This is a genomic window from Sporosarcina koreensis (genome assembly GCF_042655825.1).
GTDB lineage: Bacteria > Bacillota > Bacilli > Bacillales_A > Planococcaceae > Sporosarcina > Sporosarcina koreensis.
In genome coordinates this window covers 115,344-220,613 of the sequence record NZ_JBHSNP010000026.1, presented here as the reverse complement: position 1 = coordinate 220,613, position 105,270 = coordinate 115,344, and the positions used below count along the sequence as shown (strand labels likewise).

The following is a 105,270-nucleotide window of genomic DNA, read 5'->3' as shown; positions in this document are numbered from 1 at the left end:
TAAACGTTTTTGCCCACGCAAAAACACCTCCGATGTTAGTACTTTTTACAAGTGTACCACTCCGAAGGTGTTTTATATTGTCTCAAAAATTTAGGTTAGCCCACTTCGCGATTATCGCGATGGCAGCTTTTCTCATTTCTCATTTGTATCTTTTTCTTTTTCTTTTTCTCGTTCAAATCGGCGGTCTATTTTTTGATCTGTCGTTTCAGGAGCATTGGTCTTTGCCCGCTCTTCCTTCAAGTCAAAATAGGTGTCTAGCGACGTTCTGACAATCTCTTTCATCGCTATGCCTTGAGTAATGTAATTGCCTCGATCTGTCGAAGCGTATGGAATGACGACTGCATATGCTACTTCGGGATTATCTGCCGGGGCAAAGCCGACATGAGTTAAATTGACAGAAGCCATGCCATATTTACTTCGATCATCTCCGTAGTAGTAGGATTGCGCAGTTCCGGTCTTTCCGGCAGCCGTATAGGGAGCCCCGTTGAATATGTTGTGTCCAGTCCCATTTGGTCCGTAATACACGTAGTGCATCCCTTTTTTGACTTGTTCAATCTCTTTTTGCGTATTGTTGATACGATTGAGGACATTCACTTTCGTCTCCTCTAGCAAAGCTCCAAGTGTTTCACCGTCTTTTGATGGCTCCCTTATTTCTTTCAACACTTTCGGTGCAACCCTGTTTCCGCCATTCGCTACAGTCGAAATATATTGCACCAGCTGTAACGGGGTGTACGTATCGAATTGACCGATCGCAAAGTCAAGCAATTTACCGGAACGAGTATCCGTACCTGGAATGCCCGCGAATTCACCAGGCAAATCTATCCCTGTTTTCACCCCTAAGCCGAAGGAGGCGTATGCGTTTCGCAACCTATCAAAGCCGGCAATGTCAATTGGAAGCGCCTTATAAGGTCTGTAAACTCCTTTACCTATCGAAATGGCGATTTTGAACATATAAACGTTGGAAGACCTGCCAAGCGCTGTTACATCATCAACGGAAACCCGCCCGTGCTGATTGAAAAGAGATCTTTTATTCTGACCGGCAATATTCATCGGTTCGTCGATTTTCTTTTCTCCGACCGACAGCACCCCTTCACTATAGCCCGCCAAAACTGTCGCCACCTTGACAGTGGAACCGACTTCATAGGCGGAAGTGAATGTCCCATACGCATAATCGCGAACTTCCCATCGCCCTGAATCTTCATCCTTCACCAATCGTTTTCCAACTAATGAAAGCACTTCCCCATTATTCGGATCCATCATGACAAGGAATGCCCTGTCCAGCAATCCGGATCTGGGATCTTTTTTCATTTCCAGAAGTTTCTCGGAAAGCAGTTCCTCCAATGACTCCTGCAATTCACTGTCCATCGACAGTACGAGGTCCCTGCCCGGTTCCCCTTCCCTCACTGTTTTCGTCTCGATGACACGGCCGGTTCGATCTTTTATGTTTTTTACGATTGCTTTCTGCCCTCTTAACAGTTCCTCATAATATTGTTCGAAATAACTCCGGCCAATCCGATCGTTCCGTGAATAATCCCTCGCCAAATAATAATCCAGATGGCTTCGCGGGATTCCTTCAATCGGACTTGTCATCGTACCAAGAATCGTGCTATCCGAAAATTTGATTCGATCCCAATCGGTTGTCGTATTGACTCCTTCAAATTCACTCAACCGTTCCGACACGGCTGCGAATTCCTCCTCTGTTACATTTCCGCTCTTAATGATTTGAGGGGAGTAGGCATAACCTGACATCATTTCCCGATAAATCGCCAACACTTCAAGTTCATGATCCGTGAATGAGTTCAGTTCTTCATCGGTTACCCTTTCACGAGTTAATCGATTTAATTCCCGTTGGATATCCTGCTTGGAAACGGTGCCGTCTTTGCCAATTTCACTTATTTCTTCGGCACTCACTTTCGCCTCAGCTTCTTCTGGATGCAATAAAATCCAGAAATCACGCTTATCACCGATCGTGACTCTTTTCGTATCCTGGTGGATCAATTCAGATAGACGTTCCGCAATATCCAGCATGTCCTTAGATGTCGTTGAAGAAGTTTTCGTATATGTTATGGCATTCATCGGTTTATTGTCGACGAGGACCTTTCCTGTCCGGTCGTAGATCCTGCCCCGAGGAACGCTTGTATTGACAGCAATTTCCTCTTTCTTCTCCAATTCTTTCGTATACTCCTCGCCTTTGACGATCTGTAAGTATCCAAGTCTGAAAATCAGCAAGGAAAACAGGATGAAAATCGAAAAGAATAATAGGTTCATCCTGAAGGCGATATGTTTCCGTTGTCGGATTTTTGCTTGGTCCACTTTGCGCATCGGCTTTTTCATATGTATTCCCCTTACGTTATTAGTCCAGATTGAATTATAGCATTCTAAACATAAAAAGCATATATCCTGACGAACAGGATATATGCCTGGTTGCATTACTCTGGATGATTAACCGAAGTTTTTAGCGACTTCATCCCAGTTTACTACGTTCCAGAATGCGGAAACGTAATCTGGGCGTCTGTTTTGGTAGTTCAAATAGTATGCGTGCTCCCAAACGTCGAGTCCAAGAATAGGAGTTTTTCCTTCCATCAATGGAGAATCTTGGTTAGGCGTCGACATGATTTCAAGCTCGCCATTGTTTGATACGAGCCAAGCCCAACCTGAACCGAAACGAGTTGCAGCCGCTTTTGCGAATTCCTCTTTGAATGCGTCAAAGCTTCCGAACTTTTTGTCGATCGCTTCAGCAAGTGCTCCTGTCGGATTACCGCCACCGGATGGTGAAAGGATTTTCCAGAAGAACGTATGATTCGCATGACCGCCCCCATTATTACGGACAGCCGTACGGATGTTTTCAGGAACAGCATCCAAATCGGAAATCAGCTCTTCAACAGACTTTGCAGCCAAGTCGTCGTGCCCTTCCAATGCATTATTCACGTTCGTCACATACGTATTGTGATGTTTCGTGTGGTGGATGTTCATCGTCTCTTTGTCGATGTGTGGCTCCAACGCATCGTAAGCGTATGGTAGTTCTGGTAATTTGTAAGCCATTAGTCCATTCCTCCCAATTGATTCATAATTTATCCTACACTATAAACATTATCAAAATTAGGGAATCCATTCAATTGAAATGAACTATCGACAAAAGCGTCACCCGAAGCTGGATGTGACGTAGAGGACGAAAACCCCGATCATCAGCAGCATGACTGCACCTTTGGCGGCTATCGAAGTGAAGAAGCCGACGATCGATCCGATTCCCGTCTTCAATGACTGTTTTACACCCGTCCTTGTCACAAGCAGTTCTGCCAGAAAAGCCCCTAGAAAGGGTCCGATAAGGATTCCCGCCACAGGAATGACGAAAGGTCCTACGAGCAGACCGATCGTACTTCCCCACATCCCCGCCTTCGAACCACCAAACTTCTTTACACCGACGATATTCGCTAGCGTATCCGCGCCGAACAGCAAGATGACGAACAACGCCTGGATAACCCAAAATATCCAACTCATCTCATCGAAGGAAGCAAATAATCCATACAGCAGGAAACCGCCTACGATGAAAAATACGGAAGGGATGATTGGATAGATCAATCCGATAAAAGCGACAATGAACATGATAACAGCCGCAACCCAGCCTACTATCTCCATCCCTTTCCCTCCATTACACCCGTTTGCCTAAAATGGCTTCGGCAATATTTACGGCATGGTCGCCTATCCGTTCAAGATTGGATACGATATCGACAAAGACCATTCCGGACTGTGCGGAACAATGTCCTTCATTCAAACGGACAATGTGATTTTTACGGAATTTGCGTTCCATCTTATCAATCAAAGCTTCTTGCTCGGCAACTTCCCTTGCCAATTCAATATCATTCATGTCTAGTGAACGTACCGCTTTATCGACAGTCGCAATGGTCAACGTGAACATTTCCGTCAAATCATTCATTGCTTCCTCTGTCAATTTCACCCGGTTCACTTCACGGAAATCGATCAACTCGATAATATTTTCGAAATGATCCCCTATCCGTTCAATGTCCCGAACTGTATCCATCAGCATGACGTGCCTTGCAGACTCGACCGGCGAAATGTTGACCGCGGAAATATCCACGAGGTAATCTGTAATTTTCCGATCCAGATTATTAATGGCATCTTCAATCTGGTATGCCGTTTCAGCATGTCTTTTATTGCTCGTCTTCAAATACTCATATGTTTCTTCCATCCCTTGGACCGCGAAATCACCCATTCTAATAATTTCTTCCTTTGCTTGTCCAATTGCGACGGAAGGTGATTGGTTAATGAAGTTCGGATCCAAATGCTTCGGTCTGTACTCGATTGTGACGTCCTTGCCCGGGATAAGCTTCGTGACAAGCATTGCCCAAGCCCCTATGAGCGGGAATTGGATAACGGTGTTCAACACGTTGAACGTTCCATGCGCAAATGCGATTTGCATTTTACTTTCCAAAGCGAGCACTCCTGAAATCCACTCTACGTATAGCGTGAACGGATACAGCAGAATCATGAAAATGACTGTTCCGACAACATTAAAGAGGACATGTGTTGCTGCAGCTCTTCTTGCCGCGACAGATGCGCCGATTGACGCCAGAACTGCCGTAATTGTCGTCCCGATATTATCTCCGAAAAGAATCGGCAGAGCAGCCTGCAGCGAAACAAGATTTTCCGCGTATAGCCCTTGTAAAATTCCTACTGTTGCACTGGAGCTTTGCACGATAAGTGTAAAGACAGTTCCAGCTACTACCCCAAGGATAGGATGGTCAGCCATCGAAACTGTAAAATCAGAGAAAGCCGAAAGCGACCTTAGGGGCTTCATACCTGCACTCATCAGTTCCAGTCCTAGGAATAGGCCACCGAAGCCAAAGATGACTTCCCCCACATTCTTAACGGCGTTCTTTTTGAAGAAGAAAATTAGGATTGCACCAAGCGCCATGATCGGCAATGCATATGCCCCGACATCGAGGCCGATAATGAATGCCGTAATTGTCGTTCCGATGTTTGCGCCCATGATGACACCGATTGCCTGACGAAGGGTCATGAAGCCGGCACTGACTAATCCGACCGTAATGACAGTCGTTCCGGAACTGGATTGAATGAGCACAGTCACAATAATCCCTACGAGAACGCCCATGAAAGGATTTGTCGTGAATCTGTCCAAAATGCTTCGGAGCCTATCCCCTGCCGCTTTTTGGAGCCCATCACCCATATATTTTATGGCGAATAGGAAGATCCCGAGACCTCCTATAAATTGAAAGATTACTTCCTGCCAATTCACTTCCATTACAATGTCTACCTCCATCATGCTTTATGTATTAGCATTCCTATTATGTTGACTCTATTAATGAATTGTAAATAGAAACGGGCGAATCTTTACATTCCCTTTACAAAAGACATGGAAAAAGTCATCATTCTGTCGAATTTGGAATCCGCGCTTCACATGTCTAGACATGATAGACTATCAATAAGTAAAGGAGGTCCCGTTTTGAAGTTCCATCAACTATTTCTGGCAGCGTTCCATGAACCGAAAAAACTCGCGGCATTCAGGCTGCTTCCGATCGGTCGTGTGATCCGCTACGCTTTCCTATTCATCCTTTTAATGACCTTGATTTCATTCACCCGCTTCTCACTAGGGGATACTGAATTATTCGAGGCATCGCCCGAGCTGACCGAGTATAGCAAAACGATTGGTGGGCTTATTTATCCGATGGCTTTCATTTTCCAATTTGTTATTGCGACATTTTACGTATTCATCAGGATCAGCATCTTTGCAGGAATCGGTATATGGATCGGCAAAGTGATGAGAAGGCGTGTCGAATATCGTTTTATTTGGCGGACGACCGCCATCGCAATTACTGTGCCTTTGTTGCTGACGATTTTTCTGGATTTCTTTCAGTTCTGGGAAACTTCAGGCATTCTGATTTCGTCCTTTATCCATATCGGTTACATAATTGCTGCCCTGAAGTATTATCCCAAAGCAGCTAAATGAATACTTTCCAAATTCCCGCATATTGTGTGGGAAGGGGGAATGTTCATGCGCACTTTATTCGTAGCCGTAATTCTTTTTCTTACCTTTCACATTATCCGGATCGACTTGGGGGATGGGACAATCCCTCTAGCCTCGTTTTTCGGGAATGAACAGCCTTGTACCGAGACGACCACAGTGAAATCCATATATGTCACGACGATCCAAGGCGATACGATTGAATCACTTTTTTCAATGTACCCCGATGCCGAGACTACATTTGTAGAAAGATTATCAATTTTTTATTCCCTGAATCCTCACCTTCGAAACCAGGAGCTTGTTGGCGGTCTTTCCGTGCAGCTTCCCCTTTCGAAAGCAGGTCAGGAAAATTGCAAATGAAGATGTTTCAAGCGGTGTCTCTTGTCTTTTCATCCGATTGATTGCTAAAATAGAATCAGTTATGAGTTTTTTAAGGAGAGAATATATCTATGAGTGAAATAATACACAGATCTAAAACACGTCCTGTGCGCGTAGGCAATTTGACGATCGGCGGCAGCGACGAGCTGTTCATCCAAAGTATGACAACCACAAAAACACATGACGTTGACGCAACGGTAGAAGAGATTCTACGCCTTGAGGAAGCGGGCTGCCAGATCGTCCGTGTAGCTTGCCCCGATGAAAGGGCTGCTTATTCCATCGGCGCCATAAAAGAACGAATCAACATCCCACTTGTCGTCGATATCCATTTCGACTATAAGCTAGCATTGATTGCAATTGAACAAGGCGCTGACAAAATCCGGATCAACCCTGGCAATATCGGCCGTCAGGAAAAAGTGGAAGCTGTCGTCAAAGCTGCAAAAGCAAAAGGAATTCCGATCAGAATCGGAGTGAATGCAGGATCACTTGAAAAGCATATCCTGAAAAAGTACGGTTACCCGACTGCGGACGGCATGGTTGAAAGTGCTTTGCATCATATTAAAATATTGGAAGATCTAGATTTCCACGATATTATCGTTTCATTGAAGGCTTCGGATGTTAACTTGGCAGTCGAAGCATATATGAAAGCTGCAGCCGCATTCGATTATCCATTGCACCTCGGTATCACGGAGTCCGGCACGTTGTTCGCAGGATCCATCAAAAGTGCTGCAGGTCTTGGAACATTACTGTCAGCCGGCATCGGTAATACACTCCGTGTCTCATTGAGCGCGGACCCTACCCAAGAAATAAAAGTTGCACGCGAATTGTTGAAGATATTCGGTCTGTCCTCCAATGCTGCGACACTTATCTCTTGCCCGACTTGCGGACGCATCGAAATCGACTTGATTTCAATTGCAAACGAGGTCGAGGAATATATCTCCACCATTAAAGCGCCATTGAAAGTCGCGGTATTGGGCTGTGCGGTTAACGGCCCTGGTGAAGCGCGTGAAGCGGATATCGGTATCGCAGGTGCACGCGGAGAAGGATTGCTCTTCATGAAAGGGAAAACAGTCCGGAAAGTGCCTGAGGAAACAATGGTCGAAGAGCTGAAAATGGAGATCGATAAGCTTGCCGAAGAGTATTTCGAAAAGAAACGCCAAGAAGAACTGCTTCTTCAAAGCGGGGCATCAGAATGAGGAAAATCCGATTCGGCATTGATATCGACGGGACCGTCACATGTCCGACTTCCCTTCTTCCGCATATCAATGCACAATTTGGATGCAATCTGATTTTAGATGATATTAAGGAATATGATTTAACGAAAGCTTTTCCGGTTGATGAGAAGGAGTTCTTTGAGTGGTACCGTCAAGCGGAAAAGACGATATACGAAACATCCCCTGCGCAGGAGTATGCGAAGATGATTCTTTCAGAATGGCGGAAGCATTATGAGCTGTATTATATCTCTGCACGGGGGCAAAAAGTGGCTGATTGTACGTTTGATTGGTTTGAACGGGAGGAGATCCCTTACGATCATATCGAGCTGATCGGAAGCCATTATAAGATCGAGGCAGCGAAAAAGTTCAATGTCGATGCGTTTTTCGAAGATAAGCATGATAATGCAGTAGACATCCATGAGGAATTGAACATTCCGGTCCTTCTCTTTGACACACCCTATAACCGCGAACCGATTCCGGAAGGCGTCATACGGGTGAGAAATTGGCAAGAAGCCGACCAGTGGATCAAAAAGCTGTTCCCGATCGGAGAAAAAGTGAATTGAAAAAAGGAGTAGGGATTCAATCCCCTACTCCTTTTTATTGTTCCACACAAACTGGACATTTTCCGTATATCTCGAATTTGTGGCTTTCGACTTCATAGCCCGGCAGATTAAAGTTGATGGACTCCATTGGGCAATGGGCAATATTCCTCGTCTTGCCGCAATCCGTACAGATGAAATGATGGTGATGGACGCCATGATCGCACTGCATCCTGAAATGCCTTTCCCCATTCAGCTCGGTCTCTTCCAAAATGCCAAGCTCCGAAAAGGTCGTCAAATTTCGATAAATCGTATCGAAACTGATGCCTGGGTTGTCCGCCGCCATGAAATTCCGCACTTCCATCGCAGTCAAATATCGATCATTTTCGGAAAAGAACTCCAAAATGGTTTCCCTATTCTTAGTCCTCTTGAATTGACGCTCAAACAAAATGCGCCATGCCTCATCAAGTGTCATGCAAATTCCCCCTTCACTTTACGAGAAGGCTGTTTGCCTTTCATTTTTGTCCAGCCTAACACTAGCAATAAAATGATGATTGACGTGATAACAATCGTTCCGCCCGGAGCAATATCAAGATGAAACGCAGCAAACAGTCCGATAATGACCGACAGCTCACCTATGATTATGGAGTAAACAAGTGCTCCTTTGAAACTCTTAGCAAGCTGTATCGCCGCAGCAACGGGTATCGTCATCAACGAAGAAACGAGCAAGATTCCGACAATCCTCATCGAAGCACCGATGACAAGCGCAACAATGATCATGAAAACAATTTGAATGAATTTACCATTAACGCCGGAAACTTTTGCATACTCCTTGTCAAACGACAAGGCGAACATTTCCTTGTAAAACAATCGGATAAACGCAAGAACGACAATTGCGATAATAATGATGATCCATAAATCCTGCCTGCTGACTGCAGAAACGGAGCCGAATAAATAGCCGACAAGATCAGATCCGAAGCCTTTGGCCAAGGAAATGAAAATCGCTCCGAAACCGATCCCAGTCGAAAGGATGATCGGAATCGCCAATTCCTCGAAATGTTTATAGGCGCCTCTTAGCCTTTCAATCAATAATGATCCGCCTACTGCACTTGCCATCCCTAAATACACCGGATTCAGTGCAGAGAAGAGTAGGACCGACTGGCTCAAAAAGAGGCTTCCAGCGATGCCAGCCAACGCCACGTGACTTAATGCATCCGCGATGAGCGCAAGCCTTCTTACAACGATGAATAGCCCGAGCAACGGAGCTATGACGCCGATGATCAGTCCGGATAGGAATGCATTTTGAAGAAATTCATAGGTGAATAAAGCACTGATCACGGTCATACCCCTTTCTGTTCTTGATGGACGCGCCGCACAGGGTGTCCGTACCATAATGATATATCTGCATCGTTCATCTTCTTGTAGTCCGATTGGACGCCATGGAAGTGGATGGATCGATTCAAGCAAGCTACATGTGTTGCCAGTTCGGTGACAAGGTCGATTTCATGTGTGACAAGCAGGATGGCAATGCCATGTTCACGGTTCAATTCATTGAGCATAGAATAGAATGAAGCAACATTTTTCTGATCGATTCCGACGGTCGGTTCATCCATGATCAATAGATCCGGTTCACCAACCAACGCCCGTGCTATGAATACCCGTTGCTGCTGACCGCCGGATAATTCACCGATATTTTGTCCTGCGAAATCTTCCATTTTCACAATCCGCAATGCATCTAATGCTTTTTGTTCATCTTGTTTCGAAAAAGCTTTAAATAATCCGATCTTTCGAGTGAGCCCACTTTTCACGACTTCAAGAACGGTGGCGGGAAAACCCGAATTGAATGAGTTCGATTTTTGAGAGACATATCCAATTCGTTCCCGCTGTTTGAAGGAATCCACATTTTGGCCGAATAGCTTTACTGTCCCTTGATCGGCTTTCAATAATCCTAAAATGATATTGATGAGCGTTGATTTCCCGGAACCGTTCGGGCCGATAAGCGCCCAAAACTCCCCTTCTTTCACTTTCAATGAAATATCTTCAAGAACGGTGGAGTGTTCATATCGAAAATTGACATCCGTACATTCAATTATCGTATTTGTCATATAGTAAAATCCCTTTCTGTCAAAAGAATGTAAACAGGAACGATTACGATTACTAGTAGAAGTATATAGGAAGAGTCGGTCGGACACAACTAATTGAGAAGGAATGGTGTAAATTGGATTACATGCAAATATTGAATGAAATAAAGCGGAAAAGTGACGCAGAGGCAAAGCTGATAGCCGATGCGTACGGCATTGATTTATCAATCAATGAAATCAGGGCGTTGCGCCCGTTACTTGATGAAATTTCATTTCATTGGATTTTTACCGGCATTCCGGAAAGTTTCATCGCGAAAGTGAAGCGTGCTGTCGGAGATAAAAAAGGGGAAGAATTGTTCCGTCAGTATTTGGATATGATTTAATCAAAAAAACATCCCGCCAATGGAAATCCATTTGGCGGGCTTTTCAATTAGATCAATAAAAGCTCACGTTGATCGGCTTGGAATGTTTTTGATTTCAGCATTTCAATTTCATATTGATACGGCGCCTTCTTGTTTTTCGCATCAGTGCCGACGAATGGCGTTTCCAGGATTTTAGGAATCGCCATGAATTCCGGATGATGGACGATATAGCTGAGCGCTTCAAAACCGATATGGCCGTGCCCGATATTCTCGTGACGGTCTTTCATCGCTCCGCGTTCATTTTTGCTGTCATTGACATGGATGACAGATATTCTGTCCTTCCCGATGACCTTATCGAATTCATTCAACACTCCGTCGAAGTCATTGACGATATCGTAGCCAGCATCATGGACGTGACATGTGTCCAAACAGACGGACAGTCGTTCATTGTTCTTGACGCCGTCAATGATTTTTGCGATTTCCTCGAAATTCCTGCCGCATTCACTGCCCTTTCCTGCCATCGTTTCAAGCGCAATGCGGACTGTCGAATCTTCGGCCAGGACTTCATTCAACCCTTCAATGATTTTAGCTATGCCTTTATCCGCGCCAGCCCCGACATGGGCTCCCGGATGCAAGACTATTTGGTCTGCGCCAAGAGCTGCAGTTCTTTGAATCTCCGATTGCAGAAAGTCGACGCCTAACCGGAATGTTTCCGGCTTGGTCGTATTCCCGATATTGATGATGTAAGGGGCATGTACGACGATATTCGAAAGACCGTTCTCTTTCATGTGCAACAGGCCCGCTTCAATATTCAGTTCCTCGATCGGCTTCCTACGCGTATTTTGAGGAGCCCCCGTATAAATCATGAATGTATTGGCTCCGTAGCCTAACGCCTCTTCACTTGAACCTAGCAGCATGCTCTTACCGCTCATCGAAACATGTGAACCCAATAGCAATGGTTGATCATTTGTCATTTCTTCGTTTCAATCTCCTTTCCCTTTTCTTGAATTTCTCTATGTCTTTCGCCATTTTCTTTTTATAACCCGGCTTCACTTTTGATGGTTTACGGACAAACGATGCAGCTTTACGATCGAGTTCATCCGTCTCTTTGACCCGTTTCTTTCGGGCATGGCGTTCCTTGACTTCAATCCACTCGCCTTTTTTAACATCTTCGTGGATGAACGGGATGCCCATTTTTTCAATTTGCACGATTTTGTCGTCCTCTGAAGGTTCATACATCGTGATGGCGATTCCTTCTAAACCTGCACGTGCAGTCCTGCCAACCCGGTGGATAAAGAACTCCAAGTCATCCGGCAATTCATAGTTGATGACGTGGCTGACGCCAGGTATGTCAATGCCACGTGCGGCAAGATCCGTTGCAACGATATATTGATACTCGAGATCCCTGATCTGCTTCATCATCCGTGTACGTTCACGAGGTGACAAATCGCCGTGGATACGGCCAGCCTTTATACCATGCTCAGCAAGGTAATCAGCGATTTCATCCGCATTTTGCTTCGTGTTTGTAAAGACGATTGCCAAATAGGGGTTGATTGCATTCAGAACGTGAAGTAGTTTTTTCTTGCGATCCATGCTTCGGACAGGAACAAGCGAATATTTCATTCCTTCCGTCAACGGTTTTTTATTTCCGATTTGAACATGGACGGGACTTTCCATATATTTAGCCAAGAAAGGCTTCAGTTTTTCAGGAATCGTCGCTGAAAAAACATACATTTCCAAGTCCGTCGGCATTTTAGATGCAAATTTGTCGATATCCTCGATAAAACCCATATCGAATGCCAAGTCGGCCTCATCGATTACCAAAATGGATGCCGTATGGATTGCCAAAGCTCCTTCTTCCGCAAGGTCGCGGATCCTGCCAGGCGTTCCGACAATTACATGGGGATTCGATTTCAGTTTGTCGATGGAGCGTTGCTTATCCGTGCCCCCAATCAAAAGCGAGCTTCGGATCGTTGTATTTTCGATCATTTTATTCAATTCATCATATAGCTGCGATGCAAGTTCCCTCGTCGGTGCGGTGATGACTGCTTGCAGCTCGTCCTTCCCTTCATCCAGACGCTCAAGAATCGGAATCAGGAAGCTGTGCGATTTGCCTGTCCCTGTATGTGCTTGTCCGATCGCATTGGATCCTTTAAGGATTAACGGGATCATTTCTTTTTGTATGGGTGTTGGGTTTTCAAACCCCAATCGGGCTATAGCCTCCCGCAGGAAAGGTTTGAATTGATAATCAGTGAATTTAGACATTCAGATGCCTCCTAACGTATTCCTATTGTAGCATGATTCTGTTCCGCAGTATGTGATTTTCGCATAGTATAGATTGTGAAAGTTCACAATGACCAAATGAAAGGGGTTATCCATGAGGTACGAATCCTTCTATCCATTCGCGCGCTCCCAACAATCTCCGTTTGCAACGAGGCAGCCTTTCCGCGGCCCGCAGCAACAGCCTCCCTTCTCGCAACCGCCGAGACAACCTTTCCGGAGGGGTCCGATGGGAAATCCATATGGCTCAACGATGCAGGCTCCATTTCAAAATACATCCAAAATGGAAATGTACATGCAAACGGCCAACCGGTTTTTAAATACAGCTCAGCAGTACGCGCCGCTTGTACAGCAAATTGCACCGATGTTCCAAAACTTGCCCGCAATGTGGAGATTATATAAAGGCTTTCAGTCCCTTCCTTCTGCCGGAAGTACGGCGGGGGCGGCTGCTTCCAGCACGGCAGCGGCAGGGGCAGCAGGCCCAATAGCCGGCGCTTCCAATCCAAGGATCTTTCAACCGCCCAAATTATAATTTTGAAACGTGTGCCTGACTCCGCTATAATGGATACAGATCCCTTTAGAGGAGTGTGGAGTGAATGAAAGTTAAAAAGATTTCCCCGCGCGGCTATTGTTACGGGGTTGTCGATGCAATGGTCATAGCAAGAAATGCAGCGCTCGACAAAACTTTGCCGAGACCTATTTATATATTAGGCATGATTGTTCATAATAAACATGTCACAGACGCATTTGAGGAAGATGGCATCATCACCTTGGATGGGGAGAACCGGTTGGAGATCCTAGAGAAGGTGGAAACTGGCACTGTCATTTTCACTGCTCACGGCGTTTCGCCGGAAGTCCGTGAATTGGCCCGCCGCAAAGGCCTTGTTTCAATTGATGCGACTTGCCCGGATGTAACTGTCACTCATGACCTTATTGAAGAAAAGACTGCGGAAGGTTACGACATCATCTATATCGGCAAGAAGTATCATCCCGAGCCGGAAGGTGCTATCGGTGTAGCACCGCATGCAGTTCATCTGATTGAGACGTTGGATGACGTCGATGGGCTTGAACTTACTAATGAAAAGCTTCTTGTCACGAATCAGACAACCATGAGCCAGTGGGACGTTGCACATATCATGGATGCACTTAAGGAGAAATTCCCTCATATTGAAGTGCATAAAGAAATCTGCCTTGCGACCCAAGTGAGACAAGAGGCAGTCGCGGAGCAAGCTGGAGAAGCGGATCTGTTGATCGTTGTAGGAGATCCGAAAAGCAATAACTCCAACCGTTTGACACAAGTATCGGTTGAAATTGCGAATACACCTTCTTATCGGATTTCAGATGTTTCCGAGATTAATATCGATTGGCTTCAAGGCGTTGAAACGGTTGCTGTAACAGCCGGCGCATCTACGCCCACGCTGATTGTCCGTGAAGTGATCGGCTTCTTGGAAAGCTTCGATCCTGAAGATCCGGCGACTCATGTGCCTGAACGTAAATTCAAATTGGAGCGGATCTTGCCGAAAATCAAGAATCCGGAACCAGTAAAACGTATCGAACCATATTCAGTTACAGAATAAATGAGAGAGCTGTTCCGCCGTCGTTCAACGACACGGAACAGCCCTTTTCATTTCATATAAATTTGAAAGGCTCAGTATCAATTTCAGATTTGACGATTTTAACATCGTACCCTTTTTCCCGGCATGCCTGTTCCATATACCGGGCAACTCCTTCAATCATCACTTTCTCCACGTGATGACCCGGATCCACGATGGCGAGATCCATCAATTCGGCGTCTTGTGCACTATGGAAGTCCATATCGCCTGTTACGAATACATCTGCCCCTTTTCGTTTTGCAGCCCTTATATATTTACTGCCACTGCCTCCAAGCACTGCAATTTTACGGACCAGTTTCCCAGAATCGCCAACAATCCTGAGAGCCGGAACGTCCAGCGCTTTTTTGACAAGCTGGGCGAACTCTTGAAGTTCCATTGGCTCGGGTAATGTACCGACCCTGCCCAGACCGAACTCCTCCGTCCTTTGGTCAAGTACAAAAAAATCATAAGCGGGCTCTTCATACGGATGGGCAGCCAACATCGCTTGCAGCACTTTTGACCGAATCGGACCAGGAAGCACGACTTCGATTCGTTCTTCTGTTACCTCTTCCATTTTTCCGACTTCCCCGATGAACGGGTCGGCCCCTGCAGTTGGCGTGAAGCGCCCTGTTCCTGTGGACGTGAAGCTGCACCCAGAATAATCCCCGATTGCCCCTGCACCTGAGCGAGCTAATACTTCACGTAACGAATCAGCATGTTCGACAGGACAAAAGACGGCCAATTTATAGAGCGGATCGGAAATTGTCGGCTGCATCACTCCGATATTCTCAAGACCAAGGCAAGATGCAAGCAGATCATTCACCCCTCCAGGAGCGACGTCCAGATTCGTATGCGCAGCATAGACCGAAATGTCATGTTTGATGCATTTTTCAATTAGCCTTCCTTGAGGCGTATCTGTCCAAATATGTTTTAAAGGACTAAATATTGGTGGATGGTGCGCAATAATCAAGTTGGCCCCTTTTTCAATCGCCTCATCTACGACTGCCTCATTGACGTCCAATGTGATGGTGACCTTCTCGACCAGACGGTTCAACTGGCCGATATGCAATCCGACCGGATCCCAATCTTCAGCAAACCTTTTTGGCGACCATTGTTCAAAAAGGGTAATGATTTCATATCCATTCACTTTTTTCAATTTGACAAAACGCCTCCGATCAAGTTGATTTTCTTCTGTAGTTGTTCCTTTTTTTCAATGATTTCATTCGTATTTCCAGCATTCTCCAAAGAACCTAGAACCCTTTTCCACTCATCTGATTCCCGCGTCCATTTTTCAATGAAAACATTTGACTTTCTATCAAGCAGATAAGGCCCAACCATCATTTCCAGATCATCATATTGTGCATGCCCTTGTTCTAGTACAATGATTTCGTAGATTTTATGATCTTCCTTTAAAATCTCCTCATCAATAATTTTCCAACCGTTTTGGACTGCCCACTCACGGATTGATGAAGCGTGGATATTCGGTTGCGTGATGATCCGTTTGACGTTTTGCAGTTTTTCATGCCCATTGCTTAAAATGGATGCAATCAATGGTCCGCCCATTCCCGCGATCGTAATCGTATCGACTCCATCACTTTCATGTATGGCTTCCAAACCGTTCGCAAGACGAACGGTGATTTCATCTGAAAGGCCTTTCTTCCGGACATTTTTCACTGCCGATTCATATGGCCCTTTCACCACTTCTCCTGCAATTGCTTTTTGTATTCTTCCAAGCTTCACTAAATGACAAGGCAAATAAGCATGGTCGCTTCCAATATCAGCGAGAGTGGCGCCTTCCTCGACAAATGATGCGACCGTATCGAGCCTTGTTGATAATTTTTCGGAATTCAATAGATCCCCGCCTTTCCAATACCTTTATTGTAAGGGAACTTCATGATCTTTGCCAGAATTGAAAAAGCCATCGGAGGCGATTAGATAACGCCCCGATGGCTTCCCGTTCTTATTTAAGTGATAGGATGTACTCTGACAATTGGTCGATTTGATCATCGGAGATTTGTCCTCCGAAAGCAGGCATTCCGCCTTGACCGTTTTTAATGATGTCATGGATCTCGTCTTTGGATAATGACAAACCATGAAGATTCGGTCCCACTCCACCGGTTAAGTCACCGCCATGACAGCCGATACATTTTCCTTGAGCAAAGGCCTCAGGATCAAAATCTTCGGATGCTGCTCCTTCAGTCGTTTCTTCAGTTTTCCCTTCCTCATCCTTTGCAGCGATCTCTTTTTTCTGATCGATACCGTATAAGGACATGAAGAAAATAAGTCCTAATCCTAGCGCGAAAATCAGGATATAAGGCACAACAGGATTGTTTTTCATCGAATTACCCTCCTTCACCAGGAATTATTCTGTAAAAGTATACAGTGCACATCTCATATTGTACTGTATCCAGATGAAAACTGAAAGAGTTATCCCTAGACATTTCACCGTTTGTGACAATTTGGACAAATTTTCTTAGTGGCAACCGATTTGCCTTGCAATAACCATCCGTTGCACTTCGGATGTTCCTTCGCCTATTTCACACAATTTCGCATCCCTCATATAGCGCTCGACTTCATATTCTTTCATATAACCATAGCCTCCATGAATTTGAATCGCTTGGTCCGCAACTTCCATCGCAATTTCGGAAGCATACAGCTTGCACATAGCGGCTTCTTTCGTGAACGGACGCCCTTGGTCTTTCAACCATGCCGCCTTGTATACCATATTTCTTGCCAACTCAATCTTCATGGCCATATCGGCTAGCTTGAATTGTGTAATTTGGAATTCGGATAACGTCTTGCCGAACTGCTTCCTCTCCTTAGAATACTTCAACGCCCTGTCAAAAGCAGCCTGGGCAATCCCTACCGCCATTGCACCGATGCCGATCCTGCCCCCGTCCAACGTGACGAGAAACTGTTTAAAGCCATCTCCGCGCTTGCCAAGCAGGTTCTCTTTCGGAACTCTGACATTGTCGAGCACCAATTCGGTCGTGTTGGACGCATTCAAGCCCATTTTTTCATAATTGTCGATAACCTTGAATCCTTCCGCATCAGTCGGCACGATGATGGCACTGATCTCCTTCTTGCCATTTTCATTTCCAGTAATAGCTGTAAGGGCTAAATGTTTAGCATAACTTGCATTAGTTATATATACTTTCGATCCATTTATGACGAAATCATCGCCTTCTTCTCTCGCGGTCGTCTGCGTTCCCCCAGCGTCAGACCCCGCATTCGGTTCGGTGAGCCCAAACGCCCCAAATGTTTCCCCTGTAGAAATCGGTGTCAAGTATTTCTTCTTTTGCTCTTCTGTTCCAAAAAGATTCAGCGGCGCTCCGCCTAATGAAATGTGTGCGGAATATGTAATACCTGTGGATGCACACCCACGGCTCAACTCTTCTGTTACAATAGCAAAGCTTGTCGTATCCGCTCCCGCCCCGCCATACTCTTCCGGGAACGGCAGCCCCATCATTCCCATTTCGGCCAACTGCTTGAAGATTTCGATTGGAAATTGCTTTGTCCGGTCCCTTTCAATTGCACCCGGTGCAACGACTTCATCGGAAAACTCCCTCATCATCTTTCTAATCATCTGTTGCTCATCCGTCAAGTCAAAATTCATTTTCTTCATCCCCTTTGTTGTGAACGCTTACATTTCAATTATACCGAAAAAGTCGGTATTGTCACAATCATTCTTTCGAAGGATGCTAGATTACTGTCCTCATTATGAAGATGACAATCAAAACTAACCCTGCGGCTCCTGAAATTGTAAAGTAAAGCAATTTTAATAGTCTTCCGGCTAAAAGCCATAATAAACAGTTCATTATTAATAGCCCGACTAACAGCATCATTTTCCCGGTGAAAAAAAATGTCCATAATTTCAGGGACATGCCGAGCACCGCGAAAGCGATAAGTATGTATAGAAACTGAATAAAGATAACGCGAGTGTTAATCTTCTTTTTTTCTTTCGACAGAACTGCATCCGTTGCACTAATTTCCTGTTCAAGATCGCCTTGCGAATAAAGCGTGATAAGAAAATTACAGTAATGCTCGGGCAGCAATTTATTTTGTTTCCAATAATTAATTTCAGCCATAATGATCTTTTTACGCTGAGCATTCATCTCGCTTCGCCCCTAGTCATCATTTCGTACAAACTTAAAAGGCATCGGCATAATGTATGCCGATGCGGGTGATCATTCCAAAAAGTCCTTCAGTCTTTTGCTTCGGGACGGGTGTCTAAGCTTCCGTAAAGCCTTCGCCTCAATTTGACGAATCCGCTCACGGGTCACACCGAAGACTTTCCCGACTTCTTCCAAAGTTCTCGTTCTGCCGTCATCCAAACCGAAACGCAGACGCAAAACATTCTCTTCGCGGTCCGTCAGCGTGTCCAAAACGTCTTCCAACTGTTCTTTCAATAATTCATAGGCAGCATGGTCTGATGGTGATTGCGCTTCCGAGTCTTCAATGAAATCCCCTAAGTGCGAATCGTCCTCTTCCCCAATCGGCGTTTCAAGCGAAACCGGCTCTTGGGCGATTTTCAGGATTTCGCGCACTTTCTCCGCGGTCAAATCCATTTCTTCCCCGATTTCTTCAGGAGATGGTTCACGACCGAGATCTTGGAGCAATTGACGCTGAACGCGAATCAGTTTATTGATCGTCTCGACCATATGGACCGGGATACGGATTGTACGAGCCTGATCCGCTATTGCTCTTGTAATCGCCTGACGGATCCACCAAGTCGCATACGTACTGAATTTGAAGCCTTTCGTATGGTCGAACTTCTCAACCGCTTTGATAAGGCCCATATTTCCTTCCTGAATCAAATCTAGGAAGAGCATGCCACGGCCGACATACCTTTTCGCAATGCTGACAACAAGGCGGAGGTTGGCTTCCGCGAGCTTCTTCTTAGCATTTTCGCCTTTCTCGACGAGCTCCACAAGAGCCGGATCCGGTTTTTTCATTTCAGCAAGCTTTTCTTCCGCTTCCACGCCTTCTTTAATGCCAATTGCCAGTTTGACTTCTTCGTCTCCGGTCAACAAGTCGACACGGCCGATTTCTTTCAAATACATACGAACTGGGTCATTGATTTTAACGCCCGGGGGGACACTTAGATCATTCAAGTCGAATTGTTCTTCGTCCTTGGCATTCGCTTCCTCTTCATCTTTACGTTCCATTTCAATGCCTGCAGCTTCGATCTGATCGAGAAACTCTTCAAACTGCTCAGGCTCCATTTCAAAGACGGATAATTTCTCCGTCACTTCTTCAAGGGTCAATTCCCCAGCTTTTTTCCCAGCTTCCAATAAACTTGCTTTCACTTCATCTAATGTCATTTCGTGCTCCATTTCTCCAGACTGCTCTTTAGTCATAATACCCGTTCCTCCTTAATTCACCGGAATACGGCCTACATCGCCGATAATGATTTCCGGAGCTGTATGATTTCCCTGGCCAGCTCCAGTGCCCGGGTATGATCATTCATCTTTTCCGCTTCTTTGGATTCATGCATCATCTCATCGATACGTCTATGGATCCGCTGCCTGTTAAGATGATGAATGCAATCATTTATTTCTTGTTCAGCAAATTCGGGGTCCCTCTCAAGCATTGCGGCGTCCATAACAACCTTCCGAAGCTCCCGATCGTCCAGAGACTCAGCGAATCTGTGGAAATCGGGCGTGCTGTACTTTTCATAAAATCCAGCTAGCTTTATGAAAATCGCAGCATATTCCTCCCGGAAGAAAAGGTCCTGATGGTCATCCCGAATTCTGTCGAATAAATTTCCGTCGTTTAACAGATGGCAAAGCAGAAGCCTTTCGGCACGGTCGCTACCAGACAGCTTCCGGTTGGACACTGTCATTGGAACAGCTTGTCCTTCCGGTTGCTGTGTCTTTTCCTGCTTTGCCAGCTTACCGACCTTTTTCATCAACTGTTCGTTGAGTGCGTTCGAGGATACTCCCGTTTCCGCCGTCAGCTGCCTGATCATCAAATCACGTTCAACCGGCGAGACTTTCGAGGCAAGTTCCTCCAACACTTCGTGTATATATTGCAACACATCGTTTTCATGGGAAAGATTTTTAGATCTTTTATAATAAGCCATTATGAATGACATATACGAGTGTGGGTTGCCGATCACTTTTTCAGCGAATGAATCCCCGCCAAATGTGGAAATATATTCATCGGGGTCCATTTTACCCGGTAACAGGGCAATTTTCGCATCCAACCCTTTTTGATTGGAAAGGACAGCAAACCGTTTCGCTGCATCCCATCCTGCATTGTCGCCATCACAGCAAATGATCAGCTGATTGGCAATCCTTTTCATTTTGTTCAGATGGATGTCAGACAAGGATGTACCCATAACTGCAACACTATTCATGATTCCCGCTCTTTCCGCGGCAATTGTGTCCATAAAACCCTCGAACAGTATTACTTTACCCGTTTTACGAACATTAAGACGTGCGTTGTGAAAATTATAGAGCAAACGGCTCTTCTCAAAAATTGGCGTTTCTGGGCTATTCAAGTATTTGGCTTCCTCTTTCGATTCGGATAATGTCCTTCCCGAGAAAGCGACGACATTTCCATTATCGTCATGTAATGGAAACATAATACGTCCTCGAAACCTATCGAAATACCCAGTTCCATCATTTTTCATTATACAAAGACCGGCAAGCTCCATCTCCTTCATATCAAACTTCTTGCGCATCAGCAATTGGGTCAGCACTTCTCGGTCGTCAAGCGACCACCCTATACCATACTTTTCGATATGTTCACGGGAAAACCCTCTTTGCTCCAAATAATGTAATGCTTTTTCACCCTCCACTGTATTCAGTAATAAATGACTATAAAAGTTGGCAGCGAGCGTATGAGCCTCGATCATTTGCTGGAATTCATTCGATTTTCCGCCTTTGGAAGCCTCGTGGAAGGAGACTTCCAGTTCAATGCCCGCCCGCGCGGCCAGCTTGGAGATAGCTTCTGTAAAAGGACTATTTTCAATATCCATGACAAAGGTAATGGCGTTTCCGCCAGCACCGCAACCAAAGCAATGGAATATTTGCTTTTCCTCTGAAACGGAAAAAGAAGGGGTATTCTCCCCGTGGAATGGACATAATCCAAACCAGTTCCTGCCTCGTTTCGTCAATTGGACATATTCGCCGACCAGATCGACGATATCCGTTTTGGACCGGATCTCCTCGATTGTCTCTTCTGGAATTTTAGTCATCCTATCACCATTCTCTTCTCACATACTTGATTCGAGACAGTATTCATAAATCCTTCTTATTCGACAAAATAAATTCATGTTCCAATCATATTTTTCTAAAATACGATAATCGTAGTGTGACAATATACTATTGTACACAATCCGCAAAAGAAGAACCAACCATTTTTCACTGGGTGGTCCTTCTTATTGTTTCAATTATGAATTTCGATTGGAAACTTCACTTAAAATCAGGTTGGCTGTTTCTTCAACAGCTCTGTTCGATACGTCGATTACAGTACAGCCGATTTTTGAAACAACCTTCTCAAAGTGTTCCAACTCCTGTTGGATACGTTCGATTCTCGCATAATTCGCGTCATCCTTCAAGCCAAGTGCTATCAATCTTTCTTTTCTTATCGAATTGAGCACGCTTGGAGAAATGACCAGGCCGAAGCATTTTTTTGGATCGATTTTAAATAACTCCTCCGGTGGATCGACTTCGGGTACTAGCGGCACATTGGCAACCTTATAACGGCGATGTGCAAGATATTGGGATAATGGCGTTTTCGATGTGCGCGATACGCCCACTAAAACGATGTCCGCTTTCAGGACGCCCCGGGGATCTCGGCCGTCATCATACTTCACTGCAAATTCAATCGCTTCGATTTTTTTAAAGTAGTCATCATCCAACTGGCGAACGAGACCCGGTTCCTCAAAAGGCTTTTCCTCGAGGGTCATGCCGATTTCCTTCACGATTGGACCTAGCAGGTCAATACATTGCAACCCATTGCTCTGGCATTCCTCTTTCAGCTTCCTTCGCATGCAGCTTTTTACAAGTGTATAAATGATAATTGCATTTTGCTGTTTTGCCAAGTATGCGATTTCACGCAACTGCGATTCATCCTCGACGTGTGAAAACCGCTTTGTCGAAACTGTTTCAAGATCGTGCCTGAATTGGCTCGCCGCTGCCTTGGCAACTAAATCCGCTGTCTCGCCGACAGAATCGGAAACGATGAACAATGTCAACTTTCTCATTGTATCACTCCTCTTTCATTTTGCTCAAAAGGCAACCGCTTATAATTCATGGTCTTCAGCAAGCGAAAGGAATGCGCGGGTAATATTCGTCTTTGTGATTCTTCCCACAACTTCCAGTCCTTCTTCTTTGATTGTAACGACAGGCAGCGAATCGATTTGTTGCTCGATCATTTTCTTTGCCGCTTGAATAAGGGAATCCTGCTTCTTGCAATATGTAATATTCGGCATCCTTGTCATAATGACATGTACCGGCATTTTATCCAGTTCGCTTTTGCCAAGACTCGTACGCAATAGATCTTTGCGTGATAGAACGCCTGACAGATATGAGGATTTATCAACTACAAACAACGTACCAACGTCGTCTAGAAACATTTGACAGATAGCGTCATAGACAGTCACATTTTCATTGACAACTACAGGTATGGATTGAAAATCACCGACCTTCATGCCAATCATGCCGTCAGCAACAGATTGGGTCGGTTTTTTCCCTGAATAGAAGTAGCCGACACGCGGTCTTGCATCCAGATAGCCTGCCATTGTCAGAATTGCCAAGTCGGGTCTAATGGTGGCTCTTGCGAGGCTTAGCCTTTCAGCAATCTGTTCACCAGTTATCGGACCATCCATTTTGACAATTTCAAGGATTTCAGTCTGGCGCTTATTCAATTCCATATGAATCACCGCCCTAATCGTTCGATAATATATCCTTGCTTAGTATAGCATTTTCCATCCATAATTCCTAACCCGACAGCTTCGTTACCGTCATAATAGTTTGTTTGTGGGTGGATTGTAAAAGATCAATCTTGCTACTAACACCATTGATTTCCGTTTCGATTGGACGCTTTCCGATCGAACAGCGAAGGGTTCGATTTGCCGTATTTCTGCGTTCTTTGCAGAAATTAAGGCAGCCTGCAATATTCTGCTCCTTTAGGGTCGCAAAAAACATTACTCGCAACGCTACGCTTGTGCTGCAAACGCCGTTCTTCGTAACGGCGTTCGCAGGAGTCGCCAATCTACACTCCAATCAATTAGAATGTCCCAAATTCGAGATCTCGTTCTAGTATTATTCCATTAAGTCGATTATCTTGTTAGTTGATTCTTCTGGAAGAATGTAAATAGTATGCGTATCATCAGTTTTCATTAAGGCGCTTTCTTCAAACTTCCCACCCAACCATAGATGAAAACTTTGTTTGTCTTTATTTTCATAGACAATATCCGCATAAAACTCAGGATTAGCCATATTTACTATTCCACCTTCTTTTACAGCACTTGAAAATACGCTTTTCAATACTTCAATAGAAAAATCATCTTCAAAAACGGTTGCACTATTACCTTTTGATTTTGAAATACTGACCCTATTAATTTCTGCATCAAGTATTAACAAATCATTTTCTTTCGCTTGTTGTTCTGTCAGACCTTGTTCTTCTGAATCCTGTTCAGTAGTATCATTATTTGCATTTGAAGCAATGTCCTTTTCTTGGCACCCCCAAAGAGTAAATGACATAAAAGACAATGATAAAACGAGTAGGATAATTTTATTCATATACTTTAACCTCCATCGTATTCTTGGTTACTATTCAAGTTAGACGAACCAATACCTCTAATCGTTTCAGTTCATCGTAATCCCTAAAGGTGTTGTACCTCAAATCATATGCGGGTTATGTCCCTATATTGGTTGATTTTTAATGTTTTCTCTCAGTCAAGCGAACCCATATTTAGTGACATTTCTGTTGATTGGAGTGCAGAGCGGCGACTCCTGGGGGATTAGCGGGACAGGTGAGACCCCGCAGGAGCGAAGCGAACGAGGAGGCTCACCGCCCGCCCCCCGGAAAGCGTCCGCTCGGAACGGAAATCAACTTGGCTTGGATTACATTATAAAAATGATAAATACAATCAATCTAAACCGTGAGCAACGATATGGATTGCAGAGATTGAGGAAGCGTGCTACACTAATACTGAATTCAATAGGCGGAGATAGGTCAATAAGTAATGCCACCTTGAGCGAACGGGGATAGTGAAAGCCCGTATTGGCATGAAACGGCAGCCTGGAGCTATTTTTCTTCAAGAGGGTCGCTTTGGCGGCCAATCGAGGTGGAACCGCGGGTCATTATGCACTCGTCCTCGGACTTCATGTCCGGGGATGGGTGCTTATTTTAATTGGAGGGATTTTCATGTATTCAATGGAACAGATTGTCAATTTATCGAAGCAGAGAGGGTTTGTATTTCCCGGATCGGAAATATACGGCGGCTTGGCGAACACTTGGGATTATGGTCCCCTCGGCATCGCGCTTAAAAACAATATCAAAAAAGCTTGGTGGCAGAAATTCGTGCAGGAGTCCCCTTATAACGAAGGACTAGATGCAGCGATCCTCATGAACCCTAAAGTATGGGAAGCTTCCGGTCATATCGGAAATTTCAACGACCCGATGATCGATTGTAAGAAATGTAAAACGCGCCATCGTGCGGATAAGCTGATCGAAGATGCATTGGATGAAAAAGGCATTGAGCTTGTCGTAGACGGCATGCCATTCGAAAAGATGGAAGAGCTTATTAAAGAACATAATATTGTCTGCCCGAATTGTGGTGCAATGGATTACACAGGAATCCGTCAGTTCAACTTGATGTTCAAAACTTCACAAGGTGTAACGGATTCATCAGCTAACGAAATCTTTTTACGTCCAGAAACGGCACAAGGGATTTTCGTCAACTTTAAAAATGTTCAACGTTCCATGCGTAAAAAGATGCCATTCGGAATTGCACAGATCGGTAAGAGCTTCCGTAATGAAATCACACCAGGAAACTTCACGTTCCGTACTCGCGAATTCGAACAAATGGAATTGGAATTCTTCTGCAAGCCTGGCGAAGACATGAAATGGTATGAGTATTGGAGAGACTTCTCCGAGAAATGGCTATTGGACCTCGGTTTGACAGTCGGAAACATCCGCTTGCGCGAACATAATGAAGAAGAGCTTTCCCATTACTCGAAAGGAACTGTAGATATCGAATACAAATTCCCATTCGGATGGGGTGAGCTATGGGGCATCGCGAACCGTACAGATTTCGATTTATCCCGTCATATGGAGCATTCAGGCGAAGACTTCCATTATCAAGACCCAGTAACGAATGAAAAATACATCCCTTATTGCATCGAGCCGTCTGTCGGAGCCGATCGTGTAACATTGGCATTCCTTTGTGATGCATTTGACGAAGAAGAGCTCGAGGGAGATGACAAGCGTACTGTTATGCGCTTCCACCCTGCCCTAGCTCCAATCAAGGCGGCGGTCCTTCCATTATCCAAGAAGCTTTCAGAAGGCGCGGATGAAGTATATGCAGAGCTGCGTAAGCATTTCGCGACTCAGTACGACGATTCCCAATCGATCGGAAGACGTTACCGTAGACAAGATGAAATCGGAACGCCATTCTGTATCACATATGATTTCGATTCTGAAGAGGATCGCCAAGTGACTGTAAGGCACCGTGATTCGATGGAACAAGTCCGTATGCCGATTGCGGATGTTAAAGACTATATCGAAAAACATCTCATATTTTAATATAAAAATCCGGAGGAAAGGTCATTCGCCTTGTTCCTCCGGTTTTTCTTTTTGCGGCAACAATTCGGGAGTCCGCTCCAGCTGGTCTAGGAATGACCGGGACTTCAATCGGACTCCCACCTGTTCGTCATAAATAGTTCGTACGATCTTTTTCATGAATTGTTTAGTCGGCTTTTTTAAATTCAACGAACCTACCTGTTGGATTGGAACTGTGAAGAAGGTGCGGATCAGCCTCAGTTGGGTCGGTGTGATCCTCACAAGATAAGGGTCGATTTGGAAGCAGCGATGGCAAAGGAATCCGATTTCCTGAAACGAGAATGCGAATTCCCCCTCGGTCGCTCCGCAGTTCGCACATTGATGCAGGACGGGATGGACTCCCGCCACAGGAAGCATCTTCCATTCCACGAACAAAGCGATCGCTTCAGGATCGTATTGCTCGTTGATTGCGTGCAATGCTTCATAAAGTAAACCGAAGACATTCGGTCCTTGTCCATGGTCTTCCGTCAATCGGTCGATCAGCTCCACTATGTAACTGGCATAAGCCGTCGCTTCAAGGTCCTCGCGGATATGCCGCATCGAATCGATCGGCTCCCCCTGTTCAAGCGTCCCCATTCCACGTCCAGATCTTAGGAGGTAGTAGCCATATGTGAATGTCTGCGTCACGGCGGCTAAACGGCTGGCCGGTTTTTTTGCACCCCTCGCCATTGCAGTCATTTTCCCCGCCTCTCGCGTATAGAGAGTGACAATCTTGTTCGATTCGCCGTATGGCATACTCTTCAGGATGATTCCTTCCCATTTATTCAGCAAGGACACCACTCCTAATCAATATTCGTCTTCGCGGAATCCGAATTCCCGGAGTTGGCCTGGTTTATTGCGCCAATCCTTCTGTACTTTCACCCATAATTCCAAATACACTTTTGACCCTAAAAGCATTTCGATATCATGCCTTGCTTTTGTTCCGATTTCCTTCAATAGGGCACCTTTCTTGCCGATGACAATCCCTTTTTGGGAATCGCGATCGACAACAATGGTAGCAGCCACATCAACAAGTCCGCGGCTTTCATCCCTTTCGATCTTTTCGATGACAACAGCGACGGAATGCGGGATTTCTTCCCGGGTCAAGTGCAAAACTTTTTCGCGAATAAATTCAGAAATGATGAAACGCTCAGGATGGTCTGTCACTTGGTCGTCCGGATAATATTTCGGTCCTTCCGGCAAGTAGTCCGTCAATGTTTCCATTAACCTTTCGACATTATTTCCGTTCAAAGCGGACAACGGAACGATTTCTGCGAAGTCATACTCCTCCGTATATGAAGTGATGATCGTCAACAGATCGTCGGGATGGACAAGGTCGATTTTATTGATGACAAGAAAGACAGGCGTCTCCGTGTTTTGCAATAAATCGATAATGAATCTGTCTCCACCGCCGATCGGTTCATTCGCATTCACCATGAACATGATGACATCGACTTCTTTTAACGTATTACGTGCTGATTTCACCATGAAATCCCCAAGCTTATGCTTCGGCTTATGAATTCCCGGAGTGTCGATGAAAACGAGTTGAGAGTTTTCTGTCGTAACGACGCCTTGCACTTTATTCCTCGTCGTTTGCGGCTTGTCACTCATGATGGCGATTTTCTGACCGACAACCCGATTTAAAAATGTGGATTTGCCGACATTCGGGCGGCCGATGATGGAAATGAAGCCGGATTTAAAATTATTGCTGTCCTTCTGCATAATCAAGATCCTCCTTGGAGAACGCCCCCGGCAACAACTCTCCTACAGTCGTCTCTTGCACGTTGCCGTTCAAATTCGTCAAATAGACCGGCATGTCCGAATCACAAAATTCAGCCATCACCTGTCTGCATGCGCCGCATGGTGATATCGGGCCTTCCGTATCGCCCGTTACCGCCAATGCTTTGAACTCGGTAATTCCTTCTGAAATTGCTTTAAAGAATGCCGTTCTTTCTGCACAATTCGTCATGCTATATCCTGAATTCTCGATATTGCAGCCATGTATTACTTGGCCATCAGTAGTCAGCAATGCAGCTCCGACTTTGAATTTTGAATATGGAACATATGCCTTTTCACGTGCTATTTGTGCTTCTTCCATCAATTTCACTTTATCCATAATTACACCTCTACATAATTTTTTATTAGAACCATTTCGGAATGAAGATGATCATTCCAATGATTGCGGCGAAAAATGCGAACATCAAGACAGCCCCAGCTGCCAGATCCTTTGCCTGTCCTGCAAGAGGATGCATCTCTTTTGTTACAAGGTCGATGGTCTTTTCAATCGCAGTATTGATCAATTCCAAAGCGGTCATCCCACCGAAGAGGATGAAAATAATACTCCATTCAACCGCATTGAGACCCGTTAAAATGCCTGAAATTGAGACAACGACTATTGCAAAGGCATGGAATCTAAAATTCCGTTCAGTAAGCAGGCCATGCCTTATCCCCTTTAAGGCATAATGGAAAGATTTTAAGAAAGGATGCATTGCAGCTTACCTTTCCAGGCCGAAAGAAGCTAAGATTTCCTTTTGCCTTCCAAACATCTTCTTTTCGTCTTCCTCTGTCATATGATCGTATCCAAGAAGATGTAGGAATCCATGCAATGCCAGGAATCCGATTTCCCTCTTTTCATCATGGCCATATTCAGCTGCTTGCCGTGCCGCCGTCTCAATTGAAATCAGAATATCCCCGAGGACAATTGGCATTCCCTCTTCCGGGACAATGGCGACTTCCCCTTCCGTCATCTCCTCGAGCGCGAAGGAAATGACATCGGTCGCCTGGTCCTTCCCTCTGTATTCGGCATTTATTCTCCTGATTTCCTCGTCTGTCATAAAAGTGACGGACACTTCGGGATGATCCGAAAGCTCCTCCATTCCAGCGGCATGATTCAAGACATCTTCTATAAGTTGTGTAATGTCTTCAGTCACTTTTCCCGTTTCGTCATTAAAGTAAATATCAAGCATCTTTTCGCCTTCCTTCTGATCAGTCCGGATATTCGATCCGGCTATGGAAAATGCCGTTTAACGTTTCGCAAATGACATTTTCGATCGTTTTCAGTTCCTTCATCGACAAATCGCATTCATCGAATTGTCCATCATTCAATTTTGAAGTGATGATCGATTTTACCAATTTAGCAATTCTATCCGGAGTTGGTTCCTTCAATGAACGTACTGCGGCTTCAACACTGTCCGCAATCGAAATGATTGCAATTTCCTTCGTCTGCGGTTTTGGCCCGGGATAGCGGAAATCGTCTTCAACTACATCCTGTCCCATTTCCTTCGCCTTTACAAAGAAAAACTTTAAAAAGCTTGTTCCATGATGCTGTCTTGCAATATCGATGATTTCAATCGGCATTTTATGCTTGGCAAGCAGGTCGGCTCCGTCATTTGCATGGGCAATAATGATATCACGGCTTTTTTCCGGTGGCAATTCATCATGCGGATTCACTGTGCCGTGTTGATTTTCGATGAAAAATCCTGGCCGTATCGTCTTCCCGATATCATGATAATAGCTGCCTACCCTTGCTAGCAATCCATCCGCCCCTACGGATTCACATGCTGCATCAGCCAAATTTGCAACCATGACACTATGATGATATGTACCTGGAGTTTCTGTAAGCACTTTTTTCAATAACGGGTGATTCGGATTTGATAATTCGATCAGCCTCATATCCGAAAGCAGCCCAAAGGCGGATTCGAAAAAAGGCATCAGCCCGATCGTCAAGGCTCCCGATACGATCCCCGAAGCAACAGCGGCTATCAAGTAAAACACCAATTCGGAAAGCTCGTACGAAGACTGGGTCATCAGCAAATAGAAACCTATAAAAAGAATATTAGATGCTGCCACAACGAGGCTCGTCCTCAAAATATTCGATCTTCTCCCGTTATTCCCTAATACATAAATACTGATGATTCCACTGAACAGAATATAAAGGGCGATTTCCATCTGCATGATGGCGGCAAACCCTTCCTGAAGCATAATTCCAGCCGTCGATGCTGTAATGATCGTCATCATGAAGGCAAGCCGTTCATTAGTCAATAGTTTTACGAGAAGCGGCGCCAGTGCCGTCGGAAACAGGAATGCCACCTGCACATCAAACTCTTTATCAATCAAACTGAGGAGCTTCATTGTGATTACGAGAATGAAAAAGATTGAATAGATGATCAGCAGTGACTTCTTTTTCTTATTATTGTCTTCCTGCCATGTCACAAAATGCATATAGACGATGGCTGACACAAAAACTACAAACAGGATGAGACCCGCCATCGGCTTGGTGGAAGACTGATTCGTTAAAAGACCTGTCAATTCCAACTGTCTGTAGATCTCGGAATCGATGAATTGACCTTCACGCACTATGACTTGTCCTTGAAGGATCCTTGTAGGTTCAACAGCATTTTTTTCTTCTTCAATCCTTTTGTCGGTCAGTCCTTTATTGATTGTTTCCGTTTCAACGACCAGTGATCTGCCGAGAGTGATGAGCGTCTGCAATTCCGCAGGGGGAATCGCTTCGGATATTCGGAGCTTCCTTTCCACCTCGTAGCGGACTGTGGAAAGATCACCGCTGCGTACAGGCTTCGATAATTCTTCGACGATAATACCGGAAAACTCAGTCTGCATCTTGCGAAGAACTGATACATCCCTTGTCAACAAACTTGAAATCGCTTCATCGGTCAGTCGAAGGCCAGGCTCCTCTTCTTCCAGCTTCAGAAACTTCTCCCTGATTTCCTTGATCTGTTCTGATCGTGTTTTCACTTTTTTATCCGGATCTTCTGTGTCTGGAACATTTCCCTGTTTTTCTTCGATGATGAAATTGAATAAGTTAATGGCAATGGCTGCCCTATTTTTCGCGATATCCTCATTAAACTGGTAAAACGGGGTCACTTCGGCTTCGATTCTCCGTTTTTCCTGCTCCGTTTTCACGGTGTCCTCGACAGTTTTCAACGAGCGGATTGTCTTCGGAGATATTTTGAATTCATGGAGCTCATACGTCTCCTGCTTAACATTTCCATACATGAGGGAAAATAATGCAATAGCTGCCACTGCAATTACGAACAATAATAAGTACTTGAATTTCAAGGATTTGAATACTTTAATGATGGGTGCGAACACAAACAATCCCCCCTATCTCTCTGTTCACCCGTTTTGAAATGATGAAAGAGCAGTCATTTTAGGATGACTGCTCACTTTCATATGCTTCAATGATTTTTGCGACAATCGGATGTCGGACCACGTCACCCTGCTCCAAATATTGAAAATGGATTTCAGGAACCTTTCTCAATATCGCTTCGGAGGCGTTCAACCCTGACTCTACGCCCCGCGGCAAATCGATTTGTGTCTTATCGCCTGTAATCACCATTTTGGAGCCGAATCCGAGTCGTGTCAAAAACATTTTCATTTGTGCTTTCGTCGTATTCTGAGCTTCATCAAGGATGACGAATGCATCATCAAGCGTACGGCCCCTCATATACGCCAGGGGAGCGATTTCAATCACTCCGCGCTCTATGAGCCGCTCTGTATGCTCCGCCCCTAAAACGTCGTGCAGGGCGTCATAGAGAGGACGTAAATAAGGATCCACCTTCTCTTTCAAGTCGCCGGGCAGGAAACCGAGGCTTTCACCCGCTTCGACGGCAGGCCTTGTTAAAATGATCCTTTTGACGGACCCTGTCTTCATCGCTTGCACCGCAAGGACGACTGCGAGGTACGTCTTCCCTGTACCGGCAGGACCGATGCAAAAGACGAGATCATTTTTCCGGATGGCATGGATATATTCCCGCTGGCCGATTGTCTTGGCACGGATCGCCTTCCCTTTTGCAGTCCTTGCAATTTCCTCATCATAAAGCTCCGCGAAATATTCAATCGTACCGTTTTTCACCATTTCAATCGCTGTGGAAATATCCCGTAAATTGATATTGATGCCTTTACGGATCACTTTCAATAATTGTTCAAGGAGAAATTTCCCTGCAATGATATCCTGTTCCTCTCCAGCCAGTGAAATTGTTTCACCACGGGTAAGGATGGAAATATTCATGGACTCTTCAATCAATTTCATATTTTGATCGGAAATGCCTAAAAGCATTACAGCCTCATTCGGCTCCTCGATATGAAGTTGAATCAGTTGTTCGCTCAATAGTTTCAGTCTCCTTGGGATAACGGTCTTTTTATCGCTATATTCTCATTCATTAAAAATAATATAGTCCCCTCAACTGTATCATTTCCAAACGTCAAGTGTAAAATGTTTTCATCTTTTATAATGAGATCGGATTGGGTTTCCGTTAAAATTTTGTATTTCAACAATGGGATGATGACTTCTTCCTCCATGCCTTCCGTCAACTCGAATTGATCGATCCGGTCTTCGCGGAATCTTTCCGTCCTCATGAACGACTGCAGCGTTGGTCTCCCGCTTTTCTTCCATGCAATCGGGGATCTCCAATGAATGATGACATTCTCCTCCCCGAGCAGTTGGTAATCAACGGTTTTAGGGATTTTGAACGAATACTCCATCCAGAAATCAGCATAAACTGAGCCTTCAGCTCCTACGACCGCTGTTTTATCCCCTTGTTCCAATATGCCCGTCGCCAATAAATCCCCCTTTTTCACGGTCTGGTGTACCCGGGCAACCCTCTCCCCTCTGCTCAGTCGGAAACCGGTAATGACTCCGCCTGTACGGGCGACGAGATCGGATGGCGGACCTATTTTTTCAACACTGTCATTCAATTTCGGAGAGAGCATCGGAATGACCGTCAATGTGCTTCCGGATTTTTTAAATCGAACCCATGAGAGGGAGGGGTCCTCCACCATAAGCGCCCTTCGGATTTCTCCCTCGTCAGGAATTAAGTGAAGTGGGCGGAACATGGTGATCGACGTTTCCTCCAATTTGTTGCCAATCCGTTCCGCAACTTCAGGAACATCGGTCTCAATTTCGATTTTCCAAAGAAATAAAGATGCAATGAGCGGAATGATACATGCAATAAGAAAACGGAAAGAGCTGAATACCCTTTTCTCCACTGTCCCTTCATCCGCAGGTTTAATAGCCACCTTCAATTTATAGCGGCGCCTATGTTTCCTTATAACTTGAATACCTTTTTTATCGGTGCGAAACCGGATTCCTTTTCCGGATTCCATTACTCCCGAAACCTTCACGCCGGAACTTGCAAGGAATGAAAGGAATCTGGCCGGATCCGTTTTGCCGGTGAGGACGACGATATATCGTTTATGAATCATAGGCACCCTGTCCATTTTTCAATTCTTTGATATTCACATGTTTTAATGTTTCAAATGAGAATATCGCCACCTCTTCCGATAATGTTTCAACGATTAGATCATCCCCAGCAGCTTCAATGACATGGTCCCCACTCCGGATCACTGCATAATCAGGTCCCAGTTTCAATAAGGAATAAGGGCCTGTGATCCTGACCGAAACAAATTCTTCAATCGTTACAGCTGAGTTCATTTTAAATAATTTTTTCAAGATAAAACCCCCTATCCAAGCCTATGATTTGGATAGGGGGTCAATGATTATTGTTTTGATTTGGGCGGACCCAAAATTTCAGAGAAAATGATGCCTTTGATCAGGTCCTGTTCGTTTTGAGGAATCATAGGGTGTTGTTCAATAGGTTTTTCCCACACTGGATTGCCTTGATGTGTGGAAAGCCTGCCACTGTGGTTTGTCGAAGACTTCTTCTCCCGCTCTTTTCGTTGAAAAGACATTGGAACTTCCTTAGGTTTCTCTTGGATAGCAACCTTTTTTGGCATAACTGCCGGCTCACTCTGTCTGCTTGGCGGTTCATCAATCTCCATCTGAAACTCCCGTTGAACTTCTTTATACATCTCCCGTGACATTTCCTTCAACTTCCGCAATGGGTCATGTGTTTCCGGTTGTGAGGATGGCCATTGCGATTGTCCAGGGGACTGTTTAGGTTGTGTCTTCTTCTGGGGCTCATCAGACTTTTTCCCTCTAAAGAACATACTGATAAGTCCCATGGCGATTGCTATTATCAAAGTCTCCATCTGTGCATCCCCTTTCCGGGAATTATACGCTCAAACGTCACTCTTTCGTTGTGTCCGGTTTTTGCTGATCCACACCGATTTTACTGATGGAATCACGCATTCCCGTGTCAGCCTGGATATTTTTGTAGTTCATATAATCCATAATGCCAATGTTTCCAGTTCGAAGCGCTTCCGCCATCGCAAGAGGAACTTCCGCCTCTGCTCCGACCACTTTCGCACGCATCTCTTGGACTTTAGCCTTCATTTCCTGTTCATTCGCTACAGCCATCGCACGGCGTTCTTCCGCTTTCGCCTGTGCAATATTCTTATCAGCCATCGCTTGTTCAGTTTGAAGTTCCGCACCGATATTTTTACCGATATCAACGTCCGCGATGTCGATGGACAAAATTTCGAAAGCTGTCCCTGAGTCAAGACCTTTTGCCAAGACCGTCTGGGAAATCAAATCTGGATTTTCCAATACTTTTGCATGGTCAACAGAAGAACCAATTGTGGATACGATACCTTCCCCGACACGTGCAACAACTGTTTCTTCACCTGCACCACCGACAAGGCGGTCGATGTTTGCACGTACAGTAATCCGAGCTTTCGCCTTCACTTCGATACCGTTCATCGCCACACCAGCGATAAATGGCGTTTCAATGACTTTCGGGTTTACGGACATTTGAACAGCTTCAAGAACGTCACGGCCTGCTAGGTCAATCGCCGCGGCACGTTCGAATGATAATTCGATATTCGCACGATGTGCGGCAATCAATGCATTGACAACGCGGTCAACGTTACCGCCTGCCAAGTAGTGGCTTTCAAGCTGGTTGATCGAAACACTCAATCCTGCTTTATGCGCCTTAATCAATGGATTGACGACTCTGCTCGGAATGACCCGGCGAAGACGCATACCGATCAACGTGAAAATACTTACACGCACACCCGCTGCCAGTGCAGAAATCCATAGTGTTACAGGCACAAGTGTGAAAAATACCGACAATATGATAATCGCTAGGATAACGATTCCACCTGTCACAACCAAACCTCCAGCTCCAGCTCCAGCAATTAGATCCATTATTTATTTTCCCCCTTCTCTTCGAATTCCCGAACAACAATCCGGGATCCTTCGACCTTTACAATGATAACATGTTTTCCTCTATCGATATAGCTTCCTTGTGAAACGACATCGATTCGCTCGCCTTCCATATCGATTGTTCCCGAAGGACGGAGAGGCGTAATTGTAATCGCCTTCTTGCCAAGAAGCTCGACCCGATTGACATTCGACACATAACCGCTTTCCGTGTCCGTCGAATCCATCAAGACGACTTTGTTCAGCAAGTGCAATTTCCTACCGAAAAACTTCATAATGATCACCATCCCGCTGACGGCCACTGCAATCGCGATCAGGACGGAATACGCCATGAACATCGGATTGCCACCCGCCATAATGATACTTACAACGACAGCGACCGCCCCAAGGACGCCAGCTATCCCACCCGCTATGAAAAATTCAAGTACTATGAGCCCTAAACCGATAATGAACAGAATCAATGTTTCATATCCGGCTAGACCAGCAATGAGATGTCCGAAAAAGAACAGCAGCAATGCCGAGAGCGCCATCGTTCCCGGAACGCCGAAGCCCGGGGAGTAAAGCTCCACAACAAGGCCAAGACCCGCAATGGACAACAGGATTGGAACGACAATCGGATGTGTGACAAACCGCGCTACGCCTTCGGTTAACGTCACATTCGTTTTAACGATTTCCGCGTTTTCCAAACTATTCAATTGCAAGATTTCCTGGATGGACTTAACGGTTCCATCACTATAGCCAACTTCCGGCTCTGCCGCTTCGCGAGCAGTCAAGGTCAATAACTCGCCTTTTCCCGCACGGTATTTCGGCATATGAATAGACGGTTCTGCCATTGCTTCCGCATACTCCGGCTTACGCTCATGCGTTTCGGCAGCACTTATCATTTCGGCCACCCAAAAACTATGTGCTTTAACGTCCACGGCATTTCCCGCTTCATCTACCGCTTGGGCTGCACCAATCTTGCCGTTCGGAGACATGTAGATCTTGTCGGCATGAAGCGCAATGTAAGCACCGGCGGAGAGTGCCTTGTGATTAATATAAGCGAAAATTTCAGGCTTTGTCTCATCCATCAGTTTCCCGATTTCTCCCGCTGCGTTGATAAAGCCCCCATCTGTATTGATTTCAAGAATGATTGCTTTGGCTCCGGCTTCTTCCGCTTCCTTGAAAGAACGTTTCAAGTACGCTTGGAGCCCTTTTTCCACTTCATTATTCAACTTCACATGGTATACTTTTTCGCCGGCTGCTTCTGTATTTGCAAAAGGGATTGAAATCGCAGACAGAAATAAAATGAACAGGAGAAACTTCCCAATCATTTTACGCATTCGTTCATTCACCTCTTTCTTTATAACCATTATACCTTCTTTACGTATTGCCTTGTTAAAAAGTTTCATTCTTCGAAGGATACAATTTCACCTTTTGTAGGCAATCGTACAAAAACCGGAAAATCCAAAAGGATTTCCCGGTTTCATTCATAACATGCTTATTTTTGATAGTTAAAATGGACTGATATTAGAATTTACGCTTACGAGCAGCCTCAGATTTCTTTTTACGTCTGACACTTGGTTTCTCGTAGAACTCACGCTTTCTTACCTCTTGTATTGTACCACTTTTTGATACAGTACGTTTGAAGCGGCGAAGAGCATCTTCAAGCGATTCATTTTTGCGAACGACAGTTTTCGTCATATCTCTTGTCCCTCCCTCCGAGCACACTTCGAAACAAGGTGTTACTCCTTGTACTAAAAAATTATAACGTACTATACGCGAGTGGTCAATAAAAAACTTTCAAAATATCTTTGCGAAATAGGAAAATTTAATTTCTCAACGGCTGATGCCTATCAATATGCAGAATCGCCTTGTAGCCCTTGCATGATTTGGACACCAGAACTTGCGCCGATCCTTGTCGCGCCTGCCTCAATCATTTTTTCCATATCCTCGAAGCTGCGAACCCCTCCGGATGCTTTCACGCCCATTTCAGGACCTACAACTCCACGCATTAGCTTCACATCTTCAACTGTTGCCCCGCCAGTAGAGAATCCTGTAGATGTCTTGACAAAATCGGCGCCAGCAGCGCGTGAAAGTTCACATGCTTTCCTTTTCTCTTGGTCGGTAAGCAATGAAGTTTCAATGATCACTTTTACGATTGCTTTGCCTTTTGCCGAATCGACAACTGCCGCAATGTCATTTTTGACTAGTTCATCGTCGCCGCTCCGCAATGCTCCGATATTGATGACCATATCGATTTCACCCGCACCGTTTTCAATTGCGTCATTCGTTTCAAATGCTTTGACTGCGCTTGTAGAAGCACCTAAAGGGAAACCGATAACTGTGCACACTTTCGAGGAAGATCCGTTCAAAAGCTCTGCCGCTGTCTTGACCCATGTCGGGTTGACGCATACCGATGCGAACGAATAGGTTTTCGCCTCTTCACAAAGCTGGATGATCTCCTCTTTTGTCGCATCCGCTTTCAGTAATGTATGGTCGATGTATGCTGCATATTGTTGATTCAAAATAATTCCTCCTCCAGTTGTACGTACCTCTTTCATCATAGCAAATAATGATTCCCTTCGCATCAAAAAACAGTCCACCCAACAACGGATGAACTGTTTTCTTCATTTTCTTACGCGAGGGCTTCTTCCGATTCTACAACACGGACGAATTGACCTTCGTTATATGGATAGCCGGCCTTCGTAATTTTCACTTTGACGATTTTGCCGACCATCGACTCATCCGCCTGGAAGACGATTTTCAAATAGTTGTCCGTATACCCTTCATATAAACCGCTTTCCGGATCGAGTTTGTATTTCTCTTCCGGTATCACTTCAAGCACTTCGTCTTCAAATTCGGCAGCATATTGCTTCGCCAATTGATCGTTCAGCTCGATCAGACGGTGGACGCGTTCGTTTTTCACATCTTCATCTATCTGATCTTCCATCCGTGCTGCTGGCGTTCCCGTACGTTTTGAATAAGGGAAGACATGCAATTCGGAAAAACGATGATCTCTGATGAAATTATATGTGTCCATGAATTCCTCTTCCGTCTCTCCAGGGAAACCGACGATTACATCGGATGTGATGGCGAGATGCGGCAATGCTTCACGCAGACGATCAAGCCGTTCCGCGAAGAATTCCATCGTATATTTCCTTCTCATCCGTTTCAGCACCGTATCGGATCCCGATTGGATTGGAATATGCAAATGCCTTACAATCTTCGTTGACTCACGCAACACTTCAATGACTTCATCAGTCAATTGGCTCGCTTCAATCGAACTGATCCGAAGCCTTTTCAAACCTTTCACCTGTGTTTCAAGGTCACGCAGCAAGCGGGCTAGGTTATAATCTTTCAAGTCCTCGCCATATCCGCCGGTGTGGATTCCCGTCAGGACGATTTCTAGATAACCTGCATCGACCAGTTGCTGAGCTTGCCGGATGACTTCTTCAGGGTCCCTTGAACGCATTAGACCGCGGGCCCATGGGATGATACAGAACGTACAGAAGTTATTGCATCCTTCCTGTATTTTCAGTGAAGCCCTCGTACGATCTGTGAAAGCAGGTACATCAAGTTCTTCGTATACCCGATTCTTCATAATGTTCCGGACAGCATTGATCGGTTGGCGTTCCACCTTGAATTCATCAATCAGTCCGAGCAATTTCGTACGGTCCTGTGTACCGACGACAATATCGACTCCCGGAATCGCCATGATTTCCGCAGGGGAAGTCTGTGCATAACAGCCCGTGACACAAATGACCGCATCCGGATTCCGCCGGATGGCTCTCCGGATGACTTGGCGGCTTTTCTTATCTCCGGTATTCGTGACCGTACATGTATTAATAACGTAAACGTCTGCATTTTTTTCGAAATCGGAACGTTCATATCCGGCATCCTTGAAAAGCTGCCAGATTGCTTCCGTTTCATAATGATTCACTTTGCAGCCTAATGTATGAAAAGCAACTGATGACACTAGCTGCTCACCTCTTTCATTCAAATTCGTATGACATAGCGGACAAACAATAAAGCGGTGCAGTTTCCGTCCTCAATATGCGCGGACCTAATGAAACCGATTTAAAACCCGCAGCGCGCATTTCCTCGGCTTCCTTTCTTGACAATCCGCCTTCAGGACCGAAAACGACCAGTACCGTTTGTTTATGATACACGTTTTTCAATCGGTCTGCAATCCTGTTCGGATCGGTGCCTTTCGCATCCTCTTCATCTGCAAAAAAGCAGACATCATGGTTTCGGGACTCCTGCAGCAATTGCTTGAAAGACATTGGTGCCGATACAGCCGGGATAATCGTCCGGTGACATTGCTCCGCGGCCTCCTTCGCAATCTTATTAAGCCTTTCCACTTTTTTATCGCCTTTTTTCGCATCCCATTTGACGATAGACCGTTCCGCTTCGAAAGGAATGATCTTAGACATTCCTAACTCGGTCCCTTTTTGGACGATCAGATCGAGCTTATCGCCTTTTGGCAAACCGCACGCAATTGTCACACTAATCGGCATCTCATTCGATCGCAATGGTCCATCCATCTTTGTGACAGCTACCCCATCGGTAAGGATATTTGCTATTTCACAAATGAAAGCTTCACCATTGTTCACAGCGATAATGCGATCACCAGCCTCCATCCTCATCACTTTGGCGATATGTTTACCGTCATCACCTGAAATGAAGGCGTTTCCTACCTCATCGAATGGTGTTTCAAGGAAATAACGCTGCAAAACTTACACGCTCCTTTTGGAAGCGATAAGTGCAACCCACTCTTCCATTAAGACAGATTCGATAATTTCAAAGCCTTTGCTTTGGAGATCTTCCTTCACAAGGTCACGTTTTTGGGCAATGATTCCCGAGACGATGAACAGACCATCTTCAGGAAGGATGGCGTATGCATCTTCGGAAAACGTCATGATCACTTCGGCAAGGATATTGGCAACAATGATGGATGCAGGCTCTTTTACTGAATCTAGCAAGTTGCCATGCGTCACTTCAACAACCTCATCCACTTTATTCAAGCTGATATTCTCTTTTGCGGCCGTCACAGCGACCTCATCCAGATCAAGTGCATGGACTCGTGATGCTCCGAGAAGCGCTGCCCCGATCGACAACACGCCTGAACCGGTCCCGACGTCAATGACCGAGTCGCCTTTCTTCACATACTTCTCCAATGCCTGCAGACACATGACTGTCGTCGGGTGGGTGCCTGTTCCGAATGCCATCCCTGGGTCAAGTTCAATGATCAATTCGTCAGAGTCCACCGGCTCATAAGTTTCCCATGTAGGAACGATCGTGAATCTGCCCGAAATTTTGACAGGGTGGTAATATTTCTTCCAAGCTGTCGCCCAATCCTCTTCATCCACTTCGTTCGTCTGAACTTGATTGAGTCCAACGTCCAGGCCGAACTCAGCCAATTCATTGACGGATTCACTAATCTCCTTAACCGTTTCAATCAAAAAGCTATTGACTGGCAAGTAGGCTTTCACGATAACTCCCTCTACAGGGAAATCCTCTTTTTTCAGTTCATATATTTCGCCGAAACGATCTTCATGAATTCGGTCGGGCTCCGCAGAATCTTCGATGATGACCCCGCTTGCCCCCGCCTCATGTAAAATGTTGGCAACGGCTTCGGTCGCCTCATGTGACGTATGGATGGAGATTTCAGACCATTTCAACTACGTTCATCCCTTTCAGTCGCCTTTTATTGTTCTTTTGATTTTATCAAAAAGTGAGCTCGAATACTCATCCGGCGAGTTGCCTTCAATCGAAGCGAATTCACGGAGTAGTTCTTTCTGTTTTTCCGTCATTTTTTTAGGCGTAATCGCTTTGATGATGACGTGTTGATCACCCGTTCCATGTCCGTGGACATTTTTAACGCCTTTGCCTCGTAGTCGGAAATTCGTTCCCGTTTGTGTCCCGGCTGGGATTTTCAATTTGACGTTGCCTGTCACAGTAGGCACTTCGATTTCGTCACCTAGCGCCAATTGCGGGAATGTAATCGGAACTTCCAAGTAGATGTCGTCGCCTTCACGGACAAAGCGTTCATGGTCCTTCACTCTGAAGACGATGTATAAGTCTCCTGCCGGACCGCCATTGACGCCTGCTTCCCCTTGGCCAGAAACGCGCAGCTGTTGCCCGTCATCGACGCCCGCAGGGATCGTCACTTTGATTTTCTTGCGTTTCGTTACACGTCCGGAGCCATGGCAAGTGCCGCATTTTTCAGGAATGATTTTCCCTGTTCCTTGACAATGAGGACATGTTCTGCGGTTCACCATCTGTCCAAGCGGCGTATTTTGAGTGACTGAAATTTGTCCGGATCCGCCACAGTGAGAACATGTATTGACCGGCGTGCCTTTTTTGGCCCCGGTTCCGTCGCATGTGTCACAAGTTTCTTCTCTCGGCAACTCAATTTCAGTTTCTTTTCCGAAGACAGCTTCCATGAAATCGATTGTCATGGAATACTGAAGGTCATCGCCTTTCCTTGGTGCATTCGGGTCGCGACGTCTTGTACCGCCACCGAAGAAGGTGCTGAAAATATCTTCGAAGCCGAAACCGTCTGCAGATCCACCTCCAAAGCCTCCGAATCCTCCAAAACCTTGGTTTGGATCAGCATGGCCGAATTGGTCATACTGCGCACGTTTACTCTCATCGCTCAATGTCTCAAACGCTTCCGTCACTTCTTTGAATTTCTCTTCTGCTCCCGCTTCCTTGTTCAAATCGGGATGATATTGTTTCGATAATTTCCTGTAGGCTTTCCTTATTTCCTCTTTGCTGGCCGTTTTCGATACGCCAAGCACTTCGTAAAAATCTCGTTTACTCATTATTCCACACTCCCATAAATGCTCGACTAATTGTAACACGTGAGTAACCTTTGCCAAAAGAAAAAGTCAAAGCCGGAATATCGGACTTTGACTTTTCCGTCAATCGTTCGTTCAATTAGTTTTTCTTGTCATCGTCAACTTCTTCAAAGTCTGCATCGACAACACTATCATCTTGCGGTTGGCCGCCAGCTTCAGCGCCGCCTTGTGCTTGTGCATCAGCAGCTGCCTGCTCATACAATTTGACTGATAATTGTTGGACAAGTTCTTCCAACGCTTGCTTCTTCGTACGCATATCGTCCAAGTTGCCTGCTTCTACAGCAGATTTCAATTCTTCTTTTGCATCTTCGACTTTTTTCACTTCGTCTTCAGATACTTTGCCTTCAAGGTCTTTCAATGTTTTTTCAGCCATGAAGACGAGTTGGTCGGAGTCATTTTTCAGGTCTGCTTCCTCTTTGCGGCGCTTATCCTCTTCCGCATTCGCTTCAGCATCCTTCACCATGCGATCGATTTCATCATCGGAAAGGCCGGAGCTTGATTGGATTGTGATGTTCTGCTCTTTTTGCGTTCCAAGATCTTTCGCTTTTACAGTTACAATACCGTTTTTATCGATATCGAATGTCACTTCGATTTGTGGAATTCCGCGTGGAGCCGGTGGAATATCCGTCAATTGGAAACGGCCGAGCGTTTTATTGTCTGCAGCCATCGGACGCTCACCTTGCAATACGTGGATATCAACGGCAGGCTGGTTGTCTGCAGCCGTCGAGAACACTTGTGATTTGCTCGTCGGGATTGTTGTGTTTCTTTCGATCAATTTCGTAAAGACGCTTCCCATTGTTTCGATACCAAGGGAAAGTGGCGTCACGTCAAGCAAGACGACATCTTTCACGTCTCCGCGCAGGATCGAACCTTGAACAGCGGCACCCATCGCGACTACTTCATCCGGGTTTACGCCTTTGAACGGCTCTTTGCCAGTCTCTTTTTTAATCGCTTCCTGTACCGCTGGAATTCGAGTGGATCCACCGACAAGGATTACACGGTCAATTTCCGATGGGGACAGGTCTGCGTCTTTCATTGCTTGGCGCGTCGGCACCATGGAACGCTCCACGAGATGCGCTGTCAATTCGTCGAATTTTGCACGTGTCAATGAAATTTCAAGGTGAAGCGGACCTGCTTCTCCTGCGGTGATGAACGGCAATGAAATTTGAGTTGAAGTAACTCCTGAAAGGTCTTTCTTCGCTTTTTCAGCAGCATCTTTCAGACGTTGCATTGCCATTTTATCTTTTGAAAGGTCGATAGCATTCTCTTTACGGAATTCTTGTACTAAGTAATCAATGACTACATCGTCGAAGTCGTCTCCGCCCAATTTGTTGTCGCCTGCTGTTGCACGAACTTGGAACACACCATCGCCGAGCTCAAGGATTGAAACGTCGAATGTACCGCCGCCAAGGTCATAGACTAGGATTGTTTCGTCCTCATCTGTCTTATCAAGACCATAAGCAAGTGCAGCTGCAGTCGGTTCGTTAATGATCCTTTCGACTTCAAGTCCTGCAATTGTTCCAGCATCCTTCGTCGCTTGACGTTGCGCGTCATTGAAGTACGCCGGAACCGTGATAACAGCTTTCGTCACTTTTTCACCTAAGTATTCTTCCGCATATCCTTTCATGTATTGAAGGATCATTGCTGAGACTTCTTGCGGAGTATATTCCTTATCTTCGACTTTCACTTTATAATCGGATCCCATATGTCTTTTCACAGACATGATCGTGTTTGGATTTGTAATGGATTGGCGCTTTGCAACTTCCCCGACTTGACGCTCTCCGTTTTTAAATGCAACGACTGATGGCGTCGTACGGTTGCCTTCCGGATTCGGAATGACTTTCGCCTCTCCGCCTTCATAAACTGCCACTACAGAGTTTGTTGTTCCCAAGTCGATACCGATGATTTTGCTCATTAAAATTCCTCCTAATTAATGCATCTTCACTTATCTACATTCATTCGTTTACTTTGACCATGGAGGGACGAAGTACACGATCTTTCAACATATACCCTTTTTGAAGCTCATCAAGCACGATGCCCGATGACTTATCAGGATCATTTCCCGTCATGACAGCCTGATGGAAATTCGGATCGAATTCCTTGTCCAATGCCTCGATTTCTACAAGGCCATCGCCTTTTAGCGCCTCGACAAGGTTACGATAAATCATATCCATTCCTGTCATGATCGATTGAGCCTCTTCCGCTTTAACTTCAACCGCAAGTGCACGTTCGAAATTGTCCAATACAGGCAAAATAGATGTCATTAAGCTTTGCGCTTTGTACTTGACCAGTGCTTCCTGATCGAGTGCGTTCCTTCTTTTGGCATTTTCAAAATCTGCAAGGACGCGCAGAAGCTTGTTTTCCTCCTCTTGCAATTTGGACTCCAGCTCACTGATTTTCTGATCCTTCTCGTCTATCTCTTCAGCAACGACTTCTGAGACGTCGTCCTCTTCGTTAGTTGCTTGTTGATCGGCTGCAACTTCCTCGACCGCTGCTGCTTCCAATTCTTCAGTTGCGGTTTCCTGCACTGCTTCTTTTTTATCTGTCACTAGTCGTTCCTCCTATCCATTCCGATGGTCATTTTCGATAAGGCTTGTGATAAATTATCACTTATAATGTCAAGCATCGTAATCACCCTTCCGTAATCCATCCGTTTCGGTCCGATGATCGCTATGGAGCCAGCCATATTTTCGCCGGCAGAGTAATTCGCAGTGATTACACTGCAGTCTTCCATTGCATTATGTTTGTTTTCCGAACCGATCCGTACATGGATGCCCTTTGAGTCATCCTGGAAAAACGTCATTGCCGGAGCACCGTTTTCCATCAACTCGAAAAACATTTTCATTTTCTGAAGATCATTGAATTCCGGCTGTTTCATCATATTCATTTTGCCGCCGAAATACAGACGTTCTTCAGGTTTGATTGTCATGGCCCTTTGAAAAGAGGCGAACAGTTCTCCGGCATGATGCACATGCTGTTCAAAAACCGTTTTCGTCTCATGGGCAAGCTTGTTCTGCAGGAAGCTCAACGGAGTCCCGACAAGCCTTTCATTTAAAATATTGACCATCTTTTCAATATCCGAAGCAAGCATGCCTTGCGGTACGTCGAACACCCTATTTTCCACATGTCCATTATCGGTCACGATGATGGCAACCGCTTTCGTATCATCCAGAGGCACGATGGAAAAACGTTTCACTGAATGCATGGACATGTCCGGACCTAAAAGTATGGACGTGTAGTTCGTCAATTCGGATATGATTTTTGCGGAATTCCTTATCAGTTCCTCTGTCTCTATTACCCGATCCTGAAAAATGGAACGTATTTGCATGCTGTCCGCCAATGTCAGCTTTTCGGGTGTCAATAAATGATCGACATAGAAACGGTACCCTTTTTCGGAAGGGACTCTGCCTGATGAAGTATGGGTCTTTTCGAGATAACCCAATTCCTCCAAATCAGCCATGTCATTTCGAATGGTCGCGGGACTGTATGGGGCTTCCGGTTTTTTAGATAACTGCCTTGATCCGACAGGTTGGGCGGATTCGATGAAATCGTTAACCGTCAGTTGCAAAATAAGCAATTGTCTGTTTGTCAACATAATCATCACTCCTGTTAGCACTCTTTAAGAATGAGTGCTAATACTACTCATAATTTAACAAATCGAATTGTCAGTGTCAATGAATTAACCCCTGGTCATTTGAGAAATTGCTGGAACACTTCATTCCCTCTGAAAACGCCTTTTCCTGTCAATTTTATACTACCCTCAGATTCGGAAATCAGTCCTTTTCCGTTCAGCTCTTCTAGCACTTCTCCATAGACTACCTTCAAGGGTTTGCCGAATTTCGATTCGAATGAACGGAGAGACACTCCTTCCATTTTCCGCAGCCCTAAAAACATTTCCTCTTCCATTGCTTCGGCAGCTGTCACATCATGCTCTTCCATGACAGGACGCATTCCAGTTTCCATTGATTCCATGTATTTTTTTAAAGGGCCGTAATTCGCGTATCTGCGACCTTTCAAGTATCCATGTGCGCCGGCTCCGATGCCTGCGTACTCATCATTATCCCAGTAAATGAGATTATGGATCGATTCATACCCAGGCAGCGCAAAATTACTGATTTCATATTGCTGTCTTCCTGCTTCAGCCATGCGGTCGATAAGCATGGAAAACATCTCCGCCTCAATATCCTCTCCAGGCAACGGCAGCTTCCCTTTATTCATCAAGTTATAAAAGACGGTTTTCGGCTCGACGATCAGGGAGTATCCGGAGTAATGGGGCAGTTCCAATGACAGTGCTTTATCGAGCGTATCCTTCCATTGTTGGACGGACTGCTCCGGCAATCCATAGATAAGGTCGATGCTTATGTTTTCGAAGCCGATTTCGCGTGCGTCCCGGATGACTTTTGTCGGAGTTTCCGCACTGTGCGTCCTTCCGATCCTTTTCAATAGTTGTTCGTCGAAAGACTGGACGCCGATGCTCAACCGGCCAACGCCGCCGTTTTTAAGGACGGATAGTTTTCCACAGGTCAACTCATCAGGATTTGCTTCCGTTGAAAATTCCCTCAATGAACGGACATCGACATATTGATGGATGATTTCAAGCAATCGGTCCAATTGTTTTTCTGATAATGAAGTAGGCGTCCCCCCTCCGAGGAAGACTGTTTCCAGCCCTTGGAAAGAATGGCCATCTTTCTCCATGATGGCAAGTTCGTTTCCGATCGATTCGATATACTCATCTACTGGCTGGTTTTTAAAGAAAACTTTATTGAAATCGCAGTAAAAGCAAATCTGGTGGCAGAAAGGAATATGAATATACATGCCTCGCATTTTGTGTTGTCCCCTTTCTTTTCAGTGCAAAAAGGAGCCCGAAACGGACTCCTTTCGATAATGTTAATCCTCATCCATTTTCAAGACAGCCATGAACGCTTCTTGTGGGACTTCGACGGATCCGACTTGCTTCATCCGCTTCTTCCCTTCTTTTTGCTTCTCAAGCAATTTACGTTTACGGGAGATGTCTCCTCCGTAACATTTGGCAAGAACGTTTTTACCGATTGATTTGATTGTCGACCGTGCAACGATCTTTTGACCGATTGCGGCTTGGACAGGCACTTCGAACTGTTGACGCGGAATAAGATTCTTCAGTTTTTCAACTATCGCCTTGCCCCGCTCGTAGCTGAAGTCGCGGTGAACGATGAAGCTTAGTGCGTCGACTTGTTCTCCGTTCAACAGGATGTCCATTTTGACAAGTTTCGATGTTTTATAGCCGATCAGTTCATAATCGAAAGACGCGTATCCTTTCGTCCCTGATTTTAACTGGTCGAAAAAGTCGTAGACGATTTCTGCAAGAGGCAATTCGTATATGATATTGACCCGCGAAGCGTCCAAGTAATCCATCGTTTTGAAGTTGCCTCGTTTTTGCTGACATAATTCCATTACAGAACCGACGTATTCGTTTGGCACCATGATCGATGCTTTTACATATGGTTCTTCGACGTGGTCGATTTTTTGTGCGTCCGGCATCATGGAAGGGTTGTCGACCTTCAATTCTTTCCCGTCCGTCGTGACGACATTGTAAATAACGCTCGGTGCTGTTGTGATCAAATCGATTTTGAATTCCCTTTCAATCCGCTCCTGGATGATTTCCATATGGAGCAAGCCAAGGAACCCACATCGATATCCGAAGCCGAGCGCCTGGGAAGTCTCTGCTTCATATTCCAAGGCGGAGTCGTTCAACTCAAGCTTCTCAAGCGCTTCACGCAAATCGACATATTTGGAGGAGTCGATCGGGTAAAGTCCACAGAACACCATCGGATTTAATCTACGGTAACCCGGCAACGGTTCGCTCGCTGGGTTCTTCGCATTCGTAATCGTGTCCCCGACCCTTGTATCCCCGACGTTTTTAATCGCCGCGGAAAGGAAGCCGACATCTCCAACCGATAGTTCATCGCGCATGGATATGTTCGGTGTGAACACTCCCGTCTCGATGACTTCGAACTCTTTTCCGGTTGCCATCATGCGGATTTTATCGCCCGGTTTAACTGTCCCTTCGACAATTCGAATATTGACGATGACACCTTTATATTGATCATAATGCGAGTCGAAAATCAATGCTTTCAACGGCGCTTCCGGATCTCCCGTAGGCGCGGGCACTTTCTCGACAATCTGTTCAAGGATCTCTTCGATGCCGATGCCGGCTTTCGCAGATGCATGGACTGCCTCGGAGGCATCCAAGCCGATGACATCTTCAATTTCCTGTTTCACTTTATCCGGATCTGCTGCCGGCAAATCGATTTTATTGATAACAGGCAAGATTTCCAGATCGTTGTCCAGCGCCAAATAGACGTTTGCCAATGTTTGCGCTTCAATTCCTTGGGCTGCGTCAACAACAAGCAGCGCCCCTTCACATGCAGCAAGGCTTCGTGACACTTCGTACGTAAAGTCGACGTGCCCCGGAGTATCAATCAAGTGGAACGTATACTCTTCGCCATTTTTCGCTGTGTATGATAATTGCACCGCGTTCAATTTGATTGTAATTCCACGTTCGCGTTCCAAATCCATTGAATCCAATGTCTGTGATTTCATTTCACGCGAGCTTACCGTTTCAGTCTTTTCCAAAAGACGATCGGCCAACGTCGATTTCCCGTGATCGATATGGGCAATGATAGAGAAGTTTCTAATGTTTTTTTGACGTGCCAATCTTTCATCATGATTCATCTGTTAGTTCACTCCTATATAAGCTATTTGCATTATAGCAAATAACTGATAAACATGTTACATTTTCTTATTCCCGCAAAGTAAATAATGAAAGCATTCTTTTGACTTATCAAGTCTAACAGATGACGGCGTATTGATAAAGATTGGTGGTACTTCCAATATAAAAAAGCCCCAGGGACAGTCCCGGGAGCCATAACTTTATTTATTTCTTTTCACTTTCATCATTTGCCAACATTTCTACAATCACTTCAGAGATAACGATTAGCGTTCTGTTCAACTCTTCCTCGGAGTTTCCAACCCCACCAAGTTCCATAAGAACGAGGTTTGGGTGAAGGTCCTGATTATACTTCCCATCGACACCTGCCCCGCCTTTTGATATGACATTTCTCATAATGCCAGGAATTCTTTTTTCCATCTCTGATTTGAATCTGTTTGCAATCGCTTCATTCTTTTTATAAGAAGGGTTGTTTTGCCCTAGTACAAATGCGACTTTCGCGTAACGTTCCCCTTCATGTGTAATCGTCGTCGCATCTGGTCCGGCTGAATCACGATGGATATCAATGATTAAATCATATTCATTTTCAGCTAACTGCTTCTGGACGAATGGTCTGATATCCTTATAAGCACGTGTATAGGGCACTTGCTTTTTCAGCATGTCTGTTTCTACACCGTTGATTTCAAGTAGACTTTTAAGTTTATCGCTCATCTTCACTACATTTTCGGTCTGGTGTTGATCAACAGCAATTTTTCCATCTACAGCTTTCGTGATCGGTCGATATGCTTCTGTTGAGTGCGTGTTATAAAGCAATACTTTCCCGGCAGTCGCGTCTTGCACCTCAATGACTTCGGGTTCAGGTTCGGGTTCCGGCTTCTCTTCTTCGACAATATTCGAGGCGTAAACGATCAGTGCGTTTTCTTTGACGATTTTCGAGTTTGAGATTTTTGATTCCTCCGGTATGAATTGGATGATTACCGGGAAAAGGAAAAGAACGAATACGATTGCAGTCCATATTTGCAGATTTTTCTTCATGCGACATCCCCCCGTCTTCAACTATATGCGCTGAAGAAGATGTCAATGACTTGTTTTGATATCCTCGATCCAATCACTGATGGAGTCGGTTAATATTTCTGCATAAAGGGCTGCCCAGGAGTCGATCTCTTTTGGCGATATGAATGTATTCAAATCGTGGTTCGACAATACCTCCTCAAATAACTGTACCCTTTCCTCATGCGGCCATGAGGTCCAATCTCCAAAGATCGGAATTAACTTTGTCCTGTCCGCATCCTTATTTGGCGTATGCAGCCAATTTCCCACTGACAGCCTGGATGAAGGATGGCTTTCCTCTTCGATTTTGGAAGCGATATACGAGAACAGCGTATTGATGGCATCCGCTATCAATACGGGGCCGTCCACAACTGTCGGAATGCCGATTGCGATCACCGGAATGCCTAACGTCTCTTTTGATAACTCTTTACGGCTATTCCCCACTCCCGAGCCCGGATGAATGCCCGTGTCGGTCATTTGAATCGTTTTGCATAATCTTGAACTGTCCCGTGCGGCGAGCGCATCGATGACAATCAAAAGATCCGGTTTAATTTCGTGGACAAGCGCTTTGACAAAGTCAGCCGTCTCAAGTCCTGTCTGGATTGTCACTCCAGGCGCATAGACGTATATTTCGCTGCCGCCGTCCGAATAATAGATCGGGACAATCTCTTTCAGTCGATCCATTGTAAGGGGGCCGACAGCATCAGGCGTAACTTCGCGGTTTCCTAATCCGACAAATAGGATTTTCCCTGTTTTCAAATTCTGTATGCCGGATGTCAGCTCGGTAAGCTTTGATTTGAGCATTTCCGCCATTTCTTGAAGGCCTTCACGGTCGGTATGTGTCAATGTAGGGTTTGTCAGCGTTAAGTAGGTGCCCTTTTTCTTGCCGATTTTCTTTTCCCCTTCGTCATTGATTTTGACCGATGTTAAGATGACCCTTCCTTGGCGCTGTTCATCAAATTGTATGCCTTCGGAATCCTTTAATTTCTGCTTTTCTTGTTCTGTCCGATGGCGCACCATTTCCTCGTTCTCAACGAGGAGGTCCGTTCGGTAAAAATCGTATTTATCCATTGTCATCACCTCAACATGCAGTTTGCACGTTGTGTCAAGGAAATATTCTTTGCATATTTTTATTGCGCTCCGGCTAGGTTTTTGCTAAAATGTTAATGTTGTAAAGAGATATCCGAAATCTATTATGGAAACACTCTTGCCTTACCTGAAATTGGAGGTGAATGGAATGCCAAACATCAAAGGTGCAATCAAGCGCGTTAAACAAAGTGCGGCAGCGAATGAGCAAAACTCTCAATACAAAGCTGCAATGCGTACTGCTGTACGTAAAGCTGACACTGCGCTCATCAATAAAGAAGAGAACGCTTCTGAACTTTTGAAAGACGCAGTCAAAAAACTGGACACAGCTGCTCGTAAAGGTCTTATCCACAAAAATACAGCTGCTCGTCAAAAAGCACGTCTTACGAAAAAAGCTCTATAAGAAAAACAGGCTGTCCCTTTTGTCGTTCATCGACAAAGTGGACAGCCTTTTCTATTACGCCCTTAGCGGTTCCATGAAGAAGATTTCTAGTACCCTTTCCCTTTTTCCGCTTGTCGACTTCAATTGGTGATCAATATGGGCAAGTTTTTGCAAAATAAGAAGAAGCCTCTCCATTTTAGGGATGCTTCGATTGTCCATGATCAGCTTGACCCGGTACGGGTGGACATTTAGTGTTTTTGCGATTTGCTGTTGTTGGTATCCTTTTTTCACTAATGATGTCACGTGGATCATTAAGCGGATCTGTCCCGCGATGAGGGATGTCAGCATGATGGGTTCTTCCCCATTTCGAAGCAGGTCATGGTAAATCGATATCGTTCGTTTCACATTCCCGGTCATGTATGCGTCCGTCAGACGGAAGACATCCATTTCCGGTAAGCGGGGAACGAGCTTTTCCACGATCTCTCTTGTGACTTCGCCACTTCCATTCATATACATGCCGATTTTGGCGATTTCGTTCGAAAGTGTTAAAAGGCTATCACCGGCCATATCCACGAGAACTTGGGCAATTTCGGGACTGATTTTGATGCCGTTTGTTCCTGCTTCGTTTTGGATCCATGTCGTCAAATCCTTGCCTGTGAGCGGCATTGCCTCTACAACGATTGCTCTTTGCTGCATCACCTTCACGATTTTTTTCCGTCCGTCCAGTTTTTCATAAGGGGCTAAAAAAACGACAGTTGCTGTCGGTGATGGATTGCTAAGCCAAGACTCCAGTAATGCAATATTATGTACGACTTTCTCTTTCGTTTTATCGGATGCTTTCAGGAATGACGCATTATTGGCGATGATCAATTTTCTGTCTTCCAAAAAGGGCAGTGTGTCCGCCTCTTCAAGAACGGCTTCAATCGGCGTTTCCTCCAAGTCAAAACGAATTACTGAGCTATCATCGATATCGGGCATCGCTTTCAATAGCCTTTTTACGGTTGTGTCAATCAAATGCTGCTCAATGCCTGTCAATAAATAAACAGGTTCTATTTTTCCTTCATTTATGTTTTTCCATATCGCATTGACCAATTGAATCCCTCCAGTCACTTACCTTGTCCCATTATACATTACCGAATCATGTCTATGAACAATTTGTGTCGATTGTCATAAACCCGGCATAATAAATCGTTTCATATAGATTTTTTTTTCATTATCATCTATACTAAATAGGAATTAGGAGGTGTAGCAATGAATGAGTTCGAACATGACGTACAGTCTAAACGCAATGATTTAATCGACTCCGGTGTCGGTTTCATTGTAGCTTTCGTTGCTTTTTCTGCAATTTTCGTTATTGCTACAATCGTAGACTTCGTCGCGCACTAATAGTACTCCTGAAAGGCGGCTTGTTCATTCCCCAAGTGGAATGGACAAGGCCGTCTTTTCATTTTCACTTGTCAAAATGGTATAGCTCCCGTCACTTCTTACGGAAATTGTGATGGAGCCATGCTTTGCCGTAGCCATCGTCTTCAGTCCATATTTTTTGAATGTCGCCACCACTTCTGCATGCGGATGTCCATACCGATTATCCTTGCCATATGAAAAAATCGTCAATTCCGGTTGCAATGCCCGTATGAATTCATCTGAGCTGGACGTATGGCTGCCATGATGACCGGCTTTGAGGATCAAATTCTTCCACGGCAAGTCACCATATCTTCTAATCAGTCTCCTCTCCCCTTCAACCTCCAAATCACCAGTGAACAGGAACGTCGGCCCTTCGGTTGTCATGAATAGCACAAGGGAGCTATCATTCCCTTTATATGCCCCTTTGGAGGGAGCCATATAATAAAACTCGGAGGACTTGTCCGACCAAGCCGCCCCCTCAGTCATTGCAAATATCGGAATCCCCTTTTCTGAAGCTAGCCGCATTACATCTTCCATTGTTTTCTCTTTCTCACTGCCAGGTGTAATATGGATTTCACCAACCCGAATTTCTTCCAGTACTTCATCTGCCCCTTCCATATGATCGCTGTCTGCATGGGTTAACATCAATTTATCGATCTTCGTAATGCCTCTCCCCTTCAAGAAAGGCACGACGATACTTCTTCCAACTTCAAATGCTTTTTCAGGCGTGCGCCAATTAGGCTCTCCAAAGTTGATTGTTCCTCCCGTATCAATTACATACACTCCTCGCCTGTGCGGAAGTTCGATAACGATGGAATCCCCTTGGCCTACATCAAGATACGTCACTCTCAAGCTGGAATCTGCATAGGGGACGATATGAATAAAGATGGCAGGAACGATGCCAAAAAGCACGGCATGCAACGCTTTTAATCCCCTTTCAAGCGCAATCAGGAACATAAGTGTACCGGCTACGGCAAGTGCCGATGAAACCGTTCCCGGCCGTCCGGGCACCCATACTTGGTATGGCAATGAAGCCAAGTGTTCTGTAAAGGCTTCTACCCATCCTCTAAGCGGACTATAAATCAGAAAAATGATATCGGCAATTGAAGGAGTTAAATAGGTCAAAATCAGCAAAAGGATATTCATCGGTAAGATGATAAAAGAGTAAAGGGGAACATAGAAAAGGTTCACAATGAACGACGACAAGGACAGTTCATAGAAATGAAATAAAAGGACGGGATACAACGCCAATTGAGTTATGGCGGTAACGAGAAAAGATACTTTGTATGCAGAAGCATGACGCGACAGGATCCTCGTCGAGTAAATCAATGAGAATGCCGCCAAATAGGATAATTGAAATCCTGGCTGAAATACGACAAACGGCTGCCAAAGGATAAAGCCGGCTGCACTCATGGCAAGGGCATCATCCATCCTCATTCTGAATCGACCGGTCGCAGTCAGCAGAATCAATATTGTCACGGACACAGCTCGCCAAACGGACGGCGCGCCTCCCGCCATCACTGCATATATCGGCAACAGGGTGATCAGTAAATTATCAATCGTCTCGACCCTGATCGACAATCTAATAAGAAGGCTCCGAAATAGAAACGTCAACAGTCCGACATGAAGACCTGAGATTGCAAACAGATGGGTTATACCAAGTGTCCTGTATCTGGCTGCCACTTCTTCATCCATGCTGCTCCGATCCCCGATAAGCAACGCTTGGGCCTCTGTTGCTAGCGATTCCGGAAAGGCAGCCTGGATGTGGTGCTTTACTCTCCATCTATGTCGGGATAATATTGTCTGCACCCCAGAATTTATTTCATAACCTATCAATCTGTCGGATTCGAACATGCCTACCGCACCATTCATTTTCAAGTAACGTCCCATACTGAAGGAATATTTATGTGCCGGGGTTGGCAGGTCCTGAAAAGCCCCTTCCAAAGTGAAACGATAGGTAGGGATGTGCAAGTTTTGGAATTGCAGTTTTTGTGCTTCATTTTCGAATTTCAGCAGAGCATAGACGACTTCGCCTGAATCAGTCTTCGCAAAGCCTTTCATTTTGCCGCCGTCGATTTTGACCTGGTCTGTCCACGTCAGGTTCAGGGTGGTTGGTTGGCCGCTTTCTTTAAGCCCGGGTATATGCATTGAAATGAAAAAATAGGAGAATACTGCTGCCACGATTGCAAGGATTGGTGTGACAGCTTCTTTTCTTCGGAGAAATATGGGGATAAGGAATAGATTGAGGAATAAAATTTGGGCCGGACCGTATGCAGCAAAAGCGGATACGGCAACCGGCATGCAAATATAAATAAGTCGGACTTCGCCGATCAATTGCCGAATAAGTCATCCACCCTTCTTTTGAATGGAAGAAGTTCTTCTGTCGGCGCGCCTAATGATTCCATTTCAGCAAGCAGGTCATTGATGAGCTGCATTTTCCCTTCTTTTGCGAAATCGACTTTCCTTTCATCGAAAGGGATATGCCTGATTTCGACTCCGGATTGTCTGAAGAGCTCGATCGCGTATTCATCGTTCTTATAATCCGATGCATAATTGACGGTCTTTATCCCGGATTGGATGATCGCTTTCGAACATTGCAAACAAGGAAAATGAGTTACATACAACGAAGACCCTTCTACAGGGCTACCGTATTTAGCACACTGGAGCAATGCGTTCATCTCGGCATGAATTGTACGGACGCAATGATTTCCGACGACATAGCACCCGTGATCGATGCAATGGTCCCCGCCCGAAATGGAGCCGTTATAGCCTCCAGCAATGATTCTGTTGTCCCTGACAATCGTTGCCCCGACTGTCAATCTTGTGCAAGTACTTCTGACCGCAAGCAAATGGCATTGCGCCATGAAAAACTGATCCCATGTAATCCGCTCCATATGTATGCCTCCAAACAGTGTCAATTATTTTGCCGTTATGAAAGACTCAAGCTTTTCAAATGTCTTTGGTCCGATTCCCGACACTTCCATGATGGCGTCGGGAGCAGGGAATGGTCCATGCTCTTCACGATATTGAATGATGGCTGCAGCTTTTGACGGCCCGATTCCCGGTATTGTCATAAGCTCCTGTGCATCAGCAGTATTGATATTCACTTTTCCGGCGTCCTTCACATCTCCCCCTTGTTGGGGGTGAAATGAAACGGACGGCACGGAAATATCGACTTCTTCGCCTTCCCTTGGAACGTAAATGAAAAATTCATCGGGAAGCTTCATCGCATGATTCAGCATTCGGGAATCTGCGTCCACCAAATAGCCGCCAGCCGCGTGAATGGCGTCGATAAGACGATCTCCTTCCAGCAGTGAATAGACGCCCGGGTACTTCACAGCGCCTTGGATATCGACCATGATTGTCATCGGGGCTGCCTCAATACTTTCAATCGGCTTCTCTTCATCTTTCTGCTTTTCGTCTTGCTGCTCCTGTAAAACATCAATGATTGGGGATTGTCCGCTTGCGACTGTCGGTTGACTGCCGGCCTGTCCTCGGGGAAAGAACAGAATCGCGGAAAGTACAGCGATTGCTGCGATAGGGGTGATAATCTTACGCCATTTTCCGGATACGATCGATAGAAACAGCTTACCCACCCTTTCTATGAGGCATCCATATGGAGTCATATCCCACTATATATGATTACTCGTTAAAATGGAAGATTCATTTACGCACTTGATAAAATATTCTTTCACTTTCTTCGTGCGGAGGCTCATCTTCCCAATCTGCAAATATGCGTTCAATCGTAAAACCGGCTTCCCGCAACAAATCCACATACTCAAAAACATTGAATGTCCGTTGTTGATGTCTTTCATCAAATCGGCGATAGAGGCCGCTTTCCTCTTTGACGAAGAAGCTAAGTTCCGAGAGGACGGAATGTTCCTCATCGCCTTCTTCCGTATGCCAGATGTAGGCGATTCGTTCATTATCAAAAGTGAAGGGGCCTTCCATGAAAATTACATCAGTCTTAAAAGTGGAATGCACGTCGAAAATAAGCACTCCACCGTTCTTTAAGACCGAATGGATTCCATTGAACGTGTTCAGCACACTTTCCCGGTCGGGTAAGTAGTTCAATGAGTCGATGGCAATGACTGCGGCGTCAAATTGCTCATCACCCTCAATTTCCTGCATGGGCTTTTCCTGAAATTCGATTTCCAAAGAAAGATCATTCGCACGTTTTTTCGCAATATCGAGCATGTCCCTTGATAGATCGACTCCAGTTACAGCTGCCCCTGCTTTTGCTAACTTGACGGAAAGCAAACCTGTGCCACACCCAACATCGATGATTTTCTTTCCTGTTATCCCGTCTGCCGCAATGGAAATCAAATCCACATATGCATCGTAAGGGATATCGGTCATCAATTCATCGTAAATGTAGGCAAAACCCGTATAGGAACCCTTACTGCCCATTGTCCATATTCAGCAATGGAGCGTCTCCCCATAACTTCTCCAAGTTATAATAGCCGCGTTCGTCCTTATGGAAAACATGGACAACTACATCGCCCAGATCGACGAGTACCCATCTACCGTTTTCAAGCCCTTCCACCCTTTTCACTTCAAATTCATTTTCCGCCGCCTTATCGGCAACTTCCCGTGCAATTGCTTGCACTTGACGTTCTGAATTTGCGTGACAGATGATGAATTGGTCGGCAATTAATGAAACACCTTCCATATTCAATACGACAATGTCCTGCCCCTTCTTATCATCTACCGCATTATAAGCTGTTTCAAGTATTGTTGGCATATTTTCACGTTTCCTTTCATAGTTGGCTCGTTCATATTCTTTGCACGTGTTCATTATAACATTCAATGGAGTCTGGAAAAACGGCTGCACGCCTTTCGATTAGGTAAAGGACTGAATGGGCTATGCAAGCTTTCATCGCCTCGTCAATTTTCAAGTCGGCGGTTTTGCGCAGTTCTTCGATGCCCGGAAAACTCCTTCCCGGCTCAATTAGATCGGCAATATAAATGAGTTTTTCGAGGACTGACATGCCTGCCCTGCCCGTCGTATGATAACGGATGGCGTTTAAGATATCCGGATCCTTCACGCCGAACTCCTTCTCCGCGATAATGCGTCCAGCAGCGGCATGCCAAAGTTCATGATGGAATGTAAGAAGCCTTCTGTCTTCGTCATTCTCTTCAATCATTATGCGCATATCGGAAGGCTCCATGAATTTCGCAATATCATGGAACAATGCCGCCTGTTCCGCTTTGTCTGTCGGGACACCGAAACGTGCAGCCAATTCCTTTGCCGTTTCCGTGACTCTCAGTACATGTTCATAACGTTTTCTCGGCAATCTTTTTTCAAGTTCATTTTTCAAGACCCCGGGTTCCATAAAGCCCCTCCTGTCGGATAAATGTTCCGATGTTATCCGGAACTAGGAATTGGATTGTGCCGCCAGTCTCTATCCGGTTACGGATCAATGTCGAAGACAGGTCAATTTCAGGGATTTGAACCATCGTAATCGGATATTGCGTTTCCCCTACAGTACCCGGCCTGCCTACTCCGACAAACGTCACAATTTTCATCAGTTCATCGATTTTATACCATTTATGCAGCATGTCGATCATATCGCCGCCGATGATAAAGTGAAATTCAATCTCCGGTTCCTGTTCAATCAATGCATTCATCGTATCAAACGTATAGGAGACACCACCACGGTCAACTTCAAACGAAGAAGCGGTCAATCCAGGGATTCCTGAGACTGCAAGTTCCACCATCTGCAATCGCTGCTGCGGTGTTGCATCTGACGGATCCGCTTTATGGGGAGGGATCGAAGTGGGCATGAGCCGCACTTCATCAAGTCGCAATGCATGCTTCACTTCATTCGCCATGATCAGATGACCGATATGAGGGGGATTGAAAGTTCCGCCCAATAGACCGACTTTTTTCATGGCTTCCTCCTTACGGTAAAACGAACCGCTTTTTCTCCTTCGACTCTTTATAAAGCACAAGGATTTTCCCGATCACTTGAACGACATCAATACCTTCGCCTTGCAGTCTTTCCGCAATTTCCGTCTTATCTTCTTCACAATTTTGAAGAATGCTCACTTTGATCAATTCGCGGGCTTCAAGTGCTTCTTCGATTTGTTTAATGATTGGCTCAGTCAGACCGCCTTTCCCGATTTGAAAAATCGGTTGAAGATGATGAGCCTCACTGCGTAAATAACTTTTCTGTTTACCTGATAACATTTATTTTCCTCCAAGTTCAGTTGTAATTGATTGAATCATTTTCTTCGTATCCGGGTAGACGCCCGTCCACAGCTCAAAGGCCAAAGCCCCTTGATGGACAAACATTCCGACCCCGTTCATCGTCTTCCCGCCTGCCTCCTGGGCGCGGCGGAGAAATTCGGTTTCGAGCGGATTGTAGATGATATCCGCGATAACAGCACCTTCAGAAATTCCAGTCGGATCTAGCGGCATTCCGCTTTGAGCGAAGTTCATTCCGACCGAAGTAGTCTGAACGATCAAATCGAATTTATCGATTGCCATTTGTGCTTCTTTCAATGAAAGAGCATGACTTCCCGGAAATGCCTCCGCCATTTGTTCAGCTTTTTCAAGGGTACGGTTCGTAATGGAAATTCTGCCGAAACGAGCAGCCTCAAGTGCATAAGAAATACCTGCTGCCGCTCCGCCGGCTCCAATGACGAGCAACTCCTCAACTTCATTTGGAGCAGCCCCGATCTCTTGCAAGGAGCGAACAAAACCCTGTCCGTCAGTATTCGTTCCGAACAGTGAACCATCCTCAAGGACTTTCACCGTATTAACGGCGTTCATACGCCTTGCCACCTCGTCGACTTCATCAAGGTATGGAATGATTGCGCTCTTATGCGGCACAGTAACATTCCAACCGCTGCAACCTAATCTTTTCAAGCTGGCAACTGCTTCTCCAAGCCGCTCAGCATCGACATGTATCGGTATATAAGTTGCGTCGATCCCGTTCTCCCGAAACCATGCGTCATGCATGGTCGGAGACATCGACTGCGCAATCGGGTTACCAATGACTGCATACCATTTTTTCATGAAACAGTCCTCCTTAAATAAGGGATGGACGGAGTACTACATCGACTCCACGCGGTGCATGTACAGCTACAACCACGCCCGGGTGCTGTACAGTGATCCAACCCAAACCCGAGATGACCAGATCCATTTTCGGCTTTTTAATCGAGAATTCATGCCTTACGAGCGGAGGCATCTTCTCAAGCGAATCACCGCTTGGCGGGGAGAGCATTTCGCCGAGATGCGCTGCATATAACGAATCTGCATTCTCAAGTTTCGTCCGATGGATCGGGACTTCGTTAGAAACATGGATTGTGAAGGATGAACGATCACCCGACAGAAAATCGAATCGCGCAAGGCCTCCAATGAATAATGTTTGTTCTGCATTCAATTGGAATACTTTCGGCTTCAATTCCTTTTTCGGCGTGATTGCTTTCAAATCCTTCGCATCCAGATGGTGGGCGATCTGATGGTCGTTAATAATGCCCGGTGTATCGTAAATTGCCTTTCCGTCGTCAAGCGGTATTTCTACTAGGTCAAGTGTCGTCCCCGGAAAATGGGAAGTCGTGATCACTTCACCCATACCGGTCGCATTTTTAATGATCCGGTTGATGAATGTTGATTTTCCGACATTCGTACACCCGACCACATAGACATCTTTGCCTTTTCTATATTTATCAATGGCTGTCAATGCCTCTTCCATGCCATGCCCTTTGTATGCGGAGATAAGCAATACATCAATCGGTTTCAAACCAAGCTTCGCTGACTCTGTCTTCATCCAATTGATCAGCCGGTTGCGATTGATGGATTTGGGAAGGATGTCCGATTTGTTCCCGATCAGAAGGATGTCTTTATTCCCGACGAAACGTTGCAAGCCGTTGATCCAGCTGCCATTGAAATCGAAAATATCGACGACTTTGATAACAAGCCCCTCTTTTTCCCCGATGCCATTCAAAATCGCTAGGAAGTCGTCTCCCGATAACGAGACAGGCTGTAGTTCATTGTAATTCCGAAGCCGGAAGCAGCGTCGGCATATGACTTCCTCCTTCTCCAATGAAGCAGCAGGTGCATATCCTTCCTTCTTCGGGTCTTCTATTTGAATTTCAATTCCACAACCTATGCATGTAAGTCGTTCCAAACTTATTCCTCCCATTTAATCAGTCCTTGGCGTTTCAGTTTCGCCATGATCCTTCTTTCGATCATCCTATTGAATTTCGTCACGAATCCGTCTGAGCTTGCGACAGGCACGACTAGAATCGTATGGAGACCGAAACGGTTACCGCCCAGAACATCTGTCATGAGCTGATCGCCGACCATGACGGCCTCTTCCTTCTTCAAGCCCATCATCGCGAGAGCCTTTTTGAAATTTTTCGCGAGTGGCTTTCTCGCCTCGCAAATGAATGGTGTGCCTAGCGGATCGCAGAATGATTCCACCCGGCTTTGATTATTATTCGAAAGGATCGCCACTTGGAGGCCGGCTTCCTGCATCATTCGTACCCATTCCATGATTTCAGGCGTCGCTTCCGGACGATCCCACTCCACCAAAGTATTATCCAAATCGGTGATAATCCCTTTGATGCCTTTTTCTTTTAATGCCTCAGGTGAAATTTGAAAAATATCTTTTACATATTCATCCGGCAAGAAATAATTATACAAGTCAACCACTCCGTTACTTCACTAATTGTATTCCGATTATACCATATTGGCATCCTTTGGCACGGATTGTACCAAGCAGTAAATCTGTTCGATTTACTCACAAGCATTCTGAATGTAAACAAGCAGTCATCGCATATGCTGTCATATAACGACACAGGAGGTGGACCGATGAGCGGGTTTGTCATGGCACTCGTCCAACTGTGGGTCGAAGTCCCTGCTATGGTCGGCTATATCAGGGGGCAGGCGTTCCGTCGACCGCTTTCCAAAGCGGAAGAGGCTGATTGCTTGAAACGATTGGCAGAAGGCGATGAAAGTGCGAGAGATGAACTCATTGAAAGGAATATGCGCCTTGTCGCTCATGTCGTAAAAAAATTCCATCCAAAACACGAACAACTCGACGATTATATTTCAATCGGCACAATCGGGCTCATGAAAGCCGTGAACAGTTTCACACTGGATCGTAAGACGAAGCTTGCGACATACGCGGCCCGTTGTATTGAAAATGAAATACTCATGTACTTGCGCACTCAAAAGAAAGTGCAGAAGGATGTATCACTCTTCGATCCAATCGGAACGGATAAGGACGGACAGTCCCTTCAGATAGCAGATCTGTTGCAGACCGACGAGGAAGCGCCGATCGATACAGTTCAACAGAAGGAGCAAAAAGAAAGACTTTACCGCCATCTCGGCAAATTGGACGGAAGAGAGCTGGAAATCATCCAAAGAAGGTATGGTCTTCTCGATGACCAACCGATGACCCAGAAGGAAATCGCGCAGCAGCTTAACATTTCAAGAAGCTATGTCTCACGCATCGAAAAAAGGGCCATAGTCAAACTGTATCAGCTATTCAAGCATGAGTATAATGAATGAAAAGATGCACAGCAAAAATGAAAAGGCGTTTCCTGACGCGGGGCCACGGCCCTGAGATAGGAAACGCCTCTTTTCACTTCATCTTCATTATCCGTGCTGCTTGCCTTTTCAGTCTGCACTAACCTCGCGAGCGATGACGACTGCAATGACTGTCGATACTATAAACACACCTGCCATTAGATAAAACATCCTTTTTACCTCCTTCACAGCATTATGTAATCTGCTATTATCTTACCATAACCAATTTAGAATTTCGAGATGGCTTGCATGACAATTTCCGAAGAATGCTTTGCGGCTAGCGGAAGGAATTCATCAAAGCTGAGGGACGATTCTTTTCCTGCAATATCGGACAATGCACGAATGACGACAAATGGCGTTCCAAACTGATGGCACACTTGCGCAACAGCTGCAGCTTCCATTTCCGCCGCGATCATCTCAGGGAATTGCCCCTTTACAACATCGACCCGAGCAGCATCGCTCATAAACACATCCCCGGAAGCGATCAATCCGACTGCATGCTTGTGCTCACCGACTTCCTCCACCGCTTCTTTCGCAATACGGATAAGCTCTTCATCCGCCGGATACGCTGGCGGCATCCCAGGAACCTGTCCGATCTCATAGCCAAATGCAGTTGCATCGACATCATGATGTCTTACTTCGTCTGAGATGACGACCGTTCCAACGTCAAGCGATTCTTTAAAGCCGCCGGCTGACCCCGTATTAAGAACTGCATCCGGCTTATAAAGCTGGATAAGCAATGATGTTGCGATTGCGGCGTTCACTTTCCCAATCCCACTTTTCACAAGCACGACATCATGTTGTCCGATCCTGCCTTCAATGAATTCACAGCCGGCAATCGTTTCGATTGCTGGCTCTTCGATTTTCCCTCTTAATATTTCTACTTCCTGTTCCATTGCTCCAATGATTGCAATTTTCATCTTTGTAAACCCTCCGATTATTGGTCAGGCGTCCATGGCCTCTGTTCAATATTCAAAATCCAATGTATTCAAAATATCCATCTGCACAGGCTGCCAACCCTTTCCATCGACCCATTCAAGAAAAACTCGGTATTTCTTTGACTTATCTCTTGTCGATGCGATTCCAACTGATTTCTGGGGACCTCCACCATTTTTAATTTTCCAGAAGATCAATTCCTCTTCAGAATGGCCAGTTGCATATGAAATGGCTTTTTTCTTCTCATTCCAATCAACGGATACACCATCGTACTTCGATTCGTGGACCCCCGTCTGGCTAGTCCCTATCGGTTGCCACGCAGTATCGATTACAGTTTCCATGACGATATCGTCATTGTCCGGGACGATGGTGACTTTGCCCGGTTCATCTTCATTAGCCTCTTCATCGCTGTTGTCAGATCCGCCTGTCCCTTCGCTTCCGGAAGTGGACTGTCCTTTATCATTATCATTACCGGATTCCGATGATTCTTTCCCCTCATCGGAAGGATCGGAATTATTCTCTTCACTATGAGATTCGTTTTCTTTAGAACCGGCATTGTCTGCCTCTTCTAGTCCAGAAACGCTCTCTTTCCCATCATCACCATTATTGCCGACAATGATCGAAGCGCCGACAATGATGATCAAAAGGACAACCAGGCCAATCATAATATTTAAAAGCTGGTTGCTGCGGTTGCGCATTTTCTTACGGTTGACACGCGAGTATCTAGGATCATTTCCTTTCATATTGCCTTCCCCCTATCATCTTGCTAAAGAGTAATGGCCGCCCTCATTTGAAGGCGGCCATTTATGGTCACTTAATTTCAACAATAACGACCGACATTTCTCCACCAGGAGTCAAGATTTTCACTTCATCGCCCTTACTGCGGCCAATCAAGCCCTTTGCAATTGGTGAATCGTTGGAAATCAATCCTTCAATCGGGTTCGCTTCAGCGGAGCCGACAATTGTGTATGTCTCTTCATCTCCGTCAGGCAATTCTTTGAATGTAACCGTTTTCCCGAGTTGTACTTCATCGGTATTCATTTCGTCCTCTGTAATGATGACGGAGTTGCGGATCATCGATTCCAAGGAAGAGATCTTGCCTTCCACAAATGCCTGATCTTCTTTTGCAGAATCGTACTCCGAGTTCTCCGATAGGTCTCCATAGCTTCGTGCAATTTTAATGCGTTCGACAACTTCTTTGCGCTTTACAGTTTTAAGAAATTCAAGTTCTTCTTCTAGTTTCTTTTTACCCGATGCAGTCATCGGATACTTTTTCTCTGATACCATTATACAACACTCCTCATATTCCTGTTCATAAAAACACTATGCCGCTCCTGCTAGAGGTATGCGACATAGTCTCATTTATATTGAATTCTGACTTCATCATATTACAAATTCGTACCAAATTCAAGAATTGTTTTTATTTTCGTGACCATCAAATCGACTGCAACTTCGTTATGACCGCCTTCAGGTATAATTATATCCGCATAGCGCTTTGTCGGTTCGATGAACTGATTATGCATTGGACGGACAACTGACAGATATTGTTCGATGACCGATTCGATCGTACGGCCCCGCTCATTAATGTCCCGCATAAGTCGTCTGATAATGCGCAAATCCGCGTCCGTATCGACAAAGAGTTTGATATCCATTAAATCCCTGAGTCTTTCATCTTCCAAAACAAGGATACCTTCCAGGATGATGACATCCTTCGGTTCTATTGGGATGATCTGTTCGGATCTTGTATGGAGCGCATAATCATAAACCGGCTTTTCAATCGGCTCCCGATTGAGCAGCCTTCCGATATGTTCGATCAAAAGATCCGTATCAAATGCCAGCGGGTGATCGTAGTTCGTCAGCAATCTTTCTTCAAACTCAAGATGAGATTGATCCTTGTAATAAAAATCCTGTTCAATGACAACAACCGAGTGTTCCTTGAACACTTCATAAATGCGGTTCGTGACACTTGTCTTCCCTGATCCCGAACCACCGGCAATGCCGATGACAAGAGGTTTTTTCCTATCCATATCTTTTCCTCCCATAACTACAGGGCTCTTGCTTAGTCCCTCTTTTTCACAGCAACCAGGATGCCATCGCCTACAGGCAGCAGTGATGTTTCATAATCTGGATGCTTCATGACCCATGAAGTGAATTCCTTCAGGTTCCGGATCATCGTGCGATTCCGTTTCGGCACTTCTTCATCAGGAAGCATTACCGCACCATGCATGAACATATTATCGCAATAAATGATGCCGCCTTCTGCCACATGTTCGGAGTATTTCTCAAAAAAACGTTTATACTGCCCTTTTGCAGCATCGATGAAAAGGGCATCATATCGCAAAGAAGGAAGCGATTCATCGGACAGGAGAAGAGCATCTCCTTCAATGATCTTGATCCTGTCTCCAAAGCCGCTCCGGCCAATATATTCCACTGCGGATACAAACCGTTCCTTATCCCGCTCAATCGTGACGACTGAAGCTTCTTCCAAAGCAGAAACCATCCGGATAGCAGAATAGCCTATTGCGCTTCCGATTTCAAGTATAAGCTTCGGGCGTTGGATTCGAAGCAGGCCGATGAATGTTTCCATACCGCTTCGATCCATGATCGGAATCCGGTGTTCTGAAGCGAATTCCTCCATTTCATGGATTAACGGATTGTCATCTTCCCGCAAATCTGAAATATAGGATTCAAAATCATTCATTCAAGGCACATCCATTCTTATCGGATCAGTCGCCCGATATATGTTCTTTCTTAAGTTGCAAATGCTCTTCATACGTCTTTGCAAAATAATTCTTCCCGTTCTTATCGGCAAGGAAATAGAAATAGTCTGTGACAGATGGATCTATAACCGCTTCGATCGAAGAACGTCCGGCGTTTGCAATCGGACCAGGAGGGAGACCTGTATGGACGTATGTGTTATACGGATCCTCTACTTTCAAATCGGATAAAAGTACCCGATCCTTATGTTCGCCTAATGCATACAACACTGTAGGATCCGTCTGCAATGGCATACCTTCATCCATCCGATTGTAAAAGACACTTGCAATCGTTTCGCGATCGGTATTTGAAGTCGCTTCCCTTTCAAGCAGACTAGCGAAAGTGAGCAGCCAATGGACCGATTTTTCCTTACTTTCCAAATAAGCGAAATAAGGGGTGATATTATCTGATGTTGCATCCAACATTGTTGTCACAACCGTCTCGACTGTCGGTTTTTCTTCAAAAAATGGATAAGTCGCCGGGAATAAGTACCCTTCCAACGGATACCTTACATCCTCCGCTACTATTTCTTCGGTTAGGATGTTCGGATACCTTCCCATCAAATCCGCAATCGTATGTTCATCGTTGACATACTTCAAAAATTCCTTTTCCGGGATGCCTGCACGCTTTTCTACAATTTTTGCGATCTGGTCCAGCGTCAAGCCTTCTGGAATTGTCATCGTGAATACAGGAGTTCTGTATACTTTTCCTGTCTTCAAGCTTTCAATCAATTCATCTAAGGTCATCGCCTTTGTCAAACCATAAGAACCGGCTTGAAATTGAGATTCATTGTTGAATTTTGCATAGTATTTAAAGATCTTCGCGTCTTTGACAAGCCCTTTCTTCTCCAGTATCTCAGAGATCGATGACAAGCCCGAACCGATTGGAATTTCCACTTCAATCACTTCTTCTGAGTTCGGATCGACCGGTTGAAGAGCTCCGCTTATGTATTTATAAACCGCCCGCCCTCCGATCAGGCCGCCGATAATAAGAACGAGCACAACAACGAACACGATACGCCTGACGATCTTCACTTCTTTTTTCTGCTCAAGCATTTTTTCGAACATTCGATCCTTTTTCGAACCATTATTCATCCAGCATCACCTCATTCCGAACAATTACTATCTATAAAAAGGTCCATGGCAGTGAAAAGACGGAATGGCCTGCACCATTCCGTCCGTGCACATATGGATTATTCTTCGTCCTCGTCTTCAGCAAGGAAAGTGTTCAACATCTCTTCGATCATATCCCATTCCTCATCTGTTTCGATCGGCAATAGTTCGCCGTCTTCGTTGTCTTCAGAAGGAATGAAAGCAGAAGCATGAATTTCCACTTCTTCATCATCGCCCACTTCTTCTTCGCCTAAAATATGATAAAGGACGTATGATTTTCCGAAATCCTCCGACTCGAATGTGAAGATCACTTCACATACATGCTCTTCCCCGTGCTCGTCAACAACTGTCATTGTTTCTTGTCCATGTTCCATTGTTAATCACCTCATCTATTTTTTGAATCAAGATACCCTTGAAGTATCATGACTGCCGCCATCTTATCGATGACCGTCTTCCTTTTCTTTCTGCTGACATCAGCTTCGATCAGCATCCGTTCTGCAGCCATCGTCGTTAAACGCTCATCCCAAAGCAACACGGGAAGGCCAAACGCCTCTTTCAACATGTCAGCGAACTTTTCGGACGCTTCCCCTCTCGGACCGACAGAGTTATTCATGTTCTTCGGATATCCGACCACGAAAGAGGTGACAGCATATTCGCTTACGAGTTCCTGAATTCTGGACATGCCAAATTGGCCGGCATTTTCATCGATTTTAATCGTTTCGATGCCTTGGGCTGTCCACCCAAGCGCATCACTGATTGCTATACCGACCGTTTTGGATCCGACGTCCAATCCCATTACCCTCAATTCGTCTTACCTCCGTTTTCACGGATATAAAACTTCACCAATTCCTCGAGGATTTCATCCCTCTCCAATTTCCGGATAAGGTTCCGCGCCTCATAATGGCGAGGAATATAAGCCGGGTCGCCCGATAAGAGGTAACCGACAATTTGGTTGATGGGATTGTAGCCCTTATCTTCCAGTGCTTTGTGCACATGGAGCATGACCTGTTTCACTTCTTGCTCCATCGATTCTTCAGGAAAGTTGAATTTCATCGTCTTGTCGTATGAATTCATAGTCGACACCCCGCTTTCCAATCGTCCGTTTGCAAATCGGATACCTTTCCCACTTACTCTATACCCGACATCCATTTCCACTTAAACGGATTTGACATAATCATACACGGAATGAAGTGCTTCATCAAGTTTAGAAGCATCTTTCGCACCTGCCATCGCCATGTCAGGACGGCCACCGCCCTTGCCGCCACAGAGAGATGCTACATGATTGACGATTTTACCCGCATGGAAGTTTCCATTTTTCAAATCTTCCGTCACTCCTGCTGCCAATAGAACTTTCCCATCGGAAGCAGCGCCAAGGACAATGATACCTTTACTCACTTTCTGCTTCAATTCATCGATCATTTGCCTGAGGGCATTATTATCTTTCACATCGACTCTAGCTGAAAGGACTGTCACATCATCGATCTGCTGTGCGGATGTAAGAATATCCGTAAGCTGACTGTTTCCAAGTTTGGCGGAAAGCGATTCGTTTTCCCTTTGAAGTTCCTTCATTTCCGTCAAGAAGGAGCCGACTTTTGTGACGAGGTCTTTTGGATTGGACTTCAATAATGACGCAGCTTCTGTAAGAAGCGTCTCTTCTTTTTTAAAGGAATGATATGCCTCTTGGCCTGTGACTGCTTCAATCCTTCTCGTCCCGGCACCTATGCCGCCTTCCGATTCAATCTTAAAGAGTCCGATCGTCGAAGTTGCAGGCACATGGCAGCCGCCGCATAATTCGATTGAATAATCCCCGACTGAAACGACGCGGACGATATCTCCATATTTTTCACCGAATAAAGCCATTGCACCCATTTCTTTTGCTTCACTGATCGGTTTTTGTTCGATTTGGACAGGAATATCCGCCCAAATTTTCTCATTCACGATTTCTTCGATTTTTTCCAGTTCCTCTTTCGTCACTTGCCCGAAGTGGGAGAAGTCGAAACGGAGACGGTCAGGGCCGACATATGAGCCCGCCTGATTGACATGCTCACCAAGAACGGTTTTCAAAGCTTTATGGAGTAGATGTGTAGCTGTATGGTTTTTAATGATCATTTTGCGTGATTCCGCATCCACTACAGCAGTCACTGTAGCTTTATCCGCAATTTCACCGGAACGGACTACAGCAGTGTGCAAATGCTGACCATTCGGAGCTTTTTTGACATCTCTCACATCAACGATGAAGGCATCGCTTGAAATCGTTCCTTTATCTGCGATCTGCCCGCCGCTTTCAGCATAGAATGGTGTACGTTCTAGCATGAACTGGATTTCATCGCCTTCCGAAGCATGTGCAACCAATTCGCCATTATGCAAGAGCGCAATGATTTGAGTCTCACAAGACAATTGATCATAACCGATGAATTCGCTTTTTTCATGGATGTTGCCAAGCACTTCCGACTGAACGTGCATCGAATCGACATCTTGACGGGCAGCTCTTGCGCGTTTCCGCTGATTGTCCATTTCCACATCAAATCCTGCACGGTCGACTGTGACGCCCGCTTCCTCGGCAAATTCCTCCGTTAGCTCGAAAGGGAACCCGTACGTATCATATAGCTTAAATGCATCAGCGCCGGAAACTACCGGATTACCTTCCGCTTTCGCTTTTTCGATGACGCCATTCAAAATCGTCATTCCTTCATTCAATGTTTCATGGAAGCGATCTTCCTCGTTTTTAATGACCTTCATGATGAATGCTTCTTTTTCTTTGACTTGTGGATAGAAATCTTGCATCACTTCCCCAACGACAGGGACAAGTTCATACATGAACGGTTTATTGATGCCCAATTGTTTTGCGAAACGGACAGCGCGACGTAAAAGTCTTCTCAGTACATAGCCCCTACCTTCATTTGAAGGCAATGCACCGTCGCCGATCGCGAATGCAACTGTACGGATATGGTCTGCAATAACTTTAAATGCCGTATCCTTCACTTCTTCCTTGCCATACTTCTCACCCGACACTTTTTCAACAGAGTGGATGATCGGCATGAAAAGATCTGTATCGAAGTTCGTCGGCACTTCCTGGATGACGGAAGCCATCCGCTCAAGCCCCATCCCCGTATCGATGTTTTTCTTCGGAAGCGGTGTATACGTATGATCCGGATTATGGTTAAATTCGGAGAATACTAAGTTCCAAATTTCCAAATAACGTTCGTTTTCACCGCCCGGGTACAATTCCGGATCCGAAAAGTCGTCGCCGAAAGTTGGGCCGCGGTCGTAGAAAATTTCGGAGTTCGGGCCGCTTGGGCCTTCCCCGATATCCCAGAAGTTCCCTTCCAAACGGATGATGCGCTCTTCAGGAATGCCGATTTTGTCTCTCCAGATTGCATATGCCTCGTCATCTTCCGGATGGACAGTTACGGATAGCAAGTCGGGATTGAAGCCGATCCACTTTTCATTCGTCAGAAAATCCCATGCGCGGATGATCGCTTCTTCCTTGAAATAGTCACCGATCGAGAAGTTTCCAAGCATTTCGAAGAATGTATGGTGGCGCGCAGTTCTCCCGACGTTCTCGATATCGTTCGTTCGGATGGATTTTTGTGCGTTGACGATCCGTGGATTTTCCGGGACGACGCGTCCGTCAAAGTATTTCTTTAGTGTTGCGACGCCGCTGTTGATCCAAAGTAGGGATGGATCGTCGATTGGGACGAGTGGCGCTGACGGTTCTTCACTGTGTCCATGCTCTTTGAAGTAATCAAGAAACATTTTTCTAATTTCAGCTGCTGTCAATTTTTTCATTGTACTTCCTCCTTTAAATATTCGGGGAACCAAATAAAAAAATCCCCGCCCCTGTACAAGGGACGAAGATTTTTCGTGGTACCACCCTAATTTACCGACGGAAAGCCGGTATCTCAAGAAGCCATAACGCGGCTAACGGCAAGTGTTAGTTGCTCTCAGGAGTAGCTTTCCGGCAAACGGCCATGGGAATCCTTGCAGCCTTGGGATTCCTTTCTGAACATGGCGGTAGGCGTACTTTCTCCGTCATCGGTTTTTCTATGATACTTTGGATTATAGGGAATTGCCGTCCCCATGTCAATCCATCACTTCCGAAAAATCATAAGGGCTTACCCCTTGCATCCCGATCATCGGGTCGATTCCAAAGATTGTCTCCATCGTCAGCCTATACTCTTTCGGTATTTGTGATGTCTCGTTGATTGGCTCTGAAGGTGACGTTTTTTCCTGATGTTCTTGTGGTGCTCCTGCGATTTCTTCTTGTAATTCGACAGTGGATTCCTTCCGCAGGCGGTCTTTCAATGTCGTCTGCCGTTCCAATTCATCTGTCCGATTGATACCAATTTTGAATTCTTCCGGTTCGCCGCATAGGATGAGAAAGTTCTTTGCTCTCGTAATACCCGTGTATAAAAGATTTCTCCGGAGCATTTTCCTGTATCCTCTGACAACCGGCATGACGACGATCGGAAATTCGCTTCCTTGCGATTTATGGATAGAGCAGCAATAGGCTAGCGTGATTTGATTCAGATCGTTACGCTCATATTCTACTTCGATTCCGTCATAGGAAACAATGAGCATCTCTTTTTTATCGACAGTTTCCTTCGCCTTGATGATGGAGATGACTTCGCCCATATCGCCGTTGAAAACATTGCTTTCGGGTTGATTGACGAGTTGCAGTACTTTGTCCCCGATCCGATAGACGACATCTCCGAAGACGACCTCTTTTCGATCAGGGGCAGGCGGATTGACCATCTGCTGGATCATCTTGTTCAACCCGTCGATGCCGGCCGGTCCTTTATACATAGGGGCCAGTACTTGGATGTTTCGAATATGATGACCTTTTGATATAGCATTTTTCACGACTTGTTCCACAACTTTGAGAATCTGGTCCCCACTCGCCTTAATGAAAGAGCGATCCGTCGTTTTCCGGGTGACGTCATCTGTCCATTTCGCATTTTTAATCATATGGGCCATTTCAATTATTGTCGATCCTGCACTTTGGCGATAAATTTCGGTCAGCTCCACGACAGGGATCTTGCCCGAGTCAAGCATATCTTTTAGAACTTGACCGGGTCCGACTGGCGGAAGCTGGTCCTGGTCGCCGACAAAAAGGATTTGGATGTCGTTAGGCAATGCTTTCAGCAGCTGATGGGCGAGCCAAGTATCGACCATCGACATTTCATCGATGATAACGAGGCGCCCCTCCACTTCCCTGCCGATCGCATCGTCCTTTTCCTGACCATTGAAACCGAGTAGCCGATGAATGGTCATTGCGGGAAGCCCTGTCGACTCGGACATCCGTTTCGCCGCACGCCCTGTTGGCGCTGCTAAAACGATTGGAAAGGTTTCTTCTTTTTCCACATAGACTTTCGGGTCGAGTGAAAGACCGTGCAGCTCAGCATACACTTCCACCAACCCGCGTATGACAGTCGTCTTTCCTGTTCCGGGTCCCCCTGTCAAAATCATCGCTGGTGAATGGAGCGCTTTCTCGATTGCAGCCACTTGGGTTTCGGCATAACTGACGCCAAGTCTCTCCTCCGCTTCACCGATCGCTTTGCGGATTTCAGAAACAGGGAACTTATCGGATAAGTCATTCTCCATGATTCTCTCCATTTTGGAAGCGATTCCGATTTCTGAAAAATAAAGCGTAGGGATATAAAGCCTCTTCCCTTCTCCGCACAGTTTACTTTCCTCAACCAATTCGATGACGCATCCGGAAATATGGTCGAATGGCACCTCTTCCGATTGGCTCGATTCCAACAACCGTTTCACTTCAGGCAACACCGTTTCCGCCATTAAGTAGACATGACCTGCCGATTGGACACCTTGGTTCATCGTGTGGAGAATTGCTGCTTTCACCCGGGAAGGATGCTTACCGGTAATCCCTAATTGCCTTCCCAATTCATCCGCGCGTTGGAACCCGACTCCCTCTACGTCCTCGATAAGCCTGTACGGATTCTCTTTTAACAGTTCGATAACTTCCTCCCGATACGTTTGGTAGATCCGCATTGAAAGCTGGGGGCCGAACCCCCATTCATTCAATTGCACCATGCTCCGTTCCAATCCTAAATTCTCTTGAAGCACAGTGACGAGCGTCTCCTTCCTTTCTTCCGAGAGTTTTGGCACTCGATCAAGAACTGCAGGGTTTTCCAGAATCTGCTTGATGGCATCCTTGCCCAACGTTTTCACGATGGTATCAGCAGTCTTCCTTCCGATTCCAGGAAATAGATCACCGGACAAATAATGGACGATTCCCGTTTCGGTTTCGGGCATCTCTTTCGTGAACGTATGCACATCGAACTGTTGTCCATACGTCGCATGATTGACAAGTCTCCCGGTCAGTCTGTAGTCATCTTCGTTCGCCAAAGGAGGAAAGTTCCCTTTTATGACGATCTCCTTATCCTCATAGCCGCTATTCGTCTTGCTTATTTTCATTTTCACAATGGAAAAGAGATTATCAGGATTGTGGAAAATAGTGACGACAGGCCGTCCGACGATGAAAACCGCTTCATTATTCCCTTTTTCCCCTGCCATACAGCTCACCGCCTTGCATATCCGCCTTTTTGTAAATCAACCCAATTGGATCATATCGTAAATATATCTCGCTTGCGTATGTTCCGGTTCAATCGTATACGCCTTTTCCAAATGGTAAAGCGCGTCATCCTTCCGGTCTGTCGAAACTGCATAAAGCACACCTAAATTGTAATGGGCATCTGCATTCTCATTATCCTTCTCTAAGACAAACGATAATTCCTTCCTCGCTTCTTCAAAGAGTTCCATTTCCGCTAAAAGTATCCCATATGCCAAACGGATTTCAAGATCGTCAGGCGCCAATTCCGATGCTCTTTGGAAATAAGGCAATGCAAGCTTGGATTTATCCGACTGTTTCAAGCTCTTTCCAAGCATGAAAAAAGCATCTGCTTCATTCAAACCGGCGCGAATGGCCCTTTCATAAACGATTGCCGCCTCTTCGAAACGCTCATTCGAATAATAGAGATTGCCTAAGCCATAAAGCGCAGAACCCGCATTTTCATCCAGACTGATCGCTTTCTGGAAGAAGCGTTCCGCCCTTTCTGTATCGCCGGCGGACGCGAAGACGTTTCCTAGGTTGATGTAGCCGACCGGATTTTCCGGCTCCTCTTCCGCTGCTTTCATGAAAGCTTCGATAGCTTTTTCATAATTTCCTTCTTGAAGTGCCTTGATTCCAATTTCATTGTATTCCATAACGTTTCCCCTCATCCTACGTAATCTAGCTGCACGCCATTTTTCAAGACTTTATCAATCGTTCCCCCACCGAGGCACTCTTCCCCGTCGTAGAAGACGACAGCTTGTCCAGGTGTGATTGCCCGGACGGGATCCGCAAATATTACGTTTGCATTGCCGTCGCCAGTAAGTTCAACCTTCACTTTCGTATCCGGTTGACGATAGCGGAATTTCGCTGTGCATTCAAAAGTGTCCGGCAAAGTGCGGGCAGTTGCAAAGCTGATGTTGATGGCGGTCAAGCTGTCGGAATAAAGGGCATCATGATGAAAACCTTGGCCCACTAGCAGCGTGTTATCTTTCAAGTCTTTCCCGATGACGAACCACGGATCGCCCGCACCGCCGATTCCTAATCCATGTCTTTGGCCGATCGTGTAATACATTAAGCCATCGTGCTTTCCGACCGTTTTGCCGTCCATCGTTTTCATGTCTCCCGGCTGAGCAGGCAAATACTGTCCAAGAAATTCCTTGAAATTCCTTTCACCGATAAAGCATATGCCGGTCGAATCCTTTTTCTTCGCGGTCGCAAGCCCGGCACGTTCAGCAATTTGACGAACTTCCGACTTGTCGAGACCGCCGATTGGGAACATGACCTTTTGCAGTTGCTCTTGGGACAGCTGGTTAAGGAAGTACGTCTGGTCCTTGTTCTCATCTTTCCCTCTGAGCATCGCCACGCCTTGATCCGTTTCGACGACTTGGGCATAGTGGCCTGTCGCAAGGAAATCCGCCCCGAGGCTCATTGCATGGTCAAGGAAAGCTTTAAATTTTATTTCCTTGTTACACATCACATCCGGATTCGGCGTTCTGCCGGCTTTATATTCCTCTAAGAAATAAGTGAAGACTTTGTCCCAATATTGCTGTTCGAAGTTAACGGCATAATAGGGAATTCCGATTTCATTGCACACGCTAATGACGTCTTCGTAATCTTCGGTTGCTGTGCAAACACCGAACTCATCAGTATCGTCCCAGTTTTTCATGAAGATGCCGATGACGTCATAACCTTGTTCCTTCAATAAAAGGGCGGCGACAGACGAGTCGACTCCTCCGGACATTCCAATGACTACCCGTGTTTCGGAGATTGGTTTATTTGCAGTTCTCATATCATTTCATCCTTTTTCATTTCATTTCACGAGTCGCTTTATAATTTGCGCCGTTTTCACCGCCGCTTCGCGGACCGCCTGTTCATCAAGCCCCAATCCAAAACTGAAGCGTACCGAGTTTCGCAATTTCGGAGAATCGCTACCCCACATCGCCGATAAGACATGCGATGGCTCAAGTGATCCTGCTGTGCAAGCCGAACCGCTCGAAACTGCAATTCCCGCCATATCCAAGTTGACGAGCAATGATTCAATTTCAGTTCCGGGGAAGCTGATATTCAATACATGCGGCAGTCGGGCTGCTTCATCCGCATTCACTTCAAAATCGATTCCTTCCTGATGAAAGACTTCGGTCAAAATCGTTTTATATCGATCATAGTTACGATGATTTTCTTCCATTTCACTTCGGGCTATTTTTATAGCTTCCGCAAAGCCAGCGATTGCAGGGACATTTTCAGTGCCCGCACGCCTTTTCCGCTCCTGCTCTCCGCCAAATTGAAGCGGCGTTGTCTGTAGTCCTTTACGCTGGTACAGGAAACCGACCCCTTTTGGGCCATTCAATTTATGGGCAGAGGCGCTTAGAAGGTCGACTTGAAGTTCATTTACATCCAAATCCATTATTCCGAATGCTTGGACAGCATCGGTATGAAAAACGGCTTGATGGTCCTTCAATACTTCGCCGATCTCCTTGATCGGTTGGATGGTGCCGACTTCATTATTGCCGTACATGACTGTGACGAGCACCGTTTGGCCAGTAAGCGCAGCAGCTACCTGTTCTGCATTTATCTGTCCATTTTCATCGACCGGCAAATAGGTGACGTGAAAACCACTTCTCTCCAACTCCTTGCAGGAGTTCAATACGGCATGATGTTCAATCGCCGTCGTAATAATATGATTCCCTTTTTCCTTCATTGCAGAGGCAGTGCCGAAAATGGCTACATTATCGGCTTCCGTGCCGCCGGAAGTGAAGATGATTTCATTCGGTTCAGCATGGATTGCCTCCGCTATCACTTTACGGGCATCATCCAGCAATTTACGGGATGACCGTCCAAAGCTATGGATGCTTGAAGGATTGCCAAAAACCGTATCCATTGCTTTCACATATGCCGCGCTCACTTCCGGATGGATCGGTGTCGTGGCGGCGTGATCCAAATATATATTTTGCATAATAAGACTCCTTTATCTGAATAACTTCAAATATAGAACATATATCCGTCAAGATCAGTGGATTCGTCCGATTCCACCAGATCTTTGATTGTCGTTGTATCCAAAACTTCACGAATCGCATCGCCGATACGGTTCCATAATGACTGTTGCGGAACTTTGTCATCGTCGATTCCTTCTACAACCTGAATAGGGCCTTCGAGTAACCTGATGACGTCACCTGCAGTGATCTCAGCAGGTGGCTTTGCAAGTTTATAGCCACCGTATGCACCACGGACGCTTTTCACGATTCCGCTATTTCGCAATGCCGGGATGAGCTGCTCTAAATACGCTTCAGACAAGTTATGCTCTTCAGCGATCCTCCGTAATGGCAAAGGGCCTTCCCCATAATTTTTACCAAGCTCTACTACTACAGTAAGCCCATAGCGGCCTTTCGTAGAAATCCTCATATATAACCAACTTCCTTTTCTCGTCCATTTCAGTCCGTATTTCATCAATACACTTCAAAATATTATAGCATAACTGCCCTAGCGCTTCCTTCAAATGACTTCCGGCTTTGCGTTGTGTATAATAGTGGAACGGATGTACGGGGGAGTGATTTGATTGCATAATGAACCATTAGCATTTCGGATGAGACCTAAAAACATAGACGAAGTTGCAGGACAGCAACATATTATCGGGAAAGACACTGCGCTCTATCGGATGATCAGCAAAGGGCATGTGCCTTCCATGCTGCTCTATGGCGAGCCGGGAATCGGAAAAACGTCTCTGGCATATGCGATTGCAGGTACGAGCCATTTGCCGTTCATCGCACTGAATGCGACAGTGTCAGGCAAAAAGGATGTGGAGCAAGTTGTTGCGGAAGCCCGGATCACGGGGAAAGTCATCTTGTTCCTGGATGAAATCCATCGTTTTAATAAATTGCAGCAAGATACGCTGCTGCCCCATGTCGAAAAAGGGTCCATCGTGCTGATCGGTGCAACGACAGAAAATCCTTTCCACGATGTGAATCCGGCCATTCGGTCGAGATGTGGCGAGATTCTTCAATTGAACCGGTTGGAGCCTGATGACCTTGTTGTATTGATTGAACGCGCCTTGCTTGATGAAGACCGCGGCCTAGGAAAAATGAAAATCGGGATGAATGATAGCCAAATAAGGAAAATTGCTGAAGGTGTAAATGGAGACGCACGAAAGGCGCTCACATTATTGGAATCCATCATCTCCGCAAGCGACGAGGAAGAAGGCAAAGTCATTGTTGAAGACTGGCTGATCGATAATTTGATCGGAAGAATCGGCCTCGTCGGGGATAAGAAAGGATCGCATCATTACAATCTGCTTTCCGCATTGCAGAAGTCGGTGCGTGGCAGCGATGTGAATGCAGCGATCTTTTATTTGGCGAATCTGCTTGAGATAGGTGACTTGATTGCGGTATCGCGGCGACTCCTCGTCATGGCGTATGAAGACATCGGATTGGCGGCACCGGAAGTAGGTCCCCACGTGCTCGCCGCAACCGAGGCGGCAGTTCGGCTCGGCATGCCGGAAGCCCGCATTCCTCTAGCGAATGCGGTCATTGAGATGTGTCTCGCTTCCAAATCGAATTCGGCTTATAAGGCGGTCGACGCCGCCGTGAAAGCGATCAACGATGGAAAAACGGGAGATATCCCTCTCCATTTACGGGATACCCATTATGCAGGCGCCGCGGAACTCGGCCATGAAGGGTACCGATACCCTCATGACACACCAATCGGAACATTCGGAGGCTGGGTGAACCAGCAGTATTTACCGGATAAAATTAAGCAAGCGGAGTTTTACGAACCCGTTCATGCAGGCGAAGAAAAAAGGCTGGCGGGCATATATGAGCGGTTGAAGGAATTCAGGAAGGAAAAATAAAGAGACTGAAGAAAATAAAGCACCTCCCTCGAGAAAAAAAGGGAGGTGCTTTCATTTTTCACAGAATATACTTATCCATTTTAAGGACGAGTTCTGCAATTTCCGGTTTGCTCACTTGGTCGTTGGCACCGACATTGATGCCTTTATGCTTCAGCTCGTCAGTGATCAATGAAGAGAAAATGATGATCGGCAGCATCGCAAGTTCATTATTTGCGCGGATCCTTTTCGTAAAGTGGTGCCCATCCATTTGAGGCATTTCGATATCAGTGATGATCAGTTGGATTTCATCGGACACCTTTTTACCTTCGGCAACCAGACTTTCCAAAAACGCCAGGGCGTCTTTCCCGTTTTCAAAAAACTCGATATTTCCGTAACCAGCCTCTGTCAATGTATCGCTCAATAATTTCCTAAGCAACGGTGAATCCTCTGCAAGAAGGATTTTTTTATTGGACCTTTCCCTTACGCCTAGCTTCTTTACTTGTTCGACTTGGATTCCGCTATCGGGGTTGATATCGACGACGATTTTTTCAAAATCAAGGAGCAGAAGCATGTCATTTTCCCGTTTGATGACTCCGATGACTTGGGAGGCGTCTCCAGAATAAAGATCCGAAGGCTTTTCAATCTGATCCCAGGATACCCGATGGATTTGTGCGACTTCGTGGACATGGAAGACGACTTCCTGTTTGTTGAATGCAGCTACGATATATTTCCCTTCGTTTTTACCGATCGTTTCCGGCAGACCCATCACTTTTTCCATGTTGATTACAGGAAGGACCGCTCCGCGGAGCTGGATGATTCCTTCAATGGAGGGGTGTGCATGCGGGATGATTGTAATTGGTGTAGGCAGGATGATTTCTTTTACTTTGATGACGTTGATGCCATAGCGGTTCTGGCCCATTTGGAATTCGACGATTTCGAGCTCGTTCGTTCCACTTTCGAGTAAGATTCCGTCCTGTTTTTGCAATGGTTTCAGCCCTTCCGATTTATACTATGTAATGCATAAGTTTTATGATTTTTTACCTATGTGATAATTGTATCAGGTGAACCGTAATGGAACAATACAAAAAGCTGCTTTCCCGAATTACAGGAAAACAGCTTTACATTACTTCTTGTCCTTTACTCTTTCAATGTGGATGTCTTTTACGATGTCGTTGAGTACCCAGCTTGCGCACACTAAGCCTGCGACTGATGGGACGTAGGAATTTGAAGCGGGCGGCATTTTCGCTTTTCGGATTTGCGCATCGGGTTTACCGACCGTATCTACGACGTCTTCCCTGACGACGATTGGGCTTTCATCGGAAAATACGACAGGAACGCCTTTTTTGATTCCTTCTTTTCTTAATCGTAGTCTGATTACTTTTGCTATCGGATCTGTATGCGTTTTGGAAATGTCCGCGATTTGAAAACGCGTTGGATCGAGTTTGTTTGCGGCACCCATGCTGGAAATGATTTTGATGCCTCGCGCTACACATTCTTTAATCAAATGGATTTTATAGCTGATTGTGTCTGATGCGTCGATAACGTAATCAGGCGTATAGCTGAAAAACTCTTCGTACGTCTCTTCCGTATAGAACATATGAAGTCCGATAACTTCGCAATCTTTGTTCACGTCATGAATCCGTTCTTTCATTACTTCCACTTTGGATCTGCCGATTGTCGATAATGTTGCAACGAGCTGGCGATTGACGTTTGTAATATCGACCGTGTCTTTATCAATGAGGATGATCCGGCCGACACCGCTGCGGGCGCAGGCTTCGGCTGCAAATGAACCGACGCCGCCAACGCCTAGTATCGCAACAGTCGTTTGACGCATCAAATCGACGCCTTCTTTGCCGATGGCCAGTTCATTCCGGGAAAATTGGTGTAACAATTGGATTCCGCCCTTCTCTAAATCAATTACGCCTCGGCGTAATTGCGTCCAGATTTTGAATTGCGCTTGCGCAATTAACTCCCTTCAAAATCTGTGACATCCGCCGGAGGCTTCATCTTCATTCAGGCATCTTCTGCTGAATGAAGATGAATCAAAACAAAACCCCTCCGCAACAACGCCAGAGGGGAATATAGTCTACCAAATGTTTTTGAAATAATAGGAACGAATCCCAAATGTGCCGTCTTTGTAGTATCGTTTTGAACCCGCACTCAGCAGGTGGGTGCTCCATCCGTCTTTTCTGAAGTCCCTCATTAGGGCATTCCATCCAAAACAGAATGACAGCTCCCTACGATAAATATGTTCGGTCAAAACTGATTTGCAAGAAACGAACACTTCAGGATTCGTATTAATTGTATCCTACCACACTTAAGAATTGCGTTCAATGATTTTACATCAGCAAATTATCACAATTATCTTTCAAGTACTTGTCCGTTCCACTCATTTCGACTGGATGGAAATCCCTAATTCGGTAAGTTGTGAGTTATCTACGCTGCTCGGCGCTTCTGTAAGCAGGTCACTGGCACTCGCAGTCTTCGGAAAAGCAATTGTATCGCGGAGATTTGTCGAACCGGATAATAACATGACGATCCGGTCCAATCCGAATGCGATACCTCCGTGCGGAGGCGTGCCATATTCAAATGCATCAAGCAAGAATCCGAATTGCTCGCGTGCTTCATCCCCGGAGAATCCAAGCGCCTTGAACATCTTCTCTTGGACATCGCGTTGATAGATCCGCAATGAGCCTCCTCCTAGCTCAAAGCCATTCAAAACGAGGTCATACGCTTGGGCTTTGACATTGCTAGGATCTGATTCAAGACCATTAACATCGGCTGGCATCGTGAATGGGTGATGGGCTGCATAATACCGCCCTTCCTCTTCGTCATATTCGAATAATGGCCATTCTGTCACCCAAAGGAAATTGAATTGTGTTTCATCAATGAGATTCAAATCTTTACCGAGTTTCAACCGGAGTGCACCCAACGCATCCGCGACGACCGATTTCTTATCGGCCACGAATAACAGAAGGTCACCCGCCTCCGCGCCTAGCGAACGTGCCAATGCTTCTCCTGCTTCACCTTCAAAGAATTTAGCGATCGGCCCTTTCAAGCCTTCCGCGTCAACTTTCAACCAAGCAAGCCCTTTGGCTCCGTAACGTGAAGCAAATTCACCAAGCGCATCGATATCTTTGCGGGAATAATTGTCCGCTGCGCCTTTCACATTGATCGCCTTCACTTGCCCGCCTGATTCAACAGCGCCAGCAAATACTTTGAAAGAAGAATCCTTCACGATTTCAGACACGTCCTGAAGCTCCATGCCGAAGCGTGTATCCGGCTTATCTGATCCGAAACGTCCCATTGCTTCCTCATAAGGCATACGCTTGAATGGAGTATTGATGTCAATTCCTTTGACATCCTTCATCACTTTTTTCATAAGACGCTCGTTCAATTCCATAATGTCTTCAATGGACATGAAGCTCATTTCCATATCGATTTGAGTGAATTCAGGTTGGCGGTCCGCACGGAGGTCTTCATCACGGAAGCAGCGCGCGATTTGATAATATCTGTCGAATCCTGACACCATGAGCATTTGCTTGAAAAGTTGAGGGGATTGCGGCAAAGCGTAAAATTCACCAGGGTGTACACGGCTCGGTACAAGATAGTCCCTCGCCCCTTCTGGCGTAGACTTCGTCAGAATAGGAGTTTCCACTTCAAGGAACCCTTCCTCATCCAAGAAATTACGGACAGTCTTTGTAATGTCGGATCGCATTTTAAATACACGCGCCAATGCCGGACGACGGAGGTCCAAGTAACGGTATTTCAATCTGAGCTCATCATTGACATCCGTTTCATCTTCCAGCATGAAAGGAGGCGTTTTCGCTTCATTAATGATGTTCACCTTTTCCACATGCACTTCAATTGATCCGGTTTTCACTTTCGGGTTTTTTTGCTGTTCTTCACGTTCAACGACATTCCCAGTCACTTCAAGAACATATTCATTGCGTACCGTTTCAGCGATTTCAAGCGCCTCTTTGGAGAAATCCGGGTTGAAGACGACTTGAACAATCCCTTCACGGTCCCGCAAATCAATGAATATGAGACCTCCAAGATCCCGTCTTCTTTGTACCCAGCCTTGTAATGTGACCGTCTGGCCAATGACTTCCTCTGTCAATTGTCCGCAATAATGTGTCCTTTGCATATCGTTCATCAACCTTCCTTATTTCAACTGTTCTTTAATTTTTTCAATTATCATTGTATCTTCTATTTTTTCTTGGGAGCCTTCAGCCATATTTTTCAGCTGCACCACATTCCCATCAACCTCATCTTGACCGATAACGATGACCGCCTTTGCATTGAATCGGTCCGCCGATTTCATTTGGGCTTTCATTTTACGGTCCATATAATCCATGTCCGCCCGGATGCCGGCATTTCTAAGTTCATTCAACAATTTGAAGCCTTTCCGGTGTGCCGACTCCTCAAGAGTGACGATATAGACATCGAGTTCCGCTTCCTGTGTAAACGACTTCCCTTCCGCTTCGAGCGCTAACAAAAGGCGTTCGATGCTCATTCCGAAGCCGATCCCCGGCGCGTAAGGACCACCGATTTCCTCTGCCAAGCCGTTGTATCTGCCTCCGCCGCAAAGTGTTGTAATTGCCCCGAAGCCTGATGACGTACTCATGATTTCAAACGCAGTGTGATTGTAATAATCAAGACCGCGGACCAAATTCGGATCAAGCTCGTAAGCAATGCCCACATCGTCCAAATAGCCCTTCACCTGTTCAAAATAGGCCGCAGATTGTTCATTCAAGTAATCGGTCAATGACGGTGCTGTCTCCATCAAAGGATGTTCGCGGTCCACTTTGCAGTCGAGGATACGGAGTGGATTTTTCTCGAGACGCGATTGGCAGTCACTGCAGAATTCGCCGATACGCGGTGTAAAGTGTGCAACGAGTGCATCCCTGTGTGCATTCCTCGATTCACGATCTCCCAATGAGTTGAGGACAAGCTTTACATCCGTCAAACCTGCTTGCTTGTAAACGTCCATTGCCAAAGCGATCACTTCGGCATCAATTGCCGGGTCAGCGCTGCCGATCGCCTCGACACCGAACTGGACGAATTGACGGTAACGGCCAGCTTGCTGCCGCTCGTAGCGGAACATTGGGCCTTGGTAGTAAAGTTTGACAGGCTGATCGGGATAACCGAACATTTTATTCTCGACGAATGAACGGACGACTGGAGCTGTCCCTTCAGGTCTCAATGTCATTGATCGGTTCCCGCGATCCGTAAACGTATACATTTCTTTGGTTACAATATCGGTAGTATCCCCAACTGTCCGTTGAAACAATTCGGTCTGTTCGAAAATTGGAGTTCTGATTTCCTTGTAACGGTAATTGTCGCATAAATTACGGATGATCGATTCGACTTTCTGCCATTTCCACGACTCGGAAGGCAGGATGTCCTGTGTCCCTCTTGGCACCTTGAAATTCATTTGACTTCCCCTTCTTTCGCTCTTTTTTCCCGGAAAACTAAAAAAAGCCCCCATCCCTTGTCTTAACAAGGGACGAGAGCTTATATCAGCTTCCGCGGTTCCACCCAAATTGGCACAAATTACATGCCCACTCGTACCCGGATAACGGCCGGTTCCGTCCGCACCTACTGAAGAAGCCTGTTCAGCACGGAGCCTCGATGGTGTTGTTCACTATATCCGTCTGTAAGGTGGATTTCAGCCACGTCCACCTCTCTCTTGTCAGCCAGCGATACAATTACTTTCCATGTCTACGGCGATTTGAAGTTTAGAATTAAAACTAATCTTAGCCATTCATTCACGAAGTGTCAACCTTTTTCATTTCAGTATGGTTTTTTCTTCACAAAACTTCTACAATGGAAAAAAGGGAGAGTGATAGTTTGTCGAAATTTAGTAAATGGGTTCTAGCTATCATCCTTTTCGCTTCCATAGTTTACGAGATGCCGACAATTTCCGCAAAAGGCGAAACGGTCATCATCAATACGAAATCGCTGAATGTACGTTCAGGTCCCGGACTTACCTATCCGGTCACCGGTTCCATGAAAAAAGGGGAACGCGCGGAAGTGCTCGCGACGTCAGGAGATTGGCATGAAATCAGATTCGGTTCCGGCAAGGGCTGGATCGCTTCATGGCTCGTCATAAGCGAGGGAGCGAAGGAAGCTGTGGCAATGACTGCCGTCTCGAAAGTGAATGCATTGAATATCCGGACCGAGCCTTCATTAAACGCAGCCGTCATCGGGCAACTGAATGCTGGTGAAGCAGTGGTGATGACAGGCCGGCAAGGAGAATGGGCTTCCATCGTCAAGAACGGCATGGAAGGTTGGGTACATACCGATTACATTACTGAAATTCAGCAAAGTGAAAATGGACAAGCCGGTAAAGCAACTAAGCCGGATGTGAAAAATCCGCCTGGCCAGTTCACGGTATCGGTCGATGCGCTGAATGTCAGGAAAGCTCCGGGTTTATCGTCTAAAAAGGTCGGATTGATCCGGAAAGGGGAATCTTATCCGGTCGAAGAAACTGACGGGAACTGGGTCCGTCTTACATTAGGCAAGAAAGCATCCGGATGGGTCTATTCATTCCACGGTACGCTTGGGGCGAAAAGCGAAACAGGCGGCAACTCGGATGTTGTCAGCAATAAAAAAGTGACCGTATTGACGAACGGGACGAATATCCGATCCGCTGCAACGACCTCTTCGTCGATCGTTACAAGAGCAAATGCCGGGGAAAAATTGACGGTCATTGGGGAAGATGGCGAATGGTACAATGTTTCACTTTCATCTGGTGAGACAGCCTTTATTGCCAAGTGGGTCGTATCAACAGGCGACGTCTCAATTGCTGTATCGTCAGAAACACAGAAGAAAAAAGCTAGAGTGCCCGGCACATTAAAAGGACTCACAATCGTGGTCGATGCGGGGCATGGCGGTAATGATCGAGGCACCACGGGCTTGCAAGGAACCGATGAGAAACTGCTCACATTGATGACTGCTGAATTATTGTCCGCTAAACTCAAAGCTGCGGGAGCCAATGTTGTCATGACGCGTGAATCAGATACGTATGTCGCGCTGCGAAAGAGGGTCGCTGTCAGCCTGCAATCGGATGCGGACGCTTTCATCAGCCTCCATTACGATGCGAATCCTGACACTTCAATCACAGGATTCACGACCTATTACACCCATGGCAATCAAAAATCGTTAGCCTCCTCCATTAATGGAGGACTAGCCTCGACTATCAGTCTGCGGAATCGCGGGACGCAGCCAGCCAACTTCTTGGTCTTACGGGAAAATCGTCAAAACTCCGTCCTTATCGAATTAGGCTTTTTATCGAATCCATCCGAGGAACGGGTCCTCACGACTGAAATGTTCCGAGAACAGGCAACACACGGGATTTATCAAGGTCTTATCGATCATTTTGATACAAAATAACAGAAAAAAACGCAGCCCTGTTTTATCAGGCGCTGCGTTTTTATGCCTCATTTCGATTCAATTATGATTGTCACTGGACCGTCATTGACGAGACTGACGTCCATCATGGCGCCAAATACTCCAGTTTCAACAGTCAAGCCTTGCTCCCGCAGCGCTTCGTTGAAATAATTCCAAATGGGTTCCGCTTTGTCCGGTCTTGCCGCTTCAATGAAACTTGGGCGGCGACCTTTTCTTACGTCGCCATATAACGTGAATTGGGAAACGGAAAGAATCTCGCCTTCCACCTCATCGATAGATCGGTTCATCTTCCCTTCTTCATCCTCCCACAGACGAAGTCCAGCGACCTTCTTCGCAATATAGTCCGCATCCTGTTCCGTATCGTCGTGAGTAATTCCGACGAGCAGGACATACCCCTTCCGAATGGCTCCAGTTACTTCGCCATCTACCGTTACAGAAGCATTGCCGGACCTTTGTAATACGACTTTCATGAAAACACCTTCCTGCTTAATGGATCACCCGCTGCACGGAATAGATGTCCCGTATTTGTTTAATGCGGTCCACAATCCTATGCAAATGGGAAATATCCGTAATTTTTATCGTCATGCTGATTTTCGCTAGCTTGTCTCGGTCCGCTTTCCCGCTCACAGCCACAATCGGTGTTTTCGAATCTGCCACCATCATCATCACTTCATTCAGCAGTCCTTGTCGGTCGAACGCCGAAATTTCGATATCGACTTGGAATTCCTTGCGTTCATTGTTCGAATCAACCGCCCATTCAACATCTATGAGGCGATCGCTATCTTCATCGGTCAGGATATTCGGGCAATCTGCGCGGTGTACGGAAACGCCGCGGCCTTTTGTGATGAATCCGACAATCTCGTCCCCTGGAATCGGATTGCAGCATTTCGAAAGACGGATGAGTAAGTTCTCAAGACCTCTGACGATAACTCCCGATTCTGTCGTCCGTACTTGTTGAGGCGTTTTCATATCGGAGACGATCTTATCGATTGCATCTTGTTGATCGCGCTCGCGACGGATTTTTTCCGCCAGTCTATTGACGACCTGCTGTGCTGTGATTCCATTGGATCCGACAGCGGCATACATGTCCTCTTCAGATGTAAAGCTAAATTTATCAATGGCCCGCTGAATGTTTTCAGGAGTAAGCACAGCCTTCGGATCGAATTCCTGGAGCTTCACTTCCCTTTCAACTAGTTCGGAGCCTTTGACAATATTCTCTTCCCTCAGCTGCTTCTTGAAATATTGACGAATTTTATTCCTCGCCTGCGATGTATTTGCGATTTTCAACCAATCACGGCTCGGTCCGAACGATTGCTTCGATGTGAGAATTTCGACAATATCGCCTGTGAATAGCTCCGTATCCAACGGAACCATTTTGCCATTCACTTTTGCGCCGATTGTCCGATTCCCAACTTCCGAATGGACCCGGTACGCAAAGTCGATAGGTACGGAGCCTTGCGGGATTTCAATGACATCGCCATTCGGTGTGAAAACGTACACCATATCCGAGAATAGATCGAATTTCAATGATTCCATGAATTCCTCGGCATTCGAAGACTCATTTTGGAATTCAAGGATCTCCCGGAACCATTTCAGTTTGGAATCAATATTATCCGGTTTTTCCGAGACGGTTTTTCCCTCTTTATACGCCCAGTGCGCGGCAACCCCGTATTCTGCAATCCGGTGCATTTCCTCTGTTCGAATCTGGACTTCAAGCGGATCGCCCGCTGGCCCGACTACCGTCGTATGGATAGATTGATAAAGATTCTGTTTCGGCATCGCGATATAATCTTTGAACCTTCCCGGCATCGGTTTCCATAATGTATGGATGATTCCAAGCACCGCATAACAATCCTTGATGCTTTTGACGATGATGCGGATGGCAAGGAGATCATAAATTTCATTAAACTCCTTATTTTGCAGGATCATTTTGCGGTAAATGGAATACAAATGCTTCGGCCTGCCGCTTATCTCGGCTTCGATGCCCATTTCGGCAATTTCTGCCCGAATCGTATCCATGACGTTCAGTAAATATTTTTCGCGCTCATCCCGTTTTCTCTTCATCATATTGACGATCCTGTAATATTGCTGAGGATTCAAATAACGGAGGGCAGTATCTTCCAGTTCCCACTTGATCGTGGAAATTCCGAGCCGATGTGCAAGCGGTGCGAAAATATCAAGAGTTTCAGCTGCCACCCTGCGCTGCTTTTCCTCCGGAACATGTTTTAATGTCCGCATATTATGGAGACGATCCGCGAGCTTGATAAGAATAACTCTGATATCTCTCGCCATCGCAATAAACATTTTGCGGTGGTTCTCTGCCTGTTTTTCCTCGTTCGATTTGAATTTCAGCTTTTCAAGTTTAGTCACTCCGTCGACAAGCATCGCCACTTCTTCACCGAATACGCGTATAATGTCTTCTCGGCTCACGTCGGTATCTTCCACCACGTCATGAAGGAATCCTGCTGCGACTGTTGATGGATCCATCTGCAATTCTGCTAGAATACCTGCCACTTGGATAGGGTGAAGAATATACGGTTCGCCTGAACTTCTGAATTGCCCTTCATGAGCAGCCTTCGCTGCCTCATACGCCTTTTTGACGAACGCGACATGCTGTTCATTCATATATGTGGCAACGATTTCAAATATATCTTCTGCCGTCATGTCACGATTTTTCGCCATCTTTCTACTCCTTTCGACTAATTCCGCAAAAAATTAAAGATAATTCTATTGTATGTATAAACAGACAAGAATGTAAAGCCCTATGGATAAAAAAAGATCCTCCGCTTCATCGCGGAGGGCCCTTTCATCAATAAGTGATTAGTGCTTGAATATCATAGCCTTTTAGTTTTTCACGGCCGCTCAAATACGACAGCTCAATCAGGAATGCACATCCAGCCACTACCCCACCAAGTTTTTCCACGAGTTCAACTGTGGCACCGACAGTTCCGCCAGTTGCAAGCAGGTCGTCAACGATTAATACTCGTTGGCCTGGTTTGATGGCATCTTTATGGATTGTCAATGAATCCTTGCCATATTCAAGATCATACTCCACTGCAATCGTTTCGCGCGGCAATTTTCCTGGCTTGCGGACAGGTGCGAAACCGACCTCAAGAGCATAAGCGACAGGACACCCGATGATGAATCCCCTCGCCTCAGGACCGACGATAATATCCGTTCCCACTTTCCTTGCAAATTCGACAATCTGATCAGTCGCATATTTATATGCTTCTCCATTGTCCATGATTGTTGTAATATCTTTAAAACTGATGCCTTCTTTCGGATAGTCCGGGACGATTGTCACGAAACTTTTCAAATCCATACTTGTTCCTCCCTAGTAACGGTTTCTTTGCAAATTTCATCGAACCACTTTTTCAATTCCATATATGGTGCATACACAAGCATCTTTTCCAATTCGATCTGACGCACTCTCTGTTTGTAAGATGGTGCCTCGGAAAGATTCTTCTTCTCAGCATCTTCGACAATTATAGCAAGACCATTCTCTATCTTAACAAATCCAAGCTCGGAAAACACCTTTGTCATGAAATAAATTGTGTCGATCTTCCAACCTCTATGCTTTGATAATTCCTGAACTTGCTTCCGCAAATCAAACGAACCCCGCTTTTTCAGGAAACTGTAATACCAGCCGAAATGCTCCCGACTTGGAATCCCTTCGAAATACACCGATTCATTGACGAAGAAATGGGCATATACCCTTTTCGGATTCGTTTTTTCAATCAGCTCTTTCATTTGCTCCGTCCCAGCCGGCATATCCAATATGATCACATGATCGGTTTCGGACAATTCCACTTGTCCGAATCGATGGATTTGGATATTTTTCAGGATTGGCTGGAAATAGGCGATTGAAGATTCGTGGAATGCAATAAATAAATTATTTTTTTCCGGAATGACAGAAATCCATCGATTCGGCTCCCGGATACCCCTTAAATCGAATAGCTGGCGATCTTTCGATTGGATATCTTCAAGCAGCATCTGTGGTTTTTTACGGCCATTCCATTCATTCACTTGCAAATCCCCAGTGACGGATAATTTGATGCCCGGGCTCATTTCGTCTGCAATCCCGCCATTTCCGAAGCCGATTACGTCCAGTGAATCCACTCCGTCGGACAGCTCAAGCTTCAAATGATTTTTCGCAGCGCCGATCTTTCTGACGGATGAAGCGGAAAGGTTTTCAATCATAAAAACCGGCTTCTCAAACGATACACCGAAAGGTCTGAGCAATTCCATCGATTCCAATACGTCGACATCGATTTCCCCGATTTCAAGCGGAACATCAATCTTCAATTGCGGCGTTAGCATTTCATCCGTCAAACTTAATTTCCCTTGATCATTCAATCGATCCCGGAATGCTGCGACGTCCTCCATTGGAAGCGACATGCCCGCGGCCATTTCATGACCGCCGAAATGCGGTAAAAGGTCGGCTGTTTTCGATAGTTCTTTGAATAAATCAAAACCTGGAATGCTGCGTCCTGAACCTTTAGCGATTCCTGTCTCACTGTCCACGGACAGGACAATCGAAGGCCGGTAATATTTTTCGGTCAATCGGGATGCAACGATACCGACTACCCCTGGATTCCAGCCTTCCCCTTCAATGACGATGACATACGGCAGCATATCTCCATACATCTCGATCATCGCCTGATCTGCCTCATCCGCGATTTTCGTGACGAGCGCCTGTCTTTCCTTATTCAACGAATCCAATTGCTGGGCAATGGACATCGCTTCCAGCATATCTTCCGTTTTCAACAGATGGACAGCTGGATCCGCACTGCCAAGACGCCCTGGGGCATTTAATCGCGGGCCAATCATGAACCCTAGTGATTCTTCGGATAGCGTGTGCTGCTCAGTCCCACTCACTTTTACGAGTGCCTGGATTGCAGGCCGCCGGGACATACGCATCCGTCTGATTCCTTCTTTGACGATGAACCTGTTTTCCCCTTTCAAAGGCACAAGGTCTGCAACCGTACCGATTGCTGCGATTTCGTACAGCTCTTCAGGCACTTCCCCGAGCAAAGCGCAAGCTAGTTTAAAGGCAACGCCCACTCCCGCAAGCTCGCCGAAAGGATAATCGCCTTCCGGATGCCGCGGATGGATGATGGCGTCCGCTATCGGAAGCTCGTCACCGATTTCGTGATGGTCGGTCACGATGATATCCATTCCAACGGATTTGGCGTGCGCAACTGCCTCCAAGCCCGAGATTCCGTTGTCGACAGTGATGATCAGCGAAGTGCCTTCCTTGTGCAACTCATCAAACAACGCGATATTCGGTCCGTATCCATGTTTGAACCGGTTCGGAATGGCAAAGCCGACGTTTGCGCCAAGCTGCTCAAGAGCAGTCGTCAACACTGTGACGCTTGTGACGCCATCCGCATCGTAATCTCCGTAGACGGTAATCTTTTCACCCGTTTCGATTGCCTGTTGGATTCGGCTTACCGCTTTCTCCATATCGAACAACAAAAATGGGTCATGCAGGCAACTGTCTTCCATATGTAAAAAGGACTTAGCTTCCTCCACATCCGTAAATCCGCGTGAAACGAGGATTTTGGCATGGATTGAAGGGATACTAAGCTCTTTCATGAATGTATTTACAACTGTTTCATCAGGACGATTGATCGTCCATGTCTTCATTGATTCTATCAAAATGCTCACATCCTCTACTGCCCATTATATCGGAAGATGGCATACTCTTAAAGGGGATATGCGAACGACTACAAATAAAGAAACGAAAAAAGCATCCTACGTCAGGATGCTCACATTTCTCCTTCAAACTTGTCTTCATTGATTGCCGGCTCCACCAGGTGCTGCAATTCAGCTATTTCGTTTTGCTGTGTTGCAATCGTAATTTCTTTTGCAGTCATTTCCTTTTTTAATTCATTGATTTGCCGGTTGGCACTGATGGATCTGAACATGGCCATGAAGCCGCTGATGGCCGCGCCGAGAAGCGCCGTGAACAGAATGACGAGGATGAGCGGGAGATGTGCTTTTCCGAATAAGTAGTTCACTTGGACAGGTGCAACGTTAAGTATAGCGAATACAGCTATAATGATGGCGAATAGTATACTGAGTATCAATGACCATTGCATCTTCACCCTTCTCCACCTTCCCTTTCAATAAAAAAACAGGATATACACTAGGTATACCCTGTTCCGCGGAGTTTTGAAACGCAAGTCGAGCTGTAGTCATCAGACTACGGGCTCGTCAGAACCCCATTGCTTTTTCTCTTTATCAACTTTCAACGTTCCCGTTTTATCAAGTTCCTTCTTCTTCAAGTCATACCAGATTTGTGCCGAAATGAAGATGGAAGAATACGTACCAGCAAGCAATCCGATCATCAATGCAATCGAGAATGGACGGATCGCTTCCGCTCCTAGGGCGATCAATGCAACGACGACAAAGACGACTGTCAAGACGGTGTTCACTGAACGGCCCAATGTTTGGCGAAGTGATTTATTGACGATATCCGCCAATTCTTTTGCATCATTGATCTTGCCGACTTTATGCAGATTTTCCCTGATCCGGTCGAACGTAACGATTGTATCGTTGATGGAATACCCGACAATTGTCAATACGGCAGCAATGAATGTGATATCCACTTCAAGCCTCGTGATACTGAAAACCGCGACCATGAAGAATGCATCATGGATCAGACCGATAATGGATGAAACACCCATACGCCATTCGAAACGGAATGCAACATAGACAACGATTCCTAGTGCAGCAACTAGCAATGCTTTCAACGCATTTCCCGCAAGTTCTTTACCAACTGTATTGGAAACTGTTGAAATATTCGGGTCCGCACCGTAGTGGGCCTCTAAATCTTTTTTGAACTTATTGACAGTTTCTTGCTTAAATTCTTCTTTATAACGAACAACGCCAATATTGTGCTTATCCCCAGAAATGACGATGTCTGTTGACGGGTGTCCGATTTTTTCAAGAGTACCAGAGACTTCCTCAGCTGTTAAAGGTTTGTCCGATAAGATTTCAACACGTGTACCGCCTGCAAAGTCAATCCCAAGGTTTAACTTGAAAATACCAAGAACTATGATGCCGGCAACGATCAATGCCATCGAAATGACATAGAACTTCTTACGGGCATGAACAAAGTCAAACCGATCGAATTTCGTTGTAAGATCTAGCGTATCCACATTTTCCTCAGGTGCGTGGATCCGTTTTTTCGAAATCCCGAATAGTCCTGTCTTGCCATCAAGCATCCCGCTATTGACGAGAAGACCTAGCAATAGACGCGAGCCCCAGACAGCTGTCAAGAAGCTGACGAGGATACTGATGATCAGCATTGTTGCAAAGCCTTTGACCGAGCTCGTCCCGAAAATGAAAAGGACGACAGCTGCGAGCAAAGTTGTGATATTGGCATCCAAGATGGCGGTGAATGCTGATTTCGCACCGACCGAGAAAGCCGTTTTTACTGATTTCCCAACACGGAGCTCTTCTCTGATCCTTTCGTATGTCAGGATATTCGCATCGACCGCCATACCGACCCCGAGCATCAGAGCCGCGATTCCCGGAAGCGTCAATACACCATTGATCCCGGTGAAGACGAGAAGAATAAGATAAATATAAATGGATAGTGTGACAATTGCCACAAATCCTGGTACACGGTAATAGATCAGCATGAAGATGAAGATCAGTGAAATACCGACGATTCCCGCAAGAATCGTTTTATCCAAAGCTTGCGCACCGAATTGTGCACCAACGGAAGTGGAATAGATCTCTTTAAGGTGAACAGGAAGCGCACCGGCATTCAAAATTCCAGCCAAATGCTTCGTTTCCTCCACTGTGAAGCTGCCTGAAATTTCAACATTGGATGAATTGATCACATGACTTACATAAGGCGCGGAAATGAATTTTGGTTTTTCCTTCATTCTTTCCTCTTTGTATGAATCGACGCCTTCTTCAAAGTCAAGCCAGATAACCATTACGTTTTCTGGAGCTTTGGCTTTGATTTCAGCTGTTACTTCCCCGAACTTGTCCGGGTCTTTCATTTCAAGGGTAACGACTGGATTTCCGCTTTGACCGAAGTTCGCTTTCGCTTTTCCTTCTTTTAAATCATTACCATCCAACATCAGATTGTCGTCTGCATCTCTGAATGTCAGGTTTGCTTGTGTGGATAATAGCTCACGAGCCGTTTCCTGGTCTTCCACACCGGCCAATTGCACACGGATCCTGTTATTGGATTCAACTTGGATGACCGGTTCATTTACTCCGAGCACGTCGATACGGTTCCGTAAAGCGCCCGCTGTGTCTGTCACAATATCTTCTGTGATTTTTTGGCCATCTTTAAGTGGCTGCACCTCATAAAGGACTTCGAAGCCCCCTTGCAAATCGAGACCGAGCCTTACATCTTTAATAATCGGTTTTACCGTACCGCCTATCAATGATCCCAATAAAACGAGCAATAACAGGAACGATACGATCCGGCTTCTTTTCTTCATAAATTAGTTCCCCCTCTGTACGTGGAGCGGTGAGACGATTGCTATGTACAGTTTTTAAGAAAATACAACACTCCAATTATGAAACAGAGATTAGCATCTGTCAAATAGTTGGACATCCACAAAACCAGTGATCACGACCTGTTTTTTGGTGATAGAAGCAGCTGCAGTTCATCGCTGTTCAGGTCCGAAAACCAATTCGAATCCCTTTGTTCCTCGATTTGCGTATAGGTCATGAATTCCGCAGGCGTCAATGCCAACACGCCATTCACAACCTCATGGATCCGCATCGTCGAAACATTTTTCTTCCGCCATTTTTTTCGGATGCAGTATTTCCAGATCTCTTCATTTGTCACAGTCGGATAGCCATAAAGGCGAAATTCATCTCTCTTGCTCTGAATAGCAGGCAATGCATGTTTGAATATCTGCTCGAATTGTATCGTCACCTTCTCCATCCCTTTCCCGTTCAGTCGTAAATAGACAAACCTTTGCATAGATTTAGTGTATACGAAATGACCGGAATTGAGAAGGAGTTGTTTTTATTGTCCACTTTCATCCGTGGGACTGCCATACTGATGGTTGCCGTTTTCATGTCCAAGCTATTGGGATTCGTCTATCGCATCCAATTCATGCGGGTAGCTGGTGAGGAAGCGGTCGGAATCTATATGACCGCCTATCCCGCTTTCATATTCTTTTTGTCACTCGTCCAACTTGGAACACCTATTGCGGTTGCGAAAGTGATTGCGGAGTTGAAAGTGAAAGGCGAAACTGCAAAACTGTCCGCAGTCATGAGGACGGCAACGTTCATTACGATTTTCACTGGCACCATATTCATTCCGCTATCCATTTTATTCGTACCGTATTTAGCCGAAACGTTATTGGGCAATGCGGCTTCTTCCACTACTTTATATGTAGGGATCGCTATCATTCCGATCGCTTCTGTATGTGGATTAATCCGCGGATATTTTCAAGGAATTGTAAGGATTGAAGAAACGGCATGGTCCCAAATCATCGAACAACTTTTCAGGATTGTCCTGATCACTTGGTTGTTGCCAATCATGCTTGTACCTGATAATAACCCGATGAATGCAGCTTATGCGATGGGCATCACTTTGCTAGCGGAAGGGTTGTCGGCTGGTTATCTGTGGTTCAAATATCAACAACATAAGCGTCGTGATCGAAAGCCGATTGTAAAAAAAGAGAAATATCCGATGGGCCCTCTTCTATCCATTGCACTTCCATCTTCGGGAAGTAGATTATTCGGCACGTTTACATGGTTCCTTGAGCCGATCATATTTCTGCGCGCCCTTTCTATGGCAGGGGTAGGTACAGTGGCAGCTACCTCACTTTACGGCATCATCTCAGGAGTTCTGATTCCATTGCTGCTCTTCCCTTCGTTCATCCCTTACGCTTTGTCTGTTGTTCTTGTACCGGCTGTGAGCGGGGCCGCCGCTTCGAGCAATAAGCAAAAGCTGAAAGAGAGGGTTCACTTGGCGCTCCGCCTTTCCGCATTGACGGGCGCTTTTGCCGCAGCCGTATTTTATGTTCACGGACAGGCGCTTGCCGAGAAGCTCTTCCATATTACCGAAGGCGGTTCCTATATGTCGTTGCTAGCACCGATATTTTTCTTTTATTATATCCAAAGCCCTTTATACTCCATATTGCAGGCGACCGGGGATGCAAACGCCGGAATGATGAATTCAGTGTATGGCGGAATTGCGAAACTGGGGGTAATGTTCATACTGGCTTCCCAACCGGGTTTGCAGGAGACAGGTGCTGTACTCGCAATCGGATTCGGGGTGCTCGTCACTTCATTCCTTCACATTGCCACATTGAGGAAGAACAAAGCAGCGGCAGCCGGTTTCACAATGTTTGCCTTGCCGTATGTATCCTTCATCCTGACCGCGGTCATACGGCCCATCTTCATCCCGATAGGCCAGTTCGGGCTGTTGACGGAGTGTGTGATTACTACAGTTTTCCTTCTTGTCATCTTGTTGCTCTTCGGTCAAGTTAAGAAAAATGACATACTCATGCTTAAAAGGCTCACGAAGATTTACTGAGGTAGTCCTTCTTGAGTTGAAAATGCAGTTCCCCTTCTTCGTATGAACAATAAAAAACTTGTTCTGCGTCATTCACACCCTGTGCTTTCAACTCTTCAATGAGCCAATCGTCGGACCTCCCGATCATTTGGACGTGGCGGCTTTGGATAATACCATCAGAGATGAGTGCAAGGACCGGCTGGGTGTTTTCTTGAGTGAAAACAGATAAATTCCCTGAAGGCTCCAAAAATGCAAAAGACACGTCGCGTATTGATCCGATTTGCTGCTCACGAAGTTGTTGAAATAAATCATCCAAGTTATATCTTTGCTTTCTCATCTGTTCTTCTTGGATCACTCCATCTTGAATGATCAATGTCGGATCACCATCGACAAGATCCCTGAACTTCTTACTTTTCAATGAAATATAGGAGGTCAGCAGCTGGATCATAAGCAGAAGAAGCACCGGGAAAACTGCATGGATCAGTTTCTTATCGGGCGATTCCAATGCAACCGCTACGACTTCCGCCATAATGACAAAGACAACGACATCAATGACACTTAATTCGCCAACTTCCCGTTTGCCCATCAGCCGTAGAATGATCAGAACGAACACATATAATAAAATCGTCCTGTAACCGATGATTATGAGATCATGCATCATGTATCCCCCCTTTTAGGAAAGCATACCTTTTCCTGATCAGGAATATACCCAAATGAAAAAGAGGCGGTTTCCCAGTTGTTAGACTGTGGAACCACCTCTTTTTACTTTGACAAGTTTAAGATGCGCTTGCATCGACAACACGGCCGACAGCTTGTCTATCGAATTGCAAAGTTGTGCCGTCTGCGACTTTCAAGAATACGGATGTATCGTCAACTGCATCGATAACGCCGTGTAGACCACCGATTGTAATGACTTTATCGCCACGCTTCAAACCTTCTTGCATCGTCTTCGTCTGCTTTTGTCTCTTTTGTGCAGGTCGAATCAACAAAAACCACATGATTGCAAACATTGCAATAATCGGAAGCAACGTACCTAACATATCACCATTCATTTTATTCCCCCCTCTTCTCGGTTTATTATACAAGATTCAAAAGTTTTTTGCATTTGGTTTATTAAATCCATATTGTTCGAAAAACTCTTCCCGGAAATCACCAAGCCGGTCGTTGCGGATTGCTTCCCTAATCTGTTCCATTAATCGCAATAAGAAGTACAGATTATGATAGGACGTCAACCGGATGCCGAATGTTTCATTTGCACGGATCAAGTGGCGGATATACGCCCTGCTATAGTTTTTGCATGTATAGCAATCACAATTCGGATCCAACGGCCCGAAATCCCTCTCGTATTTTGCATTTTTCACGACGAGGCGCCCCTCGCTCGTCATCAACGTCCCATTTCTTGCAATACGTGTCGGCAATACGCAGTCAAACATATCCACTCCACGGATTGCCCCGTCAATCAAGGAGTCCGGTGAACCGACTCCCATCAAATAACGCGGTTTGTTTGCCGGCAATAGCGGAGTCGTAAATTCAAGAGCTCGATTCATGACATCTTTCGGCTCACCGACGGATAATCCTCCGATTGCATAACCAGGGAAGTCAAGCGAGATGAGGTCTTTTGCGCTTTGTTTGCGGAGTTCCTCGAATTCGCCTCCTTGGACAATCCCGAAAAGCCCTTGATCTTCTGGACGCGCATGCGCTTTTAGGCAACGCTCCGCCCACCTTGAAGTCCTCTCCACACTTGCTTTCATATATTCGTATGTCGCGGGATACGGAGGGCACTCATCGAAAGCCATCATAATATCCGAACCGAGATCATTTTGGATTTCCATCGCTTTTTCCGGGCTGAGGAAAAGCTTGCTGCCGTTCAAATGATGACGGAAATGGACGCCTTCCTCTTCGATCTTCCTGAATTCACTTAGTGAAAACACTTGGAAACCGCCTGAATCCGTCAGTATTGGGCGATCCCAATTCATGAATTTATGGAGGCCGCCAGCTTCTTTAATAACATCATTTCCCGGGCGGAGCCAAAGATGATACGTATTGCCGAGGATAATGCCGGCTCCCATCTCCTTCAATTCCTCCGGTGACATCGTTTTCACCGTTGCCTGCGTCCCGACAGGCATGAAAGCCGGCGTCTCAAAAGAACCGTGGGGCGTATGGACGATGCCAAGTCTGGCCCCTGTCTGTTTACACGTTTTTATATGTTCGTAAGTGATTGCTGCCATTTAATGTAATCCTTTCTATGTTGAGGATTAGTACCTCATTACTTTTTGTGAGGCTTGATGAACATCGCATCCCCGAAACTGAAGAAACGGTATTTCTCCCTCACTGCCTCATTATAGGCTGCAAGCACAATTTCGCGCGAGGCAAGCGCAGAAATGAGCATGATCAACGTTGATTTTGGCAAATGGAAATTTGTCAGCATGCCGTCAAGAATGCTGAACTCGTACCCTGGGTAGATGAAAATCGACGTCCACCCACTAGTAGGAACGATTTTTCCGTCATTTTGCGAAGCGATCGTCTCTAGCGTCCTCGCTGAAGTAGTGCCGATTGCAATGACATTTCCGCCTTTTGCCTTCGCCTCGTTAATTGCGTTTGCCGCCTTTTCGGTCACCTGATAATACTCCGAATGCATTGTATGATCTTCGATAGAATCTACACTCACCGGACGGAATGTTCCTAAGCCGACATGCAATGTGATGAATTCTACGCCGACACCTTTGTCTTTGATTTCCTTGAGGATTTCTTCTGTGAAATGAAGACCCGCAGTAGGTGCCGCGGCAGATCCCCTTTCTTTCGCAAAGACGGTCTGGTAGCGCGATTGATCATCAAGCGTCTCTGTAATGTAAGGAGGAAGGGGCATCTGCCCGAGGGAATCGAGTATTTCAAAGAAAATACCATCATAGCGGAATTTGAATATCCTTCCACCTTGCTCGAGGATTTCGGTGCATTCGGCTTCCAATCGGCCATCCCCGAATGTTACGACCGTTCCGACTTTCACCCGTTTTGCCGGCTTTACGAGCGTTTCCCATTCATCCGAGCCAGTCTCTTTCAAAAGAAGGACTTCAATTGATGCGCCAGTATCTTCTTTCGTTCCAATCAGACGGGCAGGCAGGACCCGAGTGTCATTCAGGACGATGACGTCTCCTGCTTGCAGTTCGTCGACAATTTGACGGAACTGGCGATGTTTGACTTCGCCTGTCACTTTATCCAAAATCATTAGCCTGCTCGCAGTTCGGTCTTTAAGCGGCGTTTGTGCGATGAGACTTTCCGGCAATTCAAAATCAAAATCATTTACATCCATAATGCGGGTGAACTCCTTCTATATCAAATATTGAACATCTTACATCAGTTAAGTGCTTCAGGCGGTTCGTAGCCGAAATGATCGTATGCGAGCCTGGTTGCAATTCTGCCGCGAGGGGTTCTTTGAATGAAACCGATTTGCAGCAAGTAGGGCTCGTAGACGTCCTCGATTGTGATGGACTCTTCGCCGATGCTTGCGGCGATCGTGTCGATTCCGACAGGTCCTCCGCGGAACCTTTCGATCATGCTGGCGAGCAACTTATGGTCGATATGATCAAGACCGTGTGAATCGACCTGCAGCATTTCCAGCGCTTCCTTTGCGATCGCCATTGTTATATTTCCGTCTCCACGCACTTGGGCGTAATCTCGCACTCTTCGCAGAAGCCGGTTGGCAATACGGGGCGTACCCCTCGATCGCCTTGCAATTTCAACCGCCGCATTGGTATCGATATCGACATCGAACAGGCTTGCGCTTCGAATGACGATTTCCTTCAATGGTTCTTCTCCATAATATTCGAGGCGGAGCGGTACGCCGAAACGGTCACGAAGCGGTGCTGATAAAGAACCAGCTCTCGTCGTCGCTCCGATCAACGTGAATGGCGGCAGGTCAAGCCGGATCGATTTGGCGGAAGGCCCTTTTCCGACAACAATGTCGAGACAAAAGTCTTCCATTGCCGGGTAGAGCACCTCCTCGATCGAGCGGTTCAATCGGTGGATTTCATCGATGAACAAAACGTCGCCCGGTTCCAATGAAGAAACGACTGCAGCCAGATCCCCCGGCCGTTCGATCGCCGGCCCGCTCGTCATTTTCACATTGACGCCCATTTCGTTTGCAATGACCGTGGCAAGTGTCGTTTTACCAAGGCCTGGCGGACCGTACAAAAGGACATGATCCAAGCTTTCACTCCTGCCTTTTGCAGCTTGGATGAAAATGCTCAGATTGTCTTTAACGGTCTCTTGCCCGATGTATTGCTGCAATGTCTGAGGTCGCAAAGATTGTTCGAAGCTGTCGTCATAATTGGATTGTTCACTTGAAATGACCCTTTCCATACGTAGCGCTCCTCCTTTCTAATCCAAAAGATTATTTTTGCTTCAACAGCAGACGCAATGCAAGTTTCATATAGCCTTCTGTATCCAGTTCTTCCTTTTGCAAGTCCTTTTTCACTTTCGTTAGTTCCCGCTGTGAGTAGCCGAGGGCTTGCAACGCAAGGATAGCTTCTTCGAATGCTCCGTTCTCGGCCATCGTAAGAAGGTTCACCTCATCGTCCGGCATTTCGATTTCCGTAAATAGATCTCCAAGCTTCCCTTTCAGGTCCAGGATCATTTGACGGGCAGTCTTTTTACCGACTCCTGGGAACTGGACAAGGAATGCTTCGTCTTCCCTTTCGATTGCACCAATCACTTGGGACGGGATGCCGCTGGCCAATATGGCGAGAGCCCCTTTCGGACCGATTCCGGAGACTGTGATGAGCTTCTTGAAGAGCTCACGCTGTTCAAGTGATTTGAAACCGAGCAGCCATTGCACATCTTCACGGACGTGCAAATAGGTGAATACTTGCTGGATCTCTTCGGTTTGATGGAATGCATATGGATTAGGCGTCATGATCTGCCAGCCGATGCCGCCTTGTTCAAGCGTTATGTATTCGGGTGTCACCCGTGTGATGATTCCTTTAATATAATCGTACAAGAAATTCTCCCCCTAAAGTATCGAAACTATTATAGCATACGAACGGGTTTTCTACATAGAAAAGCGGAGGGTGGCGCTTAGCTGCGACAGGCGGTAAAGATGTGCTCGTAACGCTGCGCTTTTACTCGCAAAAGCCGTTCTTCGTTACGGCTTTCGCTGGAGGGCTGGGACAAAAGGCGCTTTTTGCCTTTTGCTTCAAGACCGAAGCGACCCGAGCTGCTGCCACCCGGAGCTAGACAATAAAAAAAAGCCGCAAAATAAAAAAAGCCGCAGACGAGGCGGCTCATTCACTTGCGTTATGATAAATGTTTTGAACGTCATCATCGTCTTCCAGTGCATCAATCATCTTCTCGAATTGGTCGGCGTTGTCACCTTGCAATTCCGTATAGATTGTCGGGATCATTTCCACTTCTGCTGAAATGAATTCAATTCCTTCAGCTTCCAGGGCTTCTTTAACATCCATGAAGCCGGACGGTTCTGTAATGATTTCAAAGCCGTTTTCTGTCGACTCGATATCTTCCGCTCCCGCTTCCAGTGCTGCCAGCATGACCGCCTCTTCGTCGGTCTCCTCTGTACGCTCAACGAACAAGCGCCCCTTACGGTTGAAAAGATAGCCGACTGAGCCGCTTTCTCCCAAGCTGCCCCCGTTTTTATTGAAAGCTACACGGATATTCGGCCCTGTCCTGTTCCGGTTCTCGGTCAGACATTGTACAAGAACCGCTACCCCTCCAGGTCCATATCCTTCATAGACGACTTCTTCATAGTTTTCATCCGCACCTGCGCCGGTCGCTTTATCGATAGCCCTTTTAATGACATCATTCGGCACATTGAAGCCTTTGGATTTCTCGATTGCAAGACGGAGCGCAGGATTCATGTCAGGGTCTCCACCGCCCGATTTCGCAGCTACATAGAGTTCCCTCGACATCTTTTGAAAGATTTTACCTCGTTTCGCGTCTTGCGCACCTTTACGGTTCTGGATATTTTTCCACTTTGAATGGCCAGCCATTATGCATCCTCCTACTTCATGTTCCGTTCTATATCATACCATAGCTTAGGCCATGAAGAGAGGGCATATTCCGTAAAGGGAATAAGCTTCCTCGCGAGATTTTCCTGCTTCGCTTCAGGCATGCCCAAAAGGTGCAGCCATTCCCTCAGCAATTCATTCGGATAAAGCAACATGGAAATCGAAGCTTCATCCAGATTTCCTAAGGACGACTGCTCCGCCAGAAGGAACTCCAAATTATAGCAGACATTCGGCAAGACACGGTGCATCCAAAGAGCCAATTCGGTACCCGGAGGTCCTGTGCATGCGAGATCGAAATCGATGAAGCGGATCAACCCATTACCATCGCGCAAAATATTGTGATGGACGACATCACCATGCAGGAGTGTATGCCCAGAAAGCTTCCGGTAATTCTTCTTCAATATCGGAAGGGCTTCCTCCCCATACATGATGATTTCGTCAACCGCCTGTTTCCTAATGAAATTCCCGAAAGCATCACGATTATCGATGAATCGATCCAATCTTTCACGCCATTTATCCAGGAGCTGATATCTATGCAGATAAGGGGAGGCGTCCCAGTCGATCTGCTCCTTCGTTTCGTGTAATGCTTGAAGGGCCGATAGTGAATCGGTCCGATCGATTCTTCGCCTGAAGTTGACGGGCTTTGTCCCTTCAATCCATGGCTGCATGATAAATAACGGGTCATCGGTAGGAATGATGGGTACAATATGTGGAAATCGGATTGCATGCAGCTGCCGGTGGACGTACTCCACTTTGACGGCTGTTGACCGGGACGTATACCTTTTCAGCGAATACGCCGCTTCCCCCTCCACCATCTTCCAGACATTCTTCTTTACTTTCCGGATATCCTTTTCCAGCGCCATACGCCGGTCAGCAACCACATCCAAAATTATCCATAGGATTGAATGGCTGCATTTGCATTGGGTTCATTGGCATCGGATACATATGTGCAGGATGCATTTGCATCGGGCTGACTTGCATCGGCATCATGAAATTCGGCTGCATTTCATACGGAGCGGCTCCGAAGAACCCATGAGGAGGGCAACCACAACCACAACCGCCACAGCCACAATGATGCATCGGCGGGCAAGGATAACCGAATCCGAATGGTTGCTGCGGCATCATTCCGAAAGGACTTTGAAATTCTGGTGATATCATTTGAGGCACATATCCCTGCTCAGGCGGGCAGTAAACCATCGATTCCATCGATTCTTGCGGCATCGAAGAAGACTCCATCATTTCCCAGCCTCCAATTGGATATGGCGGGGAAGTCCCTGGACCCATTCCAGGATAAATCGGCGACTCCTCAAACTCCTCCAACTCTTCGGTCATTTCAATTTCTGGCGGCTTCACTCCGAGCTGCGCCGGCGGCATCGGCATTTCGTGGACTGGCATCATTTGTTGCGGCATGACTGGCGCCGGTATTTGTTGAGTGAAGCTTGGGAATGGCATCGGTGCACAGTCTGCATCATAAATCGGCATCCATCCGCAAGGAACCGGCATGCAAGGTTGGAAAAATTGTGGCATCTGCATTGGCGGCATTTGCATTGGTGGCATTTGCATTGGCGGCATTTGCATTGGCGGCATCGGGACTGGTGGCGGCATTGGCGGTAAAGACTGTACTGGCGGTATAGGCGGCACCGGCTGTTCGGCCGGCGGCGTCATTGCAGCAGGCGGCTTCTCAACAGGCGGGGTTGGAATAGGTTGCTTTGGCACGGATGGCGGCTTCGGCATTTCAAATTTCGTTTTTTCCTTCGGCTTGCTCGGTTTTTCATGTTCATGACGCGGAACATGGGGTTGTGACGCATGATGATGCTTTTCTTTTTCATGATGTGGAACATGGTGCTGCGGTGCATGATGATGCTTTTCTTTTTCATGCCCTTTCTCGTGAGCCTTCTCATGTCCCTTCTCGTGAGCTTTCTCACTTGGTCTATGCTCCGTCTTCTTCTTCGGCAAGAAAATCTTCATTCCCGGAACGATATAATCCGGGTTCGCCAAATGGGCATTCACCCTTTTCAAATCTTCAAAAGGGATACCGTACTGTCGTGCAATCTTCCACAACGTATCCCCTTTTACAACAATATGGACATCCACTAACAAAATCCCCCTTCCATCAATCCATCGTATGAACGAACGCCCGTCTATGTGACGCAAATTTGGGAAAGGCGCCCTCTCTCTTAGTATGTATATTGTAGAAAAGGCTTGATTATTCATTCGAAAAATTGATGTCCGACAAGCTTCTTTCATTAAAAAACCTTCACGCTGAAATTAGCGTGAAGGTTTTTGTTCATAACTGAAATACGTGCCGAATGATCGTACAGTGACGTTTAGAGCGGCTAGCTCCTCAAGTGCCCCTTTCATCATCGGATGCTCTTCGTTTTCTAAAACATCAATAATGAAAAAATAATTTCCCAACCCGGTTTTCATCGGCCTGGATTCGATTTTACTTAAATTCAGCTTTCGCCATGCAAATACGGAAAGGATCTGATGGAGCACCCCTGAACGATCGTCCTCAGGCAACTTGACCATGAAAGTCGTTTTTGGCAATTCTGAATGGCCATGCACTTCCAATTGCCCTTTCCGCATGGATAAGACGACAAACCTCGTATGGTTGAAATGAAAATCATGGATATTCTTTTCTGCGATATGTAAGCCGTATTTTTTAGCTGCCAAACTGTTTCCGATCGCTGCAATGCAAAGCTCCGGATTTTCGGAAATATACTTTGCAGCTGCTGCGGTCGATGTCGTTTGAATCAATGGTATACGGCGGTAATGATATTGCAAATATTTATGACATTGCGCAAGAGC

The 105,270-nt window shown here is 45.9% G+C and carries 106 protein-coding genes, 1 other RNA gene and 1 other annotated feature (1 of these 108 cut by a window edge); of the genes, 14 read left to right on the top strand and 93 right to left on the bottom strand.

Going from position 1 to position 105,270, the window contains the following annotated elements; all coding sequences use genetic code 11:
- Positions 1 to 132 precede the first annotated feature (132 nt).
- From ACFPTP_RS12705 to ACFPTP_RS12690, 4 genes are all read right to left on the bottom strand, one after another.
- Positions 133 to 2,334, bottom strand: coding sequence for a peptidoglycan D,D-transpeptidase FtsI family protein (locus tag ACFPTP_RS12705; RefSeq protein ID WP_381445451.1), 2,202 nt, complete (start codon positions 2,332 to 2,334; stop codon positions 133 to 135).
- A 108-nt stretch (positions 2,335 to 2,442) separates the two neighbouring features.
- Positions 2,443 to 3,042, bottom strand: a complete 600-nt coding sequence (gene sodA / locus ACFPTP_RS12700) for a superoxide dismutase SodA (protein ID WP_381445449.1) — start codon at positions 3,040 to 3,042, stop codon at positions 2,443 to 2,445.
- A 99-nt stretch (positions 3,043 to 3,141) separates the two neighbouring features.
- Positions 3,142 to 3,636, bottom strand: coding sequence for a DUF456 domain-containing protein (locus ACFPTP_RS12695; RefSeq protein ID WP_381445447.1), 495 nt, complete (start codon positions 3,634 to 3,636; stop codon positions 3,142 to 3,144).
- A gap of 13 nt (positions 3,637 to 3,649) precedes the next feature.
- The gene (locus ACFPTP_RS12690; protein ID WP_381445444.1) at positions 3,650 to 5,281 is read right to left on the bottom strand and encodes a Na/Pi cotransporter family protein; all 1,632 of its coding nucleotides are present in this window, start codon (positions 5,279 to 5,281) and stop codon (positions 3,650 to 3,652) included.
- 201 nt (positions 5,282 to 5,482) lie between these two features.
- Between ACFPTP_RS12690 and ACFPTP_RS12685 the strand changes: the two genes are divergently transcribed.
- From ACFPTP_RS12685 to ACFPTP_RS12670, 4 genes are all read left to right on the top strand, one after another.
- Entirely contained in the window at positions 5,483 to 5,986 is a 504-nt protein-coding gene (locus ACFPTP_RS12685; protein ID WP_381445442.1) for a DUF1189 family protein, read from the top strand.
- Between the two features lie 45 nt (positions 5,987 to 6,031).
- On the top strand, positions 6,032 to 6,361 hold the full coding sequence (locus tag ACFPTP_RS12680) for a hypothetical protein (protein WP_381445440.1): 330 nt from the start codon (positions 6,032 to 6,034) through the stop codon (positions 6,359 to 6,361).
- An 89-nt stretch (positions 6,362 to 6,450) separates the two neighbouring features.
- The gene (gene ispG / locus ACFPTP_RS12675; RefSeq protein WP_381445438.1) at positions 6,451 to 7,575 is read left to right on the top strand and encodes a flavodoxin-dependent (E)-4-hydroxy-3-methylbut-2-enyl-diphosphate synthase; all 1,125 of its coding nucleotides are present in this window, start codon (positions 6,451 to 6,453) and stop codon (positions 7,573 to 7,575) included.
- Positions 7,572 to 8,156 (top strand): 5' nucleotidase, NT5C type, encoded by a 585-nt coding sequence (locus ACFPTP_RS12670; protein ID WP_381445436.1) that lies wholly within the window; start codon positions 7,572 to 7,574, stop codon positions 8,154 to 8,156. Before ispG ends, ACFPTP_RS12670 begins: the two co-directional genes overlap by 4 nt.
- 34 nt (positions 8,157 to 8,190) lie before the next feature.
- On the opposite strand, the gene ACFPTP_RS12665 is transcribed toward ACFPTP_RS12670, so the two are convergent.
- The 3 genes from ACFPTP_RS12665 to ACFPTP_RS12655 are packed head-to-tail and all read right to left on the bottom strand — an operon-like array spanning position 8,191 to position 10,237.
- Positions 8,191 to 8,607 (bottom strand): Fur family transcriptional regulator, encoded by a 417-nt coding sequence (locus ACFPTP_RS12665; protein WP_381445434.1) that lies wholly within the window; start codon positions 8,605 to 8,607, stop codon positions 8,191 to 8,193.
- A complete protein-coding gene (locus ACFPTP_RS12660) occupies positions 8,604 to 9,470 on the bottom strand; it encodes a metal ABC transporter permease (protein WP_381445432.1) in 867 nt (288 codons plus the stop codon). The genes ACFPTP_RS12665 and ACFPTP_RS12660 overlap by 4 nt, the downstream gene beginning before the upstream one ends.
- A gap of 2 nt (positions 9,471 to 9,472) precedes the next feature.
- Positions 9,473 to 10,237, bottom strand: coding sequence for a metal ABC transporter ATP-binding protein (locus ACFPTP_RS12655; RefSeq protein ID WP_381445430.1), 765 nt, complete (start codon positions 10,235 to 10,237; stop codon positions 9,473 to 9,475).
- 113 nt (positions 10,238 to 10,350) lie between these two features.
- On the opposite strand from ACFPTP_RS12655, the gene ACFPTP_RS12650 reads away from it, so the two are divergent.
- On the top strand, positions 10,351 to 10,596 hold the full coding sequence (locus ACFPTP_RS12650) for a hypothetical protein (protein WP_381445428.1): 246 nt from the start codon (positions 10,351 to 10,353) through the stop codon (positions 10,594 to 10,596).
- A gap of 47 nt (positions 10,597 to 10,643) precedes the next feature.
- On the opposite strand, the gene ACFPTP_RS12645 is transcribed toward ACFPTP_RS12650, so the two are convergent.
- Both ACFPTP_RS12645 and ACFPTP_RS12640 read right to left on the bottom strand, forming a co-directional pair.
- Positions 10,644 to 11,531 carry a deoxyribonuclease IV gene (locus tag ACFPTP_RS12645; RefSeq protein ID WP_381445473.1) on the bottom strand — a complete coding sequence of 296 codons (888 nt, stop codon included), beginning with the start codon at positions 11,529 to 11,531 and terminating at the stop codon, positions 10,644 to 10,646.
- 7 nt (positions 11,532 to 11,538) lie between these two features.
- Positions 11,539 to 12,840 carry a DEAD/DEAH box helicase gene (locus ACFPTP_RS12640; RefSeq protein WP_381445426.1) on the bottom strand — a complete coding sequence of 434 codons (1,302 nt, stop codon included), beginning with the start codon at positions 12,838 to 12,840 and terminating at the stop codon, positions 11,539 to 11,541.
- A gap of 244 nt (positions 12,841 to 13,084) precedes the next feature.
- Between ACFPTP_RS12640 and vrrA the strand changes: the two genes are divergently transcribed.
- Together vrrA and ACFPTP_RS12630 are read left to right on the top strand one after the other, a co-directional pair.
- Positions 13,085 to 13,387, top strand: coding sequence for a VrrA/YqfQ family protein (gene vrrA / locus ACFPTP_RS12635; RefSeq protein WP_381445424.1), 303 nt, complete (start codon positions 13,085 to 13,087; stop codon positions 13,385 to 13,387).
- Between the two features lie 64 nt (positions 13,388 to 13,451).
- Entirely contained in the window at positions 13,452 to 14,432 is a 981-nt protein-coding gene (locus ACFPTP_RS12630) for a 4-hydroxy-3-methylbut-2-enyl diphosphate reductase (protein WP_381445422.1), read from the top strand.
- 52 nt (positions 14,433 to 14,484) lie between these two features.
- On the opposite strand, the gene ACFPTP_RS12625 is transcribed toward ACFPTP_RS12630, so the two are convergent.
- From ACFPTP_RS12625 to ACFPTP_RS12580, 10 genes are all read right to left on the bottom strand, one after another.
- A complete protein-coding gene (locus ACFPTP_RS12625) occupies positions 14,485 to 15,603 on the bottom strand; it encodes a Nif3-like dinuclear metal center hexameric protein (RefSeq protein WP_381445420.1) in 1,119 nt (372 codons plus the stop codon).
- Positions 15,600 to 16,298: a tRNA (adenine(22)-N(1))-methyltransferase gene (locus tag ACFPTP_RS12620; protein WP_381445417.1), complete on the bottom strand. Its 699-nt coding sequence runs from the start codon at positions 16,296 to 16,298 to the stop codon at positions 15,600 to 15,602. Before ACFPTP_RS12620 ends, ACFPTP_RS12625 begins: the two co-directional genes overlap by 4 nt.
- A 109-nt stretch (positions 16,299 to 16,407) precedes the next feature.
- Entirely contained in the window at positions 16,408 to 16,785 is a 378-nt protein-coding gene (gene cccA, locus ACFPTP_RS12615) for a cytochrome c550 (RefSeq protein WP_381445415.1), read from the bottom strand.
- 135 nt (positions 16,786 to 16,920) lie between these two features.
- Positions 16,921 to 18,063 carry an acyl-CoA dehydrogenase gene (locus tag ACFPTP_RS12610; protein WP_381445413.1) on the bottom strand — a complete coding sequence of 381 codons (1,143 nt, stop codon included), beginning with the start codon at positions 18,061 to 18,063 and terminating at the stop codon, positions 16,921 to 16,923.
- A gap of 85 nt (positions 18,064 to 18,148) precedes the next feature.
- Positions 18,149 to 18,562 carry a hypothetical protein gene (locus tag ACFPTP_RS12605; protein ID WP_381445411.1) on the bottom strand — a complete coding sequence of 138 codons (414 nt, stop codon included), beginning with the start codon at positions 18,560 to 18,562 and terminating at the stop codon, positions 18,149 to 18,151.
- Positions 18,563 to 18,634: 72 nt separating this feature from the next.
- Positions 18,635 to 19,807: an RNA polymerase sigma factor RpoD gene (gene rpoD / locus ACFPTP_RS12600; protein ID WP_381445409.1), complete on the bottom strand. Its 1,173-nt coding sequence runs from the start codon at positions 19,805 to 19,807 to the stop codon at positions 18,635 to 18,637.
- A 35-nt stretch (positions 19,808 to 19,842) separates the two neighbouring features.
- Positions 19,843 to 21,651: a DNA primase gene (gene dnaG / locus ACFPTP_RS12595; protein WP_381445407.1), complete on the bottom strand. Its 1,809-nt coding sequence runs from the start codon at positions 21,649 to 21,651 to the stop codon at positions 19,843 to 19,845.
- Positions 21,652 to 21,846: 195 nt separating this feature from the next.
- On the bottom strand, positions 21,847 to 22,662 hold the full coding sequence (locus tag ACFPTP_RS12590; RefSeq protein WP_381445405.1) for a pyruvate, water dikinase regulatory protein: 816 nt from the start codon (positions 22,660 to 22,662) through the stop codon (positions 21,847 to 21,849).
- 39 nt (positions 22,663 to 22,701) lie between these two features.
- Positions 22,702 to 23,331: a helix-turn-helix transcriptional regulator gene (locus ACFPTP_RS12585; RefSeq protein WP_381445403.1), complete on the bottom strand. Its 630-nt coding sequence runs from the start codon at positions 23,329 to 23,331 to the stop codon at positions 22,702 to 22,704.
- Positions 23,332 to 23,722: 391 nt separating this feature from the next.
- Complete coding sequence (locus ACFPTP_RS12580) at positions 23,723 to 24,202, bottom strand: YhfM domain-containing protein (protein WP_381445401.1); 480 nt, start codon at positions 24,200 to 24,202, stop codon at positions 23,723 to 23,725.
- 628 nt (positions 24,203 to 24,830) lie between these two features.
- Between ACFPTP_RS12580 and ACFPTP_RS12575 the strand changes: the two genes are divergently transcribed.
- Positions 24,831 to 26,210: a glycine--tRNA ligase gene (locus ACFPTP_RS12575; RefSeq protein WP_381445471.1), complete on the top strand. Its 1,380-nt coding sequence runs from the start codon at positions 24,831 to 24,833 to the stop codon at positions 26,208 to 26,210.
- A gap of 21 nt (positions 26,211 to 26,231) precedes the next feature.
- Here ACFPTP_RS12575 and recO read toward each other — a convergent pair whose 3' ends face one another.
- The 25 genes from recO to gpr all read right to left on the bottom strand — a co-directional run bounded on the left by recO (position 26,232) and on the right by gpr (position 50,979).
- Entirely contained in the window at positions 26,232 to 27,017 is a 786-nt protein-coding gene (gene recO, locus ACFPTP_RS12570; protein ID WP_381445399.1) for a DNA repair protein RecO, read from the bottom strand.
- Positions 27,018 to 27,032: 15 nt separating this feature from the next.
- Positions 27,033 to 27,947 carry a GTPase Era gene (era, locus tag ACFPTP_RS12565; protein WP_381445397.1) on the bottom strand — a complete coding sequence of 305 codons (915 nt, stop codon included), beginning with the start codon at positions 27,945 to 27,947 and terminating at the stop codon, positions 27,033 to 27,035.
- On the bottom strand, positions 27,928 to 28,341 hold the full coding sequence (locus ACFPTP_RS12560; RefSeq protein ID WP_381445395.1) for a cytidine deaminase: 414 nt from the start codon (positions 28,339 to 28,341) through the stop codon (positions 27,928 to 27,930). The genes era and ACFPTP_RS12560 overlap by 20 nt, the downstream gene beginning before the upstream one ends.
- A gap of 25 nt (positions 28,342 to 28,366) precedes the next feature.
- Positions 28,367 to 28,714: a diacylglycerol kinase family protein gene (locus ACFPTP_RS12555; protein WP_381445393.1), complete on the bottom strand. Its 348-nt coding sequence runs from the start codon at positions 28,712 to 28,714 to the stop codon at positions 28,367 to 28,369.
- A 6-nt stretch (positions 28,715 to 28,720) separates the two neighbouring features.
- Complete coding sequence (ybeY, locus tag ACFPTP_RS12550; protein WP_381445390.1) at positions 28,721 to 29,191, bottom strand: rRNA maturation RNase YbeY; 471 nt, start codon at positions 29,189 to 29,191, stop codon at positions 28,721 to 28,723.
- A gap of 19 nt (positions 29,192 to 29,210) precedes the next feature.
- Entirely contained in the window at positions 29,211 to 31,337 is a 2,127-nt protein-coding gene (locus tag ACFPTP_RS12545) for an HD family phosphohydrolase (protein WP_381445388.1), read from the bottom strand.
- A 58-nt stretch (positions 31,338 to 31,395) separates the two neighbouring features.
- Complete coding sequence (locus ACFPTP_RS12540) at positions 31,396 to 32,355, bottom strand: PhoH family protein (RefSeq protein WP_381445386.1); 960 nt, start codon at positions 32,353 to 32,355, stop codon at positions 31,396 to 31,398.
- A 5-nt stretch (positions 32,356 to 32,360) separates the two neighbouring features.
- Complete coding sequence (locus ACFPTP_RS12535; RefSeq protein ID WP_381445384.1) at positions 32,361 to 33,449, bottom strand: sporulation protein YqfD; 1,089 nt, start codon at positions 33,447 to 33,449, stop codon at positions 32,361 to 32,363.
- Positions 33,439 to 33,696: a hypothetical protein gene (locus ACFPTP_RS12530; protein WP_381445382.1), complete on the bottom strand. Its 258-nt coding sequence runs from the start codon at positions 33,694 to 33,696 to the stop codon at positions 33,439 to 33,441. Before ACFPTP_RS12530 ends, ACFPTP_RS12535 begins: the two co-directional genes overlap by 11 nt.
- A 47-nt stretch (positions 33,697 to 33,743) precedes the next feature.
- Entirely contained in the window at positions 33,744 to 34,235 is a 492-nt protein-coding gene (locus ACFPTP_RS12525; RefSeq protein ID WP_381445380.1) for a hypothetical protein, read from the bottom strand.
- A gap of 37 nt (positions 34,236 to 34,272) precedes the next feature.
- Entirely contained in the window at positions 34,273 to 35,292 is a 1,020-nt protein-coding gene (floA, locus tag ACFPTP_RS12520) for a flotillin-like protein FloA (protein WP_381445378.1), read from the bottom strand.
- On the bottom strand, positions 35,292 to 36,629 hold the full coding sequence (locus tag ACFPTP_RS12515) for an NfeD family protein (protein WP_381445376.1): 1,338 nt from the start codon (positions 36,627 to 36,629) through the stop codon (positions 35,292 to 35,294). Before ACFPTP_RS12515 ends, floA begins: the two co-directional genes overlap by 1 nt.
- 187 nt (positions 36,630 to 36,816) lie before the next feature.
- On the bottom strand, positions 36,817 to 36,990 hold the full coding sequence (gene rpsU / locus ACFPTP_RS12510; RefSeq protein ID WP_252502907.1) for a 30S ribosomal protein S21: 174 nt from the start codon (positions 36,988 to 36,990) through the stop codon (positions 36,817 to 36,819).
- Positions 36,991 to 37,142: 152 nt separating this feature from the next.
- On the bottom strand, positions 37,143 to 37,850 hold the full coding sequence (gene deoC, locus ACFPTP_RS12505; RefSeq protein WP_381445468.1) for a deoxyribose-phosphate aldolase: 708 nt from the start codon (positions 37,848 to 37,850) through the stop codon (positions 37,143 to 37,145).
- A gap of 74 nt (positions 37,851 to 37,924) precedes the next feature.
- Complete coding sequence (gene mtaB, locus ACFPTP_RS12500) at positions 37,925 to 39,265, bottom strand: tRNA (N(6)-L-threonylcarbamoyladenosine(37)-C(2))-methylthiotransferase MtaB (protein ID WP_381445373.1); 1,341 nt, start codon at positions 39,263 to 39,265, stop codon at positions 37,925 to 37,927.
- A 16-nt stretch (positions 39,266 to 39,281) separates the two neighbouring features.
- Positions 39,282 to 40,022 carry a 16S rRNA (uracil(1498)-N(3))-methyltransferase gene (locus ACFPTP_RS12495; RefSeq protein WP_381445371.1) on the bottom strand — a complete coding sequence of 247 codons (741 nt, stop codon included), beginning with the start codon at positions 40,020 to 40,022 and terminating at the stop codon, positions 39,282 to 39,284.
- Between the two features lie 3 nt (positions 40,023 to 40,025).
- Positions 40,026 to 40,970: a 50S ribosomal protein L11 methyltransferase gene (gene prmA, locus ACFPTP_RS12490; protein WP_381445369.1), complete on the bottom strand. Its 945-nt coding sequence runs from the start codon at positions 40,968 to 40,970 to the stop codon at positions 40,026 to 40,028.
- Positions 40,971 to 40,985: 15 nt separating this feature from the next.
- Entirely contained in the window at positions 40,986 to 42,116 is a 1,131-nt protein-coding gene (dnaJ, locus tag ACFPTP_RS12485; RefSeq protein WP_381445366.1) for a molecular chaperone DnaJ, read from the bottom strand.
- Positions 42,117 to 42,231: 115 nt separating this feature from the next.
- Positions 42,232 to 44,067 carry a molecular chaperone DnaK gene (gene dnaK, locus ACFPTP_RS12480; RefSeq protein ID WP_381445364.1) on the bottom strand — a complete coding sequence of 612 codons (1,836 nt, stop codon included), beginning with the start codon at positions 44,065 to 44,067 and terminating at the stop codon, positions 42,232 to 42,234.
- Positions 44,068 to 44,107: 40 nt separating this feature from the next.
- Positions 44,108 to 44,701 (bottom strand): nucleotide exchange factor GrpE, encoded by a 594-nt coding sequence (gene grpE, locus ACFPTP_RS12475; RefSeq protein WP_381445362.1) that lies wholly within the window; start codon positions 44,699 to 44,701, stop codon positions 44,108 to 44,110.
- Positions 44,701 to 45,747, bottom strand: a complete 1,047-nt coding sequence (gene hrcA, locus ACFPTP_RS12470) for a heat-inducible transcriptional repressor HrcA (RefSeq protein ID WP_381445360.1) — start codon at positions 45,745 to 45,747, stop codon at positions 44,701 to 44,703. The genes grpE and hrcA overlap by 1 nt, the downstream gene beginning before the upstream one ends.
- A gap of 95 nt (positions 45,748 to 45,842) precedes the next feature.
- Complete coding sequence (hemW, locus tag ACFPTP_RS12465) at positions 45,843 to 46,976, bottom strand: radical SAM family heme chaperone HemW (RefSeq protein WP_381445358.1); 1,134 nt, start codon at positions 46,974 to 46,976, stop codon at positions 45,843 to 45,845.
- A gap of 63 nt (positions 46,977 to 47,039) precedes the next feature.
- Positions 47,040 to 48,863: a translation elongation factor 4 gene (gene lepA / locus ACFPTP_RS12460; protein ID WP_381445356.1), complete on the bottom strand. Its 1,824-nt coding sequence runs from the start codon at positions 48,861 to 48,863 to the stop codon at positions 47,040 to 47,042.
- Positions 48,864 to 49,065: 202 nt separating this feature from the next.
- The gene (gene spoIIP, locus ACFPTP_RS12455) at positions 49,066 to 49,893 is read right to left on the bottom strand and encodes a stage II sporulation protein P (protein WP_381445354.1); all 828 of its coding nucleotides are present in this window, start codon (positions 49,891 to 49,893) and stop codon (positions 49,066 to 49,068) included.
- A gap of 42 nt (positions 49,894 to 49,935) precedes the next feature.
- Positions 49,936 to 50,979 carry a GPR endopeptidase gene (gene gpr / locus ACFPTP_RS12450; RefSeq protein WP_381445352.1) on the bottom strand — a complete coding sequence of 348 codons (1,044 nt, stop codon included), beginning with the start codon at positions 50,977 to 50,979 and terminating at the stop codon, positions 49,936 to 49,938.
- A gap of 166 nt (positions 50,980 to 51,145) precedes the next feature.
- On the opposite strand from gpr, the gene rpsT reads away from it, so the two are divergent.
- Positions 51,146 to 51,397, top strand: a complete 252-nt coding sequence (rpsT, locus tag ACFPTP_RS12445) for a 30S ribosomal protein S20 (RefSeq protein ID WP_060210413.1) — start codon at positions 51,146 to 51,148, stop codon at positions 51,395 to 51,397.
- Between the two features lie 54 nt (positions 51,398 to 51,451).
- On the opposite strand, the gene holA is transcribed toward rpsT, so the two are convergent.
- The gene (gene holA / locus ACFPTP_RS12440; RefSeq protein ID WP_381445349.1) at positions 51,452 to 52,468 is read right to left on the bottom strand and encodes a DNA polymerase III subunit delta; all 1,017 of its coding nucleotides are present in this window, start codon (positions 52,466 to 52,468) and stop codon (positions 51,452 to 51,454) included.
- Between the two features lie 159 nt (positions 52,469 to 52,627).
- Here holA and ACFPTP_RS12435 point away from each other — a divergent pair, with 159 nt between their 5' ends.
- Positions 52,628 to 52,762 (top strand): YqzM family protein, encoded by a 135-nt coding sequence (locus tag ACFPTP_RS12435; RefSeq protein WP_251624632.1) that lies wholly within the window; start codon positions 52,628 to 52,630, stop codon positions 52,760 to 52,762.
- 24 nt (positions 52,763 to 52,786) lie between these two features.
- On the opposite strand, the gene ACFPTP_RS12430 is transcribed toward ACFPTP_RS12435, so the two are convergent.
- The 11 genes from ACFPTP_RS12430 to ACFPTP_RS12380 all read right to left on the bottom strand — a co-directional run bounded on the left by ACFPTP_RS12430 (position 52,787) and on the right by ACFPTP_RS12380 (position 61,436).
- Positions 52,787 to 55,114 (bottom strand): DNA internalization-related competence protein ComEC/Rec2, encoded by a 2,328-nt coding sequence (locus tag ACFPTP_RS12430; RefSeq protein WP_381445347.1) that lies wholly within the window; start codon positions 55,112 to 55,114, stop codon positions 52,787 to 52,789.
- The gene (locus ACFPTP_RS12425; protein ID WP_381445345.1) at positions 55,111 to 55,674 is read right to left on the bottom strand and encodes a ComE operon protein 2; all 564 of its coding nucleotides are present in this window, start codon (positions 55,672 to 55,674) and stop codon (positions 55,111 to 55,113) included. The genes ACFPTP_RS12430 and ACFPTP_RS12425 overlap by 4 nt, the downstream gene beginning before the upstream one ends.
- Before the next feature lie 24 nt (positions 55,675 to 55,698).
- Positions 55,699 to 56,376, bottom strand: a complete 678-nt coding sequence (locus ACFPTP_RS12420) for a helix-hairpin-helix domain-containing protein (protein WP_381445343.1) — start codon at positions 56,374 to 56,376, stop codon at positions 55,699 to 55,701.
- A 67-nt stretch (positions 56,377 to 56,443) separates the two neighbouring features.
- Positions 56,444 to 57,190, bottom strand: coding sequence for a class I SAM-dependent DNA methyltransferase (locus ACFPTP_RS12415; RefSeq protein ID WP_381445341.1), 747 nt, complete (start codon positions 57,188 to 57,190; stop codon positions 56,444 to 56,446).
- Positions 57,180 to 57,524, bottom strand: coding sequence for a ribosome silencing factor (gene rsfS, locus ACFPTP_RS12410; protein ID WP_381445339.1), 345 nt, complete (start codon positions 57,522 to 57,524; stop codon positions 57,180 to 57,182). The genes ACFPTP_RS12415 and rsfS overlap by 11 nt, the downstream gene beginning before the upstream one ends.
- A gap of 31 nt (positions 57,525 to 57,555) precedes the next feature.
- Positions 57,556 to 58,116 carry a bis(5'-nucleosyl)-tetraphosphatase (symmetrical) YqeK gene (yqeK, locus tag ACFPTP_RS12405; protein WP_381445337.1) on the bottom strand — a complete coding sequence of 187 codons (561 nt, stop codon included), beginning with the start codon at positions 58,114 to 58,116 and terminating at the stop codon, positions 57,556 to 57,558.
- On the bottom strand, positions 58,091 to 58,675 hold the full coding sequence (locus ACFPTP_RS12400) for a nicotinate-nucleotide adenylyltransferase (RefSeq protein ID WP_381445335.1): 585 nt from the start codon (positions 58,673 to 58,675) through the stop codon (positions 58,091 to 58,093). Before ACFPTP_RS12400 ends, yqeK begins: the two co-directional genes overlap by 26 nt.
- Before the next feature lie 10 nt (positions 58,676 to 58,685).
- Positions 58,686 to 58,973: a ribosome assembly RNA-binding protein YhbY gene (yhbY, locus tag ACFPTP_RS12395; RefSeq protein ID WP_381445333.1), complete on the bottom strand. Its 288-nt coding sequence runs from the start codon at positions 58,971 to 58,973 to the stop codon at positions 58,686 to 58,688.
- Positions 58,974 to 59,804 carry a shikimate dehydrogenase gene (aroE, locus tag ACFPTP_RS12390; RefSeq protein ID WP_381445331.1) on the bottom strand — a complete coding sequence of 277 codons (831 nt, stop codon included), beginning with the start codon at positions 59,802 to 59,804 and terminating at the stop codon, positions 58,974 to 58,976. It abuts the gene before it with no gap.
- A gap of 13 nt (positions 59,805 to 59,817) precedes the next feature.
- Positions 59,818 to 60,933, bottom strand: coding sequence for a ribosome biogenesis GTPase YqeH (gene yqeH / locus ACFPTP_RS12385; protein ID WP_381445329.1), 1,116 nt, complete (start codon positions 60,931 to 60,933; stop codon positions 59,818 to 59,820).
- Positions 60,921 to 61,436 (bottom strand): YqeG family HAD IIIA-type phosphatase, encoded by a 516-nt coding sequence (locus ACFPTP_RS12380; protein WP_381445327.1) that lies wholly within the window; start codon positions 61,434 to 61,436, stop codon positions 60,921 to 60,923. The genes yqeH and ACFPTP_RS12380 overlap by 13 nt, the downstream gene beginning before the upstream one ends.
- A 168-nt stretch (positions 61,437 to 61,604) precedes the next feature.
- Between ACFPTP_RS12380 and sigK the strand changes: the two genes are divergently transcribed.
- A complete protein-coding gene (gene sigK / locus ACFPTP_RS12375; RefSeq protein ID WP_060206077.1) occupies positions 61,605 to 62,306 on the top strand; it encodes an RNA polymerase sporulation sigma factor SigK in 702 nt (233 codons plus the stop codon).
- Between the two features lie 245 nt (positions 62,307 to 62,551).
- Here sigK and mtnN read toward each other — a convergent pair whose 3' ends face one another.
- The 15 genes from mtnN to cymR all read right to left on the bottom strand — a co-directional run bounded on the left by mtnN (position 62,552) and on the right by cymR (position 77,102).
- A complete protein-coding gene (gene mtnN, locus ACFPTP_RS12370; protein ID WP_381445324.1) occupies positions 62,552 to 63,244 on the bottom strand; it encodes a 5'-methylthioadenosine/S-adenosylhomocysteine nucleosidase in 693 nt (230 codons plus the stop codon).
- Positions 63,245 to 63,289: 45 nt separating this feature from the next.
- Positions 63,290 to 64,003: a YrrS family protein gene (locus ACFPTP_RS12365; RefSeq protein WP_381445322.1), complete on the bottom strand. Its 714-nt coding sequence runs from the start codon at positions 64,001 to 64,003 to the stop codon at positions 63,290 to 63,292.
- A 67-nt stretch (positions 64,004 to 64,070) separates the two neighbouring features.
- Positions 64,071 to 64,547: a transcription elongation factor GreA gene (gene greA, locus ACFPTP_RS12360; RefSeq protein ID WP_381445320.1), complete on the bottom strand. Its 477-nt coding sequence runs from the start codon at positions 64,545 to 64,547 to the stop codon at positions 64,071 to 64,073.
- Between the two features lie 101 nt (positions 64,548 to 64,648).
- A complete protein-coding gene (gene udk, locus ACFPTP_RS12355; protein ID WP_381445318.1) occupies positions 64,649 to 65,287 on the bottom strand; it encodes a uridine kinase in 639 nt (212 codons plus the stop codon).
- A 32-nt stretch (positions 65,288 to 65,319) separates the two neighbouring features.
- Positions 65,320 to 65,961: an O-methyltransferase gene (locus ACFPTP_RS12350; RefSeq protein ID WP_381445316.1), complete on the bottom strand. Its 642-nt coding sequence runs from the start codon at positions 65,959 to 65,961 to the stop codon at positions 65,320 to 65,322.
- 25 nt (positions 65,962 to 65,986) lie between these two features.
- Positions 65,987 to 67,111 (bottom strand): endolytic transglycosylase MltG, encoded by a 1,125-nt coding sequence (gene mltG / locus ACFPTP_RS12345; protein WP_381445314.1) that lies wholly within the window; start codon positions 67,109 to 67,111, stop codon positions 65,987 to 65,989.
- Positions 67,112 to 67,209: 98 nt separating this feature from the next.
- Positions 67,210 to 67,503, bottom strand: a complete 294-nt coding sequence (locus ACFPTP_RS12340; RefSeq protein WP_381445312.1) for a DUF1292 domain-containing protein — start codon at positions 67,501 to 67,503, stop codon at positions 67,210 to 67,212.
- Between the two features lie 11 nt (positions 67,504 to 67,514).
- Entirely contained in the window at positions 67,515 to 67,934 is a 420-nt protein-coding gene (gene ruvX, locus ACFPTP_RS12335; RefSeq protein WP_381445310.1) for a Holliday junction resolvase RuvX, read from the bottom strand.
- On the bottom strand, positions 67,931 to 68,203 hold the full coding sequence (locus ACFPTP_RS12330) for an IreB family regulatory phosphoprotein (RefSeq protein WP_060206092.1): 273 nt from the start codon (positions 68,201 to 68,203) through the stop codon (positions 67,931 to 67,933). The genes ruvX and ACFPTP_RS12330 overlap by 4 nt, the downstream gene beginning before the upstream one ends.
- 81 nt (positions 68,204 to 68,284) lie before the next feature.
- Positions 68,285 to 70,918, bottom strand: a complete 2,634-nt coding sequence (gene alaS, locus ACFPTP_RS12325) for an alanine--tRNA ligase (RefSeq protein WP_381445307.1) — start codon at positions 70,916 to 70,918, stop codon at positions 68,285 to 68,287.
- A gap of 294 nt (positions 70,919 to 71,212) precedes the next feature.
- Positions 71,213 to 73,666 carry an SF1B family DNA helicase RecD2 gene (recD2, locus tag ACFPTP_RS12320; RefSeq protein ID WP_381445305.1) on the bottom strand — a complete coding sequence of 818 codons (2,454 nt, stop codon included), beginning with the start codon at positions 73,664 to 73,666 and terminating at the stop codon, positions 71,213 to 71,215.
- Positions 73,667 to 73,702: 36 nt separating this feature from the next.
- Positions 73,703 to 74,356: a tetratricopeptide repeat protein gene (locus ACFPTP_RS12315; protein WP_381445303.1), complete on the bottom strand. Its 654-nt coding sequence runs from the start codon at positions 74,354 to 74,356 to the stop codon at positions 73,703 to 73,705.
- Positions 74,357 to 74,367: 11 nt separating this feature from the next.
- Positions 74,368 to 75,492, bottom strand: a complete 1,125-nt coding sequence (gene mnmA, locus ACFPTP_RS12310; protein WP_381445301.1) for a tRNA 2-thiouridine(34) synthase MnmA — start codon at positions 75,490 to 75,492, stop codon at positions 74,368 to 74,370.
- A 21-nt stretch (positions 75,493 to 75,513) separates the two neighbouring features.
- Positions 75,514 to 76,656 (bottom strand): cysteine desulfurase family protein, encoded by a 1,143-nt coding sequence (locus tag ACFPTP_RS12305; RefSeq protein WP_381445299.1) that lies wholly within the window; start codon positions 76,654 to 76,656, stop codon positions 75,514 to 75,516.
- A 26-nt stretch (positions 76,657 to 76,682) separates the two neighbouring features.
- A complete protein-coding gene (gene cymR / locus ACFPTP_RS12300; RefSeq protein ID WP_381445296.1) occupies positions 76,683 to 77,102 on the bottom strand; it encodes a cysteine metabolism transcriptional regulator CymR in 420 nt (139 codons plus the stop codon).
- 154 nt (positions 77,103 to 77,256) lie between these two features.
- On the opposite strand from cymR, the gene ACFPTP_RS12295 reads away from it, so the two are divergent.
- Positions 77,257 to 78,543: a replication-associated recombination protein A gene (locus ACFPTP_RS12295; RefSeq protein ID WP_381445294.1), complete on the top strand. Its 1,287-nt coding sequence runs from the start codon at positions 77,257 to 77,259 to the stop codon at positions 78,541 to 78,543.
- Positions 78,544 to 78,601: 58 nt separating this feature from the next.
- Here the strand turns inward: ACFPTP_RS12295 and ACFPTP_RS12290 are convergent, their stop codons facing one another.
- The 5 genes from ACFPTP_RS12290 to hisS all read right to left on the bottom strand — a co-directional run bounded on the left by ACFPTP_RS12290 (position 78,602) and on the right by hisS (position 83,959).
- Positions 78,602 to 79,507 carry a chemotaxis protein gene (locus ACFPTP_RS12290; protein ID WP_381445292.1) on the bottom strand — a complete coding sequence of 302 codons (906 nt, stop codon included), beginning with the start codon at positions 79,505 to 79,507 and terminating at the stop codon, positions 78,602 to 78,604.
- 138 nt (positions 79,508 to 79,645) lie between these two features.
- Entirely contained in the window at positions 79,646 to 80,413 is a 768-nt protein-coding gene (locus ACFPTP_RS12285; protein WP_381445290.1) for a tRNA threonylcarbamoyladenosine dehydratase, read from the bottom strand.
- Between the two features lie 222 nt (positions 80,414 to 80,635).
- A non-coding RNA gene (ssrS, locus tag ACFPTP_RS12280) (6S RNA) lies at positions 80,636 to 80,817 on the bottom strand.
- 94 nt (positions 80,818 to 80,911) lie between these two features.
- Positions 80,912 to 82,669, bottom strand: a complete 1,758-nt coding sequence (gene aspS, locus ACFPTP_RS12275) for an aspartate--tRNA ligase (protein WP_381445288.1) — start codon at positions 82,667 to 82,669, stop codon at positions 80,912 to 80,914.
- Positions 82,670 to 82,687: 18 nt separating this feature from the next.
- The gene (gene hisS / locus ACFPTP_RS12270; protein WP_381445286.1) at positions 82,688 to 83,959 is read right to left on the bottom strand and encodes a histidine--tRNA ligase; all 1,272 of its coding nucleotides are present in this window, start codon (positions 83,957 to 83,959) and stop codon (positions 82,688 to 82,690) included.
- 65 nt (positions 83,960 to 84,024) lie between these two features.
- Positions 84,025 to 84,258 (bottom strand) — a binding site (T-box leader).
- A gap of 117 nt (positions 84,259 to 84,375) precedes the next feature.
- On the opposite strand from hisS, the gene ACFPTP_RS12265 reads away from it, so the two are divergent.
- The gene (locus ACFPTP_RS12265) at positions 84,376 to 85,920 is read left to right on the top strand and encodes an SH3 domain-containing protein (protein WP_381445284.1); all 1,545 of its coding nucleotides are present in this window, start codon (positions 84,376 to 84,378) and stop codon (positions 85,918 to 85,920) included.
- Positions 85,921 to 85,967: 47 nt separating this feature from the next.
- On the opposite strand, the gene dtd is transcribed toward ACFPTP_RS12265, so the two are convergent.
- The 7 genes from dtd to ACFPTP_RS12230 all read right to left on the bottom strand — a co-directional run bounded on the left by dtd (position 85,968) and on the right by ACFPTP_RS12230 (position 94,852).
- On the bottom strand, positions 85,968 to 86,408 hold the full coding sequence (dtd, locus tag ACFPTP_RS12260; protein WP_381445282.1) for a D-aminoacyl-tRNA deacylase: 441 nt from the start codon (positions 86,406 to 86,408) through the stop codon (positions 85,968 to 85,970).
- A 16-nt stretch (positions 86,409 to 86,424) separates the two neighbouring features.
- Positions 86,425 to 88,620, bottom strand: coding sequence for a RelA/SpoT family protein (locus ACFPTP_RS12255; RefSeq protein WP_381445280.1), 2,196 nt, complete (start codon positions 88,618 to 88,620; stop codon positions 86,425 to 86,427).
- Between the two features lie 127 nt (positions 88,621 to 88,747).
- Positions 88,748 to 89,260 (bottom strand): adenine phosphoribosyltransferase, encoded by a 513-nt coding sequence (locus ACFPTP_RS12250; protein WP_381445278.1) that lies wholly within the window; start codon positions 89,258 to 89,260, stop codon positions 88,748 to 88,750.
- Positions 89,251 to 91,599: a single-stranded-DNA-specific exonuclease RecJ gene (gene recJ, locus ACFPTP_RS12245; protein WP_381445276.1), complete on the bottom strand. Its 2,349-nt coding sequence runs from the start codon at positions 91,597 to 91,599 to the stop codon at positions 89,251 to 89,253. Before recJ ends, ACFPTP_RS12250 begins: the two co-directional genes overlap by 10 nt.
- Positions 91,600 to 91,709: 110 nt before the next feature.
- Positions 91,710 to 92,042 (bottom strand): LapA family protein, encoded by a 333-nt coding sequence (locus tag ACFPTP_RS12240; RefSeq protein WP_381445466.1) that lies wholly within the window; start codon positions 92,040 to 92,042, stop codon positions 91,710 to 91,712.
- A gap of 99 nt (positions 92,043 to 92,141) precedes the next feature.
- Positions 92,142 to 94,409 (bottom strand): protein translocase subunit SecDF, encoded by a 2,268-nt coding sequence (gene secDF, locus ACFPTP_RS12235; RefSeq protein ID WP_381445274.1) that lies wholly within the window; start codon positions 94,407 to 94,409, stop codon positions 92,142 to 92,144.
- Between the two features lie 131 nt (positions 94,410 to 94,540).
- Positions 94,541 to 94,852 carry a post-transcriptional regulator gene (locus tag ACFPTP_RS12230; protein WP_381445271.1) on the bottom strand — a complete coding sequence of 104 codons (312 nt, stop codon included), beginning with the start codon at positions 94,850 to 94,852 and terminating at the stop codon, positions 94,541 to 94,543.
- 96 nt (positions 94,853 to 94,948) lie between these two features.
- Between ACFPTP_RS12230 and ACFPTP_RS12225 the strand changes: the two genes are divergently transcribed.
- Positions 94,949 to 96,466, top strand: coding sequence for a putative polysaccharide biosynthesis protein (locus ACFPTP_RS12225; protein ID WP_381445269.1), 1,518 nt, complete (start codon positions 94,949 to 94,951; stop codon positions 96,464 to 96,466).
- On the opposite strand, the gene ACFPTP_RS12220 is transcribed toward ACFPTP_RS12225, so the two are convergent.
- The 10 genes from ACFPTP_RS12220 to pheA all read right to left on the bottom strand — a co-directional run.
- Complete coding sequence (locus ACFPTP_RS12220; protein WP_381445266.1) at positions 96,450 to 97,103, bottom strand: DUF421 domain-containing protein; 654 nt, start codon at positions 97,101 to 97,103, stop codon at positions 96,450 to 96,452. The two genes, ACFPTP_RS12225 and ACFPTP_RS12220, sit on opposite strands and share 17 nt — an antisense overlap.
- Before the next feature lie 118 nt (positions 97,104 to 97,221).
- The gene (yajC, locus tag ACFPTP_RS12215; RefSeq protein WP_381445264.1) at positions 97,222 to 97,497 is read right to left on the bottom strand and encodes a preprotein translocase subunit YajC; all 276 of its coding nucleotides are present in this window, start codon (positions 97,495 to 97,497) and stop codon (positions 97,222 to 97,224) included.
- Positions 97,498 to 97,533: 36 nt separating this feature from the next.
- Positions 97,534 to 98,673, bottom strand: coding sequence for a tRNA guanosine(34) transglycosylase Tgt (gene tgt / locus ACFPTP_RS12210; protein WP_381445262.1), 1,140 nt, complete (start codon positions 98,671 to 98,673; stop codon positions 97,534 to 97,536).
- Between the two features lie 38 nt (positions 98,674 to 98,711).
- Positions 98,712 to 99,752 carry a tRNA preQ1(34) S-adenosylmethionine ribosyltransferase-isomerase QueA gene (gene queA / locus ACFPTP_RS12205; RefSeq protein WP_381445260.1) on the bottom strand — a complete coding sequence of 347 codons (1,041 nt, stop codon included), beginning with the start codon at positions 99,750 to 99,752 and terminating at the stop codon, positions 98,712 to 98,714.
- 44 nt (positions 99,753 to 99,796) lie between these two features.
- On the bottom strand, positions 99,797 to 100,801 hold the full coding sequence (gene ruvB, locus ACFPTP_RS12200; RefSeq protein ID WP_381445258.1) for a Holliday junction branch migration DNA helicase RuvB: 1,005 nt from the start codon (positions 100,799 to 100,801) through the stop codon (positions 99,797 to 99,799).
- A 31-nt stretch (positions 100,802 to 100,832) separates the two neighbouring features.
- Entirely contained in the window at positions 100,833 to 101,438 is a 606-nt protein-coding gene (gene ruvA, locus ACFPTP_RS12195) for a Holliday junction branch migration protein RuvA (RefSeq protein ID WP_381445256.1), read from the bottom strand.
- Between the two features lie 283 nt (positions 101,439 to 101,721).
- Entirely contained in the window at positions 101,722 to 102,444 is a 723-nt protein-coding gene (locus ACFPTP_RS12190; protein WP_381445254.1) for a YebC/PmpR family DNA-binding transcriptional regulator, read from the bottom strand.
- 11 nt (positions 102,445 to 102,455) lie between these two features.
- On the bottom strand, positions 102,456 to 103,343 hold the full coding sequence (locus ACFPTP_RS12185; RefSeq protein WP_381445252.1) for a phosphotransferase: 888 nt from the start codon (positions 103,341 to 103,343) through the stop codon (positions 102,456 to 102,458).
- A complete protein-coding gene (locus ACFPTP_RS12180) occupies positions 103,333 to 104,556 on the bottom strand; it encodes a LysM peptidoglycan-binding domain-containing protein (protein ID WP_381445250.1) in 1,224 nt (407 codons plus the stop codon). Before ACFPTP_RS12180 ends, ACFPTP_RS12185 begins: the two co-directional genes overlap by 11 nt.
- A 174-nt stretch (positions 104,557 to 104,730) precedes the next feature.
- On the bottom strand, positions 104,731 to 105,270 hold the 3' portion of the coding sequence (pheA, locus tag ACFPTP_RS12175; RefSeq protein ID WP_381445248.1) for a prephenate dehydratase. The gene runs 342 nt beyond the window's last position; only the last 540 of its 882 coding nucleotides appear in the window; the start codon falls outside the window, past its right edge; the stop codon is at positions 104,731 to 104,733.

Excerpts from the sequence above, each read along its gene's own strand:
- ACFPTP_RS12705 (WP_381445451.1), bottom strand. The coding sequence starts at position 2,334 with ATGAAAAAGCCGATGCGCAAAGTGGACCAAGCAAAAATCCGACAACGG.
- sodA (WP_381445449.1), bottom strand. The coding sequence starts at position 3,042 with ATGGCTTACAAATTACCAGAACTACCATACGCTTACGATGCGTTGGAG.
- ACFPTP_RS12695 (WP_381445447.1), bottom strand. The coding sequence starts at position 3,636 with ATGGAGATAGTAGGCTGGGTTGCGGCTGTTATCATGTTCATTGTCGCT.
- ACFPTP_RS12690 (WP_381445444.1), bottom strand. The coding sequence starts at position 5,281 with ATGGAAGTGAATTGGCAGGAAGTAATCTTTCAATTTATAGGAGGTCTC.
- ACFPTP_RS12680 (WP_381445440.1), top strand. The coding sequence starts at position 6,032 with ATGCGCACTTTATTCGTAGCCGTAATTCTTTTTCTTACCTTTCACATT.
- ispG (WP_381445438.1), top strand. The coding sequence starts at position 6,451 with ATGAGTGAAATAATACACAGATCTAAAACACGTCCTGTGCGCGTAGGC.
- ACFPTP_RS12670 (WP_381445436.1), top strand. The coding sequence starts at position 7,572 with ATGAGGAAAATCCGATTCGGCATTGATATCGACGGGACCGTCACATGT.
- ACFPTP_RS12665 (WP_381445434.1), bottom strand. The coding sequence starts at position 8,607 with ATGACACTTGATGAGGCATGGCGCATTTTGTTTGAGCGTCAATTCAAG.
- ACFPTP_RS12655 (WP_381445430.1), bottom strand. The coding sequence starts at position 10,237 with ATGACAAATACGATAATTGAATGTACGGATGTCAATTTTCGATATGAA.
- ACFPTP_RS12640 (WP_381445426.1), bottom strand. The coding sequence starts at position 12,840 with ATGTCTAAATTCACTGATTATCAATTCAAACCTTTCCTGCGGGAGGCT.
- vrrA (WP_381445424.1), top strand. The coding sequence starts at position 13,085 with ATGGGAAATCCATATGGCTCAACGATGCAGGCTCCATTTCAAAATACA.
- ACFPTP_RS12630 (WP_381445422.1), top strand. The coding sequence starts at position 13,452 with ATGAAAGTTAAAAAGATTTCCCCGCGCGGCTATTGTTACGGGGTTGTC.
- cccA (WP_381445415.1), bottom strand. The coding sequence starts at position 16,785 with ATGAAAAACAATCCTGTTGTGCCTTATATCCTGATTTTCGCGCTAGGA.
- ACFPTP_RS12610 (WP_381445413.1), bottom strand. The coding sequence starts at position 18,063 with ATGAATTTTGACTTGACGGATGAGCAACAGATGATTAGAAAGATGATG.
- ACFPTP_RS12605 (WP_381445411.1), bottom strand. The coding sequence starts at position 18,562 with ATGAATGCTCAGCGTAAAAAGATCATTATGGCTGAAATTAATTATTGG.
- rpoD (WP_381445409.1), bottom strand. The coding sequence starts at position 19,807 with ATGACTAAAGAGCAGTCTGGAGAAATGGAGCACGAAATGACATTAGAT.
- dnaG (WP_381445407.1), bottom strand. The coding sequence starts at position 21,651 with ATGACTAAAATTCCAGAAGAGACAATCGAGGAGATCCGGTCCAAAACG.
- ACFPTP_RS12590 (WP_381445405.1), bottom strand. The coding sequence starts at position 22,662 with ATGAGAAAGTTGACATTGTTCATCGTTTCCGATTCTGTCGGCGAGACA.
- ACFPTP_RS12585 (WP_381445403.1), bottom strand. The coding sequence starts at position 23,331 with ATGGAATTGAATAAGCGCCAGACTGAAATCCTTGAAATTGTCAAAATG.
- ACFPTP_RS12580 (WP_381445401.1), bottom strand. The coding sequence starts at position 24,202 with ATGAATAAAATTATCCTACTCGTTTTATCATTGTCTTTTATGTCATTT.
- ACFPTP_RS12575 (WP_381445471.1), top strand. The coding sequence starts at position 24,831 with ATGTATTCAATGGAACAGATTGTCAATTTATCGAAGCAGAGAGGGTTT.
- era (WP_381445397.1), bottom strand. The coding sequence starts at position 27,947 with ATGCAGAAGGACAGCAATAATTTTAAATCCGGCTTCATTTCCATCATC.
- ACFPTP_RS12560 (WP_381445395.1), bottom strand. The coding sequence starts at position 28,341 with ATGGATAAAGTGAAATTGATGGAAGAAGCACAAATAGCACGTGAAAAG.
- ACFPTP_RS12555 (WP_381445393.1), bottom strand. The coding sequence starts at position 28,714 with ATGCATCCTTTCTTAAAATCTTTCCATTATGCCTTAAAGGGGATAAGG.
- ybeY (WP_381445390.1), bottom strand. The coding sequence starts at position 29,191 with ATGCTTGATATTTACTTTAATGACGAAACGGGAAAAGTGACTGAAGAC.
- ACFPTP_RS12535 (WP_381445384.1), bottom strand. The coding sequence starts at position 33,449 with ATGATTCATAAACGATATATCGTCGTCCTCACCGGCAAAACGGATCCG.
- ACFPTP_RS12525 (WP_381445380.1), bottom strand. The coding sequence starts at position 34,235 with ATGGAGACTTTGATAATAGCAATCGCCATGGGACTTATCAGTATGTTC.
- floA (WP_381445378.1), bottom strand. The coding sequence starts at position 35,292 with ATGGATCTAATTGCTGGAGCTGGAGCTGGAGGTTTGGTTGTGACAGGT.
- ACFPTP_RS12515 (WP_381445376.1), bottom strand. The coding sequence starts at position 36,629 with ATGCGTAAAATGATTGGGAAGTTTCTCCTGTTCATTTTATTTCTGTCT.
- rpsU (WP_252502907.1), bottom strand. The coding sequence starts at position 36,990 with ATGACGAAAACTGTCGTTCGCAAAAATGAATCGCTTGAAGATGCTCTT.
- deoC (WP_381445468.1), bottom strand. The coding sequence starts at position 37,850 with ATGAAAGAGGTACGTACAACTGGAGGAGGAATTATTTTGAATCAACAA.
- dnaJ (WP_381445366.1), bottom strand. The coding sequence starts at position 42,116 with ATGAGTAAACGAGATTTTTACGAAGTGCTTGGCGTATCGAAAACGGCC.
- dnaK (WP_381445364.1), bottom strand. The coding sequence starts at position 44,067 with ATGAGCAAAATCATCGGTATCGACTTGGGAACAACAAACTCTGTAGTG.
- hrcA (WP_381445360.1), bottom strand. The coding sequence starts at position 45,747 with ATGTTGACAAACAGACAATTGCTTATTTTGCAACTGACGGTTAACGAT.
- hemW (WP_381445358.1), bottom strand. The coding sequence starts at position 46,976 with ATGCGAGGCATGTATATTCATATTCCTTTCTGCCACCAGATTTGCTTT.
- lepA (WP_381445356.1), bottom strand. The coding sequence starts at position 48,863 with ATGAATCATGATGAAAGATTGGCACGTCAAAAAAACATTAGAAACTTC.
- spoIIP (WP_381445354.1), bottom strand. The coding sequence starts at position 49,893 with ATGAAGAAAAATCTGCAAATATGGACTGCAATCGTATTCGTTCTTTTC.
- gpr (WP_381445352.1), bottom strand. The coding sequence starts at position 50,979 with ATGGATAAATACGATTTTTACCGAACGGACCTCCTCGTTGAGAACGAG.
- rpsT (WP_060210413.1), top strand. The coding sequence starts at position 51,146 with ATGCCAAACATCAAAGGTGCAATCAAGCGCGTTAAACAAAGTGCGGCA.
- ACFPTP_RS12435 (WP_251624632.1), top strand. The coding sequence starts at position 52,628 with ATGAATGAGTTCGAACATGACGTACAGTCTAAACGCAATGATTTAATC.
- ACFPTP_RS12425 (WP_381445345.1), bottom strand. The coding sequence starts at position 55,674 with ATGGAGCGGATTACATGGGATCAGTTTTTCATGGCGCAATGCCATTTG.
- ACFPTP_RS12415 (WP_381445341.1), bottom strand. The coding sequence starts at position 57,190 with ATGGGCAGTAAGGGTTCCTATACGGGTTTTGCCTACATTTACGATGAA.
- rsfS (WP_381445339.1), bottom strand. The coding sequence starts at position 57,524 with ATGCCAACAATACTTGAAACAGCTTATAATGCGGTAGATGATAAGAAG.
- yqeK (WP_381445337.1), bottom strand. The coding sequence starts at position 58,116 with ATGGAACCCGGGGTCTTGAAAAATGAACTTGAAAAAAGATTGCCGAGA.
- ACFPTP_RS12400 (WP_381445335.1), bottom strand. The coding sequence starts at position 58,675 with ATGAAAAAAGTCGGTCTATTGGGCGGAACTTTCAATCCCCCTCATATC.
- yhbY (WP_381445333.1), bottom strand. The coding sequence starts at position 58,973 with ATGTTATCAGGTAAACAGAAAAGTTATTTACGCAGTGAGGCTCATCAT.
- aroE (WP_381445331.1), bottom strand. The coding sequence starts at position 59,804 with ATGAAAAAATGGTATGCAGTCATTGGTAACCCGATTGCGCAGTCGATG.
- yqeH (WP_381445329.1), bottom strand. The coding sequence starts at position 60,933 with ATGGGAGGAATAAGTTTGGAACGACTTACATGCATAGGTTGTGGAATT.
- sigK (WP_060206077.1), top strand. The coding sequence starts at position 61,605 with ATGAGCGGGTTTGTCATGGCACTCGTCCAACTGTGGGTCGAAGTCCCT.
- mtnN (WP_381445324.1), bottom strand. The coding sequence starts at position 63,244 with ATGAAAATTGCAATCATTGGAGCAATGGAACAGGAAGTAGAAATATTA.
- ACFPTP_RS12365 (WP_381445322.1), bottom strand. The coding sequence starts at position 64,003 with ATGAAAGGAAATGATCCTAGATACTCGCGTGTCAACCGTAAGAAAATG.
- greA (WP_381445320.1), bottom strand. The coding sequence starts at position 64,547 with ATGGTATCAGAGAAAAAGTATCCGATGACTGCATCGGGTAAAAAGAAA.
- udk (WP_381445318.1), bottom strand. The coding sequence starts at position 65,287 with ATGGATAGGAAAAAACCTCTTGTCATCGGCATTGCCGGTGGTTCGGGA.
- ACFPTP_RS12350 (WP_381445316.1), bottom strand. The coding sequence starts at position 65,961 with ATGAATGATTTTGAATCCTATATTTCAGATTTGCGGGAAGATGACAAT.
- mltG (WP_381445314.1), bottom strand. The coding sequence starts at position 67,111 with ATGAATAATGGTTCGAAAAAGGATCGAATGTTCGAAAAAATGCTTGAG.
- ACFPTP_RS12340 (WP_381445312.1), bottom strand. The coding sequence starts at position 67,503 with ATGGAACATGGACAAGAAACAATGACAGTTGTTGACGAGCACGGGGAA.
- ACFPTP_RS12330 (WP_060206092.1), bottom strand. The coding sequence starts at position 68,203 with ATGAATTCATACGACAAGACGATGAAATTCAACTTTCCTGAAGAATCG.
- alaS (WP_381445307.1), bottom strand. The coding sequence starts at position 70,918 with ATGAAAAAATTGACAGCAGCTGAAATTAGAAAAATGTTTCTTGATTAC.
- recD2 (WP_381445305.1), bottom strand. The coding sequence starts at position 73,666 with ATGGCAGGGGAAAAAGGGAATAATGAAGCGGTTTTCATCGTCGGACGG.
- ACFPTP_RS12315 (WP_381445303.1), bottom strand. The coding sequence starts at position 74,356 with ATGGAATACAATGAAATTGGAATCAAGGCACTTCAAGAAGGAAATTAT.
- mnmA (WP_381445301.1), bottom strand. The coding sequence starts at position 75,492 with ATGAGAACTGCAAATAAACCAATCTCCGAAACACGGGTAGTCATTGGA.
- ACFPTP_RS12305 (WP_381445299.1), bottom strand. The coding sequence starts at position 76,656 with ATGCAAAATATATATTTGGATCACGCCGCCACGACACCGATCCATCCG.
- cymR (WP_381445296.1), bottom strand. The coding sequence starts at position 77,102 with ATGAGGATTTCTACGAAAGGCCGCTATGGGCTTACTGTAGTAGTAGAG.
- aspS (WP_381445288.1), bottom strand. The coding sequence starts at position 82,669 with ATGCAAAGGACACATTATTGCGGACAATTGACAGAGGAAGTCATTGGC.
- hisS (WP_381445286.1), bottom strand. The coding sequence starts at position 83,959 with ATGAATTTCAAGGTGCCAAGAGGGACACAGGACATCCTGCCTTCCGAG.
- dtd (WP_381445282.1), bottom strand. The coding sequence starts at position 86,408 with ATGAAAGTCGTATTACAAAGGTCCGGCAATGCTTCTGTAACGGTAGAT.
- ACFPTP_RS12255 (WP_381445280.1), bottom strand. The coding sequence starts at position 88,620 with ATGGCGAAAAATCGTGACATGACGGCAGAAGATATATTTGAAATCGTT.
- ACFPTP_RS12250 (WP_381445278.1), bottom strand. The coding sequence starts at position 89,260 with ATGGATTTGAAAAGTTTCGTGACAATCGTCCCGGACTATCCGAAAGAA.
- ACFPTP_RS12240 (WP_381445466.1), bottom strand. The coding sequence starts at position 92,042 with ATGCAATGGTCATTGATACTCAGTATACTATTCGCCATCATTATAGCT.
- secDF (WP_381445274.1), bottom strand. The coding sequence starts at position 94,409 with ATGAAGAAAAGAAGCCGGATCGTATCGTTCCTGTTATTGCTCGTTTTA.
- ACFPTP_RS12220 (WP_381445266.1), bottom strand. The coding sequence starts at position 97,103 with ATGCATGATCTCATAATCATCGGTTACAGGACGATTTTATTATATGTG.
- yajC (WP_381445264.1), bottom strand. The coding sequence starts at position 97,497 with ATGAATGGTGATATGTTAGGTACGTTGCTTCCGATTATTGCAATGTTT.
- tgt (WP_381445262.1), bottom strand. The coding sequence starts at position 98,673 with ATGGCAGCAATCACTTACGAACATATAAAAACGTGTAAACAGACAGGG.
- queA (WP_381445260.1), bottom strand. The coding sequence starts at position 99,752 with ATGGATGTAAATGATTTTGATTTTGAATTGCCGGAAAGTCTCATCGCA.
- ruvB (WP_381445258.1), bottom strand. The coding sequence starts at position 100,801 with ATGGAAAGGGTCATTTCAAGTGAACAATCCAATTATGACGACAGCTTC.
- ACFPTP_RS12190 (WP_381445254.1), bottom strand. The coding sequence starts at position 102,444 with ATGGCTGGCCATTCAAAGTGGAAAAATATCCAGAACCGTAAAGGTGCG.